At 49.7% G+C, this 115,343-nt stretch carries 107 protein-coding genes and 2 tRNA genes; 47 read left to right on the top strand and 62 right to left on the bottom strand.

What is annotated here, in order from left to right:
• The first annotated feature begins 120 nt into the window (after positions 1–120).
• Positions 121–771, top strand: a complete 651-nt coding sequence (gene bioD, locus B157_RS0133040; protein WP_020607575.1) for a dethiobiotin synthase — start codon at positions 121–123, stop codon at positions 769–771.
• Here the strand turns inward: bioD and B157_RS0133035 are convergent.
• The 7 genes from B157_RS0133035 to rpsJ form a co-directional block, all read right to left on the bottom strand.
• Entirely contained in the window at positions 724–1,545 is an 822-nt protein-coding gene (locus B157_RS0133035; RefSeq protein WP_020607574.1) for an aminotransferase class IV, read from the bottom strand. The genes bioD and B157_RS0133035 overlap by 48 nt on opposite strands.
• A 54-nt stretch (positions 1,546–1,599) precedes the next feature.
• Positions 1,600–2,859: an aspartate kinase gene (locus B157_RS0133030; protein ID WP_020607573.1), complete on the bottom strand. Its 1,260-nt coding sequence runs from the start codon at positions 2,857–2,859 to the stop codon at positions 1,600–1,602.
• An 84-nt stretch (positions 2,860–2,943) separates the two neighbouring features.
• Positions 2,944–4,878 (bottom strand): 1-deoxy-D-xylulose-5-phosphate synthase, encoded by a 1,935-nt coding sequence (gene dxs, locus B157_RS0133025; protein WP_020607572.1) that lies wholly within the window; start codon positions 4,876–4,878, stop codon positions 2,944–2,946.
• 220 nt (positions 4,879–5,098) lie between these two features.
• Positions 5,099–6,022, bottom strand: a complete 924-nt coding sequence (locus B157_RS0133020) for a rhomboid family intramembrane serine protease (RefSeq protein WP_020607571.1) — start codon at positions 6,020–6,022, stop codon at positions 5,099–5,101.
• Between the two features lie 2 nt (positions 6,023–6,024).
• Positions 6,025–6,804 carry a rhomboid family intramembrane serine protease gene (locus B157_RS0133015; protein ID WP_020607570.1) on the bottom strand — a complete coding sequence of 260 codons (780 nt, stop codon included), beginning with the start codon at positions 6,802–6,804 and terminating at the stop codon, positions 6,025–6,027.
• Between the two features lie 36 nt (positions 6,805–6,840).
• Complete coding sequence (gene mutL, locus B157_RS0133010) at positions 6,841–8,850, bottom strand: DNA mismatch repair endonuclease MutL (protein ID WP_020607569.1); 2,010 nt, start codon at positions 8,848–8,850, stop codon at positions 6,841–6,843.
• A 220-nt stretch (positions 8,851–9,070) separates the two neighbouring features.
• Positions 9,071–9,376 carry a 30S ribosomal protein S10 gene (gene rpsJ / locus B157_RS0133005; RefSeq protein ID WP_018621963.1) on the bottom strand — a complete coding sequence of 102 codons (306 nt, stop codon included), beginning with the start codon at positions 9,374–9,376 and terminating at the stop codon, positions 9,071–9,073.
• Positions 9,377–9,565: 189 nt separating this feature from the next.
• Between rpsJ and B157_RS38730 the strand changes: the two genes are divergently transcribed.
• The gene (locus B157_RS38730) at positions 9,566–9,724 is read left to right on the top strand and encodes a hypothetical protein (RefSeq protein WP_020607568.1); all 159 of its coding nucleotides are present in this window, start codon (positions 9,566–9,568) and stop codon (positions 9,722–9,724) included.
• Positions 9,721–10,380 carry an alpha/beta hydrolase gene (locus B157_RS0132995; protein WP_026309123.1) on the top strand — a complete coding sequence of 220 codons (660 nt, stop codon included), beginning with the start codon at positions 9,721–9,723 and terminating at the stop codon, positions 10,378–10,380. Before B157_RS38730 ends, B157_RS0132995 begins: the two co-directional genes overlap by 4 nt.
• On the opposite strand, the gene B157_RS0132990 is transcribed toward B157_RS0132995, so the two are convergent.
• The 3 genes from B157_RS0132990 to fusA form a co-directional block, all read right to left on the bottom strand.
• Positions 10,369–10,698, bottom strand: coding sequence for a type II toxin-antitoxin system RelE/ParE family toxin (locus B157_RS0132990; protein WP_020607566.1), 330 nt, complete (start codon positions 10,696–10,698; stop codon positions 10,369–10,371). The genes B157_RS0132995 and B157_RS0132990 overlap by 12 nt on opposite strands.
• Positions 10,695–10,985, bottom strand: coding sequence for a hypothetical protein (locus tag B157_RS0132985; protein WP_245565393.1), 291 nt, complete (start codon positions 10,983–10,985; stop codon positions 10,695–10,697). The genes B157_RS0132990 and B157_RS0132985 overlap by 4 nt, the downstream gene beginning before the upstream one ends.
• 89 nt (positions 10,986–11,074) lie before the next feature.
• Positions 11,075–13,189: an elongation factor G gene (gene fusA, locus B157_RS0132980; protein ID WP_020607564.1), complete on the bottom strand. Its 2,115-nt coding sequence runs from the start codon at positions 13,187–13,189 to the stop codon at positions 11,075–11,077.
• Between the two features lie 211 nt (positions 13,190–13,400).
• Between fusA and B157_RS0132975 the strand changes: the two genes are divergently transcribed.
• The gene (locus B157_RS0132975; RefSeq protein WP_020607563.1) at positions 13,401–15,179 is read left to right on the top strand and encodes an ABC transporter ATP-binding protein; all 1,779 of its coding nucleotides are present in this window, start codon (positions 13,401–13,403) and stop codon (positions 15,177–15,179) included.
• A gap of 72 nt (positions 15,180–15,251) precedes the next feature.
• Here B157_RS0132975 and B157_RS0132970 read toward each other — a convergent pair whose 3' ends face one another.
• The gene (locus B157_RS0132970; RefSeq protein WP_020607562.1) at positions 15,252–15,941 is read right to left on the bottom strand and encodes a LexA family transcriptional regulator; all 690 of its coding nucleotides are present in this window, start codon (positions 15,939–15,941) and stop codon (positions 15,252–15,254) included.
• 143 nt (positions 15,942–16,084) lie between these two features.
• On the opposite strand from B157_RS0132970, the gene B157_RS0132965 reads away from it, so the two are divergent.
• Complete coding sequence (locus B157_RS0132965) at positions 16,085–17,350, top strand: DNA polymerase Y family protein (protein WP_020607561.1); 1,266 nt, start codon at positions 16,085–16,087, stop codon at positions 17,348–17,350.
• A 64-nt stretch (positions 17,351–17,414) separates the two neighbouring features.
• On the opposite strand, the gene B157_RS0132960 is transcribed toward B157_RS0132965, so the two are convergent.
• Together B157_RS0132960 and B157_RS0132955 are read right to left on the bottom strand one after the other, a co-directional pair.
• Positions 17,415–18,275 (bottom strand): pirin family protein, encoded by an 861-nt coding sequence (locus B157_RS0132960; RefSeq protein WP_020607560.1) that lies wholly within the window; start codon positions 18,273–18,275, stop codon positions 17,415–17,417.
• A 75-nt stretch (positions 18,276–18,350) separates the two neighbouring features.
• Entirely contained in the window at positions 18,351–19,172 is an 822-nt protein-coding gene (locus tag B157_RS0132955) for an Fpg/Nei family DNA glycosylase (protein WP_020607559.1), read from the bottom strand.
• 373 nt (positions 19,173–19,545) lie between these two features.
• Between B157_RS0132955 and B157_RS0132950 the strand changes: the two genes are divergently transcribed.
• Entirely contained in the window at positions 19,546–20,481 is a 936-nt protein-coding gene (locus B157_RS0132950; protein WP_020607558.1) for a hypothetical protein, read from the top strand.
• A gap of 64 nt (positions 20,482–20,545) precedes the next feature.
• Here B157_RS0132950 and B157_RS0132945 read toward each other — a convergent pair whose 3' ends face one another.
• The 6 genes from B157_RS0132945 to B157_RS0132920 form a co-directional block, all read right to left on the bottom strand.
• Positions 20,546–20,983, bottom strand: coding sequence for a hypothetical protein (locus tag B157_RS0132945; protein WP_020607557.1), 438 nt, complete (start codon positions 20,981–20,983; stop codon positions 20,546–20,548).
• Complete coding sequence (locus B157_RS0132940) at positions 20,980–21,852, bottom strand: transglutaminase-like domain-containing protein (protein WP_020607556.1); 873 nt, start codon at positions 21,850–21,852, stop codon at positions 20,980–20,982. Before B157_RS0132940 ends, B157_RS0132945 begins: the two co-directional genes overlap by 4 nt.
• 101 nt (positions 21,853–21,953) lie before the next feature.
• Complete coding sequence (locus tag B157_RS0132935) at positions 21,954–23,579, bottom strand: OmpA family protein (protein WP_020607555.1); 1,626 nt, start codon at positions 23,577–23,579, stop codon at positions 21,954–21,956.
• Between the two features lie 102 nt (positions 23,580–23,681).
• Positions 23,682–23,888: a type II toxin-antitoxin system HicA family toxin gene (locus tag B157_RS0132930; protein WP_020607554.1), complete on the bottom strand. Its 207-nt coding sequence runs from the start codon at positions 23,886–23,888 to the stop codon at positions 23,682–23,684.
• Entirely contained in the window at positions 23,885–24,124 is a 240-nt protein-coding gene (locus B157_RS0132925) for a type II toxin-antitoxin system HicB family antitoxin (protein WP_020607553.1), read from the bottom strand. Before B157_RS0132925 ends, B157_RS0132930 begins: the two co-directional genes overlap by 4 nt.
• A gap of 82 nt (positions 24,125–24,206) precedes the next feature.
• Positions 24,207–26,501, bottom strand: coding sequence for an ATP-dependent helicase (locus B157_RS0132920; RefSeq protein WP_020607552.1), 2,295 nt, complete (start codon positions 26,499–26,501; stop codon positions 24,207–24,209).
• 85 nt (positions 26,502–26,586) lie between these two features.
• Between B157_RS0132920 and B157_RS0132915 the strand changes: the two genes are divergently transcribed.
• On the top strand, positions 26,587–27,189 hold the full coding sequence (locus B157_RS0132915) for a Uma2 family endonuclease (RefSeq protein ID WP_020607551.1): 603 nt from the start codon (positions 26,587–26,589) through the stop codon (positions 27,187–27,189).
• A gap of 4 nt (positions 27,190–27,193) precedes the next feature.
• Here the strand turns inward: B157_RS0132915 and B157_RS0132910 are convergent, their stop codons facing one another.
• A complete protein-coding gene (locus B157_RS0132910; protein ID WP_020607550.1) occupies positions 27,194–27,637 on the bottom strand; it encodes a hypothetical protein in 444 nt (147 codons plus the stop codon).
• A 160-nt stretch (positions 27,638–27,797) separates the two neighbouring features.
• Here B157_RS0132910 and B157_RS0132905 point away from each other — a divergent pair, with 160 nt between their 5' ends.
• From B157_RS0132905 to B157_RS0132895, 3 genes are read left to right on the top strand one after another with little or no spacing between them, the layout of a single operon-like run.
• Entirely contained in the window at positions 27,798–28,406 is a 609-nt protein-coding gene (locus tag B157_RS0132905; RefSeq protein ID WP_020607549.1) for an RNA polymerase sigma factor, read from the top strand.
• A gap of 59 nt (positions 28,407–28,465) precedes the next feature.
• Entirely contained in the window at positions 28,466–29,062 is a 597-nt protein-coding gene (locus B157_RS0132900) for a hypothetical protein (RefSeq protein WP_026309122.1), read from the top strand.
• Complete coding sequence (locus tag B157_RS0132895; protein WP_020607547.1) at positions 29,043–30,095, top strand: hypothetical protein; 1,053 nt, start codon at positions 29,043–29,045, stop codon at positions 30,093–30,095. Before B157_RS0132900 ends, B157_RS0132895 begins: the two co-directional genes overlap by 20 nt.
• On the opposite strand, the gene B157_RS0132890 is transcribed toward B157_RS0132895, so the two are convergent.
• Positions 30,088–30,600 carry a cupin domain-containing protein gene (locus B157_RS0132890; protein WP_026309121.1) on the bottom strand — a complete coding sequence of 171 codons (513 nt, stop codon included), beginning with the start codon at positions 30,598–30,600 and terminating at the stop codon, positions 30,088–30,090. The genes B157_RS0132895 and B157_RS0132890 overlap by 8 nt on opposite strands.
• Positions 30,601–30,643: 43 nt before the next feature.
• Positions 30,644–31,414, bottom strand: a complete 771-nt coding sequence (tpiA, locus tag B157_RS0132885) for a triose-phosphate isomerase (protein ID WP_020607545.1) — start codon at positions 31,412–31,414, stop codon at positions 30,644–30,646.
• A gap of 234 nt (positions 31,415–31,648) precedes the next feature.
• On the opposite strand from tpiA, the gene B157_RS0132880 reads away from it, so the two are divergent.
• A complete protein-coding gene (locus B157_RS0132880) occupies positions 31,649–32,914 on the top strand; it encodes an aspartyl protease family protein (RefSeq protein WP_020607544.1) in 1,266 nt (421 codons plus the stop codon).
• 16 nt (positions 32,915–32,930) lie between these two features.
• Here B157_RS0132880 and B157_RS0132875 read toward each other — a convergent pair whose 3' ends face one another.
• Complete coding sequence (locus B157_RS0132875; protein WP_020607543.1) at positions 32,931–33,965, bottom strand: sensor histidine kinase; 1,035 nt, start codon at positions 33,963–33,965, stop codon at positions 32,931–32,933.
• Between the two features lie 102 nt (positions 33,966–34,067).
• Positions 34,068–34,775 carry a response regulator transcription factor gene (locus B157_RS0132870; protein WP_020607542.1) on the bottom strand — a complete coding sequence of 236 codons (708 nt, stop codon included), beginning with the start codon at positions 34,773–34,775 and terminating at the stop codon, positions 34,068–34,070.
• Positions 34,776–35,083: 308 nt separating this feature from the next.
• Between B157_RS0132870 and B157_RS0132865 the strand changes: the two genes are divergently transcribed.
• Entirely contained in the window at positions 35,084–36,235 is a 1,152-nt protein-coding gene (locus B157_RS0132865; RefSeq protein WP_020607541.1) for an AI-2E family transporter, read from the top strand.
• 24 nt (positions 36,236–36,259) lie between these two features.
• On the opposite strand, the gene B157_RS0132860 is transcribed toward B157_RS0132865, so the two are convergent.
• Positions 36,260–36,889: an LON peptidase substrate-binding domain-containing protein gene (locus tag B157_RS0132860; RefSeq protein ID WP_020607540.1), complete on the bottom strand. Its 630-nt coding sequence runs from the start codon at positions 36,887–36,889 to the stop codon at positions 36,260–36,262.
• A gap of 22 nt (positions 36,890–36,911) precedes the next feature.
• Positions 36,912–37,697, bottom strand: a complete 786-nt coding sequence (locus B157_RS0132855) for a cysteine hydrolase family protein (RefSeq protein ID WP_026309120.1) — start codon at positions 37,695–37,697, stop codon at positions 36,912–36,914.
• Between the two features lie 75 nt (positions 37,698–37,772).
• Here B157_RS0132855 and prmA point away from each other — a divergent pair, with 75 nt between their 5' ends.
• The 5 genes from prmA to B157_RS0132830 all read left to right on the top strand — a co-directional run bounded on the left by prmA (position 37,773) and on the right by B157_RS0132830 (position 45,270).
• Positions 37,773–38,600, top strand: a complete 828-nt coding sequence (gene prmA / locus B157_RS0132850; protein ID WP_020607538.1) for a 50S ribosomal protein L11 methyltransferase — start codon at positions 37,773–37,775, stop codon at positions 38,598–38,600.
• Positions 38,601–38,658: 58 nt separating this feature from the next.
• Entirely contained in the window at positions 38,659–43,701 is a 5,043-nt protein-coding gene (locus B157_RS0132845; RefSeq protein ID WP_020607537.1) for a hypothetical protein, read from the top strand.
• 74 nt (positions 43,702–43,775) lie between these two features.
• Positions 43,776–43,958 (top strand): hypothetical protein, encoded by a 183-nt coding sequence (locus tag B157_RS0132840; RefSeq protein WP_020607536.1) that lies wholly within the window; start codon positions 43,776–43,778, stop codon positions 43,956–43,958.
• A 135-nt stretch (positions 43,959–44,093) separates the two neighbouring features.
• Positions 44,094–44,294, top strand: coding sequence for a hypothetical protein (locus B157_RS40345; RefSeq protein WP_342664729.1), 201 nt, complete (start codon positions 44,094–44,096; stop codon positions 44,292–44,294).
• Between the two features lie 40 nt (positions 44,295–44,334).
• Positions 44,335–45,270 carry a CPBP family intramembrane glutamic endopeptidase gene (locus tag B157_RS0132830; RefSeq protein WP_020607534.1) on the top strand — a complete coding sequence of 312 codons (936 nt, stop codon included), beginning with the start codon at positions 44,335–44,337 and terminating at the stop codon, positions 45,268–45,270.
• Between the two features lie 14 nt (positions 45,271–45,284).
• Here the strand turns inward: B157_RS0132830 and B157_RS0132825 are convergent, their stop codons facing one another.
• From B157_RS0132825 to B157_RS0132805, 5 genes are all read right to left on the bottom strand, one after another.
• Positions 45,285–45,767: an MOSC domain-containing protein gene (locus B157_RS0132825; protein WP_020607533.1), complete on the bottom strand. Its 483-nt coding sequence runs from the start codon at positions 45,765–45,767 to the stop codon at positions 45,285–45,287.
• Between the two features lie 37 nt (positions 45,768–45,804).
• Positions 45,805–46,284 (bottom strand): RES family NAD+ phosphorylase, encoded by a 480-nt coding sequence (locus B157_RS0132820; protein WP_020607532.1) that lies wholly within the window; start codon positions 46,282–46,284, stop codon positions 45,805–45,807.
• Positions 46,285–46,287: 3 nt separating this feature from the next.
• Positions 46,288–46,788 carry a type II RES/Xre toxin-antitoxin system antitoxin gene (parS, locus tag B157_RS0132815; protein ID WP_020607531.1) on the bottom strand — a complete coding sequence of 167 codons (501 nt, stop codon included), beginning with the start codon at positions 46,786–46,788 and terminating at the stop codon, positions 46,288–46,290.
• A 153-nt stretch (positions 46,789–46,941) separates the two neighbouring features.
• Positions 46,942–47,907, bottom strand: coding sequence for a metallophosphoesterase family protein (locus tag B157_RS0132810; protein WP_020607530.1), 966 nt, complete (start codon positions 47,905–47,907; stop codon positions 46,942–46,944).
• Between the two features lie 98 nt (positions 47,908–48,005).
• A complete protein-coding gene (locus tag B157_RS0132805) occupies positions 48,006–50,735 on the bottom strand; it encodes a DUF5686 and carboxypeptidase regulatory-like domain-containing protein (protein ID WP_020607529.1) in 2,730 nt (909 codons plus the stop codon).
• A gap of 313 nt (positions 50,736–51,048) precedes the next feature.
• Here B157_RS0132805 and B157_RS0132795 point away from each other — a divergent pair, with 313 nt between their 5' ends.
• Positions 51,049–52,410 (top strand): M24 family metallopeptidase, encoded by a 1,362-nt coding sequence (locus tag B157_RS0132795; protein WP_020607527.1) that lies wholly within the window; start codon positions 51,049–51,051, stop codon positions 52,408–52,410.
• A gap of 53 nt (positions 52,411–52,463) precedes the next feature.
• Here B157_RS0132795 and B157_RS0132790 read toward each other — a convergent pair whose 3' ends face one another.
• Complete coding sequence (locus tag B157_RS0132790; RefSeq protein WP_020607526.1) at positions 52,464–53,390, bottom strand: Ppx/GppA phosphatase family protein; 927 nt, start codon at positions 53,388–53,390, stop codon at positions 52,464–52,466.
• A gap of 58 nt (positions 53,391–53,448) precedes the next feature.
• On the opposite strand from B157_RS0132790, the gene rpsU reads away from it, so the two are divergent.
• Positions 53,449–53,646, top strand: a complete 198-nt coding sequence (gene rpsU / locus B157_RS0132785; protein WP_018622005.1) for a 30S ribosomal protein S21 — start codon at positions 53,449–53,451, stop codon at positions 53,644–53,646.
• 188 nt (positions 53,647–53,834) lie between these two features.
• Positions 53,835–54,755, top strand: coding sequence for a tyrosine-type recombinase/integrase (locus B157_RS0132780; RefSeq protein WP_020607525.1), 921 nt, complete (start codon positions 53,835–53,837; stop codon positions 54,753–54,755).
• 22 nt (positions 54,756–54,777) lie between these two features.
• Here the strand turns inward: B157_RS0132780 and B157_RS0132775 are convergent, their stop codons facing one another.
• The 5 genes from B157_RS0132775 to B157_RS0132755 form a co-directional block, all read right to left on the bottom strand.
• Positions 54,778–56,433, bottom strand: coding sequence for a GMC family oxidoreductase (locus B157_RS0132775; protein WP_020607524.1), 1,656 nt, complete (start codon positions 56,431–56,433; stop codon positions 54,778–54,780).
• A gap of 91 nt (positions 56,434–56,524) precedes the next feature.
• Entirely contained in the window at positions 56,525–57,232 is a 708-nt protein-coding gene (gene nfi, locus B157_RS0132770; RefSeq protein ID WP_020607523.1) for a deoxyribonuclease V, read from the bottom strand.
• 50 nt (positions 57,233–57,282) lie between these two features.
• Positions 57,283–58,806: a S41 family peptidase gene (locus tag B157_RS0132765; RefSeq protein WP_020607522.1), complete on the bottom strand. Its 1,524-nt coding sequence runs from the start codon at positions 58,804–58,806 to the stop codon at positions 57,283–57,285.
• 50 nt (positions 58,807–58,856) lie between these two features.
• On the bottom strand, positions 58,857–60,014 hold the full coding sequence (locus B157_RS0132760) for a helix-turn-helix domain-containing protein (protein ID WP_020607521.1): 1,158 nt from the start codon (positions 60,012–60,014) through the stop codon (positions 58,857–58,859).
• A 15-nt stretch (positions 60,015–60,029) separates the two neighbouring features.
• A complete protein-coding gene (locus tag B157_RS0132755; protein ID WP_020607520.1) occupies positions 60,030–60,653 on the bottom strand; it encodes a hypothetical protein in 624 nt (207 codons plus the stop codon).
• 191 nt (positions 60,654–60,844) lie between these two features.
• Between B157_RS0132755 and B157_RS0132750 the strand changes: the two genes are divergently transcribed.
• The 5 genes from B157_RS0132750 to mgtE all read left to right on the top strand — a co-directional run bounded on the left by B157_RS0132750 (position 60,845) and on the right by mgtE (position 67,279).
• Complete coding sequence (locus B157_RS0132750) at positions 60,845–62,098, top strand: hypothetical protein (protein WP_425423220.1); 1,254 nt, start codon at positions 60,845–60,847, stop codon at positions 62,096–62,098.
• A gap of 43 nt (positions 62,099–62,141) precedes the next feature.
• On the top strand, positions 62,142–63,872 hold the full coding sequence (locus tag B157_RS0132745) for a hypothetical protein (RefSeq protein ID WP_020607518.1): 1,731 nt from the start codon (positions 62,142–62,144) through the stop codon (positions 63,870–63,872).
• A gap of 144 nt (positions 63,873–64,016) precedes the next feature.
• Positions 64,017–64,092: transfer RNA gene (locus B157_RS0132740), tRNA-Gly, on the top strand.
• Positions 64,093–65,053: 961 nt separating this feature from the next.
• Entirely contained in the window at positions 65,054–65,869 is an 816-nt protein-coding gene (rsmA, locus tag B157_RS0132735; protein ID WP_020607517.1) for a 16S rRNA (adenine(1518)-N(6)/adenine(1519)-N(6))-dimethyltransferase RsmA, read from the top strand.
• A 57-nt stretch (positions 65,870–65,926) separates the two neighbouring features.
• Positions 65,927–67,279 carry a magnesium transporter gene (gene mgtE, locus B157_RS0132730; RefSeq protein WP_020607516.1) on the top strand — a complete coding sequence of 451 codons (1,353 nt, stop codon included), beginning with the start codon at positions 65,927–65,929 and terminating at the stop codon, positions 67,277–67,279.
• An 86-nt stretch (positions 67,280–67,365) separates the two neighbouring features.
• On the opposite strand, the gene B157_RS0132725 is transcribed toward mgtE, so the two are convergent.
• Positions 67,366–68,466 (bottom strand): zinc dependent phospholipase C family protein, encoded by a 1,101-nt coding sequence (locus B157_RS0132725; RefSeq protein WP_020607515.1) that lies wholly within the window; start codon positions 68,464–68,466, stop codon positions 67,366–67,368.
• A gap of 91 nt (positions 68,467–68,557) precedes the next feature.
• Between B157_RS0132725 and B157_RS0132720 the strand changes: the two genes are divergently transcribed.
• The 3 genes from B157_RS0132720 (at position 68,558) to radC (ending at position 70,143) form a co-directional block, all read left to right on the top strand.
• Entirely contained in the window at positions 68,558–68,956 is a 399-nt protein-coding gene (locus B157_RS0132720) for a Dabb family protein (protein ID WP_020607514.1), read from the top strand.
• Positions 68,957–69,058: 102 nt separating this feature from the next.
• Positions 69,059–69,325 (top strand): 30S ribosomal protein S20, encoded by a 267-nt coding sequence (gene rpsT / locus B157_RS0132715; protein ID WP_020607513.1) that lies wholly within the window; start codon positions 69,059–69,061, stop codon positions 69,323–69,325.
• 122 nt (positions 69,326–69,447) lie between these two features.
• Positions 69,448–70,143: a RadC family protein gene (radC, locus tag B157_RS0132710; RefSeq protein WP_020607512.1), complete on the top strand. Its 696-nt coding sequence runs from the start codon at positions 69,448–69,450 to the stop codon at positions 70,141–70,143.
• Positions 70,144–70,186: 43 nt separating this feature from the next.
• Here the strand turns inward: radC and B157_RS0132705 are convergent, their stop codons facing one another.
• The 8 genes from B157_RS0132705 to B157_RS0132665 form a co-directional block, all read right to left on the bottom strand.
• Positions 70,187–70,882, bottom strand: a complete 696-nt coding sequence (locus B157_RS0132705; RefSeq protein WP_020607511.1) for a DUF4386 domain-containing protein — start codon at positions 70,880–70,882, stop codon at positions 70,187–70,189.
• Positions 70,883–70,904: 22 nt separating this feature from the next.
• Positions 70,905–71,339, bottom strand: a complete 435-nt coding sequence (locus B157_RS0132700) for a DUF6326 family protein (protein ID WP_026309117.1) — start codon at positions 71,337–71,339, stop codon at positions 70,905–70,907.
• A gap of 37 nt (positions 71,340–71,376) precedes the next feature.
• Positions 71,377–71,988: a succinate dehydrogenase/fumarate reductase transmembrane subunit gene (locus tag B157_RS0132695; protein ID WP_020607509.1), complete on the bottom strand. Its 612-nt coding sequence runs from the start codon at positions 71,986–71,988 to the stop codon at positions 71,377–71,379.
• A gap of 124 nt (positions 71,989–72,112) precedes the next feature.
• Positions 72,113–72,703 (bottom strand): pseudouridine synthase, encoded by a 591-nt coding sequence (locus tag B157_RS0132690; RefSeq protein ID WP_020607508.1) that lies wholly within the window; start codon positions 72,701–72,703, stop codon positions 72,113–72,115.
• A 4-nt stretch (positions 72,704–72,707) separates the two neighbouring features.
• A complete protein-coding gene (locus tag B157_RS0132685) occupies positions 72,708–73,148 on the bottom strand; it encodes a DUF29 family protein (protein ID WP_020607507.1) in 441 nt (146 codons plus the stop codon).
• Between the two features lie 40 nt (positions 73,149–73,188).
• A complete protein-coding gene (locus B157_RS0132680) occupies positions 73,189–73,950 on the bottom strand; it encodes an exodeoxyribonuclease III (RefSeq protein WP_020607506.1) in 762 nt (253 codons plus the stop codon).
• Positions 73,951–74,451, bottom strand: coding sequence for a DUF6036 family nucleotidyltransferase (locus B157_RS0132675; protein ID WP_020607505.1), 501 nt, complete (start codon positions 74,449–74,451; stop codon positions 73,951–73,953).
• Positions 74,452–74,653: 202 nt separating this feature from the next.
• On the bottom strand, positions 74,654–75,877 hold the full coding sequence (locus B157_RS0132665; protein WP_020607504.1) for a nucleoside permease: 1,224 nt from the start codon (positions 75,875–75,877) through the stop codon (positions 74,654–74,656).
• 188 nt (positions 75,878–76,065) lie between these two features.
• Here B157_RS0132665 and B157_RS0132660 point away from each other — a divergent pair, with 188 nt between their 5' ends.
• Positions 76,066–76,785: a LolA-like protein gene (locus B157_RS0132660; RefSeq protein WP_020607503.1), complete on the top strand. Its 720-nt coding sequence runs from the start codon at positions 76,066–76,068 to the stop codon at positions 76,783–76,785.
• A gap of 93 nt (positions 76,786–76,878) precedes the next feature.
• Here the strand turns inward: B157_RS0132660 and B157_RS0132655 are convergent, their stop codons facing one another.
• The 4 genes from B157_RS0132655 to pheS all read right to left on the bottom strand — a co-directional run bounded on the left by B157_RS0132655 (position 76,879) and on the right by pheS (position 80,994).
• On the bottom strand, positions 76,879–78,204 hold the full coding sequence (locus B157_RS0132655) for a DUF937 domain-containing protein (protein WP_020607502.1): 1,326 nt from the start codon (positions 78,202–78,204) through the stop codon (positions 76,879–76,881).
• Between the two features lie 158 nt (positions 78,205–78,362).
• Positions 78,363–78,551: an exodeoxyribonuclease VII small subunit gene (xseB, locus tag B157_RS0132650; protein ID WP_020607501.1), complete on the bottom strand. Its 189-nt coding sequence runs from the start codon at positions 78,549–78,551 to the stop codon at positions 78,363–78,365.
• 82 nt (positions 78,552–78,633) lie between these two features.
• Entirely contained in the window at positions 78,634–79,863 is a 1,230-nt protein-coding gene (locus B157_RS0132645; RefSeq protein WP_020607500.1) for an exodeoxyribonuclease VII large subunit, read from the bottom strand.
• Positions 79,864–79,956: 93 nt separating this feature from the next.
• The gene (gene pheS, locus B157_RS0132640; RefSeq protein WP_020607499.1) at positions 79,957–80,994 is read right to left on the bottom strand and encodes a phenylalanine--tRNA ligase subunit alpha; all 1,038 of its coding nucleotides are present in this window, start codon (positions 80,992–80,994) and stop codon (positions 79,957–79,959) included.
• Between the two features lie 355 nt (positions 80,995–81,349).
• Between pheS and B157_RS0132635 the strand changes: the two genes are divergently transcribed.
• Positions 81,350–81,781: a LytR/AlgR family response regulator transcription factor gene (locus tag B157_RS0132635; protein ID WP_020607498.1), complete on the top strand. Its 432-nt coding sequence runs from the start codon at positions 81,350–81,352 to the stop codon at positions 81,779–81,781.
• 251 nt (positions 81,782–82,032) lie between these two features.
• Positions 82,033–82,452 (top strand): LytR/AlgR family response regulator transcription factor, encoded by a 420-nt coding sequence (locus B157_RS0132630; RefSeq protein WP_020607497.1) that lies wholly within the window; start codon positions 82,033–82,035, stop codon positions 82,450–82,452.
• A 108-nt stretch (positions 82,453–82,560) separates the two neighbouring features.
• On the opposite strand, the gene B157_RS0132625 is transcribed toward B157_RS0132630, so the two are convergent.
• Entirely contained in the window at positions 82,561–83,232 is a 672-nt protein-coding gene (locus B157_RS0132625; protein ID WP_020607496.1) for an outer membrane beta-barrel protein, read from the bottom strand.
• 229 nt (positions 83,233–83,461) lie between these two features.
• Here B157_RS0132625 and radA point away from each other — a divergent pair, with 229 nt between their 5' ends.
• The 3 genes from radA to B157_RS0132610 all read left to right on the top strand — a co-directional run bounded on the left by radA (position 83,462) and on the right by B157_RS0132610 (position 86,338).
• Complete coding sequence (gene radA, locus B157_RS0132620; protein ID WP_026309114.1) at positions 83,462–84,847, top strand: DNA repair protein RadA; 1,386 nt, start codon at positions 83,462–83,464, stop codon at positions 84,845–84,847.
• 42 nt (positions 84,848–84,889) lie between these two features.
• The gene (locus B157_RS0132615; RefSeq protein WP_020607494.1) at positions 84,890–85,321 is read left to right on the top strand and encodes a DUF882 domain-containing protein; all 432 of its coding nucleotides are present in this window, start codon (positions 84,890–84,892) and stop codon (positions 85,319–85,321) included.
• A gap of 129 nt (positions 85,322–85,450) precedes the next feature.
• Positions 85,451–86,338, top strand: coding sequence for an alpha/beta fold hydrolase (locus B157_RS0132610; RefSeq protein WP_020607493.1), 888 nt, complete (start codon positions 85,451–85,453; stop codon positions 86,336–86,338).
• 59 nt (positions 86,339–86,397) lie between these two features.
• Here the strand turns inward: B157_RS0132610 and B157_RS0132605 are convergent, their stop codons facing one another.
• The gene (locus B157_RS0132605) at positions 86,398–87,270 is read right to left on the bottom strand and encodes an AraC family transcriptional regulator (RefSeq protein ID WP_020607492.1); all 873 of its coding nucleotides are present in this window, start codon (positions 87,268–87,270) and stop codon (positions 86,398–86,400) included.
• A gap of 135 nt (positions 87,271–87,405) precedes the next feature.
• On the opposite strand from B157_RS0132605, the gene B157_RS0132600 reads away from it, so the two are divergent.
• Genes B157_RS0132600 through B157_RS0132590 form a run of 3 tightly spaced genes read left to right on the top strand, consistent with a single transcriptional unit; the run spans position 87,406 to position 93,259 of the window.
• Positions 87,406–88,278 carry a sugar phosphate isomerase/epimerase family protein gene (locus tag B157_RS0132600; RefSeq protein WP_041952403.1) on the top strand — a complete coding sequence of 291 codons (873 nt, stop codon included), beginning with the start codon at positions 87,406–87,408 and terminating at the stop codon, positions 88,276–88,278.
• Between the two features lie 45 nt (positions 88,279–88,323).
• Entirely contained in the window at positions 88,324–89,436 is a 1,113-nt protein-coding gene (locus tag B157_RS0132595; protein ID WP_020607490.1) for a Gfo/Idh/MocA family protein, read from the top strand.
• A gap of 13 nt (positions 89,437–89,449) precedes the next feature.
• The gene (locus B157_RS0132590; RefSeq protein WP_020607489.1) at positions 89,450–93,259 is read left to right on the top strand and encodes a PVC-type heme-binding CxxCH protein; all 3,810 of its coding nucleotides are present in this window, start codon (positions 89,450–89,452) and stop codon (positions 93,257–93,259) included.
• 94 nt (positions 93,260–93,353) lie between these two features.
• Here the strand turns inward: B157_RS0132590 and B157_RS0132585 are convergent, their stop codons facing one another.
• Positions 93,354–94,259 (bottom strand): sensor histidine kinase, encoded by a 906-nt coding sequence (locus tag B157_RS0132585; protein ID WP_026309112.1) that lies wholly within the window; start codon positions 94,257–94,259, stop codon positions 93,354–93,356.
• A 153-nt stretch (positions 94,260–94,412) separates the two neighbouring features.
• Here B157_RS0132585 and B157_RS38720 point away from each other — a divergent pair, with 153 nt between their 5' ends.
• Positions 94,413–94,946 (top strand): hypothetical protein, encoded by a 534-nt coding sequence (locus tag B157_RS38720; protein ID WP_157618672.1) that lies wholly within the window; start codon positions 94,413–94,415, stop codon positions 94,944–94,946.
• Positions 94,947–94,991: 45 nt separating this feature from the next.
• Here the strand turns inward: B157_RS38720 and B157_RS0132575 are convergent, their stop codons facing one another.
• A complete protein-coding gene (locus B157_RS0132575) occupies positions 94,992–95,522 on the bottom strand; it encodes an RNA methyltransferase (RefSeq protein WP_020607486.1) in 531 nt (176 codons plus the stop codon).
• Positions 95,523–95,637: 115 nt separating this feature from the next.
• On the opposite strand from B157_RS0132575, the gene B157_RS0132570 reads away from it, so the two are divergent.
• Positions 95,638–97,101: a carotenoid oxygenase family protein gene (locus B157_RS0132570; protein WP_157618671.1), complete on the top strand. Its 1,464-nt coding sequence runs from the start codon at positions 95,638–95,640 to the stop codon at positions 97,099–97,101.
• A gap of 72 nt (positions 97,102–97,173) precedes the next feature.
• Complete coding sequence (gene mutS / locus B157_RS0132565) at positions 97,174–99,819, top strand: DNA mismatch repair protein MutS (protein ID WP_020607484.1); 2,646 nt, start codon at positions 97,174–97,176, stop codon at positions 99,817–99,819.
• A 12-nt stretch (positions 99,820–99,831) separates the two neighbouring features.
• Here mutS and B157_RS0132560 read toward each other — a convergent pair whose 3' ends face one another.
• Positions 99,832–100,650 carry a M23 family metallopeptidase gene (locus B157_RS0132560; RefSeq protein WP_020607483.1) on the bottom strand — a complete coding sequence of 273 codons (819 nt, stop codon included), beginning with the start codon at positions 100,648–100,650 and terminating at the stop codon, positions 99,832–99,834.
• 262 nt (positions 100,651–100,912) lie between these two features.
• Between B157_RS0132560 and B157_RS0132555 the strand changes: the two genes are divergently transcribed.
• From B157_RS0132555 to B157_RS0132545, 3 genes are all read left to right on the top strand, one after another.
• The gene (locus B157_RS0132555) at positions 100,913–101,104 is read left to right on the top strand and encodes a cold-shock protein (RefSeq protein ID WP_018620078.1); all 192 of its coding nucleotides are present in this window, start codon (positions 100,913–100,915) and stop codon (positions 101,102–101,104) included.
• Positions 101,105–101,208: 104 nt separating this feature from the next.
• Entirely contained in the window at positions 101,209–103,368 is a 2,160-nt protein-coding gene (locus tag B157_RS0132550; protein ID WP_020607482.1) for a Tex family protein, read from the top strand.
• 69 nt (positions 103,369–103,437) lie between these two features.
• A complete protein-coding gene (locus B157_RS0132545) occupies positions 103,438–104,061 on the top strand; it encodes a C40 family peptidase (protein ID WP_026309111.1) in 624 nt (207 codons plus the stop codon).
• A 75-nt stretch (positions 104,062–104,136) separates the two neighbouring features.
• Here the strand turns inward: B157_RS0132545 and B157_RS0132540 are convergent, their stop codons facing one another.
• Positions 104,137–104,391, bottom strand: a complete 255-nt coding sequence (locus tag B157_RS0132540; protein ID WP_020607480.1) for a GIY-YIG nuclease family protein — start codon at positions 104,389–104,391, stop codon at positions 104,137–104,139.
• Between the two features lie 167 nt (positions 104,392–104,558).
• Here B157_RS0132540 and B157_RS0132535 point away from each other — a divergent pair.
• Positions 104,559–104,632, top strand: a tRNA-Ala gene (locus B157_RS0132535).
• Between the two features lie 122 nt (positions 104,633–104,754).
• On the opposite strand, the gene B157_RS0132530 is transcribed toward B157_RS0132535, so the two are convergent.
• A complete protein-coding gene (locus B157_RS0132530; RefSeq protein ID WP_020607479.1) occupies positions 104,755–105,249 on the bottom strand; it encodes a hypothetical protein in 495 nt (164 codons plus the stop codon).
• A gap of 84 nt (positions 105,250–105,333) precedes the next feature.
• Between B157_RS0132530 and B157_RS0132525 the strand changes: the two genes are divergently transcribed.
• Both B157_RS0132525 and B157_RS0132520 read left to right on the top strand, forming a co-directional pair.
• A complete protein-coding gene (locus B157_RS0132525; protein ID WP_020607478.1) occupies positions 105,334–106,908 on the top strand; it encodes a sensor histidine kinase in 1,575 nt (524 codons plus the stop codon).
• Complete coding sequence (locus B157_RS0132520; protein ID WP_483852517.1) at positions 106,895–107,566, top strand: response regulator transcription factor; 672 nt, start codon at positions 106,895–106,897, stop codon at positions 107,564–107,566. The genes B157_RS0132525 and B157_RS0132520 overlap by 14 nt, the downstream gene beginning before the upstream one ends.
• A 101-nt stretch (positions 107,567–107,667) precedes the next feature.
• Here B157_RS0132520 and polA read toward each other — a convergent pair whose 3' ends face one another.
• From polA to B157_RS0132505, 3 genes are all read right to left on the bottom strand, one after another.
• Positions 107,668–110,745: a DNA polymerase I gene (gene polA, locus B157_RS0132515; RefSeq protein ID WP_020607476.1), complete on the bottom strand. Its 3,078-nt coding sequence runs from the start codon at positions 110,743–110,745 to the stop codon at positions 107,668–107,670.
• A gap of 219 nt (positions 110,746–110,964) precedes the next feature.
• The gene (locus B157_RS0132510; protein WP_020607475.1) at positions 110,965–111,936 is read right to left on the bottom strand and encodes a fasciclin domain-containing protein; all 972 of its coding nucleotides are present in this window, start codon (positions 111,934–111,936) and stop codon (positions 110,965–110,967) included.
• Positions 111,937–112,318: 382 nt separating this feature from the next.
• A complete protein-coding gene (locus tag B157_RS0132505) occupies positions 112,319–113,317 on the bottom strand; it encodes a fasciclin domain-containing protein (protein WP_020607474.1) in 999 nt (332 codons plus the stop codon).
• 197 nt (positions 113,318–113,514) lie between these two features.
• On the opposite strand from B157_RS0132505, the gene B157_RS0132500 reads away from it, so the two are divergent.
• Positions 113,515–113,970 carry a hypothetical protein gene (locus B157_RS0132500; protein ID WP_020607473.1) on the top strand — a complete coding sequence of 152 codons (456 nt, stop codon included), beginning with the start codon at positions 113,515–113,517 and terminating at the stop codon, positions 113,968–113,970.
• On the opposite strand, the gene B157_RS0132495 is transcribed toward B157_RS0132500, so the two are convergent.
• Both B157_RS0132495 and B157_RS0132490 read right to left on the bottom strand, forming a co-directional pair.
• Positions 113,959–114,810 carry a sterol desaturase family protein gene (locus B157_RS0132495; protein ID WP_020607472.1) on the bottom strand — a complete coding sequence of 284 codons (852 nt, stop codon included), beginning with the start codon at positions 114,808–114,810 and terminating at the stop codon, positions 113,959–113,961. The two genes, B157_RS0132500 and B157_RS0132495, sit on opposite strands and share 12 nt — an antisense overlap.
• A 38-nt stretch (positions 114,811–114,848) precedes the next feature.
• Positions 114,849–115,334, bottom strand: coding sequence for an IS982 family transposase (locus B157_RS0132490; protein ID WP_425423221.1), 486 nt, complete (start codon positions 115,332–115,334; stop codon positions 114,849–114,851).
• Positions 115,335–115,343: the final 9 nt, after the last annotated feature.

The following is a 115,343-nucleotide window of genomic DNA, read 5'->3' as shown; positions in this document are numbered from 1 at the left end:
TATTTAACTATTTTTCATTGCATAAACTAAAATTAACCTAGTGGCGTTTTACCTACAATTGCGCTAATCAAAGCCCGGCTACCTAGTCGGGCTTTTTTTGTGCTTGTCTAAACTACTTGCATGCCTACTCATATTATTGTTGCCGGAATCGGTACGGAAATTGGTAAAACGGTGGTGTCGGCCGTATTGGTAGAAGCCCTTCAGGCCGATTACTGGAAGCCTATTCAGTCGGGTGGACTGGACGACTCGGATACAGACGCCGTGAAAAGACTGATTCGTAATCCTGTTTCGCGGTTTCACCCGGAAGCCTATCGACTCACCCAGCCTCTGTCACCACATGCCGCAGCTGAGATTGATAACATCACAATTGAGTTAGACCGGCTTGAAGCGCCAAAAACGGACAATTCGCTGGTTATTGAGCTGGCGGGTGGCCTGATGGTTCCACTCAATAACCACCAGCTAAACATTGATTTGGTTGAGGAACTGAGTTTGCCGGTTGTGCTGGTATCACAGAACTATCTGGGTAGTATCAATCACACGCTACTATCCGTTGATGCCTGCCGGACGCGAAATATTCCGTTGCTGGGTATTCTGTTCAATGGCCGAACCGTAGCATCTACCGAATCATTTATCCTGAATTATACGGGTTTACCCTGCGTGGGGCGAATAGGGCAGGAGCAACGCATAACGCCCGAAATAATACGTCGCTACGCAGATATGTTGCTACCAGGTCTCAATCAGATCGTTGAATCGCTGAAGCAGGAATCTTGATGTTGGCCCTACCTGCCCATCTCCGATGGTTAAATCCCCGATTTGCACGATAGGCAAGACTTTTTTGGTCGAACTGGTTGTAAAGGCTTCACTGGCATCATAAAGTTCAGAGAGAAGCACGGGGCGCTCTTCAATCTGGAAATCGGCCTGTGCCAGCTGAAGAATAGTTCGGCGGGTAATACCATGCAGAATATGTCGGTTGGGCGTGATAAGCCGATTCCCCTGAACCAGGAAAAAATTACTTCGGCTTAGCTCGCTGATTTCTCCATCTTTCTGGTACAATACATCCGAAGCTCCCGCCGAACGGATAGCCTGAGCCAATAAAATGACTCGTTTGTAGTCCGTACTTTTTACTTCAGCCATCTCCCGGACATATTCGTCCAGGATTATGTTGATTCCCTGTTCGTATTGAACGGGTGACACAGGATGAATAGACTCGGTTAGGATGAGCAGGTTAGGACGTTCAATCGTAATACTATCGGCGGAGTAACCACCAGTCATCACGAATCGAAACGCAACGTCAACTCCGCCACTGCGCTCAATCAGATCCATCAGGATGCTGTACGTATCTTCCTTGCTCAAGGGCAAGGGTAAATGCATCCGGGTAGCCGAATTCTGGAACCGCTCCCAGTACCAGTCCCATTGAAAGGGGCGTCCATTGTAGGTCAGAAAGTAATCGAACAGGCCATAGCCCCGAAGCAGACTGAGGTCGGTTATACCGATAGTGAGTTGATCTGTGGGCGCAATAACGCCATTTAGATACCCGTAATGCATAAAATGGCTTTGATTTATCCGAAGTCAAAGATAAGGTAAGCGAATTTATTACGGCTAAAAAGATCGTTGCCCCTGCGAGCCATCCCTGACGACTAACTGTACGGTATACCGACTTTTCTGTTCCAGCAACAACTTTTTGTGAACGAGCACCCGATCAATGGTAGCCTGATCGTAGTAACGAATCGTGATCAATTCCAGGTTCTCGTTGTAGCTAACACGAAAGTCATTCTTCAATTGACTTAGCAGGCGGGGGATGCTGTCGGGATCATTATCGACAACGACCGAAAAACTGATAGCGGTGTTTTGCATAAGGTTGATTTTTACCCCAGCCATAGCAAACCGACCGAAAATATGGCTCAGGTTATCTTCTGCAATGAACGAAAAATCGTTTGGGTGGAGAGAAATTAGTACCTGATTTACCTTGAAAATAAAGGAGGGCGTTAGTAGATGTTGCTTGAAATTACCAATAGTAGTGCCTGGTGCATCAGGGGTCAAAAATGACCGTACATGTAACGGAATACCCTTGTTCTGAATAGGCTTGATGGTTTTAGGGTGAATAACCGTTGCCCCATAATAAGCCAGTTCAATAGCATCCTGGTAGGTTATAGTTTCCAGTAGAACCGTTTCATCAAACCATTTAGGGTCAGCGTTGAGTACACCAGGAACATCTTTCCAGATGGTAACACTCTGCGCATTCAGGCAATAGGCGAAAATAGCTGCTGTATAATCTGAACCATCGCGACCCAGAGTTACGGTTCGTCCATCGGCCGACTGACCAATAAAGCCCTGGGTTAACTTTACTCCTTTACCAACTATGGCCTGGCTAATACGCAGGGCTGTCTCCTGCCAGTCGACCCGCCCTTCCCGAAAATTCGTATCGGTACGGATGAGTTGCCGGGCGTCGAACCACGTCACGGGAACATACTGCGCCTGCAAATAAGCGACAATGATTTGGGTAGACAGGATTTCACCTGCTGAGACAACCTGGTCATAGGTTTCATTGTACGAGCCGACAGACTTTGTCGTTACATACTCTTCGAGAAAGCTGAACGTTTCATGAACGGCACTGAAGTCGCCTTCCAGTTCATTCATGATTGCACTATGATATTCTTTTATTGTTGACAGGACTGCCCGAATGCGATCTGGTTGCTGATTTATACAAGCCGCAACGAGTTCTTCCAGGGCATTTGTCGTTTTACCCATCGCCGATATGACAACGACCTCGTTGGGGCATTGGGCTTTAATGATATCCGCTACATTTCGAATACCATTAGCATCTTTAACGGAAGCGCCACCAAATTTAAAAACTCTCATACCATAAAAAAGACAGGATTGCCCGTGTATCAGAGCAGGTTATTAGCCTGTTGATCTGGCAATCCTGTCAAAAAAATCAGGTTACTAAACGAGTACCGGCCTGCCTGTAAACAACAACTCACGTATTGCATCAGCAATACCAGGCGGATCGAATCCGCATTCGCGGTGTAATTCAATCTGTTCCCCGTGTTCGATAACGGCATCAGGAATACCGAGTCGTTTTACGCGTGCTGCATAGCCATGATCGCTCATAAACTCGATGATTGCGCTGCCGAAGCCGCCCATCAGGCATCCATCTTCAACGGTCAATACACGGTCGAAGCGGCTGAAAACCTCATGAAGTAATTCCTCATCCAATGGTTTCACATAGCGCATATCGAAGTGGGCGGGGTGGATACCCTCCTTCGCCAGTAACTGAGTAGCCTGAACCGCATAGTTGCCCATATGGCCGATGGTTAGAATGGCCACATCCTTACCATCCGCAATCTGACGACCTTTACCAATAAGCTGTTTTTCAAATGGCGTACGCCAATCGGGCATTACGCCTTCGCCCCGTGGGTATCGAATAGTGAAGGCCTGTTTGCCCTGCTGAACGTCATCAGACTGCGCGGTGAACATCATGTTCCGCAACTCCTGTTCATCCATGGGAGCTGCTACGATCATATTTGGGATGCAGCGCATATAGGCCAAATCGTAGGCACCGTGGTGCGTTGGACCATCAGCGCCGGCAAATCCGGCCCGATCCAGACAGAAAATAACGGGTAGTTCCTGAATGCAAACGTCGTGAATGACCTGGTCATAGGCCCGTTGCATGAATGTGGAGTAAATATTACAGAACACTACCTCACCCTGCGTTGCCATACCGGCCGAAAATGTGACGGCGTGCTGTTCTGCAATACCGACATCGAAGGCTCTTGTGGGCATAGCCTTCATCATGATATTCATGGAAGAGCCAGAGGGCATAGCCGGTGTTACGCCTACTATGCGCGGATTTGTCTCCGCCAGTTCAACCAGCGTATTCCCAAACACATCCTGGTATTTGGGCGGCTGGGGTCTATCATATACTTTTTTCTGAATAACTCCCGTCACTTTATCAAAAAGACCGGGTGCGTGCCACTTCGTCTGATCTTTCTCGGCAGGGCCGTAGCCTTTACCCTTCACGGTTAGCACGTGCAGGAGTTTGGGACCGGGAATGTTTTTGAGATCGTCCAGGACGCTCACTAAATGGTCGATGTCGTGCCCATCAATAGGGCCAAAGTACCGTAAATGCAGCGACTCGAACAGATTGCTCTGTTCCAGCAACGAACTTTTGATGCCCGACTGAACCTGCGACACCAAATCCTGGGCGGTCTTGCCCAGCTTGTCCATTTTACCCAGAATGTTCCAGACTTCGTCTTTTACTTTATTGTACGTCTGCGATGTCGTGATATCAGTCAAATATTCCCGCAGAGCACCCACGTTGGGGTCGATGCTCATGCAGTTGTCGTTCAGCACAATCAGCAGATTACTATCGGTAGCACCGGCGTGATTCATACCTTCGAAGGCTTCACCGGCGGTAAGCGCACCATCGCCGATAACAGCAATGTGATTACGCTGCATATTGCCCTGTAGCTGAGAGGCTACGGCCATGCCTAAAGCTGCCGAAATGGACGTAGAGGAGTGACCGACCCCAAAGGAATCGTACTCACTTTCTTTCCGTTTCGGAAAGCCCGAAAGCCCTTTGTAAAAACGATTGGTATGAAAGGTATCTCGCCGACCCGTCAGAATTTTGTGGCCATAAGCCTGGTGGCCCACATCCCAAACCAACTGATCATCAGGGGTGTTGAATACATAATGAAGCGCCACCGTTAGTTCGACTACGCCCAGGCTAGCTCCGAAATGGCCACCGAATACTGATACATCGTCTATTATAAACTGTCGAAGTTCATTGGCAACCTGAGGTAAAAGAGACTTGTCAAGTTTGCGAAGATCGTCAGGTGAGTTAATGGTGGCCAGAAGACTGCCGGGGGTAATGAGCATGATGATAGTAAATAGACGTCTGCCTTATAACACACGTATTAATTACAATGTTCTACAGACGTTAACGCTGTTGTATACAAAAAGCGAAGCTACTACATAATTCTTTAATTATAAAAAATCTAAGCCGCTCGCGTCAGTATATCTACGTGAACACGAGCGGCTTAGATTTTAGAAAGAATGCCTGTTCTATGGATTAAAATGTACCTTTTTTCATACCTGGTCAATTACGCTGACTGGCCCGAAAGAGTTTCTGTTTTTCTTCGCGGGTCAGACTTTCATAACCGGACCTTGATATTTTATCCAGAATCATGTCTACTTCGTCCTGGTCAGGTGTTGAAACGGTCGCTGAGGTACCCGTAGATGCCAGATAGGATCCTGCCTGCGTACTGGCGCTGCTCCGTTGCCGATACGATACTTTTACGGGTGGTTTGGGCTTTAGTAGATTGCTCCACCCGTCCGCTATCCAATAAATAGGCCGACCTAAGTCTGTTCCGTTTTGCAGAAGTTTAACATAGCAGAACCCCATAAGTGCTCCACCCAGGTGGGCTAAATTACCACCGGCATTACTCCCGGCTGACTGAGCGATAGAAAGGATAATGAAGAAGAAAACAATGTATTTGATTCGTACTGCTCCGAAAAAGAGCAGGTGAAAAGTATAATTGGGAAGTAGCGTTGCCGCACCAACAGCCACCGAAAATGCAGCCGCAGAAGCACCCAGCATACGGGCGGTGTCGGATTGATTCTGGAAATAAGGCACCAGGTTATACATGGCCAGGTAAACAATGCCGCCAGCCAGTCCACCCATTATATAAAGACCAATTAATCGACGGTTGCCCAGGTATTCATCAATCAGCCGCCCAAACCAGTACAGAAAGAGCATGTTGTAGAGAACATGGAAAATCTCATCGTGCGTGAAGAAATAGGTAAACAGTGTCCAGGGTTTGCGCAGAAAGTCACCCAGGCTACCGGGTAACATCATCTGCCCCCGAATGAAGTAATAAACGTCCATGTTCTGCGCCATTGTCAGACCAACTTTGGCCAGCAACAGCACCAGAAATATGACCGTATTCACTAATATCAATTGCACCAACGTATTGTTGGGCTTATTGAATTCGCTCCGAAAATCCTCAAACAACCCGCTCATCACTAATAAAACGTTTTTCGTTGGGAACCCCAGTATTTCACCAGAATAAATGCAAACAACATGCCGCCTATGTGGGCGAAATGGGCAACGTTGTCGGCCTGCGCCCGATAAACTCCCGAATAAAGTTCAAAGGCTCCGTAAAATAGAACGAGATACTTTGCTTTAACCGGTATAGGTGGAAACAATAAAAATAACTGAGTGTTCGGAAACAACAAACCAAAACCCATAATTACTCCAAAAATTGCGCCAGAAGCTCCTACCATTGGCTCATCAACCTGGTTCGTGAAAATACGATTGGCAATGGCTATACTGTCCTGAATGTTTTTGCTATCATTCGGGAACTGCTTAAACTGCTCAATGAACGGCAATAACCGATCATAATAGGCGCTCGCGTGCTGATCGATAAAGCCCGAAAAAGGCTCAAACCCTGGATTTGCCCGATACGCCTGAATGGTTTCATATACGTCGTGCATCTCAAAATAGTTTATCCCTGAGAACAATAATGCAGCACCTAAACCACAAAAAAAGTAAAAGAACGTAAATCGTTTTGGACCCCAGAATGTCTCAAGCATTGGTCCGAACACGATCAGGCCAATCATATTACTAAAAATGTGCCCGAAACCACCGTGCAGAAACATGTGCGTCAGGAGCTGAATCGGGTTAAATTTATCAGATAGAAACGAATGGAGCCCAAACTGATCAATAATTGACTCGTTCGTAACAAAAAAAACCAGGACGTTTATTATCAATAATACGCGAACTACCGGTGTAAGATTAAACATGTTAATATAGCCTAATTTCTGCTGATTACTTAATTATCAGCGTAAAAGTCCCGCAATTTTATCCAGCGTCAGCATAACCATTACCGGTTCACCCATCGGCGTATAGCTTGGGTTTGCCGATATGAATAATTGATTGACCAGAGATCGGCACTCAGTTGCACTCAGGCGGGTTACATGATGCAACGCTGATCGGCGCGATAGGGACCGGGCCATCGATTCGATCTTGTCTAATTTTAACCGACCCGTGTCGGCCCGTAATTGAGCCAGCAGATTGGCAAACAGGTCTTCTTCGTTTTCCCCCATGGTTAATGTAGGAACTCCCCGAATAACAAAGGTGTTTGCGCCAAGCTCATCAAATTCGAAACCGAGATGAATCAGATCTTCGCGCAAATCAAGTGCCAACTGGAAATCAACGGGCATCAGTGTTACTGTTTTTGGAAATAGTAACTGCTGCGAGGCTCCGTTCTGCTTGGTTAGTGCCGCATGAAACTGGTCATATAAAATACGTTCGTAAGCACGACGCTGATCAATGAGCATCACACCGGATTTAACCGGGGCCAACAGATACCGATTCTGCACCTGAATAATGTGCTCATCCTCCATCAGTGCTGGTGTATCTCCTCCGGCTGATTCCAGACCCATCTGTAACTGATTGGCCCGGCTACCCAGCGTAATCGATTCGTTGTCGGAACCCGACGATGCTGGTTTAGAAGCCCCCAGCCAGTCGCCACCCTCGTCGGTACTACCGGTTGGCCGAACGGGCGCATCATTGCTGGCAACGCCCTCGTAGAGCGTTTGCCAGTTATTGACCGATGGTCTTTTGGGTATATCGAAACTACTGCCAGCCGCTTTATCCAGCGAATCAGTACGGGATGGGTTTTGCTCCTTTGCCGGAGTACCCGCAGCCGATGACCAGGAAGGCGTAACGGGGCGGGGCAAATGGCTTTCTGTATTGTTTGCAGACGTACCTTTAACACCCACTGAAGGTTGAGTGGCATCGGGTCGGGCACCGGTCAGAAAGTTAACATCCAACTCAAAATCAAGCGACGGAGCCAGGTTGTACACGCCAACGGCTTTACGGACAGCCGCCATCATAATGGCATATACAGACCGCTCGTCATCAAACTTTATCTCCGTTTTGGTAGGGTGAATATTGATGTCAATGTGCGATGGGTCGATATCAATAAAAAGAACGTAGAAAGGCTGACTGCCATCGGGGAGGGTGCCTTCATACGCTCCCACAACGGCGTGGTGCAGGTAGTTATGCTTTATATATCGGTTGTTAACGAAGAAGAACTGCTCATTCCTGGCTTTCCTGGCCGATTCCGGTTTGCCAATGTAGCCATGTACAGTAACGTAAGGCGTTTGCTCTTCGCAGAAGTTCAACTGTTCGCGGTAGCTTTTGCCAAACATATCCACTATCCGTCGACTGAGTTTTCCGGCGGGCAGGTTATAAATTTCCTGGTCGTTGTGGAACAGCGTAAAAGCAACTTCTGGATTGGCGAGGGCCACCCGCTGAAACTCGTCGATGATGTGCCGCATCTCCACCGAGTTCGATTTGAGGAAGTTGCGCCGGGCGGGTACATTGAAGAATAGATTCTTGATGAGCAGGTTCGTACCGGGCAAACAGGATATAGATTCCTGGGCTTTAATGTCGGAGCCTTCAATTCGAATCAGGGTGCCCAGTTCCTCTTCGGCCCGGCGCGTCCGCATCTCAATCTGGGCAACGGCCGCAATGGAAGCCAGGGCTTCGCCCCGAAAACCCATGGTTCGGATGCGAAACAAATCATCAGACGAGCGGATTTTGGATGTCGCATGGCGCTCAAAACTCATACGCGCATCCGTTTCGGTCATGCCGGAACCATCATCCACAATCTGGATCAGATTACGGCCTGCCTCCCGGATGATGACCTGTACCGATTTGGCTTTGGCATCCACCGAATTCTCCAGTAACTCTTTTACCACCGAAGCAGGCCGTTGAACCACCTCACCAGCCGCAATCTGGTTGGCAATCGAATCGGGTAGTAGCTGAATTACATTTAACATATACCTGGTATGCGATGACTAACTGTACCTTAACAATACAAAAAAAGAACCCATAATAGCTATAGATAATTCAACAAAAGTAGTTTGGTCAGACAAGAGTACTCTTTCTATACCAATATTCTATTCCCTGACTGACTTAGGCATGAAATCAAAAAGCAACTGCCAGCCCGAAACAGAAAATGTCTCGAACTGGCAGTACTAAAAGTTCCGAAAAAAGCCGTTAGACTTTGATTTCTACATCGACACCACTCGGCAATTCGAGTTTCATCAGGGCATCAACCGTTTTGGCACTGCTGCTATAAATGTCGACCAGCCGCTTGTAGGTACAAAGCTGGAATTGTTCCCGCGCTTTCTTGTTGACGTGGGGCGACCGCAGTACGGTATAGATTTCTTTTTTAGTTGGCAGGGGGATAGGGCCACTAACAATGGCGCCGGTCGATTTAACCGCCTTTACAATTTTCTCCGCTGATTTGTCGACCAGCATGTGGTCGAATGATTTCAGCTTAATGCGAATTTTCTGACTCATTGTGTTCTGGTTCATTAAGTGAAGGTATCCGTCGAAAGAACCATTTACTCCGTCGGGGCCTTGAATGCGGGTGCAAAGGTACGGGAAAATTTGCTGGAAGAAAACAGTCTTGCCACTCTTTCTTTTTAAGAATGTTTAACGCCACGTTCAGGATGTTGAGGACGATTTTTGTCAACAAAACGAATCACTATGAAAACGTATGTACTGTTTAGCTTTCTTTTGGTCGCTCAGGTAGCGAATGCGTTCCCCCCAGACCGGGATTACTGGATAACGCCCGATTCATTGGGGCTTACCTATGTTCAGAAAGAATTAGTCACCCCGATGGGGCACGCCTGCTATCCTGGATGATGCCTACTAAGGTGGTAAAACCGCTCCGAACCACGCTGATTATTACTTATGCAACAACGGGAAACATGGCTAATCTGCTCTATTACACCAACGCGTTTCTGAAGGCGGGTTTCGATGTGGTACTGTTCGATTATCGGGGATTTGGTCATAGTTCCGACTTCCCGAAAGACCCGGCTTGCCTGTACTACAATGAATACGTCACCGATATGGAAACGGCTATTGATGCCGCCCGCAAGCAATTCCCTACAAACAAATTGGGTATTGTAAGCTCGTCGGCCGGTACCATCCTGACTACGTTAGCCGTTCAGCAGAAGCCAGTTGACTTCATTGTTGGTGAAGGGTACGTCAGAGACCCATTTCGAATTATTGACATCTGGAAGAAGAAAGACTCTTCTTTCAAAATCGTACTGCCAGCGGATGCTGATAGGTACGTAGAAGTAACCCGCAAAATTACCTGCCCGATGCTATTGATGACGGGCACAAAAGATGATATCACGCCCCCATCTAATGTGCATGCTATTGCTGACATGCGTTCCAACCGCAAACTTCTTTTGTATGATGGGCAACACCTGGAGGCTATTACTGTTTGGAAAGAGAAAGAATTTGCTGATGGCTACGTTCGGCGTATTAAGGAGTTTGTCTCATCACTCCGCTGAGTCGTTAAGTAATTGATCTAACTCGCCGGGTTCAAGGTTTGCTTTGTCTTTTTTATCGTAGATAGTCAGCAGGATAACCTGTTCATCTTCTGTGACCACATAAGTTATAATCCTTGCCCCACCACTCTTTCCAGTGCTTTTACTTCGGATAGAAAGCCGGATTTTATAACAACGTTGACCAAGCGATGTCCCCTGATTTGGGTTTTCTTCAAGCGAAGAAATCAACTCTGCAAGTTCGCCGTTCAACGACCTGTACTTTTTAGAAAGTGATTTGAACTTTCGTTTGAATCCATCGGAAAGAATTACGTCATAGTTCATTTCTCTGATTCCAATTCCTTAAGGAAATCTCGGGCTGACTGCATCTTTATCTTACCCTGCTTGTATAACTTTACCTCTTCTAATGCTTCCTTCACGTCGGCCAGTAAGGCGGCTTTGGTCAATGGTAGGCCGTCTTCATCTCTATCTTCACCGTCGTCGGGCAAATCGAGTCGTTCTTTGATTTTGTTCCATTCATTGATCGGAACGACAACCGCCGTACGCTCACCCTTTTGATTGGAAATATACTGAACATTCATCATCCGTGTTTTTTGGTCTAAACTACGCATTGATTCGCGAAAGTTCAAGGTTTACAAAACAGACAAAGCCGTTCAGTTTCCCGAACGGCTCCTCTGTTTTATACTAACAGTCATTGACCTTATTTGCTACCGCCCTTTTCTTTGGCAACAACCGTATCGGCAATGCTTTGTGGTACTACTTCGTAGTGTGCGAAGGTCAGGTTGGCCGTAGCCCGGCCCGACGACATCGTACGCAGATCAGTTACGTAACCAAACAGTTCCGACAGGGGAACGTCTGCTTTGATTACCTGCGAACCGGCTTTCGTATCCATGCCTTTCATTACGCCCCGGCGACGGTTAAGGTCACCGGTGATAGGACCTGTATATTCTTCTGGTGTTAATACTTCAACGGCCATGATTGGTTCCAGCAGTTTTGGACCCGCCTGACGGGCGGCCTCACGGAAGCCCAGACGAGCGGCCATCTCGAAGGATAGCGAATCGGAGTCAACATCGTGGTACGAACCGTGGACCAACCGAACTTTCATGCTTTCGAGCGGGAAGCCAGCAAGTGGTCCGTTTTTCAGCGATTCATCGAATCCTTTCTGAACGGCAGGGATAAATTCGCGGGGAATCACACCACCAACAATACCATTCACAAACTCAAGACCCGGCTGAATAACACCCGTTTCATCTTCACCCCGTGGTCCAAGTTCAAACACGATGTCGGCAAACTTACCGCGACCACCCGTTTGTTTCTTGTATACCTCGCGGTGTTCGACATTCTTGGTCAGCTTTTCTTTATACGCTACCTGAGGAGCACCCTGGTTTACTTCTACCTTGAACTCACGACGCATCCGGTCAATGATGATTTCGAGGTGAAGCTCACCCATACCCCGGATGATGGTTTGGCCAGTTTCTTCGTTCGACTCAACTTTGAGGGTTGGATCTTCTTCAATCAGTTTACCAATTGCTTTCGAGAAGTTGTCCTGATCGGCCGTTTTCTTCGGCTCGATAGCGTAACCAATAACCGGCTCCGGGAATACCATCGACTCCAGTACGATTGGGTGCTTTTCATCCGACAGGGTATCGCCCGTTTTGATGTCTTTGAAACCAACGACAGCACCAATATCACCCGCTTCCAGCCGGTCAATCTGATTCTGCTTGTTAGCGTGCATCTGGAAAATACGCGAGATACGCTCCTTGTTGCCCGAACGGTTATTCAGTACATAGGAACCTGACTCCAGTACACCCGAGTACGAACGAACAAAACACAAACGGCCTACGTAAGGATCGGTAGCGATTTTAAACGCCAGACCTGCGAAAGGCTCTTTCGATGAAGGCTTGCGCAAAATTTCTTCGCCCGTGTTTGGGTTGGTTCCTTTGATGCTCTCCTTGTCCATTGGCGATGGCAACAGGGCCATCACGTAATCGAGCATGGTTTGAACACCCTTGTTCTTGAAGGAAGAGCCACAAAGCATCGGTACGATTTTCATGGCGATTGTTGCTTTACGCAGGGCCGCCAGAATTTCATCTTCCGAAATAGACTCAGGATCCTCAAAGTATTTTTCCATCAGCGAATCGTCAAATTCGGCAACGGCTTCGAGGAGTTTCTCCCGCCATTCGGTCGCTTCCTCCAGCATATCGGCCGGAATGGGCACCTCTTTGAACGTCATACCCTTATCGTCTTCACTCCACTGAATACCGCGGAAGTTAACGAGATCAACTACGCCTTTGAAGTTTTCTTCTTCGCCGATGGGCAGCTGAAGCGGAACGGCATAACTGCCAAGCATTTCCTTCACCTGCTTACACACGTTTAGGAAGTCGGCACCGGAGCGGTCCATCTTATTGACGAAGCCCAAACGAGCTACGTTGTAGTTGTTGGCCAAACGCCAGTTCGTTTCCGACTGAGGCTCAACGCCGTCGACGGCACTAAACAGGAACACCAGACCATCCAACACACGCAGTGACCGGTTTACTTCAACGGTGAAGTCAACGTGGCCAGGGGTATCGATAATGTTGATGTGGTATTGTTTGTCGCGGTAGGTCCAGTCAACAGTAGTGGCAGCGGAAGTAATGGTAATACCCCGTTCCTGCTCCTGCTCCATCCAGTCCATGGTAGCGGCACCGTCGTGTACTTCACCAATCTTGTGACTTACGCCGGCGTAATAGAGGATACGTTCGGTTGTGGTCGTCTTGCCCGCATCAATGTGGGCAGCGATACCGATGTTCCTCGTGAAATCTAAATCGCGAGCCATTAGTTTGTTATCCTAAAAGTTATGTTTTCTGTAATCGGAAAAGGAATCGTTACTGACTGCAATTGACCCCTTTGTAAATCAGGACGCAAAATTACTGAAAGTCAACCGGAAAATCAATGATATGCTAAAGAATATCGTAGAAACTATTCCCCTTTTTTGACCATTCTAAACCTGAGAAGGCGCTACCTGAATAAGGTTGCAACTTGGAATCATGCAAAATCCGTACATCGCTCTGCTCAGAACTGCCTGGACGTATGCCCGCCAGGAAAAACGGCAGTACGTACTCGTCTATTTTCTATTTATACTGGCTAATCTGGTTGCGGCCCTGCGTCCTTTGCTACTTGGCTGGTTCATTGGTGAACTTCAGCGTCAGGATATTGAGATCTTAAAACTGGTATGGATGTATGCTGGTGCCTACCTGGGAATCGAATTGCTGCATTGGACATTTCATGGACCGGCGCGTATCATGGAACGTCGGCTGGCGTTTAATCTAAGCCGAAACTTTCTGGACGAGCTTTTTCACCAAACGTTGCATCTGCCTGTTGGCTGGCATAAGGACCACCACAGCGGGGCCACCATAAACCGAATCCGTAAAGCGTATGACGCGCTCAAAACGTTCTTTCAGGACGGCTTCATTTACCTCCAGGCTCTGTCGAAATTCGTATTTTCATTCGGAGCGATGTTGTATTTCTCTCCGGCTTTTGGTCTGGCAGGAATCGCTCTGGGCGCACTAACTATCTGGGTTATTCTCCGTTTTGACCGACCCTTTATCAAAGCACTCGACGAAACCAATGAACAGGAACACGTTGTATCGGCCACACTGTTCGATAGTCTGTCGAATATAATAACCGTTATTACGCTACGGCTGGAAGAGCGGATTCAGCAGGCACTGTCGGGCAAAGTCGCTCTTGTTTTCCCGCCTTTCATGCGGCAGGTGAAAATCAACGAGTGGAAGTGGTTCGTGGCATCCATGCTGGTTGCGCTTATTTATATCGTTATGGCAACGGGATATGTCTATCAGCATTATGTTCCGGGGCAGGTATTTCTGATTGGCGGTTTAGTAACCCTACTCGGCTACGTCAATCAATTTACGAGTGTATTTCATGATGTAGCCTGGCAATACACCCAAATTGTGCAGTACAACACCGACGTACAGACCGTGCGGAGTATCAGCACGGCCTATGCCCGTCATGAACGCCCTGAATTCGAAAGGCTACCTGTAAACTGGCAGACTATTGCTATTGACGGACTTAATTTCTCGCACGGACGAGTGGACAACTCACTGCAAAAGATCCCCAGCGTAATTGATTTACATATTCAGCTAAGCCGGGGTAAACGTGTGGCGTTTATTGGCGAGAGTGGCTGTGGTAAAAGTACGCTGATGACCTTACTTCGGGGGCTATACTTGCCAGAGCCGGGCGTGTCTGTACGGGTAGACGGGCAGGCGATCCCGGATTTGAATGCTGTTGCTAATACGGTAACTATGTTTCCGCAGGAACCGGAGATTTTTGAAAATACAGTTGTCTATAATATTACCCTTGGGCTGCCTTTTGATGAAGCAGAAATACAGGAAGTTTGTGACGTGGCCCGCTTCAGGGAGGTCGTGAAAAACCTGCCGAACGGGCTGGATACCAACATACAGGAGAAAGGAGTAAACCTGTCGGGCGGGCAGCGGCAACGGCTTGCGCTGGCAAGGGGCGTGCTAGCGGCCCGCGCCAGTGATATTGTCTTGCTGGATGAGCCAACCAGTAGTGTAGATCCTAAAACAGAGCTCGCTATTTACCGGCGCTTACTCCGTGAATTTGCGGATAAAGCCGTTGTTTCAACCCTGCACCGACTTCATCTGTTGCCCTTGTTCGACTACGTATATATTATGAGGGACGGAAAAGTTATTGATGAGGGAAGCTTTTCGGATCTGCTCCGGCACAGCACTGTTTTTCAGGAAATGTGGGTGCACCAGAAAGAAGTGATGGATCAGGAGAAAGCCTAGGTAGATTCTAGTGAAACACAAAAAAGCGGTTCATCGATCCGAACCGCTTTTTTGTATTTTACCAGAATAGGGCTATTCTACCGGAGCCTCAACAATGGCTATTATTTTCCACAAGCCCCGAATGTCCTGCAACGGCACCGTTACGTTGCCCCCGAGGGGGTTATCGGAATGAAGGGTCAGGTATTTACGGGTTAGGAGTTCATTATCCCGAATGCGTTTGACAACGAAATAATCCCGGTACATCACCGCGTACACGGCCCCCGACTGATACTCCCAATCGTTTTCGCTAATGGGTATAGCCAGCACCTTAGCCCCATGTGCCAGTTGAGGACTCATACTATTACCCGAAATCTCCAGCACAACCGTGTTTTTATGCCCTTTTATTAGCGGCCTGCGTACCCGAAAACACTCTGTATCGGAAGAACTGACTGTATCGGAATAGCTCTCGACAAACGTGGCGTAGAACTTGACCGGTATGAAGGGAACGTCGATGGTATCGTCGTCAGGAACCATGATTCGGGCATTGGCCTCGGGCGAATTCAGTACAGGCGTGATACCCCGAATCAGGAAATCGGCACTGATTTGGGGGTAACAGGCCAGTAAACTCATGATTGTATCGTACGATGGCTTTGCCCGGCCATTCAGAATGTTATAAAACTTCGATGGGTTCTCGCCCAACTCTTTGGCAATCTGATAGATAGTGATGCCCAGTGCGTCGAAAATTTGCTTCAGCCGGGCCTGAATCGTTAGGGAGGTATCCATTTTTTTAAACAATTTTCAACCGTTATGGGGTAAATACTTGCTGATATAATATAAGTAAAATATATTGCACTTGTATTACGGCAAATATACTACGAATACAAACGAAACCATAGAGGAATAGCCAATTTCTTCACTGAAAAGTAATGAACCGAAACCGACTGAGTACCCATACGCTGCCCACGATATTATTCATCGACATGAATAGTTTCTTTGCCTCCTGCGAGCAGCAGGATAACTACTGGTTACGGGGGCGGCCGGTGGGGGTATGCGTATACACGGGGCGGCATGGGTGCATCATCGCGCCGTCGGTGGAGGCAAAGTTGCGGGGTATAAAAACAGGTATGCGTCTGGATGAAGCCATGGTACTTTGCCCGGATCTGGTACCGCTCGAAACCCATCCTGCCCGCTATCGGGAATACCATGTCAGGATTATTGACGTGCTCCGTACATTTTCCGATGATGTAGTGCCGAAAAGTATTGACGAAGCGGTAGTTGATTTAACGAACTACCAGCTTGTGTACAAAGATATGCAGCAAACCGCGCTGGCTATTAAACAGGCTATCCGGCAAAAAGTGGGCGACTGGCTGCGGTGTTCCATTGGCATGGCACCCAACGTATTCCTGGCCAAGTTGGCCTCCGATATGCAAAAACCGGATGGCCTGACAGTCATTACGCCCGATACCATTGATGATGTTCTACGAACTTTAGTGCTTACTGATTTGCCGGGAATTGGCCATCGTATAGCAGCCCGACTACAGGCGGGTGGCGTACATACGCCCCTCGAATTGCGGTATGCGTCGCCGGAGTACCTGCGGGCGGTGTGTCGGAGTATTGTTGGCTGGCACTGGCACCTGCGGCTGAACTTTGCGGGTGAGGTGGATCTGGATACAAACCCGGACAACAAAAGTATGTCGGCCATGCGGACGATTTCAGCGGACCAACGCCACTCACCCGAGCGTCTGGATGAACTGCTGCAATCGCTCTGCCTAACCCTGGAACGGCGGATGGTGCAAAAAGGTATCTATTGCCAGGATATGTCTTTTTCCTGCCGATACCATACGGGCAAAACCTATAATTATGAAGCCCATTTTGATACGCCAAAACAGGACGGTACGGATCTGTACCGGATTATTCAGGAACGGATGGTGAAATTTCAATCGGCGCACCAGTGCGAACCTGTTTTAAATGAACATTTGCGGAGTATGTGCGTGGCTGTTTTCCGGTTTATACCAGCAGACATGGTACCTCTGAACCTGTTTGAAGACGACAGTCGAAAAAATAAATTCCGCCAGACCCTGTATGAGGCCAAAACAAAGTTTGGGGCTAATAAACTGGTTCGCGCCACCGAATTACGCGATAACCCAGCCTATCGGGATGTCATCGGATTCGGTAATATCAAAGACTTATAAGCGTTTAGAGGTTCTGGTTATCCTTCATTCGTTCTTATTATGAAGGATAACCAAAGACCTGGAATCAGTTCAGTACGCCCATGCGGCCATTCTGAAAATCGTCAAAAGCCGCCATAATTTCTTCCCGGGTGTTCATCACGAAAGGACCATAGACGGCTAGTGGCTCCCTGATTGGTTCGCCCGCCAGAATGAGCAGTTTCGTGCCAGTCGTTGTAGACAGGGTAATTGTATCGCCATCGGTATTAAAAAGGGCAATTTGACCTTGTTCAATGGGTTGCGTTTGCACACTGACCGAACCACTCAGTACATAAACCATCAGGCTATAAGTATCGGGCACGCTAAGGGTTTCTGTTTGCCCACCAGTGAGCGTTAAATCCGCTACAAAAATCGGACTGAATGTATGAGCCGGGCCTTTCAAACCTGCCAGCTCCCCGGCAACAACCCGTAGCTGACCACCACCGGGTAATGTGGATAAGGGGATTTTGCTCGAAGCAATGTCCTGATATTTTGGGGGACTCATTTTGTCTTTGGCTGGCAGATTGACCCACAACTGCACAAAATCCAGTTGGCCACCCTGGCGCGAGAATTCGAGTTCGTGTTTCTCCTCGTGAATAATACCCGATGCGGCCGTCATCCACTGCACATCGCCCGCAAAAAGTTTACCATGATTCCCCGCCGAATCACGATGCTCCAGGGCGCCTTCAAACACGATGGTTACCGTTTCGAAACCACGGTGCGGATGCTGATCGACGCCTTTGGGCGTTTCAGAAGGTTCCACCCGCATGGGGCCATGGTGATCCAGCAGTAAAAAAGGATTAAACGGTCTTGAACCCTGCGGATGGAAGGCGTTCAGACCAATGAAACCGTCGCCCACACTGTTCGGCGTAGCGGTTTGTATATTGGATAAGGTACGTGGCGTTTTCATAATTGATGTATCTGTAATTAATGTATATACATTTAATAAGAAAACTATGTTTTTCATCAGGAAGTTCACCACGTATCAGCTCTGAACACGCTGCTCTGTTGGGCAGAAAAAGGTAGTTCGTCCACCAACGGTTGAGCGTTCAATGCGAGCCCCGCAACGGGGGCAGTATTTATGGGCTTCTACATCATCATAAGGAGAGTTATCCCACTCCCGGACGTGAATCAGGAAGGTATTCGGAAAATCACGGTAGGTGGCTTCGTAGCGAATTGCCGTGTTGAGTACCAGCCCAATGGCGTTGTGAATCCGGGCAATTTGACTATCCGTCAGGGTATTGGCCCGCTGTTCCGGATGAATAAGTGCCTGAAACAAGACCTCATCCACAATCCAGTTTCCTAAGCCAGCCACCACGCTTTGATCCAGCAGCACCGGTTTGATGAATGCTTTTTTGGCTCGTAATTTCTCTGCCAGCTCCGGCAGGGAAACTGTCAAACCATCCGAACCAATTTTCTTTCGTTTTAAAAAGGTATCAATATCGTCGATCAAACCTACCCGCTCGAACTTACGCGGACACAGGAACCCCAGATTATAGCCGTTTGTAAATGAGAAAACGATGCGGGCAAAGCGTGGCCGATCAAGTGAAGCATGGTAATAATCAAGATCGCCGGTCATGCCGAAGTGCATATGAAGGATTACGCCGGGTTGGTCGGTCAGGACAAAAAGGTTCTTACCAACGCGCCGTGTTTCGGTAAACTGTCTTCCCGTGAGCGTTGTCACGAAGGTTGATGGGTCAGTTGTTACCAATTTTTTATCCTCAATCTCAATGTGACTAATAGGCTGATGAAGCGAAGACGTTTCGAGGTACTGCCGTCTAATGTCAACCTCTGGAAGTTCGGGCATCTTTACAGGTTATTTGCGAAATAACTGCGGGTGATAGTTCGTTGTTTGGCGTAGATAACCAGTTGCCGGCGTTTGTTCGAGGGAAAAAACTATTGATTGTATGGTCTATTTGTTTGATAGTCAACGTACCTTTTTCTTACCGTTACCAGAACCACAAAAAACATTTCCCAACAAATATCTGTTGTAGGGAGCAATAGGCTGGCGGAAATAAACGTTCCGATACTATTGGCCAAAGGATGATTTCGGATTTCAAGCGTAAAAGTTAACTTCTTTACCCTTAAGAGACCTTAAATGTAGCAGACTCTACACAACCGCGCGAGCGGCTTTTTTACCAAGTTTGTGCATGTTCAATCATAAAAATTGAAAAAAAACAATGGAAAATACCCCGCAAAAATCTAAGACCAACGGTGCCTTACTGGCGGCCTTAATTATTATGACTGGCCTGGCCGGTGTAGCGAGTTACCTATATTTTGATGAGAAAAAAGTTGCCGAAAATCAGGAAGTAACCATTTCTGAGCGCGTCGAAGAACTGTCGACCACCCGCGTTAAACTGGATTCGATTTCAACTGCCCTGGACGCCAAAATTGCTGAAGTACAAAAACTAGGGGGTGATGTTTCGGAACTGGAAAAAATGAAAGTCCAGTTGGAAGAGGACAAAGCGTCGCTGAAGAGAGGCAACCGCATATCGTTAGCAAAGTACGAAGCTAAGATCAAGCAATACGAAGCGTTTCTGATCGAGAAAGACACGCTGATCTCTAATCTTCAGCGCGAAAACGTGACGCTGGCTACCAACGTAAAAGTGCTGGATGAGGAAAACAGCGGTTTGAAAACGGAACGGCAGAAACTGGCTGACTCCGTAACCACGGTTGTATCGAAAAATGAAGAGTTGGCCACTAAAGTTACCAGAGCTGCTGCGCTGAAAGCACAGAATGTGAAAGTGTTCGCCGTTAACTCGAAGGGTAAAGTGAAAGAAGACGATTCGTACAAGGCCAAGCGTTTAGATAAAATCAAACTGGTTTACACGCTGCTGGATAACCCACTGACGAAGGAGGAGCCTAAGGATGTGTACGTTCGGGTGCTGGACCCATCGGGTGCTGTAGTGTCTGATATGGCTAATGGGTCAGGGACTTTCAACGTAGATGGCAACGAAACCATCTATACCACCAAGCAGACCGTGAATTATACAAACAACGGAAAGAATGTTGAGTTGCTTTACACTCGTGGTATTCCCTACAAAGCTGGTAAATACACGGTAGAATTGTATTCAGAAGGTTTCCGGATAGGGCAGGGTGAGTTTGCCGTACGGTAATATTTATTACTAATAAAAAAGCGCAGTACCCAAAGGTGCTGCGCTTTTTTATTAGCTGAATTTTTTATTGAATGCCGCTAAAGATCAGGTTATTAGCTGAATCTCCTGGTATGGTCAGACGCAGCAGTTGTCCCTGCTTTTCCATCCCATTATTCGTGAAAATACGGTCGGTTTTCAGGGTCCCAATTGTTAAACCAGCAACCTGAAGTTGAATGCCATCCGATTGCTGTTTTACCAGCACATGCTGGATGGACTGACTGCCTGGGGTCGGATAAAATTTAGTGTATGTAAGTGTTAGGGTACTATCCGATTCTGCTCTCAGCTCAGTATAAGGCATTTTGTCGGTGGGCGTGGCCACGCGGGAAGGATCGAGGTACAAATTAGTACGATACAAACCCACAGCTTTAGAGGCCAGCGAAGACGAGTCAGGTGAAATATCTGTCTCGCTATAACAACCCGACAGAATCCCTATCAATGAGCAGAAAAGCAGTGGTTTTTTCATGGTGTATTGCTTGTTTGCTGACTAGACCCCGACGACATTGAATTGGTTGGAGCGTGATCTGCTTTTTTTTCATTTTCACTTGCATCGTTTTGCGCCAGTTCGACCCAAACTTTCATGTCATTGAGCTGCATGGAACCAAACTGAGTAGTAAAAGCTACATCGGCAGCATCACGTCCATAAGCAACGGTTATTCGATTTCCCCGAGGATTCTCCTGCGTTGCATCGAACGTAAACCATCGGCCATCGGCGTAGGCTTCAAACCAGGCGTGAAGATCCATTGGATCAAGCTGATACAAATAACCAACGACCATGCGGGCAGGAATATTCAACGCACGGCAGAGAGAAATACCCAGGTGAGTAAAGTCCCGGCAAACGCCAACGCGGTTATGAGCCGTATCGACGGCCGACGTACTGGCATCGCTGGTTCCATATTCATACTTTATATTCTCATGAATCCATTTCCGAATGGCTTCAGCCTGATCGTAGCCTGGTTCGGCGTTTTTAGTAATCTGGGTGGCCAGATCCCCTAACTGATCGGATTGGCAGTAGCGGCTTGGTAAGGTGTAATGCAGTACATCGTCGGGCAATTCCTCAACCGGCGTATAAGGAGCACCGGGAGCAACGTCGATTAAATCCGCAGTTTGCACAGTAGCCGAGAAATGAATAGAGAAAGGACCCTCGGGGGCAACGACCCGTTGGCAAAGATTACCATAAATGTCGGTAAACTCCGTTACGTTAACGGAGGGTATTATTTGATATTCTTCCCGAACAATCCATTGGCCGGCGCCGGAGCGGGGGCGTAACATCAGGATTAGAGGAGTTGGCGTTTGGGCTTCAAAAGACAGTTCACAGCCAGCATCAAGTTGCATTGTTTGTCAGTTATACTAGTAGAGAATTACGGTTGTCAAGAGGTAAACACAAAACAATGTATATGGTTGATGTGATTCGGCTTATTACCTGTAATAGGCAGTTATTTCTTGATAATGACAAATTCTACCCGCCGGTTTTGCTGCCGACCGGCATCGGTATCGTTCGTGGCAATTGGTTTCACTTTGCCAAATCCTTTGCTGGCAATGCGATCTGGCTCAATGCCTTTGCTGATAAAATACTCCCGAACAGCGTCCGCTCTATCCTGTGATAGTTTGTTGTTTATTTCGTCGGAGCCGGTATTGTCCGTATGGCCGCGTACCTCGATAACCATCTTTGGGGTTTCATTGAACGTGGTAACCAGCCGATCCAGTTCTGGTCCTGATTCCGGTCTAAGCTCCGACTTACCCGTATCGAAAAAGATGTTATTCAACCGAACGACACTTCCTTCTTTTATGGGTACCATTTTAATTTCCCGGCCCTTTATTTCCTGAAACGCTTTGGGCTGTGTCAGGTCAACGTTATCTCCTTCCGCAATGAAATCTTTGGCAATGGCCCGCATGCTATATTTCTGTCCGTAAGGCAGTACAATTTTGTATTCGCCCGTGAGCGGGTCAGACGTAGCCTCGCCCGCTTCGGCACCGTCGGGCAGGGTTTGGTAAACGATCCGGGCTTCAACGGGTTTACCCGTAACTTGATCGACTACTTTCCCACTGATGAGTGCCACCGGGTCGGGGCGGGTAACATCCGTTGCGCTGGCAACCTCACTGCCCCCGCCAACCTTACCCGGCTGATTTGCGGGTTGATCAGTACTGAGTTTTACCCGTACAATGTCACCTTTGCCAAGCGTATTTTTGAACGTCGTGAGGTAGGCATAATCGCCGGAGGCACTTAGGGTGTAATAGGCATCATAGCCATCGGTGTTTACTTTCGAGCCCAGATTAACGGGTTTCGACCAATGTTTCCAGGTTTTATCGACCCGCTTACATACGTAAATATCGTTGCTGCCCAGGCCGCCTTCCCGATTGCTGGAGAAATACAGCGTGGCGCCATCGGGAGCTAAAAAAGGAGTAGTTTCGGTGAATTTAGTGTTCACCTCATCACCCAAATCCATCGGCTTGCTCCACGACCCGTCCTTCTGCCGAAAGCTGACGTATATGTCGTCTTCCTTACTGTTTTTCTTCTCGCTGAACGCCATCAGCAACACTTTACCGTCCGCCGACATGAACCCACAGTCAAACTGGCCCTTGCTCATGCTGACGTAGTTGGGGATGTCCAGCTTTTGCGGGGGCGACCATCCGGTAGCGGTTTTCTTGCTCAGCGAAAAGCCACGGGTTTCGTAATTGCCGTTGTTATACTGCCCTTTGATGAGCATACTATTGCCATCGGGTGTAATACTGTAGGCGCAGTTGTATTCGTCTTTATTGAGCGGGAAGCCCATGCGCCGGGCGGGTCCCCAGCGGTTATTGACGGTGTCGAACTCCGAAAACCAGATATCCTGACTGCCTTTATCGCCGTGCGTATTGTTAGGGTGGCTAATCCGGGCAAAGTACAGGGTGCGGCCATCCGGCGAAATAACGGGATTGATTTCGTTATACTCCGAATTGACCTGATTGCCCAGATTTTCGACGCCAGTCGAATCACGCGCCGGGGCACCCGGCTGACCGTTGACAGACAGGGTAATCAGCAGAAAAGTCAGGCACAGGGCCAGGGCACCATTGGCATTCATAAGATCAAGCAAAGGCGAGGAAAGATACTTTCAAGAAGAACGACGCAAAGCGTGGGTTTTGTATGAAATTGATATGTACTGACTGCGGGTATTGACCAATTATCAATCAATAGTTGACGTGTTGATTCCTGCGTCTTTTAAGATGCCCATGAACGTACCTTTTTTCATGTCTTTACCATGAATAGGGACTGGTACAGTGATTTTCGTATCAGAATTATAGTAAATGTGATGGCTTCCTTTACCCATTCGCTTAAGATAAAACCCGTTCTCCTCCGGAATTTTAATCAATCGTTTTGGCGAGAGGTTCATACTAACTCAGTCGTCAGAGTGAGCGAGTATTCCAGTGTTTGACTGTCATCTGGCGGTATTGGCTGACCTTCCTCTTTCAATACTTCTAAACATCCTTCGATAGCATCTTTTGCCATAGCAATAGCTTCTTCTACGGTCTCCCCGTAAGTAATACAGCCTCGGATGGCCGGTACTTTTACCGTATAGCCACCTTCGGGTTCAGGCGTTAGAATCAGTCGGTATTGGAGTGTTTTCATTTGATAAGTAGAAGGCAAGGTAGTATGATCGTAGAATAAATCTGTCAGGGGCTAATAATCTTTTCGTACTTACCGAATGACCTCACACCACTATCCGCAGTTTGGCAAAGCTCAATAGCAACGTTCGTTCACCAGCCTGCTCAAACTGAATGGTGGCTTTCCGGTCTGTCCCGTTCACCTCTATTTTTTTGACGGTGCCGAAACCAAACTTGGCGTGTTCAACCCGTTGCCCCTCGGCTAGTTCGGCGGTGCTGGTCGGGGCAAAATCGGCGGAGGGGGTGTGGGATACCGTTGGTTGTGGCGCCTGCGAACGGGCCGTTTTCTGCGCCAGAGACCGCACAAACGACATCGAACCAGTCGACGTGCTTTCGCTGCGGTCCCGTTCGGGCCGGTCGAAATCCATCCGGCTCGGTGCCGACCGTAACTTCGACATTTTCAGGTATTTCTGGTCGATTTCCATCAAAAACCGGCTGGGCTCGCACATTTTCAGGCGACCGTAATGATAGCGCGTTTCGGCGTAAGAAATTGACAGGCGTTTTTCGGCTCTGGTAATGGCCACGTAGAATAGCCGCCGTTCTTCTTCCAGGTCATTTCGGCTTTCGAGCATCATCTGGCTGGGAAACAGGTCTTCTTCCAGCCCTACAATGTGTACGTTCTTGAACTCCAGCCCTTTGGCTGCGTGGATGGTCATCAGCGTAATCCGGTCGTTATCCCCATCGTCCTCTTTCTCGTCGGCAGAGGTCAGCAGCGAAACGGATTGCAGGAAGGCACCCAGACTTTTTTCGTCGTTATCCGGGTTATCGACGAACTCTTTGATGGCGTTCAATAGTCCCTGTACGTTTTCGTAGCGGGCTAATCCCTCAACGGTTTTATCATCATGCAGTTCCTTGAGTAACCCCGATGCTTTAGCAATATGAGAGGCCACTTCGTAGGCGTCTTTCTGGTCCAGCAGGAGCTTGAAACTCTTGATTAAATCGGCGAAGGCTTCGATAGCAATGGATGCCCGGCCGGCGATATGTTTACCGATTTCGGCGACGATTTCCCAAACGGAATCCTGCTTTTCGGCTGCGATGACCGCCATTTTAGCGACCGTAGTATCGCCAATGCCGCGCTTGGGCAGGTTAATAATCCGCTTGAAGGCTTCTTCATCCTGCTGATTGACCGTGAAGCGCAGGTAGGCAATCAGGTCTTTGATTTCCTTACGCTGGTAAAAGGACAGCCCACCCACAATCCGGTACTTTATACTCACTTTGCGCAGGGCTTCTTCAAACGCCCGCGACTGGGCATTAGTCCGATACAGAATGGCGAAGTCATTATTTACGAGCGAGTCGTTCATCTTGGCTTCGAAGATAGCCGAAGCTACCAGTCGCCCTTCTTCGTTGTCTGACGAAGCCTTGATCACGTCAATCAGGGGGCCTTCGTCATTAGCCGTGAAAACGTGTTTCTCCAGCTGGTTTTTGTTGCGGGCAATGATCGAGTTGGCGGCCTGCACAATGGTATTGGTGGAGCGGTAGTTCTGCTCCAGTTTCACTATTTTGACGTTCTCCGTACCATAGTCGCGCTGGAAGTTCAGAATGTTTTCGATGTTGGCACCCCGGAAGGCGTAGATACTCTGGGCATCATCCCCAACGATGCAAATGTTCTCGTGAACGGCCGCCAGCTTGCGGGTTATCAGGTATTGTGACACGTTGGTATCCTGAAACTCATCCACCATGACGTGTTGAAACTTGTGCTGATACTTGTTCAGAATATCCAGATGGTCGCGGAACAAAACGTTGGTATTGAACAGTAAATCGTCAAAGTCCATCGCGTTGGCCGCAAAACAGCGAACACTGTACTGCTTATAAATCCGGCCGGTGTGCGGCATCCGGGCCGATTCGTCATCCGCCATGATTACCGCGTTATTGAGGTAATCGTCCGGACCAATCAACCGGTTTTTAGCGCCCGAAATCCGACCAAATACGCTGTTGACACGGTACACCTTATCATCCAGTCCCATTTCTTTGATGATACTCCGCAACAGCGATTTCGAATCGTCGGTATCGTAAATGGAGAAGTTACTGGTATAGCCAATGGCTTTGGCTTCAATACGCAGAATCTTGGCAAATACAGAGTGAAACGTACCCATCCAGATGTTGCGGGCTTCCGTGCCCACTACTTTTTCAATTCGGTTCCGCATCTCACCGGCAGCCTTGTTGGTAAAGGTCAGCGACAGGATTCGGAATGGGTCGACGCCCTTTTCAATGAGGTAGGCAATACGGTATGTCAGTACGCGGGTCTTGCCCGAACCGGCACCGGCAATAATCATCAAGGGGCCATTGCCGTGCATGACGGCTTCCCGCTGGGGGTCATTCAACCCGGAAATATAATCAACCATTCAGCTCGTTTCTATCCTTATATAACCCATAAAAGTAGGAAATAATTTGGTTGGGGCCTTGTCAAAAAAGGGTATCTTTGAGGAGATGGCCAACGCTCAAAACGCTATGACTGCTACGCAAACATCGGATGTACTGTTGCCAACTCATCTAAAAACGGTGGAGGAGTTTGAGCAGTGGCAGGAGCGACATGCTCAGGAGGGTAGATATGAATTTGTCCGGGGGCGTATCATCGAAAAAAAGGACGTGAAGCAACTGGAAGCATTTATTATCAAGTTTCTTACCCGGGCTTTTGTAGCAACATCGGCCTTTCGGAGTGGAGGTGAGTTGTTTCAGGAAATGGATGCTTACATCGATGATACGCGTAAACGTCGGCCTGATTTGGCCTATTTTACGGCTGAACAAATCGTGGAGATGAGGGCAGGGCAACATCTGCCGACGTTGTTTGCCATCGAAATCTTATCTGATTCCGAATCGTATAAAGATGTCACGGACAAAATTCAGGACTACTTTGACGCGGGTACTCAATTAGTCTGGTACATTGTTCCCCGAACGGACGTTCCTGAACAACAGAAAATTTACGTTTATACGTCCCCTGACGAGTCGAAAGCGTACAAGGGGACCGAAATTATTTCGGCGGCTCCCGTCCTACCTGACTTTCAATTCGCCGTAGCCGATTTGTTTGCCTGAATGTCTATAGCATTGGCCCCATATCCACGTCCATCAGCGTTGAGACCGACGAATTAGTGGCAATACCCCCATCCCCTTTGCTATAACGGAACCACTCGTGCGTTTTGTAGTTATAGACGAATCCTTCCAGAATGCCATAATCGTTGTCTTCTATTAAATGGATAATCTTCCTAAGGTCGTTTCGTTGCCCGTTAGTCTGGCAAACTTCGATGATGATTTTGGTTTCCTCGGCTGCTCTATCATAAAGAATTACATCAGGTACCGCATGGCCGGGCCCTTCATTTAATGGCGTTTCTGGCAATGGGATGAGCGTTATTGTCTGTTTGTGAAAGTACAGTACACCCAATTCAATAGTGAGTTTGCTGATAACAAACTGATGTTCTAACGGCGAGTTTGTTCCGTCGTCCTCCTGAATGAATGGTGGCCTGGAAGTTGGAAAATTATACATATCGGATGATGAAATTCAGCCGTCTAAGATACAGAGAAACAGACTGGTAACCGAACGGATGCTTAAACGACAACTTTTTATGAATTAGTGTGCAACATTCCTGTTTTTCCTGCATCTTTCTTTCGTTGGTACCTTAAATCACTGCGCGCTGCTGAAACTGTTGGAATCAAACCGAAACCGCACCCGTCCGGGCAAGGACGACGGACCGCCCTACCCGGACCGCCATGCCGACCTGGTCAAACGCTGCCAACAGGGAGAGCGACGGGCCCAGTATGACCTTTATCAGCATTACGTGAAGGCGATGTATAATATTTGCCTGCGGATACTGAATCATGAAGCCGAAGCCGAAGATGTTTTGCAGGAAGCATTCATGGATGCGTTCGGCCACATCGCGTCCTTTCGGGGACAGAGTACGTTTGGGGCGTGGCTGAAGCAGATTGTGGTGAACCGGGCTATCAACCAGTTACGCAGCAGGCGGCTGGAGTTTATTGATCTGGATTCGTACCGACCCGGTGAGGGTGAGGGCGATCTGACCGACCGGCTGGATGTTGCCGACGTTGAGCCTTTTGATGAACAGGCCGTTACGCTGGAAGTAGAACGGGTAAAACGGGCTATGCAGCTACTGCCCGAAGGATATCGGGTAGTGCTGTCCCTGTACTTATTTGAAGGCTATGACCACGAAGAAATAGGAAATGTGCTGGGTATCAGCGAGACAACATCGAGGACGCAGTATTTAAGAGGTAAAAAACGACTGCTTGAATTATTATAACGTACTCAACTTACTAACAACAACAATGAACGACAACCTTAATGGAAGTCGACACCAATATGAAAAAAGATAATCTGGAACGCTTCGTCCGCGACAACCGCGAAGCATTTGACGATAAGGAGCCTACCCATGACTTATGGCTAAAAATAGAAGCTGGTCTGGACAGGCAGGTACCCGATAAAAGCAATCCATTTCGGGAGGTGCACAAAAATCGCTGGCAGTCTGGTGGGCAGCAAATTGGCTGGCCCACCCTCAACTGGCGCGTGGCCGCTTCCATCGCCGTTCTTTTGCTGGCGGGGTGCTTCTATTACATTAATCATCAATACGGTGTTGCGCAACAGCCCCTGTTGGTAGCGGCCAGCCCCGGTTATGCCAGAGAAGTTGTTCAGTACACCCGGCTTATTGACGACAAACGGGCTGAGTTGAAGCAGATGACGGAAAACGACCCCGATTTGTATCAGGAGTTTTCGGCAGACCTTAACCGCCTTGAAAAATCGTACCGGTCTTTGAAGTCTGACTTTCCGAAAAACCCGAATCAGGAAGTGCTGATTCAGGCCATGATTCAGAATTTACAACTTCAGATTAACCTGCTTAATGAACAGTTGCGCGTTATTCAGCGCATTAAACAACAACTCAATGAAACGAATCCTGTATAGCTCCCTCCTCTGTCTGGTCCCACTGATTACCTGGGCCGGCGGGATTGGGGCTATTGAAAAGAAAAAAACGATCATCAAACTATTCGATGTAGACAGTAAGGATAATCTGGTCATTGATAATCAGTTCGGCCAGGTTTCGGTCAGGCTGTGGGATAAGGCCGAAATTCGGGTGCAGATTGTGATTACCGCTAATTCCGACTCGGATGAACGGGTGCAGAAATTCCTGGATGCAGTATCCATTGATGAAAGGCGAGACGAAAACCGGATTGTGATTCGTACAAATTTTAGCCAGAGCAACATCTCGAACTGGAGCATGAGTAAATGGAAAGAGGGGGGTGACCGGAATTTCGTTAAGATTGACTACGATGTTATGATGCCTAAGCAGAATGCCCTCTCAGTCCGGAATAAATTTGGCAATACCCTGATTCCTACCTTTCATGCGCCCCTAACTGTATATAGCCGGTATGGTAACTTTAGTAGTACCGATGAACTCACCAACCGGCAGAACGATATCGACGTGGCTTATGGGAAAGCTGACATTCATATGCTCGACGAAGGGAAGCTGACCATCGCTTATGCCTCGCTTGAACTCGTGAAAGCTAACGTGCTGACGCTGATCAATAAATTTGGTAAAATGAATATTGGCGAGGTGGGTAAACTGGACGCCGATATTAACTATTCGGGCGGCAAGGTAGGAACGCTGCATGAGTCAGGCAAAATCAAGCTGGACTTCTCGGGTGGATTTCGAATTGGCCAGTTACTCAAAACGGTGAACAACGTTGACATTCAGGCCGCTTATTCATCCGTTGCGCTACCAATGGACCACGATACCGACTGCGACTTCAACGTAACGGTTAGTTACGGTAATTTTAACTACTCATCCGGGTCGGCCATGCATTTCAGCAGTCAACCCTCTGATAACGATAACAATCGAGGGGCACGCCTAACGAAGCAGTATATTGGTAAAGTGGGCAATGGCTCCGGTACTAAAGTGAAGGTTGTAGCCAAATTTGGCAATGTAAACTTCAGGTAGTTAAGCGGTCAATAACGGCCTGATGCTGCGGAAATTCGGCCAGCAGCGTAGCCCGGTCTGCCAGTTCAAAATCGGCAAAGTCGAAGCCGGGGGCTACGGTACAGCCAACGAACGAAAAATTATCGTCGGTTACCACGGAATCAGAGACGGGTTTTGAGCCAAACCAGCACCCGGCCAGAACCACTGCCTGAAACACCTCACCCCGGTCGGGCCGGTTGCCCAATCGAATAAGGGTGAAATCACCCACCGGCGAAATGACGGAGATCTCCAGTGGCAGGCCCGCGTAGAAGTGCCAGATTTCGTCGGACTGAATCCGGTGGAGGGCTGAGAATTGATGATTTTCCAGCAAAAAATAGATAGCCGTCCCAAACGATCGGGCTCCCTGAAACCGGTCAGGTAGAGCAGACTGCGGGATAACTTCGGCAGAACGATATGTTTCGGCGAAATAACCACCCTCAGGATGAGCGGTCATGTTAAATCGTTCGACGTAGTACGCTGATTTCATGGTAGTTTCTGACGGCCAGGAGTATCCCTGGCCGTCAGTTAGTTTACTGAGCCGCTTTCACAACCGTTATAAAATCGGGGGCTTTCAGAGAGGCTCCACCAATCAGGCCGCCATCCACGTCCGGTTGGGCAAACAACTCAGCCGCGTTTTGGGCATTGGCACTACCACCGTACAAAATGGATGTTTCCTGCGCTATTTCATCGCCGTATTGCCCCGCAATATGCCGGCGTAACTCGAAGTGCATATCCTGCGCCTGCGCCGAGGAGGCCGTTAGACCGGTGCCGATAGCCCAGATTGGTTCGTAGGCAACAACCACCTTGCTGAACGATTCGGGTGAGAGGTGGAACAGGCTATCGGTTATCTGGTCTTTCACAAAGCCGATGTAATCCCCATTTTCGCGCAGGTCGCGGGATTCGCCACAGCAGAAGATAGGTGTAAGGCCATTCTCGAGAGCACTATTTACTTTTTCGGCTAGTTGGGTGTTACTTTCATCAAAATACTGCCGCCGTTCGCTGTGACCCAAAATGACGTATTCAATGCCGATGGATTTGAGCATGGGAGCCGAAATTTCGCCTGTGTAGGCGCCAGATGCCTTTTCGTGGCAGTTTTGAGCACCCACCGAAACGTTTCCAACGGTAGCTACCTGCTGCTGAGCCATAGTCAGATAAAGAGAAGGGGGGCATAACACCACCGTTACCTCGGTAGCAGACGAGGCTTCTTCCTTAATCAGGTTGACTATTTCCGACAGTAGCGCCTGGGCTTCATCGGCTGTTTTATTCATTTTCCAGTTACCGGCAACAATTTTCTTACGCATAAGTAGGTAGTAATGAGCTAAAAAGCATTTCCAAATCTCAAACAAAGTCCTGTTTGAGGTCAATCACCGGCGAAATTAAGTCTTTCTACCGAAAGGGGCATTTGCGGAGTGGTGTAAATTTTGCCCATCGGTCAGCTATGAGGAGATTTAGACTGACATACACTAAACTTCCTGCTAAGTTCTTGTGTTATTCTGATAAAAAATACGTAATTTCAATGTTAAATAACATATACTATGAAAGCGCTTCTACTGGCAATCGGGTTTTTAGTACCCTGCCTTGCCGTACGGGGGGATGACCATCATCACCGTACACCAGACAAGGAGCGGTATGGCTTTTTTATCGCTAATAATCGTACATCCACCCGCATTCCTTTTCAGCTTCACTCCAATCTTATTATTGTTCCGGTACAGATAAATCAATCGGACACCCTGTATTTTATACTGGATACGGGTGTCAGCAATACCATTGTTACTGACCCTGACGCTTTTCGTGAAAAGCCACTTACGCTTACCCGAAAAATTAAACTGAACGGAGCCGGGGAGGGAGGCAGTTTGACGGCCTCCATAGCCATAAATAATAGCCTGAGCATGGGCGGTCTCAAAGCCGCACATCATAATATCGTTATTCTGGATGAAGACATGCTCAAGCTATCCGAGTATGTTGGAACGCCGGTACACGGAATTTTTGGCTACGAGATATTCGCAAACTTTGTGGTCAATATTGATTTTCAGCGGCATGAACTGGTTATCATGAAACCTGAAAAATTCAAGTACAAAAAACGTAAAGGAGATAGATACCCCATTACCATTCAGGATACGAAAGCCTATACCGATGCCCTGTCTGTGTTCGATGGGGAGAAGACGATGCCATTACGCGTGGTACTGGATACGGGCGCGGGTCATGCGTTGTTGCTTGACCGGACCCGCAGTTTGGGAGCGCTGGAAATACCCGAAAAGAATATCCGGGCACAGTTGGGCAGGGGATTGAATGGGGTTATCAACGGACGCCTTGGCCGTATTGAGAAAGTTCGGTTTGGCCGGTATGAACTGGACAATATTCTGGCATCTTTTCCCGATAGCATGGCCTTTGGGATGAAACTGGTCAATATGCCCGAACGCCAGGGAAATGTAGGCTGCGAACTGTTACGCCGGTTTAAAGTTACGTTCAACTATCCCGAGCAATACATTGTGATGAAGCCCGTAAAACGGTTGCTCCACGAGCGTTTTGAGCACGACATGAGCGGCATGGAACTCCGGGCAAAAGGAGAGAATTTTCATAATTATTATATCGACAAAATTGTACAGGGCTCTCCGGCCGACATGGCGGGTCTGGAAGAAGGCGATGAAATGCTGTTTGTTAACAACAGTTCGGCAAAGGAGATGACAATCAGTGAGATATATAAAATACTTCAAAAAGGCGAAGGGAAGGAGGTATCGGTACTGGTTCGACGCGGGGGGCAGATGATTGTGGCTAGTTTCCTGCTGAAAAGGCTGATTTGAGCGTAGTCATAAACAATCAATCCATCCGGTCCAGCTTAAACCGAAAGGTTGTTCCCTTCTCTATTTTGCTCATTACGGTAATTTTGGCTTTGTGCGCGTTGAGAATGTGCTTTACAATGGCCAGCCCCAGACCCGTACCACCCCGGTCTTTGGAACGGCTCTTTTCTACCCGGTAGAATCGCTCAAAAATCCGGCTCAGGTGTTCGGGAGGAATGCCCGGTCCATTGTCCCGTACCGATACGAGAATATGCTTCTTTTCTTCGTCCAGACTGACGATAACCCGCCCACTTTCATTTCCATATTTCACCGCGTTTTCAACCAGATTGCTAATGGCCTGTGTAATCCGCTGCGGGTCGGCTTTTACCCAAACGGGAGTAGAAAAAGCGGTCTTTAATGATAGATTTATATTCTTGGTCTGCGCAATTCCTTCCAGTTGCTCGAAAATTTCCTGAATAACATGAGTCAGGTCAATTCGGTTAAAGTTCATTTTTATCTCTCCGGTTTCCAGTTGCGAGAGAGCCATCAGATCTTTTACCAGCGCATCGAGTCCATCGAGGCTTTTAGCGGCTTTCGACAGAAATTTATCCCGTACCTTTTCATCGTCAACGGCTCCGTCAATGAGGGTATGGATGTATCCCTGAGCGGCAAAAATGGGCGTTTTTAACTCGTGCGAAACGTCGGCCAGAAATTCCCGCCGAAACTGCTCCAGCCGCTTCAGTTCGTCGATTTCCTTCTGCTTCTTGGCAACGTAAACGAAGATTTCGTCATTCAGTTTCTTGAACGGGTTCGTATTCTTGATAATCGACTTTCGGGAAATACTAAAATCACGAATCTTAAGCTGATGAATCGTTTTGTACATCTTGTTGACCTCCCGAAATACTAGCAGTTCAATGGCATACAGGACCAGAAAAAAGGAAATGGCGAACGACGAAAGTCCGACAACAAAGAGCATACTGGTAGTTACCCCTTCTACAAACGTAAGAAAGGCTACGGTCAGTGCCGAAATCAGGCAAGCCAGCAAAAGGGCAATAAAGCGGGGACTTAATGACATGGAATAAAGATATAGAGAGTGAAAGAGTGAAAGATCGAAAGAGTGCAAAATCTGCCCATCGGGGACAGTTGCTGCTCTTTCACTCTTTCACTCTTTCACCCTTTATTTCGGCTGGTCGGTAAACATATAGCCAACGCCTTTCAGGGTTCGGATGTGGGTATCGCCAATCTTTTCGCGGAGTTTACGAATGTGAACATCTACAGTTCGCTCAAGTACGTAGATGTCGGCCCCCCATATTTTTTGCAGCAACTCTTCCCGGCTGCACACTTTGTTGGGGTGCTGCGCCAGAAAAAATAATAGTTCAAATTCTTTCTTTGGCAGAATGACAGACTTCTCATTCTGGGTAACCGAGTAATTCTTGCGATTGATCAGCAGGTCGGCAATGGTTATCTGTTCGCCGGGGTCCGCCTTCTGGGCTTCCCGCCGAAACAGGGCATTGATTCGGCTCATCAGCGCACGGGGCTTGATGGGTTTGGTAATGTAATCGTCAGCACCAACGTCGAAAGCCGCCACTTCAGAATACTCTTCCGACCGCGCTGTCAGATATAAAATGTAAGTCTGGCGCAGGTCGGCAATGTCACGAAGCTGTCGGCCCGTTTCGATGCCATCCATATGAGGCATCATGATATCGAGCACCACCAGTTCGGGCAGATACGTTTTAGCGATGTCAATGGCTTTGCGTCCATCGGTTGCAGTTCGAACATCGTAGCCTTCTTTGGTCAGGTTGTATTCGAGCATTTCAACGATGTCTACGTCGTCATCGACGACTAAAACACGGTGCAGGGGTTGAGCGGCTTTGGCAGCACTCATGTGAAGTGAAGTTGGTAAAATGAATTGCGTCTATACACCATACACACGATCGGCTGGCACGTAAACAGCCCGAAGTTACGCGACTTATCCACAACGTTACCAAGCCTAAACGCATACTTAACAAAAACTTAACAGCTTCTGGTACATCCTTATCAATCGGTAATGCTTGAAAACGAGCTGATTAATTCACTATAGAGTAAGGCAAGAGATAGCAAATCGGGTTATTTCTGATGCTACAAGGGGTTTAAAAGAGGAAGCAAACGTAAAAAAAATAACAACCCGTATACACCATTGTTATTACTTGCATTATGAACATTCGCTCCCGGGAAACCGAGTTACCCTACGTCGCCAAACTGGCTTGCGTACTTATATCAATGGTTGTCGTTGTTTACGGCCTCCATATCCTAGAAGGGTTACTAATTCCGCTGGTTTTCGCTATTCTGTTTGCCGTACTCCTGTTCCCACTGGTAAAGCGGCTGGAAGGCTGGGGGATACCCAGAATACTGTCCATTATAGTATGCCTGTTGTTGGCACTGGGTGTGGTATCTGCTTTGTTTTGGGGTATTTCAAACCAGATAAGCAATTTTGCCGAAGTATTACCTCAATTTACCAAGCGTGCGAATGAATACATAAACAGCATCCGAACATTTGCCGACGAACGGTTGAATATCGACCGTCAGCGGCAGATAACTGAAGTCAAAAAGTACCTGAGCGATGCCATGTCGGAAGGCGGGGCTATTCTAACAACAACGCTACTGGCCACCACCAGCATACTGGCTAACCTGTTTCTTGTACTCCTGTTCGCCTTCTTTTTTCTGCTTTATCGCGACTTTTTCCGCTCGTTTTTTTACAAACTCTTTCATGACGTTCGTCGGTCGGAAATTGATGGAGTGATGGGCAAAATTTATGAAGTAGTAAAAGACTATCTGGCTGGTCTGGTGCTGGTTATTCTTATTATTGGTACCCTCATGACGGTTGGCTTGCTAATTCTGGGGGTTGACTATGCGGTGTTTTTTGGCTTTTTCGGAGCCTGTCTGGTGCTCATCCCTTATTTCGGTATATCAATAGGTTCGCTACTTCCAGCCGCCTATACGTTAGTTACGCAGGATAACCCATTAAAGGCAGTGGCGGTGATAGGCGTATTCTTATTCGTTCAGATGATAGAGGGTAACTTTATTACCCCGTACATTGTCGGTTCCAAGGTTAGTATCAACCCACTGGCAGCTATCGTTGTCCTTATTCTATGGGAAAATATATGGGGATTGCCCGGTCTGGTTCTGGCTTTGCCTATGACGGCAATTCTGAAAGTCATTTTTGATTCAGTGGATACACTCAAGCCCTACGGTTTTGTTATTGGTGAAGCAGAAAAGCCTCGTCCCCCCATAAAAAATCTGAAGGAACTGGCTGAGCAACTACCTAAACGGGCTAAAAAAATAGGAACAACTCAGGAAGAAAATTAAGACCGGTATGGTGTTTGGGAGCAATCAGAAATTAAGCGGGTCGAGATTTTTGAAGTGGCCGTTCATCCGGATTCGCTGCTTGGTGCGCTCCATATCCGATACCACCGGCAGTACGGTGTTGAGGTGCTGGATCAGGAAAAGTTGCCGTTCGGCCTCGCTTTCGAGCGTGAGCAATTCGTATTCCTGCTCGACAGAAAGGCCAACTTTGTGCGCTACTTTATAAGACAGGTTTCCGGTGGTTACGCTGTAATCCGTTTCAATTTGGAGCAGGCCATATAGTTGTTCGAGCCGTTCGGCCAGAGCCGTGGCGTGGGCGCTGAAATTATCGCCGGGTTCTACCAGTTCTACCTCGCCCCCTGCGTATAGTTTACCCGGCACCGGGTTCTCAAAATTAACCAGTCTGAAAACGCCCAATCCTTTCGATTTAATATCCATCCGGCCATCCGGATAGCGTTTGTGGAGCGTGGTCACGTGCATTTCGGTGCCGTAGCCGGGTAACTTGTTATTGATGAAAGCCGGAATGCCAAACGTCTTTTCTTCTTCCAGACATTCGTTGATGAGCTCCCGGTAGCGCGGTTCGAAAATATGTAGATTCAAATCCTCACCGGGATACACGATTAAGTTGAGCGGGAATAGGGAGAGCGTCTTTTCCATAATGCCGAAAAGGTACGGGTTTTTAGCTAAAAACCCCGTCAGACTGGATAAAACTGACGTTTCGGGCCTGAGCTTCGGCAAAAATTGGGTCAGCCAGGTGTCCTAATCCCGTAACATCAGACATGCAATCAGTTACGACGGTGAGTTTCGGAATTATGTCTGGAGCAAAATCGAGGAGTTGTTTCAGGCTATTGGCCACGCAGTGCGATTTGGCCTCGCCCATCAAATAGATAGCATCAAAACGGGCAAGGTCATCAATCAACGCCGTGTTCAGCTGTGTTTCCGGAACGGCTGGGTCGGGTACCTGCGCCCGAAAAATTCCGAAATGTTCGGTTAAGGGATATAATCCTTTCTGTACAGCCACATAATCACGATTGCGCTGGTGCGACCAGTCTTTCAGTGCATCAAGTAACGTATCATGCAAAGCCGCACCACGGGAGCCAATTAAACAATGTTCGGGCCAGATGAAATGGGCAAACTGACCGCCAGCTTCAAGGGCATGAACGTATTGACGGGCTTTTTCGGGTGAAAAGCGGGGTATCCACCGACCGGCATCTACCTCTTCGCCTGTGATTTGTGTAAACGGGGCCGGATGGTTTCCGTCGGTATCCTGCCAGAACAGCGGATGGGCAATATCCAGACTATGGTGCGTATCGAGCGTAATAACGATATGGTCAATCCGGTCAGGGTATTTCCGGATAAGTGCAGCGATACGGGCGATATCCTGACCGGCTCCCGGCACAAACAGCGCTCCGTCGGGATGGCAGAAGTCGAATTGAGCGTCGATGATGAGAAGGGCGTTTTTCATAGTTTTACGGGAGAATTCTACTGACGAACATACGAATTGAACCGATAACATACCCCTTTTTTGTTACTTTGACGCATGAACTACCTGGAACTACAGCTGCGCCTGTCGCCTGATTATACCGATATCCTCATTGCCGAACTGGCTGAACTTGGTTTTGACTCTTTCGTAGAAACCGACGAGGGCCTGAACGCATACATCGTTGAGTCGGATTTCAGTGAACAGGCGGTGCAGGGAGTGATTGCTAAATACGCAGACCAAACCGCAATAGTCTACGAAGTTAGTTCGTTAGAGAAACGAAACTGGAACGCCGAGTGGGAGCGCGATTACGAGCCGATAGAAGTGGCGAATCAAGTCCGGGTCCGGGCATCTTTTCACGAGAAAGATGCCCGGTTTCGTTACGACATCGTAATCAACCCCAAAATGTCGTTTGGAACGGGACACCACGAAACCACCGCCATGATGCTGGAACAGCAACTGGGCCTCGATTTTGCCGGTAAAACGGTGCTCGACGTGGGTAGTGGAACGGGGATTCTGGCCATTCTGGCGGCTAAAATGGGCGCGAAAGCGGTTCTGGCCTTCGATATTGAGGAATGGGCGGTGGAGAACGCCCGCGAGAATGCGGAAATGAATGATTGCCCCCAAATTACGGTTTTTCAGGGTACGATTGAGGACGTTAATTCCGATAATGAGTACGATATTATCGTTGCTAATATTAATCGGAACGTATTACTGGCTGAAATACCAACCTACACCAATTTCCTGGTAAATAACGGGTATCTGGCAGTCAGCGGGTTCTACGAGAATGATGCAATGGATATTCAGCAAAAAGCGACAGAAACGGGGCTATCGTTCGTTAAATTAATGACAAACCGAGACTGGACTTCAATCGTATTTCAGAAGTGATTTTCCTTTATCTCGTCAGGAATGACAATCCTGACAGGTGTCATATAGCAAATACATAATGAACCGATTTTTTAATCTAAGCGTCACCCTTTTCCTACTATCCTCCACTTTCTCCTTTGGGCAGGCGGTTCGGATTTCGGACAAGCCGGACCAGTTTATGGCCGACGTGCAGAAACTGATGGCTACGGGTGGGCCGGTAGCCGTTCGGGCGGGTACCGATTTACAGACCGCCTGGTCTGAAAACCGGCTTTCGGCTGCGCAGCAGGAACGGGTAATGGCATTGAGCCGGAAAATGAACCAGAAACGGCTGCAACCCGCCACGTACTTTGCTCCGTTTTATGAATCTATTTACCTGGCGGCACAGCAGCAGTCGGCTACGAACGTAGATGGTCTGTTGACCATTGCCGAGAAGTTATTTGAAGCCAATGACCCCAAAACGTTTGCCCGTAGCCTCGAAACGACCCGTCGTTTTCTGGAGCGGAACGAACTCTACGCCAGTACGTACAATAAACTGTACGCGTCGGGCGGCTCATTCCAGTTTCGGTACGTAGAGGATAATCCGGTGGCGGGTCAGCCGGGTGTATCGCAGGCAACGCTTGATTCAGCCGCTTCGGCTAAAGCATCGGCCGAACGGTCGCGGTTCGATGGCTGGGATACGCCTGGTAGTTCGGATTCTACGCAGCCGCGTACATTGGGTGCGCAGTACATTCCGCAGCGTAAACCAATTCCATCCGTTTCAGGACCAGTCATTACGCTCAAAGGTGTCTCGCTGGCTATTGTGGCCAATGGCGATTCGGCGGTGCTGTCGAATACGAGTGGCGATTTGATGCTCAAGAGCGGTATACTGGTCGGGCAGGGCGGCAAGTTCACCTGGGAAACCGCCGGACGACCTGATATTTTTGTTACGCTGAGCGATTATGCACTCACAACCATGAGCCCGCGTCTGGAAGCCGACGATGTTACGCTGACGTACGAAAAAAGTAAGCCTATAAAAGGTGTATTCGAGTATGTGAGTAAAAAGAAATCCGGGCTTACTACCTATCCACGGTTTATGTCGTGGCAGAACGATGTAAAACTGCCTGACCTGGGGCCGGATATCGACTACCGGGGTGGGCTTGCCTTATCGGGAACGCAGATGGTCGGTGCATCGGCCAGCGGTCAACCTGCTCAGCTAACGGTGAAATACAACGGTAAACCAGCCCTCAAAGCCAGCAGTCGCCGGTTCGATTTTGTCATTGGCGATATGCCGCCCGAAGCCGCACCTGCCGATTCTACCCGAAACGGTGGTTTCAATACGACTGAGCCAGCTAAAGCAACGGGGAAACGTCCAATGATTTCGGCCAACTCAGCCGCGTTTATCGGGTATGTGGGGAGTGATTCCGTTACGCATCCGTCCGTCAAGTTTCGGTACGATAAAAGTCAGCGCATTGCCTGGCTCGACCGCGAGCAGCGAACCGATTATGCCCGCGTTCCCTACGCGGATTCGTACCACAAATTTTACATAGAGCCTGAAGTGGTGCGCTGGGATTTGCCCCGCCGAAAGGTTGATTTTTATCAGGTAGGGGCCAAGCGCGAAGTACCGGTCCGGTTTGAATCATTCGATTATTTTCATCCACAACGCTACACCGACCTGACGGTTGATTACGGATTTCATCCGCTTCAGATTGTTGCGAATTACGTATCGACCAAAAAGCAGCAGACCTTCCTGGACGACGATATGACGCAGTTTGCCAAACAGGTGAACCCCGTTTCGCTGCGGGGGGCGCTGAATCGTATGGTGCTGGAGGGGTACCTGGACCGGGATAACAACACGAAACTGATGCGGCTAAGCCGTAAAGGGATTCTATACGTGCTGGCCAACGTGCAGAAACAGGATTACGATAACTTCCAGGTTCAATCTCTGTTTGCGTCCAACGACAGCATCAAAAATGCGACCATTAACCTCGATGATAAAATCATGACTATTCGGGGCGTTAACCGGTTTGTCCTGTCCGATTCCCTGAAAATTTTCGGCATCCCCTCCGATAAAACGCTTAAAATCGGCAAGGGACGCGATTTTACCTTCAATGGACAACTGAAAGCCGGAACGCTGCGGTACGCGGGACAGGACCTGAAATTCGATTATGATAAGTTTTCGATGGGGCTGAATAAGATTGACTCCATCACGTTCTCGTCGCAGAAACTGGCCGCGCAGGGAAAAGAGGGGGAGATAGGGGGGGATATCAAGTACGAAAAAGCAGGAACTGTTTTTCTGGCGGGTGCCGACAATAAGTCGGGCCGGATGAAGGACAAAAAAACGACCCAGCGACTAGTTATGCCGGAGGGAATGACCGTTTACTTCAACCAACCCGTTCGGGGCGATATTACCTACAATCAGAAAGTTTATTTCAAGATTCCGGCCATCGACAACGATAGTCTTGGCAAGGGCGAGATTGCCTTTGTAGGTACGTTCTATTCCGATGGTATGTTTCCGCCGTTCAAAGCGCAGCTCTTCACCATGCCCGACAATACGCTGGGCTTTGTACACAAGGCACCGGCTGCGGGATACCCCGTATATACCGGTAAGAAAGGAACGACTCCCTCAACTGTGAAATTTACGGGTGAGTTGACCATGGATAAAAGTGGACTTCGGGCCGAAGGGACGCTCAACCACCTGACTGCGAGCTTGAATACAAACGGTATGCTGTTCATGACCGACTCGCTGCTGGCTTCGGGCGACAAGGGCGAAATCAAGGAAGGGTTAGTCGGTAAACCCGGGGGCGCGTCCGCTTATTTTCCACAGGTCCAGCTTAACAACTTCAGCCTGAAATGGTGGCCAAAGGCGGACATCATGGTCATTACAACCCAGAAGAACAACTTCAACTTCTACAATGCGACAACCAATCTGGAGGGCGGCTTAGTCGTCCGTTCGTCGGGGTTGTTTGGCAATGGCACCCTGCGCCGGAAAGATTCAGAAACGGTTTCAAATACCATCAAATTCAACAAAGAGGGCTTCCTGGCCAACGACGCTCAGTTCAAGATTATTTCGGACAAAGAAGCACCGGGCACGTCCGCCGGAAAGCCTATTCTGGTCGGTAATGGTATCGACGTTGATTTCAACCAGACGAAAGGCCTTGTTGGATTAGTTATCAACAAAAAAGAAAGCCTGGATGATACCGTTCAGGCTAGTATGAATTTTCCCTTTGCCGCCTATAAAACCAACATCAACCGGGCGCAGTGGAACCTGAATGCTAAAACCATTGCCATGAAAGGAGATGTGAAAACATCCACCTTCACCGCCACTGACGAGGAACAGGAAGGGTTGACCTTCAATGGCTCGGCGGCTATATACGATGCGGAGAAACGAACCCTGAATATTAGTGGTGTGCCTTATGTGACCTCCGCCGATGCCCGGATTTACCCGGCGAAGGGGTTGGTCGCCATCGGGCGAAACGGTGAGATGGCACCGCTGAAAAATGCCCGGCTGGAACTGGATACTATCAACCTGTTTCACCGGCTTAAAAACGGTAATATCCAGATACTGTCCCGGACGCGTTTTGCGGGCGATGCTACCTACCAGTTTGCTACGGCAAAGGGCGATACGGCGAGTATCAAAATGGGGAGTTTCGAGTTGAAAGAAGCGTCGGCAGTGGCATCGGGTTCGTTAACCGCCGATGCAAAGAAAACGAATCGCCGTGCCGGACGGGCTGGTGACCAGAAGCTGGCGACTACCTATTTTACCGTTGCCCATGCCGAAGTGGATGAAATAGATAACCTGCAACTAGCTCCCAAAATGCTGTTTAAGGGGAATATCGATATGCAGGCACCGGCGCCCGATCTGGCGATGGATGGATTTATTAAACCTGCCCTGAAAAAACGCCCGGACCTGATAGCAGGCTGGATTCCGTTTAAAGAAAAAGTGGCTGAACGACTCGAAATAAAAGTAGATAAGAACCTAAAAAACGAAGGTAATCAGCAACTGGTAGCCGGACTTCATTTCCGCCTGGGTGGCGCGGGAATGTATCCAACGTTCCTGTCGCCAAAAGAAGACTCCCGGGATGATGACCTCTTTACCGCTACCGGAATTATGCGGTACGATGAGAAAGATAAAGTGTACCGCATTTCTTCCAAAGCCGGTGATGCACTGGTCGCCAAACCCGGTGTAGTCATGCCGGTTACCAACGACAACAGTACGAAGAAGGACAGCACAAAAACGGATTTTTCGGAGAGCGTTGCCAGTATCGATGAGGTAGAAAACGATTTTACCTTCAACGATACCCGTGGTCTGATGACGTTCAAAGGAAAACTCAACCTGCTGAATGCGGCCCCAAAAGAGTATCTGCTGGCATCGGGTTCGGCACGGGTCAATATTGACAGTAGTCTGTACCGGTTCAACACGTTTCTGGCCTTCACGTTCCCCGTTCCCGATGCGCTCAACAGCAGTATCGCAGACAAAATTGTAAAGACGAATCTGGAGGAAAGTAACAGCGATGCGGCCGATGATGACCTGAATCGCCTGTCGGATAAACTGGTACCGCTGATTGGCCAGCAGGCGGTGGATGCGTACCGGGTCAAAGCGCAGAATCAGCACGTAGCACTCAGTCAGGCATCGCCCAAACTGAACGCTGCGCTGGTACTGGCCAATGCCAACATGCGCTGGTCGACCAAATACAACGCCTTTTACAGTACCGGCCGTTTGGGCGTGTCGAACATCATGGCGACGGATATCAACGCCCAGATGGATGGCTTTATCGAGATAAGAAAGACTGTCAACGGGGACGAAGCCAGTATTTACCTGGAGTCATCGCCGGATGTATGGGTTTTCTACGACTACAAACCCGGTAACACGCCCGACGCGCTGGGGCAACTGGCCATCATCACGTCGGAGCAGGACATCAATGACCGGCTGCTGGCCGGGTCGAAAAATTCGGGCAAGGCCAGTCTGGAAGTGTTCCCGGCAACGGTCGACGAAAAAACCATGTTCGTAGACCGCTACCTCGACCAGTACAAAACCAAAGCGAAACCCGCCCCGAAGCCAAAACCACAGCCGGGTCAGAAGTTAGCGAAGGAGAAGAAGGAAGAGAAGAAAAAAGACAAGGAAGCCGAGAAGGAAGGCTTTTGATTTCTGTTTACCTTGTGCTACCGAACGGACAATGACATGGATATTTTGGTGAAAGTATCCGACAAGACTTTTTTATGGAGTTGGTGAAAAGTCTGAAATTCAGGGCCGAGCCTACCAATACAGCCAAAGCGAAGTCATTCACACCCGAACAACAGGAATGGATTGATGGGCTGAAAGAATCATTGGAGCAGGTTGAACTGCATCAGCAGGGAAAAATCAAACTGAAATCCGCTCAGGAATTATTGGATGAATTATAGCATTGTTGTATCCGATAAATTTCAGCGAGAACTCAAGAAGTTAGCCAAGAAGTATGGTTCGCTCAAGCAGGATTATGCGAATTTTCTTGAATCATTGGAAGAAAAACCCACACAGGGCGTATCACTAGGAAAAGATTGCTACAAAATCCGGTTAGCTATAACGTCGAAAGGGCAAGCGGGGCGGTGGGCGACCGGGCCGACGCTTCGGTAGTCACCTGCGTCAAAATCGTGCAGGAAACAATTTATCTGCTGTCAATCTATGATAAATCCGAGCGGGACTCCGTCTCCGATAAGGAATTAGATACAATGCTTGGTGAGGCAGGTCTTGACGGCTAAGTAAAAGAACAAACACCTCCGACCCTTCTCAAATGCCCGCGTGAAACTACTTTGGCAAGACCTTCGTACCCATCTTCGTCTTGATTTTCGGCTCGACCTGTACGTGGCGACGGCACTCTGGGCGGCTTTTCTCCTTACCGTCAACTTCTCGCTCAATCTCGAAAATAAGTACATCGACGCTTATCAGGGTAAGCCCTTCCGGCCGGCTTTGTACTTCTGTCTGTACGCCACAGCTTATTACGGCAGCATCTGGCTCTGGACGCACTTCCATAACCGATCCGACATCTGGCGGAACCGTGCATTCTGGCTTCGCACTGGAGTTGCCCTGATTAGCTACTCGCTGTATGCCGGTTTTTGGGGGCAGACTACCTGGAGCAATCAACTGTTTGGTGGGCAGATTTTTGAGTTTGCCTACTATTGCCTGCGTAACCTGCAATCGGTACTGACGATTGTGCTACCGTTGTTTCTGTTCTATACATTCGCCGACCCATACCGCAGTCAGTTTTATGGCATGGCTCCGAAGCGTAAAGGGCTGGCTCTATACGTAATTTTGCTGGCCCTGATGATTCCGCTGATTACGCTGGCCTCATTCCAGCCGGATTTCCTACACGCCTACCCAACGTACCGCGATACGAATGCCGACGAGTTTTTCGGGGTGCCAGAGTGGGTGACAGCCCTGATTTACGAACTATGCTACGGATGGGATTTCGTCCCGACAGAACTGATGTTTCGGGGGTTTTTAGTCATTGGCATGGTCAGGGTGCTGGGGCATGGGGCCGTACTCCCTATGGTGGTCTGGTATTGCGCCATTCATTTCGGCCGACCGCTGGGCGAGGCTATTTCTTCGTTGTTCGGCGGCTATTTGCTGGGGGTGCTAGCCCTAAGTACACGTAGCATCTGGGGGGGGCTGCTCATTCATATCGGCATTGCCTGGGGCATGGAAATAGCTGCCTTCTTGCAGGGAGCCTGGCGGTGATTCGCAGGCATTGATTATTGCTGGCACACCACTACGCCATCCCCAACCCGTATCGCTCCGCCCTTTATTACTTTCGCGGTCATACCACCGTGGCCGCGCATGGCGTTATAGCCACCCGGTCCTAAAGCCGTTTCAATTTTGGAGCAGGGGTGGCACTGACCGGTGATCTGCAACACTACATCGCCCAACTGGATCTGTTTATCCTTCAGGGCCAAAAGATTCAGGCCGGACACCACAATATTACGTCGCACGAGGGCTGGGTCGAGGGTGTCGCGGCCGGTGAGGGCGGCTACCACGGGTAGGTGTTCTTCCTGGATAAGTGTTACGTGCCGGTTGCCGCTTTGGCCGCTATAGTGGTCGCCCACGATGCCTTTTTTTTCGGAAACGGTAATTGTTTCTACTTCCTGCACCGGTTCGCGCCGGACAGGACGGATGCCAATCCACTCCACCTTGCCGGGGTGGGGGAACACATCGAATAAGTCTTTGATGTTTTGCATGGTAGTACAAACCCGTAGCCAGAAACGGGTTCATGAATCAACCCTGTTTCTGTAATCGTTCGTCAAATTCGTGCGTCGAAACATTCAGAACGTTCACCTGACTTATTAACGGATGTACCGGATTGATCAGAATATTTCGGGAAGGAGAGTTACGCAAAATAATGGATGGTATGGAGAAGGCTAAGGTTGGGTGAGCAGGGGTGAGTCTGGGTACCAGAAAGAAAGGAAGTGTAGTTGGAAACCGAATCTGATCCCAGTCCATCGGTAAGTCATCCTCCCCGATTACCTCCACCGAATCGGGCAACTCAATGGTCAGCAGCACAAACGGAGGCAGGTCGCGGATAGGTGTACCGTTTAAATGAACCAATGTTTCCAGCAAAGCCAGTTCGGGCGTTGTGGATGTGTACAGGAGCGGAACGCCCAATGGATTCCAGCGACCACCATTGAGTCGTGCTCCTTCACCCGTTAACACGGAGTCAACAAACTGCCTTTTCTGGATGCGATAGACCAAACGCATCGCCTAACTGTATACACCATACTCGATGCGACCTAGTACCTGATCCACTACCTGAAAGCCGGTAGCCGTGTCCAGCAGTTGCAGCGGGGTCTGATTGCCCAGTATCTCCAGCGGTCGGCGCAGCCACCGGTTAAATTTCCCCTGATCTTCGAAAACCCGCAGACCGTGTGCGGCCAGAGCCATCAGCAGCAGCAGCCGTTCGGACTCTACTTTATTCAGCGATCCATCAACCAGCCGACGGGCCATGGTACGTTCGTTCAGAGACAGAAGAATAGATAGTTCGCGGATAGTCAATTCCAGCAACGTAGCCACGTGCCGAACCTCGGCATGACCAAGACCCAGACGTGATTGGGCAATCAGCTCGAAGGAGCCGGTTTTCTCGGGTAATACCCGTACTGCCGGGGCAACCGTTGGGAGGGACGTGTACGAGGCCGCCTGTTCGGAAACGTAGTGACTACCGTCCGATTGCTTATTGTCGGCTGATTTCTGTGACTTCCCTTTCATGCTGTCAACATTTTGTCAGTAATAGTACTGACATTTTATGGATTGACAACGTAGGAGGTTGCAAAAAAGTTTGACACCTTTTAGTTGCGAGTAGCTACAGCCCAGGTGGTTGACTGTCTGTCTTGGAGGTCTATACCAGCCGAACCCGCCCTGTTATGAGTAAGTCACGTACCGGTTTTCTACTGTGCCATCGTTGAATAAATCCACGACGGCATAACCGGCACCGGTATGGTGGTACTTGCCAAACCACCAGGCACCGCTAACGGCCCCGTTGCAGAAATACGAAACGCCGTTGTAATCCACCCGGTCCAATAAATGAATATGGCCGCTGATGGCGGCCTTTACGTTGGGGTGATGATGAAATAAATCGGTGATGCGAACGGTATCGCTGTGCATCCACCGGGCCGGTACGTTCCAGTTTTCACCGGCGAATCGCTGCCCGTCGAAGAAGACGCAGGCCGCCAGAATGGGTACGTGAGAAACGATAAAGACGGGCGTTTCGGCGGGGGTTTGTTTCAGGTCGTTTTCGAGCCAATGGAACTGTTCATCATCGAGGTGAGCCGTGTACCAGCTCCCGTCGATTTTTGGCTGTACGCTGTCCAATACCACAATGTGCCAGCCGTTCTGGTCGTGGCTGTAGTAGCGTTTGGTCATCTGGAATTCATCCATCGCCCACTGTTTGCCAGCCTCAAAACAAGCCTTTGTTTCCTGCCGACACCAGATGTCGTGGTTACCAACACAATTGAGCAACGGTAACGCGTTTTCGCTTTTAAGGACATCCTGATAAAGCCGCCACTGCCGTGCTACGCTGTCTTTACCGCGCCCATGGGCTTCCATTACGGCATCGCCCCCATTGATGATAAGGTCCGGTTTGTCGGGTAGATTCTGGGCGTGATGCAGGCATCGCTCAAATCCTTTGGCAGCCCCGATAATCGGCTGCATATGTACATCGGTGAGGTGAGCAATTCGCAGTGCCCGCTGTCGGAGCGCTGGTGTGGTTGGCTGAGCAACTGTCAGACCCGGTACCGAAAGAGCCGCAAGGCCCGTACTCATTCGTCTAACAACGTCCCGACGATTCATGCGTACATTGGCATTGGTTTGCGCAAAGTAAGCGTTCATTCGTGACGTGTTGATTAAACGAAGTTTATGCTTATGTTAGGAATTGGGTACCCCTGTTCATACAGGTATCTTGTAGCGCAGACGTTCAGGTTACATACCTATCGACCAAATTTCAGCGTGGTGCCCAGCCGGAAACCTAAGCCCTGGTATTTGGCATCCTGCCACTGGGAAATAATCTCCACCCGAAAGAAAGGTAATACCTGCGGAATCAGGCCATCCAGGCCATATCCGACTTCCGTGTAGTTTTTAGAGGCTGGTGTGGCGAGATAATGAACGAACAGGTTTTCCTTCATACCAACCAGCCGGGCCAGGGTTATCTGCGTCAGGAGAAATTTACGGAATTCGGCCAGCACGTGTGCTTCGGCAAAACGCTTTGCCGTGCTGTACTGGTAATAGGGCAGGAGTCGAAAACTCGATACCACATCACCCTGTTGCAGGAAGAAATAGTTGCCGTAGAAATGCTTGAAATCAGGGAAGTATACTTTCCGGTCATTCAGGAATGTACCGGCTGTTAACTGATAACTTAGCCGGCTTCGAATGCCCGTCTCGAACGAATGACCCACGGCAGCCTGCACAAAATCATAATCGACGCCATCCGCAAACGACGTGTTTATCCCTTTGCGGTAGTTGAGCGTCAGCACCGGGGCGTTGTTATCCTGCCGCGTAATTTTTCGGCCATTACGGATGGTGTACTGGGTAGACCCCAGCCGAACCGAAGCCAGCAGGTTTAGAACCAAAGCGTTATGCGTTGGGAAAGCGGTACTAACAACTTCCGCATTGTCGGGGCGGTTAGATGAGAAGGTGCGGTTTTTCCAGTTAATCCAGGGTTTGAGGTCTTCCCGGTAGTTATCCAGTTCAGTCCGTTGCGCGTATTCCAGACTACCCACCAGCGTAATGCGGTTCTGAAATGGCGACGCGTTCACCGCCAGTTTCAGGAAATCTTTCTGGTAGATTTTGGCGAAATTCTGCTCGAATAATAGCGTCGTCAGCGTATTCAGAAACGGGCTGATCGGGTTGTCGGGGTTAAACTGGTAGAGGTAACGTCCGCCCGACAGTCCAATCTTGGTCGTCTTATGCTGGTAACTCCCCTCGCCAAATCCGACTAGTTGTTTTCGACCAAACTGATACCGCGCCGTACCACCGATGTTCCATTCACTCAGCGATATTTGCGTAAACCGACTCACCGAATCGACTTTGGGCCGATACCGCAGATTCAGCGCACCTTCAAGCGTATAGCCCTCTACCGTGTTGTACTCGATTCGGGATAAGGGGCTGGTGTAAATCAGTGAATTTTGTTTGTTGAGCCGCCACGTATGCCCACCCAGCAACTGACCCGCCGAAAATTTGTTCGGTGATTTTTTCTTCGCCGTACTGTCCCGTTTCAACGTATCTGTTTTAGACCCCGGGGCCTTTACTTCGCGCACCAGTCCCAAACTATCGGCTTTACGGTAACTTTTTATCTCGGCGGTCGTGAGCGGTACCGAGCGCAGCGAATCCCAGAAAACATTGGAGCGTTTGCGGGCCAGCGTATCGACCACCATCGAATCGTCGCGCACGACGTTGACGTCTTCTTTTTTGTTTTTACGGGCCAGTTTCTCCTGTTTCTCGTACTCTTTCACCATCTGCCGCAGGTTTTTGGTCGAGAACTCCTTTTGTTTTTTTACCAGCTCTTCCATGTCACTTCCCTTGATATCACTTTTGGAGAGCGTTTGCGTGGGGGCGTATTTTTTCTCGTCGGCCACCTGAATATCCTCTACGAAAGCCGGATTGATGACAAATTCGCTGAAGGTCAGATTACGGATGTAGTAGCCGGACGCTTTTACGCCCAGGTAGGAGCCGCTTCCCGTGTAACGCTGATTCGTGGGCATCCACACGCCCTGAATGGGGCTGCACATGTGCCGAACGGTGAAGGAAATACCCAGGTTATTGATGGTTTCGAGTTGCAGGCTGTAGATAGCCCAGGTGTTTTCGATGATGAAGATAGTACCCCGAAAAACGCCTTCGCCGTACTGACGCGGGATGACCTGAATCTTGCTGATTTCAACCGGTTTCCCATCCGGGCCGTTTTCCCGAAACGTGCCTTTGTACTCAAATTTATAATACCCGAAAGCCTTAGGTGACAGGGGCGACACTGCGCCCGCAATGGTTGGATCGTAAAAACTGGCGTTGAAAAAGCTACTCGGGCTCAGGAAATCACCCTGCGAATTACGGTTGGCAATTATGCGCTGCCGATAGGTGTTGGGCTGACTAAACGTTACTTCGGCTACGGTTTCGTTCAGCAGTGGCACACCCACTTTAAAATTGGCTTCTTTCTCCGCTTCTTTCAGTTGTTTCCGAAACATGGCTTCGGCCAGATTGGGCAGGTCGATTACTGTAAACGACGATTTCGTGTATACCCTTGCCGTAAATCGCTGCACCTGTAATTTGTGGAAGCGGCTTTTGGCAATGGCCCGGCGCATGATGGTGTAGGCCGGGTCTTCATTGCCCGCTTTGGTCTGCACCTCAGCCAGCCGGTAGGCCTGTTCCTCCATCGTAGCATCCATCGTGGTAAATCCATTACTGATTTCGGCAGATTTCTGAATGGTCTGGAAGCCCAGGAACTGGAAAGTAATGGCGTAGTTACCCGGTGCCAGCGCGATTTCATACTTACCCTCCGCGTTGGTAATAGTACCCGTAGGCCGGGTTGCTGCTGTGGTTCCTTTAACAACGACAGCGGCAAACGGCAGGGTTTCTCCCTTCGCGTTTTTCACGGTGCCCCGCAGGCCCGTTTGGGCAACGGTGGTTAATGCGTATAGAAAACAGCCAAACGTCAGCAGTAAATACCTCATGCGAAAAGAACCTATTGTCGATAGTACGAATGTAACAGGTAAACGAAGATGTTGCCCGCTTTCATCCACGAACGGTCGATTTCAACTGGTTAGCGTGGGAGCGAGTCAACAGAATATACAGAGGATGCCCAAACTCATGGAAAGGTTGCTGTTGGTCAGAATAATAATTGTGGCGATGTCGTACATGGGGCATATCGCAGGGTAACCAGAGGTCTAGTATTTAACGGGTCTTTGTTGCAAAAGACCCGTACGCACCGTGCGGGTCTTTTAGGTTGGTTGCGTATCTTGCTCCAAACTACACAGCCTGACATCTATGCGCCAACTCATTTACCCGCTTTTATTTTTACTCAGTACGTTACCTGCCGTTGCCCAGGTCAGTAGCCCCGTTACCATACTGCCCGAGCGCGAACGGGCGCGGATCGTTGACGAGATGCTGGAAGACCGGTTTGCTAATTTCCTACCCCAGTTGATGCGCCGGGAAGGAATTGATATGTGGGTGATTATATCCCGCGAGTACAATGAAGACCCCGTCCTGAAAACCATGCTCCCCAGCACCTGGCTCTCGGCCCGACGACGGACGATTATGGTGTTTTATGATACGGGAAAAGAAGGAGCCGATGCGCTGGAAAAACTCGCCATTGCCCGTTACGATGTGGGAAACCTGCTAAAAGGCGCGTGGGACATCGATGTGCGGCCCAATCAGTGGGAAGCGCTGACGAAGATTATCGAAGACCGCAAGCCGAAAAAAATAGGCCTTAACTTTTCCACCAACTACGCCCACGCCGACGGACTGGCCTTTACGGAGCACGAAGAGTTTCTGCAAAAGCTACCCGCCGAGTACCAGAAACGCATTGTCTCGGCGGAGAAACTAGCCGTTGGCTGGCTCGAAACCCGTACCCAAAAAGAGATGACGATTTATCCGCTCATCTGCCGGCTCTCGCACCAGATCATTCAGGAAGGGTTCTCGGAACAAGTTATCCAGCCAGGCGTGACCACCACGGATGATGTGGTCTGGTGGTTTCGGCAGCGCATCACCAATCTGGGTCTGGACACCTGGTTTCACCCCACTGTGGATGTGCAGCGTGCCGACCAGGAGGACTTTAATCACCTGCGTACGTTCGCCAAACGCCCGGATAAACAGGTGATTATGCCCGGCGACTTACTACACGTCGATTTCGGCATCACGTACCTCCGGCTCAACACCGACCAGCAGCAACATGCGTATGTCCTGCGCCCCGGCGAAACGGACGTGCCCGAAGCGCTTAAAATGGCGTTCAAACAGGGGAATCGATTGCAGGAGATTCTGACCGAACAGTTCAAGGCGGGTAAAACGGGCAATCAGATGCTACTGGCGGCACTGGACCAGTCGAAGAAGGAGGGTATTAACGGCACCATCTACACGCACCCAATTGGTGTGCACGGGCATGCCGCCGGGCCTACAATCGGGATGTGGGACCAGCAGAAAGGTGTTCCCGGCTCCGGCGATTACCCGTTGCTGGCCAACACCGCTTACTCCATCGAACTCAATGCCGCCGTCGAAATTCCTGAGTGGAAAAAAATAGTACGCATCATGCTGGAGGAAGACGGCTTCTTCGATGGTCAGACCTTCCGCTATATCGACGGTCGACAGACGGAAATTTACACTATTCCCCGGAAGTTAGAGTATGTGAAATAGGTCATGATTATGGCTGTCTATCGGGTTAGACTACGTTTGCCGGTTCACAGGCATCATTCGCTGAGAGAGGCCAGAACACCCTCTTTTAGCGAATAGGTGGAGGTTCGGATATTGGAGATGGTGTACGTTTTCAATACGTAATCAATCAGGCAGACGGCCACCACAATCATGTCGACGCGCAGGTCAATCATGCCGGGAATCTGCATCCGTTCGGCCCGGTTACTGGCAATGAGCAGCGAATAAGCCCGGTAAAATTCGCCCACGGGCAACATGAACGTTGCCTGATTCGGGTCGGGCAGGTGTCCCTGTTCGTGCATGCACCACATATCGACCAGCGTATCGAACGAACCGGAAGAGCCAACCAGAACATCGGGATGGTACTGGTGAATAGCGTTGGCCAGCGGCAGCAGTTGCTCCTGAAAGTAATCGTGCAATCGACGAACGCTGCCAGCACTGATGGGGTCAGTGGACATGAATCGTTCGAGAAGCCGCTGACCACCAATCTCAAAACTCTGTTTCCAGAAAATCCGGGATTTATTGCCCAGTATAAATTCGACACTGCCTCCGCCAATATCCATCACCAGGGCCGTTTTTTCATCCAGCGCACCAGCCGCCCGAATTCCCTGGTAGATGTACTCGGCTTCCTGGTCGCCCGAAATGACTCGAATATTGATGCCGGTTTCGGCCCGAATCCGGTCGATGAATTCGGCCTGATTTCGGGCTACCCGAATGGCGCTGGTGCCAATGGCAATAACCTGCTCCGGCAAGACGCCGTGCTGGTCGAGTATGTGCCTGAAATACGTCAGAACAGTTAACGCCCGGCCGATTCCCTCCTCCGTGATAACGCCTTTGTTGATACCCGCCTGCCCAATTTTGGCAGCCCGACTTTCGCGAACCAGGACGGTGTGGCTGAGGCCGTTGGTTTCGGAAATAAGGAGGTGAAATGTATTCGTACCTAAGTCAATGATTGCTTGTTTCATACCCGCAAATCTATTACCTTTGCCGTCCGGTTTTTAGCTAAAACACAAAATTTACACAATGCTTATCATTAACGTAAAAGACAACGAGTCGATTGACAAGGCCCTGAAACGCTTCAAGAAGAAGTTCGAGAAAACGGGCGTGTTGCGGCAGTTGCGGTCGCGGACGGCTTTCCAGAAACCGTCGGTAAAGCGTCGCACGGAAGTTATCAAGGCTGCCTACAAGGAGAGAATGTACGGCAACCACACCGAGCAATAGGAATTGCCGGTGTATGAGTCGGGTATAAATCACTGAATGCGCAGTCATTGATTGTACATCGCTCATCGAGTTACAGGAGCAGCAGACAGAAATGTTTGCTGCTTTTTTATTGGTCTAACCCTTAATTTTTAGTGATAAGTACGATTACCGTGAGTAGCTTTGGTAATAGCCATAATCATCCCCGTCAAATGAATCAGACGAATCCCGCCGGGCCGCCGGGTGGTGCCGACTTCCTCCAGTATATCCGGTACGAAAAACGCCTGAGCCAGCATACACTCACGGCCTACGCCAGTGATTTGGAGCAGTTCTTTGCATTTCTGAATGCCGAATGCGCCGTCAGTCAACCCGAACTGGCTGATTTCCGGCATCTGCGGTCGTGGATTGTAAGTCTGGTGGAGGGTGACATGGATAAATCGTCGGTGAACCGGAAAATTGCCACCTTACGGGCGTTTTATGGCTTTTTGCTACGCCGTAAGATTATTGACTCCGACCCGACGGTTAAAATTCAGGCGCTGAAGGCTAGTAAAAAACTGCCGCAGTACGTAGAGGAAAAACCCATGGAGATGCTGCTCAGCGATACCGAATTTCCTGATACGTTTGAGGGACTGCGGGATAAACTGGTACTTGAACTTCTCTATGGCACCGGCATCCGGTTAAGTGAACTCATTGGGCTGAAAACCGTCGATGTGAACCTGTACAACAAGGCCATTACGGTGCTGGGTAAGCGTAATAAACACCGCATTATTCCGCTCACACAGCCCCTTTTTGACCTGATTCAGCAGTACATGACGCTGAAAGAACAGGAATTTAACGGGCAAGCTGACCAGGCGGTATTGATTGTTAGTGACAAGGGCATAGCGGCCTATCCCGTTCTAATTCAGCGCATCGTCAAACGACATCTTAGTCTGGTGACCACGCTGGAAAAGAAAAGCCCGCACGTACTCCGGCACTCCTTCGCCACGCATCTGCTCAACCGGGGTGCCGACCTGAATGCCATCAAGGATTTGCTGGGACACAGCAGCCTGGCTGCCACGCAGATTTACACACACACCAGCCTGGAACAACTCAAAAAGACTTACGATCAGGCCCATCCGAAAGCGAAGAAGTAGGGCATATCAACAAGTCACGAGTTCAAACGCCGGAGCGAACGCTGTTTTCGACCCGGCTTATTTTTTTACCCAGTATTAAATCTGCCCCTTTTTCGCCAATCATGATGCAGGCTGCATTCGTATTGCCCGAAACAACCGTTGGCATAATCGACGCATCGACCACGCGCAGTCCCTCCACACCCTGTACCCGCAAGTCTGAATCAACGACGGCCAGTTCGTCCGTACCCATTTTGCAGGTCCCTGCCGGGTGGTAGACCGTTTCGAGTTGTTTCAGAATATGCGACCATAATCCATCGTCTGATAACCGGTCGGCGGGTGTTTGTATGCGCTTACGGTATGGTCCAAAGGCATCCGCTTCCATCACATCAATGGCCCGGCGCAGACCCTGAATAAGGGTTTGGCGGTCTTTATCCGTTGTTAGAAAATTAGGCTGAATCACGGGTGCATCCGCCACACTGCCCGACCTGAGACCTACGTAGCCCCGGCTTTCGGGACGTAGCAGTGTAGGCAGGAGCGTGTACCCGTCCGTGTGTGGGTAGGTTGCCAGATCGTACAGGTCGGTCTGGTAATCGTCTCCCATGTGAACGGGAGCAAAATGGAATTGCAGATCAACCCGCCCCGTAGGGTCGAGCAGGTTCAGGAAGGCGTTGGCTTCGAGCGGACTACTTGTAAACGGTCCTTTCTTACTCGTGAAATACTTCGCCAGTCCCATTACCTGTTGCAGAGGGGCGAGGTGGTAGTTGGTCGTTGTACCACGCTGTGAACAAAGGGCACTAACGCCCGTAAACAGATGATCCTGTAGGTTTTGGCCCACGCCCGCCAGTTCGTGCTTCACCTCGATACCCTGTCGGGTCAGTTCGTCTTTCGGCCCAATCCCCGACAACATCAGCAATTGGGGTGACTGAAACGACCCCGCCGAGAGGATCACTTCGCGCGTAGCGGTGGCCGTTTGGGTCGTGTTTTTGCCGGTTACAAATTCTACGCCAAAGGCCCGGCCGTTTTTTAACAGCACTCGTTTGGTCAGGGCGTGGGTAATAACGGTCAGGTTCGGTCGGGTCAGGGCGGGTTTTAGAAAAGCAGTAGCCGCACTGTGTCGTTTCCCGTCTTTGATGGTAAACTGAAACAGGCCTGCTCCTTCCTGACTGGCTCCATTATAATCGCGGGAACGGGGGATGCCCACTTCGCCACAGGCGGCCAGAAAAGCGGGTGCCAGGGGCGTCAGAAACTGTTGGGCGTAGGTTACGTTGAGTGGTCCGCCGGTGCCGTGATAGCCTGCGTCGAGCTGGTCGGCCTGCTCGTTGTGCTCGGAGCGGATGAAGTAGGGCAAAACATCCTCGAAGCGCCAGCCCGTGTTTCCCAGCCGCGCCCAGTCATCGTAGTCTTCCCGGTTGCCGCGTACGTAAGCCATCGCGTTGGTGCTACTGCTGCCGCCGAGGGTTTTTCCACGCGGCAGATACATACGGCGACCGTTCAGTGCTTCCTGCGGTTCGGTCCAGAAACCCCAGTCGACAGCCGTTCCGTTCAGTTTGGAATAGGCCGCCGGAATGTGAATCTCCAGTTTGGTGTCAGGGCCGCCTGCTTCGAGCAGGAGTACCGAAACGGTCGGGTCGGTAGATAGCCGATTGGCCAGCACACAGCCCGCCGAGCCTGCGCCAACAATAATAAAATCGTAGTTCATGAGGTACCGCCTGTCGATGGATCAGGTCCCGATGAAGGTACAGAATAATCCCGGAAAAATCAGTTTAATGGGGGATAGAATAGGCTGGAATTTAGTCCGTATTTGACTGCTCACCCCGCCTGAGGGCGTTCACCAGGTTATGCGCCCGGCGCGTGGGTTCAGGAAGTCGATAGCCGTATCCACGGCGGCCACCGTCACATTGTAGCGTGAGGGCAATCGCTGTGTCTAAATCAATTAAATGGCCGGGCGATATGTAGACTGGGTTTACTTTATTCTTTGTTCGCAGAGCCGCGCCAATCACCTCGCCGTAATGCTTCATGGGCGACCACGCTCCGCGTTCGGGGGCCGGTTCCTCGTACTTACCGACCAGCACCGATTTACCACAGCCAAAGGTCGGCACACCGAGAAACAGCCCAGCGTGGGAGGCAATACCAATTCGGCGTGGGTGGGCAATGCCGTGTCCGTCAAACATCACTACGTCCGGCTCAGTCTTAAGCTTTGCCCATGCTTCGAGGAGTGACGGAATTTCGCGGAAGGAGAGTAATCCCGGCACGTACGGGAACGTGGCCGTACTGATAACGCCTGCTTCTTCAATGGTTTCCAGCGTTTCCAGATCCAGGACCACAATACCAGCGTACACCGTTTCTTCAAATTTGTTGAAGGAGATATCGCAGCCGGCAATGGTTTTGGGTGATGTAGCCATTGGCTGTATCTGAATCTGCGAACGCAACTGCTGTTGCAGGGCGACGGCTTCGGCAGGTGATACGTTCCAGTCGTGGAGGGAAGTGTAACGGGCCATTTGGTTATGAGGTCTATTGGAGTAACACAACCACGCAGGGAGTCGGAAGGTTATTCACTTTTTCGCTCCCAAATCAGTTTCTGCACAAATTTCCACTGACTGTCGGTACGGTGTAAAATATCGTAAATCGTGATGGGTACGTAGTAGTCAGGCAATGTGCCGTGTCCTTTCTGCTTCGGTTCAGGAACAGCGTTGTCATAATAAACCAAGGGCGTGGTGACCTCTATGCCCGTTTTGGGTAGTGTGAGATTGATAAAGCTGCCGCCGTTACCCCCTTCATAGGCCCCGCCCGATTCGGCCCCAACACATGTCCCTATCTTGTTCGCGTGGGCTACTGCCAGAAACTCCGAAGCCGTCGATGCACTTTCGCCATTCATCAGGATATAGACCTGCCCTCGGAAGCGATTGGGTTTCGGGGTGTAGCGTTTGGGTTCTCGGCTATCACTGCCTTGTTTGAGCGTGAAGGTACCGTCGGGTTCGGGAATCAGTTCGTTCTTTACATTGGCCCGGTCGGCTTCTGAAAGGTCAGAGAATTGCAGGAACTCGCTGCTGTCCGCCACGCTGTGCTGCCGGGTGTAGTAGGGGACGGCTGAGTCCGTTTTCATCAGGTACGTAAACAGTTCGATGCCCTGACTATCCCAGCCCCCGGTATTTCCCCGAACATCGACAACTAAGCTCTGGATTTGTTTCTTTTTCAGTTGCGTCATGGTTTTGTTCATGAATTTCTGGAATCGCTGAATGGCCTGTGCACCGTTTTTAGCTCCTTCGCCACCAAACTCATCAAGCCGGAGGTAAGCAGTGTGGGCAACGGTGTCGGGAAAGTATAGCCGCCAGGGATGTTTCTGTTTTTTGCTGTTGTAGTACCATGTCACCATCTGTTTGTTCACGGGACTCTTTTTCATCACCTTCGCCGATGTGTCGAATGGTTTCGCGGGGGCATTAATCTGCACTGTGTCGCCGGATATCGTCCTGAACGTGATGTGGTAGGTATCGGGTTGTCCGATATACCAGTAGTAAAACAGGGCGAACAACTGCCCCCGCATCGCCTGAATTTTCGATGATTCATTGTAGCCATCGTCCCAGTGGTAGCGGTAAAGCTGTTGCCGGATGGAGGCCATCGACTGCCCATTGATGCCCAGTAGTTCGTAGCCCGGTTTAATGGTCTGGTCGGTGGTGCCGTTGAAGAGGACGTAGGCACGTTCCTGCGTTGGAAACACGAAAAATGGTATCGTTTTAAGTGTTCTATCGAATTGGCTGCGCCAGTCTTTGCAGGGAAATGTATGCGTGTGGGCACAGCGTATGTCGGCCAGGAGTGCGGATACTGTTTTGAAGAATGCGTAGAACGGCAGGGGCTGATTCAGACTTTGGTCGATGCTGTCTAATTTAGCCTGCATTCGTGCCTTGGGTGTATACCGATACAAGCCGGGGTGGGTTTCTTCCAGCATTCGACGTAGATACCGGAAGTCGGCCTGCATATCGGCTGGCTGCAGCACGCTGGTCAGCAGCGAGTCGGTCTGGGCATGGGCATAGCTACCCAAAGAACACAGGAGAAGGAGACAGGTAAGTAATTTCATCGTGCGTCGTTTTTGGCTCAAAAGAAGCCTAAACGAACGCTGGTCGCTACTCAAATCCTGATTTGAGCGGTCTTTTTTTGTCGGGAAGCAAACTCACCCGGCGACATTCCCGTCTGCTGCTTAAACGCACGCTGGAAGGTAGCTTGTGAATTGAACCCGCATTCGAACGCAATGCCGGTGAGGGTAAGGTGTTCGTAAGCCGGAGTGGTAAGCCTTTGTTTGATTTCCTCCACGCGGTATTCGTTAATGAAGCTATTGAAGTTTTTGCGCAGATGTTGATTCAGCACGGCGGAGATGATTTTTGGAGTCAGCCCGGTGTTCTGCCCTACCTTTTCGACGGTCAGTTCGGGGTCCAAAAAAAGACGGTCGTTCGTCATCGCATTGAGCAGCGAACTGGTAACCTGAGCCACTGTTTCGTCGGGTAGCTCGGGGCCAGTCGGTTTTGACGTCGGTGAAACCGAAGCCAATGGTCGGGAATGCAGATACCCTTTAAAGCCCAGCCAGTAAATCAGTCCGGCCAGAGGGATGTAGATGGGGTACCAGCCAACCCGGTCCAGTAACGTATTCCGGAATGCAGGAATAAGGGATAGCACCAAATGAAGTAGCCAGACACACTGAAAAACCAGAAATGCCCGGATAAACTGCCGGAGCCAGCGCATGGTGCCACGCTGCTCGTCGGTGATGGAATTGGTGTCGGTACGCTGTTGACGATCAAGAAATCGGGCCGTTAGAAACAGATAGGTCGTAACCGAAAGCCAGCGTGGAATATCGGCGTAGGTATTGTACTCATTCATGACCTCTCCCCACGACGGCCCGTCCTCTCGCGGCCAAAATCCCAAAAAGAAGCCAATGTAAAATGTCCAGACTATAAGCGGTGCGCCCCAATCCAGCACCACGGGCAGCAATTGCAATCGTTCTTTTTTACGTAATTGAAAATTGGGATTACTGACCGACTGTACGTAGAAATAGATAAGCGGGCCAACCGGCATCACCATAAAGAATGGCAATACATCCAACGCCAGACTTACCCAGCCATTCGCTATGGGTACGCCTACTGCCAGGCTCATCAGGGCCAACAGGCCAATCAACACGGCTAATAATCGGTTCGATAAGCGACGACCTTTAGCGTTTGTCCACAGCAGCGTAGCCAGAATAAATCCCTGCAACGAGCCAAGCAATATCAGTAAGTCGAAGGGAGAAATGGTCATGGACGGAGACGTTGATTAATCCACAATCTTCACCCGAATCTGGTGGGGGGCTACCTGATTACCGCCGAAGTAGAGGCCGGTGTTATAGGCAAATGATTTATTGTGCGTGAAGGGTACGGTTTTGCCGCCCAACACCTGATACAGTTTTCGCTCGTAATCGATTTTGATGGTCAGCCGGGTGGGGGTGTTGATGGCGGCTTCGGCTACTTTGAAGTCGATGCGCTTGCCCTCTACGTAGATGTACGCCCCTAAGTCGATGCGGCCGCGCTGGGCATTCCAGCGCCAGCCTACCCGTACACCATCAATCTGATGCGGAGGAATGCCGGTGGTGATGTCCTGGTCTTTGGAGCCAACGAATCCCAGACCAATCACTTTGTTCCAGTCGTCGGCATCGGTCGGGTCAACTGTGTAGATGCAGGAGCTATCGAAGGTAACCGTAGCCGATACTTCGGCCGGGCTGATGAGAAAGCCTACCTTGCGCTTGGGGTTCGGTTCGTGTTCGCCCGCTTCAATGACCACCCAATCGGGGTTGGATAGCAAAAAATCAGGAACGCAGGCACTGAAAGACAGTAGAAGTCCCAGAAAAACAAGGGGCTTCACGGGTAACAGTCCGACTATCAGAGAATTGGTAAGGCGCATATCATCAAACGATTGATTATGCAAATAACGCTATAAACGGCTTCGGTGGTGTCCCGTTGGCTCGAAGAGCAGAAGCCGCAAGTTTCCTGCCGGTTACCTCTGCCTAAAAAGAGTTCGCTATTTTTCATCAGCGTGACAAGTTTCTGTAACTTTATGCATCCTTTAACTACTGGCTTACCTCGTTCAATTGTATGGAATCAATCCTTTCGTCTCCGGCTCGTTCAAGTCGTGAGCGGTCTGTGAATCAGGCTGGTAGCTGGCGGCTAGGTATACCTACCTACATTTACGCCGTTGTTTTATCGTCGTTTTGTGTCGTGATGGGCCTGCTCTGGGATATTATGTGGCACATGAGCATTGGCCGCGACGGTTTGTTTGCGCCCCCGCATGTTGTCATCTATGTGGGTGCTGTGGTAGCGGGGCTGTTCTCGGCCTACCAGATTCTGAATCTGACGCTGACTAAAAACCATCCCGGTCGGCTGGAAGCTGTGCCGTTCTGGGGCGTATTCTACGGACCACTCGGGGCTATGTTCTGCGTGTGGGGTGCCCTGACCATGCTGACATCGGCCCCTTTCGATGACTGGTGGCATAACACGTATGGACTCGATGTGGAAATTTTGACCCCACCGCACACCATTCTGGCCATTGGGATCATGACCGTGCAGTTTGGGGCGATAGTGGGCGTATTAGCCCTCCAGAATCAGTACCGAAATCAACCGGCAACAGAGTTCGCTGATGCTGACACCCGACGGCTAAACCGGTTAAAGTGGCTGTTTGCGATTTCGGCGGGTCTGCTGCTGACTACGCTGTTTACGCTCGCGTCAGAATCGATGATGAAGTACCGCTCGCATCGGGATTCTTATTACATCGCTGCGGCTATTGTACTGCCGTTTTATCTGGTGGCCGTGGGCAGAGCATCGTTATTGCGCTGGCCCGTTACCACAATTGCCGGGTTGTACATGCTGTTTCTGGCAGCACCAAGCTGGCTATTACAGCAGTTCCCGGCTACACCCCGGCTTGGCCCGGTGCTGAACCCTATTACTCACTACCAGGGCTTTGTTTTTCCTCTGTTACTCATTGTTCCCGCGTTCGCGGTCGACTGGCTAACCCACCGGTTTGACAAAACGGATGGGCATGGAAAAAAAATGAACGACTGGCTACTGGCTGCTTTGCTGGCGGTGGCGTTTATGGTCGTCCTGCTGGCCGTTCAGTGGCCGTTTGGCGGATTTCTGCATACATCGCCGTTAGCCCGGAACTGGTTCTTCTTCTCTAACTCGTGGACCTTCGACAATCCGCCCGATTTTAAATACCGTTATGCTTTTTCTCCCCGGAGCATACAAACGGTCGAACAATTCGCGGCTGGCTTTGGCCGGGCAATCCTATACGCCTTCATCTCTGTTCGTATCGGTTTGTTTTGGGGTAACTGGATGAAGCGGATAGCCCGGTAGAGCGAAAGACAGAAAGAGTGAATGGGTGAAAATTAATCGTGTAATGAAAAATACTGTTGACTATAAAAAATCCAGTTACCAGAAGTGGCTGGCATGGGCACTGTTACTCTTTCTGTCTTTCACCCTTTCACCATGTGCCACCGCGCACGTTGGCAGTTCGGGCGTGGTGGTGCAGAAACAGGCGGGTAAATACCAGTTATTGATCAGCGTACAACCCCCCGATGTAGTACCCGGAACGGCAAAAGTTACGGTGTTTGTACAGCAGGGCAGGGCCAGTAGTATTGGTGGACGTCCCATTTATTTCCAGTCGGGCGATGAAGGGGCACCCACCTATGATGTGCTGACACCCGTTGACCAAAATCGGTATGAGGGAGATTTATGGTTGATGGAATCCGGTTCATCGAGTGTTGAACTGACGATTGATGGTCCCGATGGAAAGCAACAAGTGGTTGTGCCGGTAGTTGCGATAGCGACAGCCCTGCGCGATATGCCGCCCGGAACCGGTTGGGGGTTGGCGGCAATGGGTCTGTTACTGGTGGTGATGCTGGTTACCATTATTGGTGCCAGTAATGCCGATGGTGTTGTAGCTCCCGGTCAGGGAGTACCCAAAACATTGCGTCGTCGGCGATTGGTAGGGATGGGCGTAGGGTTAGCCGTTGTTACGCTGATATTGACCGGCTGGCGGTCATGGTGGAATAGTACGGCAACGGACTATCGTGAAGTCCAGTTGTATCGACCAGCGCCTATTACTACGTCGGTGAAGGTCGTTGATGGTCAGCGGCAACTCACTATTCAATTCGATACGACGGGCTTTGGCAAAAAGGAGCAATTACGCCGGTTATATAGTTTCATCCTTCCCGACCACGGTAAACTAATGCACGCTTTTCTGGTTAGCATGCCGGGTCTGGATGCCTTCGCTCACCTACACCCCGTCCGGCGTGATACCCTGCATTTCGAGGCAATGTTGCCGCCATTGCCCGGCGGTAGGTACCTGCTTTTTTCCGATATCGTCTATCGAAGTGGCTTTACCGAAACCCTGACGGATACGCTCGAACTGCCTTCACTAAAAGTTAGTGCCGAAGCAGTCGCCCGGTCAAGACCGACGGATCGTGATGATAGCTGGCTGGTTACTGTACCTATGGGCGTATCCACGCCGGGCGGGACAGCCGGTACCGCCAGTGTGCCGCATTTAGATAATGACATGGTCGTTTGCGGAAAACCAGGAGCGAGTATGACGTTGCCGGATGGTTCGACGATGCTCTGGATGGATAAACCCGGCGTGGACTCGCCGGGACAGACGCTGGAAGTGGGCAAGCTATACAATCTGAAATTTGCCGTAGCGGATGCGCAGGGGAAGGCAGCCGCGCTGGAACCATACCTGGGCATGCCCGGGCACGCGGCTGTTCTGCGATCTGACGGCTCGGTGTATATTCACCTGCATCCCATTGGTACGTACTCGATGGCGGCAGAAACGTCCCTTTCGGGGCGCATTGCCGATACGTCCCGTACATTCCGATATCCTAATGCGGCCCGTTTCAGCGATAGTATCGATACGTACGTTGCCAAATTGAGAGCCCTGCCCGAAGCCGAAAAGAATGCGCTGCTGGCCGCCAGCATGACGGGCATGAACCACGTCATGAAAATCAACAATATGGTTGAGTTTCCGTATGCGTTTCCCCGTGCCGGGCATTACCGCATTTGGGTACAGGTGCAACGAAAAGGGCAGGTGCTGACTGGTGTATTCGATACTGAGGTGAAGGAACCCTTATTTTGATTCGTGTCTAACTGGTTCAGAATCAGTTTTCGGGAGGTCGATGGAGAAAACTTCCTCACTTTTTTTTAGGTCAGGACTTGACAAGCCACGAAAATGACCTAAATTTGCATCCACAATTCGCCGAAAGGATGGCGAACTTGTAACGCGAAAGTAGCTCAGCTGGTAGAGCGCGACCTTGCCAAGGTCGAGGTCGCGGGTTCGAACCCCGTCTTTCGCTCCACGAAAAAGGCACCGAGTCAGGTGCTTTTTTCGTAAACGACTGCTTCGACGGTCATGAATGCCGGGATGGTGGAATTGGTAGACACGCCGGACTTAAAAAGTTGAGTGCGCGACTGGAAACGGTCGATGTAGAACCGCTTAAATTCGGGGAAACCTTATCAGTTAACAGCTGACTGGCAATCCCGAGCCAAGCCCTGGGGAAACTCTCGGAAGGTGTAGAGACTTAACAGGCGGCACCTAATCACATGTTTGGGGTGAATGGTGAAGAGAAAGTCCAGACCACAAATTACTGCATTCGGCAGTAAGCAGCGAAAGTTGTAGTTGGTAAGAAAATCCTGTGGGCCACAAGCCCGTGCGGGTTCGACTCCCGCTCCTGGTACAAATTCCTCTAAGAAGGGAAAGTAAAGAAGCAACAAAGTCACTGATATTCAGTGGCTTTTGTGTTTTAGGGCTTTTCTGTTTTCTGTTGTTTTACCCTTGTTTTGCTGTTTTTTGTTACTCGTTTCTAAGCCTTACTTGTACGTTTACCAACTGGGGTGGGTCTTCGAACAGGATAATATGCTGGTGATCATCGACTCATAATTTGTCATTAGTACCACCAGCTGAATCAGCCCCCCAAACGCTGTAGTAAATAAGGGTATTTAGCTGAAAAGAAATCAGCCACTTTTGTATTTTTTGTTGACTTTGTCTGTTTTCTCTTCACTTTCCATCATAAGTTTTCGTTTGTTATAGAGTATAAGCCCGGTGGAGTGCAACAAACATAAATTCTACCGCCCGACTCAATTCTGTTGGCTAATCCGGCCGTATTTTCATACAGATTCGTATTAGCCAACAGGCTTGTAAGCGTGATAATCTTCTCCCTCATTGTAGAAGTCTACCCGTTCCGGAAGATAGCTGATTATTCACGCGTAGCCCCGTACCTTTGTACTGGCTCGCCGATGCGACCATAACCCACCGCTATCATGCTCGTAAAGCCCAAAAAAGAACTTGGTCAGCACTTCCTGATTGACCTTACCATTGCCCAACGCATTGCCGGACTCCTGACGGGCCACGGAGGCTACCGGAAAGTCCTCGAAATTGGGCCGGGTATGGGCGTACTGACGCAGTTTTTATTGACTGCTCCTGATGCGGCACAACCATCCTTCGAGACGTACGTTATTGAAATTGACCGTGAATCGGTAGAGTACCTGAAGGAGCATTTTCCGGCGCTGGAAGGACACATCCTGTCGGCCGACATTCTGAATATCCGCCCGGACTATCTGCCATCCAAACAACCCGACAGTACGGAATCGTTCGCCGTAATTGGCAACTTCCCGTACAATATCTCGACGCAAATTCTCTTTAAGGTACTGGACATGCGTAACCGTGTTCCTGAGGTGGTGGGGATGTTTCAGCGGGAAGTGGCACAGCGTATCGCATCGGGGCCGGGTAATAAAGACTATGGGATTCTGAGTGTACTGTTGCAGGCCTGGTACGATATAAAGTATGAATTTACCGTAGAGCCGGACGTGTTCAATCCCCCGCCAAAAGTGCATTCGGGCGTGCTTACCCTCCGGCGAAATGACGTTATGGACCTTGGTTGTGATGAGCGGAAGTTTACGCAGGTTGTGAAGCACGGCTTCGGTCAGCGACGGAAAACATTAAGGAACTCCCTCAAACCATTGAATCCCCCCGAATCGGCTCTTGCCAGCCGTTTTATGGAAAAACGCGCCGAGCAGCTAAGCGTGGCCGAATTTGTAGAACTGACTTTGTTAATGAGTGAAATAGTGCAAGAGTGAAAGAGTGCTATCCATTCTTTCGCTCTTGCACTATTTCACTATTTCACTCATTAAAACGTGACTTTCGAACTCACCAAAGAATACCTTGATCGCATTCAGGAAGCCATTGAGGCAGGCGACGAAACGCTGCTACGGGCGGAGATGGAGGAGCTGTACCCGGCCGATATTTCGGGTATTCTGGACGAATTGAAAGCTGAGTCGGCGCATTACTTGCTGAGTTTGCTGGATGACTCCGTCGGGGCCGAAATTCTGGCTAACATCGACCCTACGGAGCGCACGAATCTGCTCAAACTGTTTACCTCCGTTGAAATTGCCCCGCTCATCAACCAGATGGACTCGGATGATGCCGTGGATTTGCTGAATGAGCAACCTATTCAAATGCGGGAGGAAGTGATTGGCCTCCTCGAAGACCGCGAACAGGCCCGTTTTATTCTGGATCTGTTGCATTATGAGGATGGGGTAGCAGGGAGCCTGATGCAGAAAGAGTTGATAAAAATCAACGTCAACCTGACAGTGAATGCCTGCATCGAAGAAATCCGTCAGCAAGCCGAAGACGTTGAGAATGTATACGCCATTTACGTTGTAGACGACGCGGGTAAACTGCTGGGACTGGTATCCCTGAAGAAGATTGTGCTGGCCCGGAAGAACGCTAAGATTGCTGATATCTACGACGATGATATTGTTTTTGTGGAAACATACCGGCCTGTTGATGAAGTGGCCGAAGTGATGCAGAAATATGACCTCGACGCTATCCCGGTCGTGAACGTTCAGCAACGACTATTGGGTCGTATCACCATCGACGACGTAGTGGACGTTATCACCGAGCAGGCCGAAGAGGATATTCAGGTTATTTCGGGTTTGTCGGGGGAGGCAGAGGAGGATGACAGTATCTGGAAACGCTCGAAGGTACAACTGCCGTGGCTGGTAGCGGGGGCTGTCGGAAGTTTAATGGCCGCAACGGTCATTAATGGGTTTCAGAGTGAGTTGGGGAAAGTGGCGACGCTGGCGGCCTTTATTCCTATCATTGGATCAACGGGGGGGAATGTCGGCATTCAGACCTCATCGCTTATTTTGCAAAGCCTTACCGATACGTCGGGCCTGAGCATGACGATGGCCAAACGACTCTTGCGAACGCTGATGGTCGCCATCATAAACGGCCTGGTGGTAGGTCTAATTGCTGGTGCCTACACGTTTATCATTGGCGAGCCGCGTTTGTTTTTCGTCGTGGCTACCTCCCTGCTGGCCGTTGTCATGCTGGCCTCGTTTATGGGAACGGTTACTCCGTTGTTACTCAACAAAACCGGTATCAATCCGGCAGTAGCGTCGGGGCCGTTCATAACTACTGCCAATGACCTGATTGGCATCGGCGTTTACTTCATGATTGCCCAGTTGTTGCTGGCCGAAGTTTGATTTGTTGAAGCTTATCGGAAAAAAATGGGTCTGCTTTTGTGCTACGCCTACTGATGATTCCCTCCCTCTGACTGATAGTATCTTAATCAACCCTCTTCCCGGGCCGAAAACAACCGTTTCAGCCAACTTTTCTGCTCTACTGCTTCCTCCTGCTTTTCCGCTTCGGTAAGCTGGTATCTGGCAAGCACTTTCAAATCGGGCTGACCGGCATCTACCCAGGCGGTATACCAGAAATCGCCCACCATCTTGATCGATGCCCGCATCTGACGTTCTACCTGTCCCTTAAGCTGGTCATGATACTGGCGGGAAAAATCGGCCGAATAAACTTTGGTCGTTATTCCGTTACGCTCCTCAAAACCAAACTTCCGGGTTTCGCCCATCTCACTGGTTATCTGCTGTTCAAAGGTGAGCACTGAATCCAGGGCGGAATTGGCGTTGAACACCGCCCGCCAGGCCGCTTTCTGGGGCGACTCGATGTACTCGGCCTGGCCGGTCAGAAAATCATACCCGGTGCTAAACAACTCCGGCAGGCGGGATTCCCAAAAACCATGAATTCCCTGCTGACCTGTAAACTGACCATTGTAGTTGCGGGTTGTGTGCAGCGGAACATTGGCATCGGCAATATAATGGCCTAAATCAGCCGAAACCCGCAGAATACGACGGATATCCCGTTGCTTGAACGCTTCGGTAAGCTGATACTTGGTGAGTTGAATTTGCCAGGGTACCAATCCGTGCAATGCCAGTGTGTCGGCCCCGTATTTATCCGTGGCATCCTTATAGTAACGGGGTAGAGTAGAGGTGAGCGTATCGGGGTAAGCATCAAGGTCAATAAAGTGGCGGGGAGCTTCGCCTACGACAGCATAACGACGTTTATCGGGATTGACGGCATTATCGGTGAGGAAGTCGATATGCTTTTTAAAGAATGGCATCATTTCGGCTGGCAACGTGAAAACGGCCAGGCGGTTGATTTGCTGATGGGCGTAAAAACCCCAGTTGGGACTTACACCATAAAGGGCCGATACCTTGTGCCGATGATTTTGACTATGATCAATACCCGGCTCCAGTCCGGCCTGGTGAAAATAGTCCGCCTTTTCGGGCCGGTGAGTGGCCCCGTTCACTAAACTTTTTGAAAAAAAAAGATACAAAACTAAAAACCAAATAAAACCGTTATACATTTGATGAATCATGGTACTTTAAGGAGAAAATAATTAACTATTTGATTAAGCTACCACTGAATTCAAAATAAAATTTGGAATAATTAGAAAAACACAAATAATCATGAATGCTAAAACAAAAGGTTATACCCTCATTATGGTGTTGTTATGTGCGTTTGCCTTAACAATATATGGTGCTTACTCACCTGCTCGCAAAGCCAACAAACAGCAGATTGTGTGCATTAAATTCAAAAATGGGGTCGAAAGTAAAGCTGTTGAACAGCATATGTATGGTTTTGCCACATTAAAGCATGAAATTCCACAGATCATCAATTACACGTCTGGCAAGACAATTTCCCCTGGTCAGGCTGTTTCTGACTATGATGTAGTGCATTACCTGACGTTTCAATCCGAAGAAGATATAAAAGCGTTTGAGAATAGTGCTGCCTACAAAGAGTTTGTAGCTACCAATAAAGGTATCTGGGAAAAGACATTAATTGTCAACGCCGATATTCGTCACTAGGATACGAATTCAAAAGAATTTCGGTTGAAACTGTTGGTTGTTTCAACCGAAATTCTTATTTTTGCGCCCTCATAATGCGACAACGATCTCATTTATATAGTAATGGCAAACCATACATCATCAAAAAAAGCAATCCGGTCGAGTGCTAAGAAGCGTCTTCAGAACCGTTACCAGCATGTTACGACCCGGAACATGGTGAAAAAACTTCGTACCACAACCGATCACGCTATGGCTGTTGAACTGTACAAAACGGTTTCGTCGGCACTGGACAAACTCGCCAAGCGTAATATCATTCATCGGAACAAAGCAGCCAACAACAAATCGAAATTGGCTCGTTTAGTTAACAGTCTGAATGTAGCAACGGCTTAAATATAGCTGGCTGGCCCGGTTATTCCTGTGGGAGTACCCTATCCTGAAACCTTACCTTTTTGCGGGTAAGGTTTTTTTGTGCACCTTGGTAACCAAAATCAATCCGTAACCGACTTATACTCATGGCTTACCAAAGTTCAGGCACCATCCAAAGCTGGGCTGAAGAAGATCGCCCGCGCGAAAAACTAATGCTTAAGGGAAAAGCAGCCCTGTCGGAAGCAGAGCTGATCGCCATTCTGATCAATTCCGGTACCGTTGACCTGACGGCGGTGGACGTAGCCAAAATTATCCTGAAAAGCGTCAATAATAACCTGAATGATCTGGCCCGGTTAAGTATTAAAGACCTGTCTAAATTTAGGGGTATCGGCGAAGCAAAGGCTATTAGTGTCATTGCCGCTCTGGAACTGGGCCGACGGCGGAAAGAGCAGGACCGCCCGATACGGGCTAAAGTGACCTGCTCCCGTGATGCCTACAACGAGATGATCCCTCACCTCAGCGACAAGCCGCACGAGGAGTTCTGGATTCTGCTCATGAACCGCGCCAACGAAATTCTGCGACCCGTTCATATCAGTACGGGGGGCGTGTCGGGCACCGTAGCGGACCCTAAATTGATTTTCAAACAGGCCATCGAGCATCTGGCTTCGTCGATGATCCTGTTTCATAACCATCCGTCGGGCAATCTCACGCCTTCGCAGGCGGATAAAGACCTCACAAAAAAACTCAAAGATTCCGGTCGGTTGCTGGATATTCCTGTGCTCGATCACCTGATTTTTACGGACAAAGCCTATTACAGTTTTGCCGATGAGGGAATTCTGTAAAAACACCTGCTTTCATCCGCCAACTGTTTCTATTTTCAACCCGTTAGTTGGGTATCGTGGGGAATTCTTTCGCTCCCATAATTAATAGCCACAGGCAGATGCCAATTTCTCCAATACTCGCCGGTAGCGAGATGTAGGAGGAAATGCCAATTTGTGAATAGTCAGACCACAGGGCGTGGCCCAGGAAATTCGTCAGATAACCAAAGCAGCCAAGCATCAGAAGAATACCGAGAATCCTGGGCAAAAACCCGGATTTGAAAACTAAGTACCCGAATGGAAACAGCCAGAGTCCCGAGAATATGTGGGTAATCATAAGGCCATTGGCATACTGGTTAAGGTGCAACATGACTTGTGTTTGTAGCTGCTCCTTCGTGAATATACTCAGATAGCTTTCACCACTCATCAGCGAAAGCACCGTAAATTCATTTTGCATATTTACAAAGAAAACGGGCACACTGATACCGGCCAGAACAACCATAACTAATGCGTAGCGTTTGTCTACCGGTTTGAGTAGTTCATAGAGTGAAAAAGGTAGAAACAAAAAAAATAGATAGCAGGCTAAACCACTCACAATGCCCAGACGGAACAAAGGTTGAGCAGCTTCAATATTCGCATAGGTCGTAGCGGCATTATCCCACACAATCAGTTTTGATGGAACGTACATCAGGCTGAATAATCCTGTCAGCACCACCCCCAGATAGAGTAAACCGGCGATTCGTGCTTTTTTCTTATTCGACATTGTGTTGCAGATTTAGGAAGTTTCAGTTCACTAGTTCTCGTTTGGGCCATTTTATGGCATACCATACAATTAGCCCGGTAATGATGCTTTCCAATATGGCATAGAACACGTAAAACGCACGCCAGGGTGTGATCGACGTAACGGCTATCAGGAGCATAATTGCGGTGAAAAATACACCCGCAACAACATTCAGCCATTTGTTGACAGACGGTTTTAGCAGGACAGACAGGGCAATCATCGACGCTGGTATCGCCAGTAATACAGATGCTGCGAATAATTTCATTGGGCTGTCCAGCAGGTTTTCACCACTGATAAGGCCCGCTACTTTTTTTGGAATATAGAGTTCAAAGTAATCACCGTAGATATAAAGAAATGTCACGGCTGTCCAGAGGAAAGCCAGTTTGATGTTACTATTCACCTCAACATCTTTCAGACTACCTGGTTTTTGTCTATCCATATTCATTTTTTACTTTTCCGACGTTGTCAATCAAGACTTACCGACCAATCAATATCCCATACGCTGCCGGGATAACCATACCTCGAAACCCGTTCGTCAGCCCATAAAAAATGGTAATAGTAAGGCCGGCACCCAGCACTAAAATCAGGTTCGCCTGCCCAACCGGTGATAACCGCATAATCGATTGTTTCATTTTTAGCGTATGCACGGCGGCTATATGACCGAAGAAGGCCAGAATAGCCAGGCCGTAGTACGGCACAAAAAAGAGATTTAGCGGAAAGGTGTTCAGCCCGGCCACGCCGAAATAAAAATTAGTGTCGAGGTGCAGCAACAACCGCCCGCTGAAAACTGCGCTTAGATGAATCAGGAAAAAGATAGCCAGGTAAAGCCCCGTCCAGCGATGGAGTTTTTGATACGTCGTTTTGGCTGTCTGGCGCGTTTGCCAAAACAGTCGTAGCCCCGACCCGATCTGCACCAGCACGGCACCCAGCAACAGTGTTTCGGCTACCGGATGCCTATAAACGGTCCGTAGCGTGTTCATCAGGAAAATATGCGTTTCTGGGCCGTAGATACTGCTGAGGTGGTTGACCAGATGAACCGTAACAAAACTGGCAATAAGCAGACCAGCGTAGTAGTGAAGCTGTCGCATAAGCATAATAGTGGAAGCCGTCTTTACCAACTGCTGGCAAATACGGCTTCTGCCTAATTAAAATCGCTGACTAATACGTAGTTGGGCGTAAAACGGGAAGAGCGGCACGTAATAACTGTGGCTCTTAAAGCTTCAGCCCGCGCATGACCTCTTCGCGGCTCAATTCCCGCACTTGCCCAGACACCATATTCTCAGCCGTAAGGTTTTCAATGGCCCAGCGCACGAGCCGGAGGGTAGGGGAGCCAATGGAAGCCGTCATCTTGCGGACTTGTCGGTTTTTGCCCTCGTGCAGGGCGATGCATAGCCAGGAGGTTGGAATACTGGCGCGGTACCGGATAGGGGGAATGCGTTCAGGCAACGCTGGTTCGGCAATGACCTGAGCATGGGCCGGGAGTGTATGATAAGGCCTACTATCCACCGAAATCGTAACACCCATTGCCAGCTGTTCTGTAGCCTCAAGGGTCAGTTGGCCATCTACCTGCACGTAGTAGGTGCGGTTATGCCCGAATTTGGGATTTAATAGTTGATGGTTTAGCTGTTTATCGTTGGTTAACAGTAGTAGTCCTTCACTATCGGCGTCAAGCCGCCCAACGGGGTACACGTCAGATGGAAAATCAAAAGCCAGATCAGCCAGCGTGGCCTTATCGCCCTCGCGGCTGAACTGCGAAAGCATCAGGTAGGGCTTATAAATCAGGAAGTAGCGTGTGATTGTCAAGCGATTAATCGTTGGTTAACACCGAATACTCGTCCTCGAAAACCTCCTGCCAGGTCAGGGTAGTGAGGTCGGTTCGATATTGCGTTTCTTCTTCGGCTTTCCGAATAGCCTGCTGCACGGTTCGGACCCAGATTTCCTCTAAGAATCGGCGGTTTAGACTGGGTTTTTCCGCCATGATCTCCTCTATATTCTCACGGGCATCCAGAATAGAAACGGCCCAGCTACCCGACCGTTTGTCAGGCTGAATTTTCCACTTCACCACGTGCATCATCAGGCGCGACAATTGGCTGCGCAACGCCCGCTTTAACTCCTGCGACATACTGATGAGCAATATTTGCAACCCTTCCGAGACTTGTTCATAATCGTGTTCAGCCAGCGTCGTTTGCAGTTCTTCGACCGTATCGACGTAGGACGTAGCAGTCAGTTCTTCCCAATCCCGTTTCATAGCGATGACCTGTTTTAAGTAGCTAATATACTAAAAATAATCAGGCCATTGATAGCCACACGGGGCAGTGGTCGGCGTGGACGGCGTCGGGCAGCATCTGACAGTCGAGAATCTGGTGACGCATGGGTTCGCTGACCGATGCGTAGTCGATACGCCAGCCTTTATTGTTGATTCGTGCTCCGGCGCGGTAGCTCCACCAGCTATAAGCCACGTCATCGGGGTGTTTGTACCGGTAGCCATCGGTCATGCCGGAGCCAAACCACTGGTCCATCCAGGCCCGTTCGTCGGGTAGGAAGCCGGTCGTGTTTTTGTTACGAACGGGGTCGTGAATATCAATGGCGTTGTGGGCAATGTTATAGTCGCCTACCACGATCAGGTTAGGCCGGGTTTTCCGAAGCTCCTGAACGTAGTTGTAGAAATCATGGAGGAACTCCATCTTGACGCCCTGCCGGGTTTCGCCCGAAGTGCCGGATGGAAAATAGCAGTTCAACAGGGTCAACTCGTCAAAGTCGGTGCGCAGAATACGTCCTTCGCAGTCATACACGGCTAAGCCACAGCCCTGGACTACTTTAGTGGGTGGGATTTTGGAGAACGTCGCTACGCCGGAGTAGCCTTTCTTCTCGGCAGCGTGCCAGTGGTACTGATAGCCTAATTGCTCAAACGGCGAAAGGTCTACCACATCGGTTGTGGCCTTCACTTCCTGAAAGCAAAGAATATCGAAGTTGTGCTGCGAGAGCCAGTCAATCAGACCGTTCTTGATACCAGCCCGAATACCGTTGATGTTGTAGGAGATGAGTTGCACTTATAAATCGTCAGTTGATGATTCGTCCTGTTCCTTTCGGGCAGCAATAAGCTCATCGATCATCAAAATATCGTTCAAATCTTTTGTGCGCCGGGCTAGCACTTTGGTTTCGCGCAGGTCGTTAATATGAAGGAAATAAACCGTGTAGTTGCCTTTCAAAACAACCGATTTAGCCCGTTGACGACAGTCAGCGTAGTTAAACTGGTAATGAACACGGGTGAGGACATCCATTGGAATATCGTGTATCCTAGTAATCTGAGGTTGGGTAAAATCAGCCGAACTCATTTCCGCAACATCATTCTCATCGTAGCCAAAGGCCAGCAATGCCCGGATAAACTTATCCCAATTTTCGTTTGTGGGTTCAAGCCAGATGTCTGCATCCTGGGTGAAGCGGACAGCTCCATTAAGAATCAACGCCATGCCACCAATGAGGATATAATCCAGCTTTTGCGCATCAGCGACAGCCACAAAATCAAGAAAACTGACGTTATCTACATCCATGAAGGCCGGGAGAGTGTGATTCCCTTTTCTAATTTTTGAGATTTTCCTGTCAGGTCAACGTAAAGTCTGCGCATTCTCAAATATATCTGCCAGCACTCTTCGGGCGTTTTTCGGGCGTTTTCCCGAACTTGGTCTTCATGTGGCCCGTTCATATCACTATAAAACGTAATGCGGGGTTTTGCCTTCTTTTCCATTGAAAACTTTACACGTTTCCCGTTACCACTTCATCCTCCTGCGCCAGCACCACTTTTCTATCCGTAAACAGCAGGGCAAACAGGATTAATACCACCGCTGCAATACCCGCGGGCACCAGCCACACGCTCAGCCAGTCTTTGGTGCCATCGGGGCGGGTGTACATATCGAGCACAATGCCCGAGAGCTTGGAGCCAATGCCCATACCAATGCCATAGGTTGCCAGTGATATTAACCCCTGCGCCGATGATTTGATTTTTTCGCCCGCTTTGTTGTCGGTGTAAATCTGGCCCGTTACGAAGAAGAAATCGTAACATACACCGTGTAGTACGATAGCCAGGTAGAGCATCCATTCGCCGGAACCACCATCGCCATAGCCAAAACAGATGAAGCGTACAATCCAAGCGATCAGGCCCACGATCAGCATTTTCTTAACGCCAAGTCGGGTGTAGGCCAGTGGAATCAGCAACATGAATATTACTTCGGAAGCCTGCCCCAGCGACATTTTATTCTCTACATTCTGCATCCCACCATCGGTGAGTGATGGGTTGGCCATGGCATAATAAAAAGAGAGCGGAATACAAATCAGCACCGACGACAGGAAGAAGATAGCAAACGAACGGTCTTTGAACAGTTTGAACGCATCCAGTCCCAGAATCTGAGAGACGGACGTAGACGTGGTGGCTTTTGGGGGTGTATCGGGCAGGAAGAATGAAAACACGCCCAATATGGCTGCCGAATACATGGAGAGTTGAAAAATGGTCACCTTATCCCCAAAACCGTAGTAACCCACAATGTTCGTAACCACAATCCAGGCCACCGTACCCAGCACCCGAATGCCGGGAAACTCTTTCTCGGGCGTGGTCATTTGCTGCATGGCAATGGAAGCTGTCAGGGCGAGGGTGGGTGCAAATGTGATACAGTAAGCCAGAATGAGGTAGAAAAAATTATCGGGGTTGGTGTTTTGGGTGATAAAATAAAGCACCACCGCCCCCAGCAGATTCAGTATCCCCAGCACTTTCTGAGCGGCAAAGTACCGGTCGGCAATCATGCCGACGAAGAAAGGAGCAATCAGCATCGCCAGCGAAAAAGCAGCGTAGGCGTTACCGACCTGATCGCCAGTAGCGTTGAGTTGCGTTAACAGGTATTTACTCATCTGCCCATACCAGGCTCCCCACACAAAAAACTGGAGGAACATCATGATGGAAAGCTTAACGCGGGTTGTCGATAGCATTGGAGAGGTAAGCGTTTAACATTTATCGAATGAAGGTAGAAAACAGTCGTCAGCCCTGCAAGCCGATTGGCCGTAAAACTTACCGGTCATGCAGTACTGCACGCGTTTCCCGAACGTTATAACGAAGTTCGTATCACTTTTATGGATAGCCGAAGTATATTCGACACATTTTTTGACTAAACTAATTCATGAAAAAACAACTGATTACGCTGGTAGCGCTGGTCGCTATTCCAGCTTTTTCCTTTGCCCAGACAGCGCAGGAAATAATTGATAAAAACATTAGCGCGGTGGGTGGAGCCGACAAGTTGGCCGCTGTGAAGTCGGTTAGTTATGATCAGGGGATGAACGTTATGGGCATGGACCTTACCGGCAAATCAACGGTGGTAGTAGGAAAATCGCTGCGTACGGATATTTCCGTTATGGGACAGCAGATTACAACGGTAGTGGACGGCGATAAAGGATGGACTATTAATCCGATGCAGGGCGGAACAGCCCCGCAGGCATTGCCGGAAGACCAGGTGAAAATGCAGAAAGGGAATGCACACATCATTGGGGCCGACCTGGCCGTTGCCAAAGCGGAAAAATACCCGGTAGAGCTGGTCGGCAAGGAAAAAATGGACGACAAAGAGGTGTATAACCTGAAAGTGACCCGGCCGGAAGGCGTGGCTAATTACTTTGTCGATGCCAATACGAATCAGTTGGTGGGTATGAAGTCCACCGTTTCGGTACAGGGCCAGTCGGGCGATGTTAAAATCAAGTATGGTAATTACAAGACGATTGACGGATTAACGATTCCTACGTCGATGGACCTGGAAAATCCGGCTATGCCCGGTCCCATGACGATGACGCTGTCGAACATTGTTTTCAACCCAACAGTCGATTCCGCTATTTTCACCATGCCTAAATAGGCAGAATCAGGTGACCATAAAAAAAGAGACGCACTTGATGCGTCTCTTTTTTTATGACCTGTCATATCGCTTCGGACGTTCAAAAAACGATGATTATTTGGTTACCACTTTCAGATCAATTTTGCGAAGCGTTGGTTTAGGCGCACCCGACGTATCCAGTCGACTAACTCCCGTTCCCCGTCCAATAGCATCAATCCGCAGGTAATTGATACCCGTATTGACCAGTTGCTGCTTGATCTGATTGACCCGCTTAAATGACAGACTCTTGTTGGTAAAGCCAGCCTGTGCATCATTGGCATAGCCAATAAGCTGTATCTGTAGCTGAGGGTAGGTTTTCAGCAGGGTGGCCAGTTCATTAATAGCAGGCTGGGAAGTGGCTGTCAGGGAAAGTGAACCTGGCTGGAATGTGACCCCTGCCAGCGGAAATACCCGTCCTTTAGGCAGGGCTGCATTGCCCAGATAGGGAGTCATTTGCTGCGATAGATTACCCGCAGAGGCAACTGTAGCTGCGGGGATCGTACTGGCTGGTGCCGTAACCGATACTGACTTTGGCTGAACGACCGGCTCTTTTGGTACGGCCAGTGACCGCGTAACGGTATCCGCCTGAATCGTATCATTTTCAACCGTTGTCACCTCCGTTGCACCTTCCTGCTTGTCCGAGTATTTCTGGGTATTCTGATAAAGAAAGTAACCGCCAATGCTGATTGCCACAGCGATTAACGCACCTACGCCCCACTTGGTCAGGGTTTCGTTTCCTCCGTCGGCTTCGTCGGTGGGTTCGTACGTAACCGGAGGGCGAATCGTTGCGGTAGTGGAGCGACCCGGCGATTCGACCACGGTGCGCCGGGCGGGTACTGCCAATCCGGTTACAATTTGCTGCAAACCAACTTTTTCTACCAGTTGGGGCATGAAATCCTCCGGCACATCATTGACCAGCGTATCACGTTCGCCGAACAGCGAAGCAGCCAGCGCGTCAGCATCCAGTTTCTGATCTTTGGCCTGCTTCCCCAGTACGTGTAGTACCAGGGTTGTAATAAGACCCAGCAGTGATATAGCCGACGAGTTACGAATACCGGCATAGGTCGAAATCATACTCCCAATGGAGCTTTTCATGGCCGGTAATAAATGACTGACTACATTATTTCCCTGCGTGATGAGGGTGTTGGTCTGGGCGGGGTCTTGCAGGACGGTGGCCAGATTTTCGATCAGAGTGCCATCATAGCGGCCTTTCTGAATATGGTTATACAGCTGATTAACGCCAATTTCGCTGGTTGTCCGTCTCATCAAACCGCCCATTACGGTATAGACGAGTGCCTGAACGGCTTTCTCGGATTTTTCGGCTGGTTCATCTATATAGACCGCAATGCGTGCTAGTATATCAGAACTCAGTATATGGGTTATATTGGCAAATAAATTCATAGAGTCAATAGAATCAAACAGGGATTTAACAGATGCGGGCCTCTCCGCTTACAGCACAACCTAAACCCGGCCGCATCCGTACTACTGGTCGTTACATTGGGGATAAAATTAGGGAAGGTTTAGCAAACGGTACACACCTCCGTCAATAAAATCCTGATTTATCGCTTCGGTAATTTTTCAATAACCTCCTGATATTCCGTCTCAACGGCTCTAAGCCTTTCCTGACAAAATGTAATCAATCCGGTGGCCAGCCTTATTTTATCGGGTAACTCGTCGAGGGATACCTGATCCGTCTCAATTTCGTAAACTAACGTGGTTAACTGGTCGTAAGCTTCTTGGTAAGTCATAACTATAAGTCGTAGTTGAGTGGTCAGTTAGTCAGTTAGTCAGTTAGTAGCTTGTGTATAAGAACTGTTTTGGCGTCATCGGCTAACGAACTGACCGACTAATAGACTCGCCCACTAATTCACTGACCACGTCAATGGTCCCATTGTGCAATTGTACCTGTAGGGTTTCGCCGGGGTGGATGCCCGTTGTATTCGTTAGTATCCGTCCATTTCGAAGCAAGAGGGCATAGCCACGGCGGAGTACATTGGACGGGTCGAGGTGGCGAATCGTCACGGTTTTTTCGGTGAGATCGGTGTGGCGCTCCCGAAAATAAGTTTGCCCTACAAACCGTAATCGTTCAGTTTCCCGGTCCAGGTTCTCCCGGGCTGTTTGCAGTGCTTCGCGGGCTATACTGCTCAGGCGTTCCTGAAGTTGCAGACATGCTAATTCAAACTGCTGGTTGTGTTCAATCAAAAAGGCAGCGGCTTTGGTGGGGGTTTTCACGCTCTGATGACACAGTAAATCGGTAATGCTTACATTGCGTTCGTGACCAATACCTGCCAGAATCGGAATGTCAAAACCCGCTACGGTGTGGCCCATCAGGTATGAGTCGAACGAGCCAAAATCCAGTTGCGATCCACCACCGCGTACTATCACGACCGCGTCATAGGCCACTCCACTGGTTCGAATCCGCTCTAACTGACCACAGATGGCTTTTTCAGCACCCTGCCCCTGTACCTGCGTCAGAAACTCATCCACCACAAAATCGTAGCCGAATGGATTCTGCTTCAACTCGTGCCGGAAGTCACGCCAGCCGTCGGAGTTAGGGGCGGTAATGAGGGCCAGGTGCTGTATAACAGCGGGGCGGGGCAGTAACTGATTAGCCGTAATATAGTGTCCCGCTTCCAGCCAGACCAACTCCGGGTGATTCTGCACCAGAGAGTCGAGCACGGCCTGCCGTTCCCGTTCCAGGTTACCCAGTGTGAAAGACGGGTCAATTTTCAGGATTTCCAGCCGCAGTCCGTAAACGGGGCTAAATCCCACCGACAACAGCAACAGCACTTGAATATTACGGGCGAAAGCCACGCCCGTCTCCTGCTCAAAATCACCTATGGAATGATAATTTCGTCGCCAGATGACAGCATCGAGCTTGGCCAGTGTTTCGCGCGTGGCCGATTCCCGCTCCACGAGGGTCAGAAAGCAGTAACCCCGGTCGGGATAGTTTTTGATGTCGCTGGTTTCGGCCACTACCCACACCGCTTTTTTTCCAAAAGCTTCGTCTAGGACGGCCTCGAGGGTAAACGCTAGATCGGATAGGCGAATAGGAGACATATACTAGTGATAGAATGATAGAATGAGTGAATGATATAATAAATGTCGCGGTGGATATTCAGTCATTCTATCATTCTATCATTCAAAATTGAATTAGAGTCCTTCAAACTGGCGGAGGAAACGGACATCATTTTCGGTATACAGCCGGAGGTCGTTCACCACGTATTTCAACTGCGTGATACGCTCGATGCCCATGCCAAACGCAAAGCCCGTATATTCTTCGGGGTCGATGCCACAGTTGGCGATTACCTGGGGGTCTACCATACCCGAACCGGCAATTTCGACCCAGCCCGAATATTTACAGATGTTACAGCCTTTACCTCCGCATATTTGACACGAAATATCAATCTCGGCACTAGGCTCCGTAAAGGGGAAATAGGAGGGCCGGAAGCGAATCTGGGTTCCCGGCTCGAATAACTCTTTTACGAAGTGATAGAGCGTATCCTTCAGGTCTTTGAAGCCCACATTACGGTCAATATAGATGCCCTCTACCTGATGAAACAGGCAGTGTGCTCTGGCCGAAATGGTTTCATTCCGATATACCCGCCCCGGCATGATGGAGCGGATAGGAGGAGACTGACGCTCCATTAACCGAATCTGGACGTTGGATGTGTGTGTACGCAATAACATATCCGTTCCGCCATCCGCTGCTTTCTCGATAAAAAACGTGTCCTGCATGTCGCGGGCCGGGTGATTGTCGGGAAAGTTGAGGGCACCGAAGTTATACCAGTCAGACTCTATTTCGGGACCGTCGGCCACGTTGAAGCCAATTCGTTCAAAAATCTGGATAATACGCTGCCGAACCAGGCTGAGGGGATGCTGGGTACCGGTCAGATTAGGTAACGTAGGCAGGGTAAGGTCAAGGGGGGGAGCATTACCAGCCACGGTTTGTTGCTCATCCACAAGCTGACTGAACTGTTCGAACCGCGTTTGCGCTGCATTTTTCAACGCATTCAGTTCCTGACCAACCGCCCGCCGGTCGGTTGGTGGAACAAGTTTCAACTGCTCGAATAGCTCAGTTATAACGCCCTTACGGCTGATGAATCGCATACGGAACTGCTCCAGCTGCTCCGGCGATGTGATCGTATATTGCTCAATCTGTTGTTGCAGGTCTCTTACTTTATCCAGCATAGACTATTCTTTTGGCAATTTGCTCAAACAAAGGTAGGTAAAACTGGGAATAGCATAAGCCACCAAGGTGCTGTCACCTTGTGGGGTATCGTTCTTGTTTATATAATTCAGAACAGAAGATAACCCCACATGGCTTATTCTTATTTATTGATTAAACGGTAATCTTGCCTTGGTTTTTAGTTAGTTACATAGTGGTATTGGTAATATATGCACATTTCAACAATAGGACTGATTGTTGTAGACTGATTGAGCAGGTATGGCTGGATGAAAGGTAACCTATGTGGGTAAAAAAGTGGCACTAAGCTTCTGATTATCAGCCTGAATCTGTTGTGTATATTTACTTAATTCAAAGACTATGAATGCATTCATCAGCGATTCTATTTTCGACTCAGTGTCCATGAATTTCCCCAAAAATGTGGAGGAAGTTGCCGATGCAGCCTGTTTGCAGAAATTACTTATTCCTTTTTATGACCGTAAACGTACTGTTTCTGTCGATGAGATAGTTCGGTTGGAAGGATGCGGGAATTACACAAACTTCTTTCTGAAAGATGGTACCAAAATGCTGGTATCCCGTACACTGAAAGAGTATGAAACACTGCTGGATGGTCAGGCATTTGTTCGGGTACATAAGTCGTGCATTGTAAATCTGGGTTTTGTACGCAAATTCTTCATTAAAAAAGAAGGCGAGCTCGAGCTTACGGATGGTCAACAGGTGAAAATATCACGTCGGCGCGCTCAAACCTTTGTAGACCGCTTTCGGGATTTTCAGCCAATAGCACTAAGCTAATCATACAAGTATGTTTTTGGCTGTGTGAAGAAAAACTGCTTACTTCCACACTACGTAGTTTTACGCAATAAGCTGAGTACATTCACTCAAAGAATAGACGAATAGAATTCGTAATGCCTTGATTAGTAGTTGGTTGGATGTTTTGTTCCACCCCCTGCTAATCAAGGTATTTTCTTGAGCAAGCGTTCATGAGGTAGTTTTGTTTCATCATTCAAGTGCTAAAGAGCTGAACTAAAACTACCCCTTCTACTATGGACGCTACCAGTTTATCATCAATTCAGTCAATAACGGTTGTTCCTCACTTTCCGTCTTCGTACCAGCGTAATACACAGCGTATTGCGCTACCCTATCTGAATCGTACGATTTTCATTTCTGTCGACGATATTCTGTGTCTTCAGGGAGAGGGAAACTATACGTTTCTGCACACCCGCGACCGTAAAAAGTTTCTGGTATCAAAAACGCTCAAGGAATTTGAAAAGACCCTTGATGTGGCTATGTTTCTGCGGATTCATAAATCGTATATTATCAATCTGGCTTATGTGCAGCGGAATATTTTCAACCGGGAACGTCAGGTCCGCCTGGCCGACGGACGCGAAGTATCTATATCGCGCCGACGGATGAAAGATATTTCGCAGCGGTTGGCCCAGTACTGGCAGCGGCTATATAACTAGACCGGTTAATCCCACATTCCAAAAAAACGGGTGCCGTAAACCTTCCAAGGTTTACGGCACCCGTTTTTTTATAAGCTCTCTGGCCCGAGCCATTTCCTGGACCAGGCGCTAAAATATCTTGTAAGCCAGCGTAATCTGCCAGGATTTCATTCCCTGACTAAACTTACCCGCACTGTTCTCTATCTGAGCAATGTCGGAAATATTGCCCTGATAACGAACATCGAGGCCAAGCGAGCCAATATCCAGGCCACCGCCTACCTGATAGCCGTAGTACGCCTGCGACCAGGCATCATTTAGGCTACCCTGGGTATATTGCTGGAGCGCGTTGCCTAACGTTTGATTATCGTTGATGCGAAACGAAGCCACGGGGCCCGCTACGATCCGGATAGGGCCTCCTTTGATACCCAGCAAAAGGGGAACATCGAAACTGGTCGTGGTTATCGTTGCCGTTTCTGTCTGACCATTCCGGATAACGCCAAACTGAGCCGACCGGGTTGAGTACAATAATTCGGGCTGTATGAACAGATTCTTGCCGAAACGCATATAAATGCCGAACGAAGTACCCATCTTACTATCGAAGCTATCGCTCAGATTGTTACGGAATGTTTGCCCATCAACGCTTGCCGTTGGCGAGCCATTGGGGTTCGTACCTGTTTTGATAAAGTCGCCAAAACTTAACTTCGACAGGTTGACACCGCCTTTAATCCCAATCTGGAAGCCCTGAGCAAAAGAAAGAGCCGGCAGAAGGGTGAGTGACGCGAAAAGCAGGATTTTTTTCATGGTTGTAGTCTAAAAGAATAGTACTGATTGCTAAACGAAAATCAGGGCAACACGGTACAAAAACCAACTTATTTCGAGTAAATGGCGTTAAAATAGTGAGCCATTTACCGCATCCAGGGTCATTGAAAACGCGTATTTTTGCTGATGCGGGTTTGATGCGTAACCGGTAAAAAGGTTTAACCAGTTACCGCCTGATGCTTTAGCGGTTCATGTATTACTAACCGAAAAAATGGCCAAATTAAGAACCTCCTATTTTTGTCAGAGTTGCGGCTATCAGTCGGCCAAATGGTTGGGCCGGTGTGCAGCCTGTGGCGAGTGGAACACAATGGTAGAGGAGGTTGTCCAGAAGGATGAACCGGAAAAGGGGGGGTGGCGAAGCCCATCGTCCGGACCGGGAAATGTAAAAATAGCGGCCAAACCAAAAGCATTACATGCCATTAATTTTGAAGAACAACCCCGTATCACTACGACAGATGGCGAACTGAACCGGGTGCTGGGCGGGGGAATTGTTCCCGGTTCACTGGTCCTTATCGGGGGTGAACCCGGCATTGGCAAATCAACCCTTCTATTACAGATTGCACTTACGCTGTCGGGTATGCGGGTGCTTTACGTGTCTGGCGAGGAGAGTGAACAACAGATAAAAATGCGTGCCGAACGACTCGATGCCCCCACGAGTGACTGCCATGTAATGACCGAAACCTCCACGCAGAACATCTTTCGGGTGGTGGAACACTTCGAGCCTGAAATCCTGATTATCGACTCTATTCAGACCATGCAGTCATCATTGGTAGAGTCGGGAGCGGGGAGCGTATCGCAGGTGCGGGAGTGTACGGCCGAATTTATGAAGTATGCCAAAGAAAGTGGTGTGCCAGTGTTTATGATTGGCCACATCACCAAAGAGGGGTCGCTGGCGGGCCCCAAGGTGCTGGAACATATGGTGGATACGGTACTGACTTTTGAGGGCGACCGGCATACTACCTACCGGATTCTGCGAACGACCAAAAATCGTTTCGGGAGTACCGACGAACTGGGCATCTACGAAATGCTGGGCACGGGCCTGCGGCAGGTAACGAACCCCTCCGAAATTCTGATTTCGCAACGCGACGAAGCACTGAGTGGTGTAACCATTGGATCTATGATGGAAGGTAATCGTCCGCTCCTGATCGAAACGCAGGCGTTGGTAAGTGTGGCCAACTATGGCACTCCGCAGCGCAGCAGCACCGGTTTCGATGCCAAACGGTTGAATATGCTGCTGGCCGTACTGGAGAAACGGGGCGGTTTTCGCCTGGGTCAGCAGGACGTATTCCTGAACATAGCGGGTGGATTACGGGTAGAGGATCCGGCCATTGACCTGGCCGTTTGTGCGGCCATTGTGTCGAGCTACGAAGATATCGCGATTCCACCATCAGTGGCCTTTGCGGCAGAAGTTGGCCTGGGTGGTGAGGTACGGGCAGTAAGCCGGATTGAGTCACGGATTGCCGAAGCGGAGAAACTTGGTTTCAAAAAGATATTCATTTCTAAATACAATTTGAAGGGTCTGGATACCCGGAACTACAAAATTCAGATTAAGCCCGTATCCCGACTGGATGAAGTATTTCAGGGAGTACTGATTTAGTATATTTACTGCATTAAATCCTACCATACCTTCTCTTCCCGGATGAAAGCTTTCGCCTTCGCTATTCTTCTTGCTGGCCTGCTTGCAGGCGGCTATTATTGGATCAGTTACTCAAAACTCTCACCCGATGTTCAGCGGAAAGAGAAAGCACTCAATAAAGCATTACGAAAACAAGGCTACAAACCACACTATTTCCTGTTGTCTGGCTACCGACCCCACTGGTTAAACCAGCTTATGCCGTTAGCCGCCAAAAACAGCGATCATCAGGGGGGAAAGGCCATTGATCTGTTCGTTATCGACATCGATGGAAACGGGAAATTCGAGACTCAGGATTTGGCTATTCTGGTTAAAACGGTCGATGGGATGGACAGAAACAATCCCGGGCAGAAGGGGGGCGTGGGGCTTTACCAGCAATCATTTTCCCGCATGTTTCACTTTGATGTGTCGGGTCGTCATCGGCACTGGAACTATTGAAATGAGCGTTTACTCATTGAGTTCTTTCTGAGTTAGCTGACCGTCAATCATAATTTATTAACAAACCATTTACGGCTCCCGCAGTTTTATAGATAGTAAATAGACTTACTCAACTTTTAAAACTTTGTTATGAGCTACATAAAAACAGGCACGGATTCATCCGGTAACGATATCAAACTTTTCTATCAGGATTTGGGCGGTTCAAACGCTAGCCAGACGATTGTATTGATTCACGGGTGGCCATTGAGCCACGAAATGTGGGACTATCAACTAGCCGAATTACCCGCTCATGGTTTCCGGGTGGTAGCCTACGACCGCCGGGGATTCGGCAAATCATCGCAAACCTGGGACGGATATGATTATGATACACTTGCCGACGACCTGAAAGCAGTTATGGATACGCTGGACCTTCAGAATGTAACGCTGGTCGGTTTCTCCATGGGCGGTGGTGAGGTAGCCCGTTATATGGGCCGCCATGGTGGTGCACGGGTATCGAAAGTGGCCTTTATTAGTTCAGTGACTCCCTATCTGCTCAAAACAGATGATAATCCCGATGGCGTAGACCAATCCGTTTTCGATGAGATTATGGAAAATCTTCAGAAAGACCGCGCCGATTTCCTACAGAGTTTTACCAAGAAATTTTACGGTGTAGGGCTATTGGATAAGCCTGTTAGCCAGGCGCATATGGACGGTGATTTTAACCGGGCTTACGTTGCCTCGCATAAAGCAACCGTTGAAACAGCCAAAGCATTTGCCCAGACTGATTTCCGGGACGATCTGGCACAAATTCATGTGCCGGCACTGGTTATTCATGGCGATGATGATCAGACTGTACCCATCGAAGCATCGGGCGAGCGAACCGCCAATGCGCTGCCAACGGCCCAGTACATTGTTTATGAAGGAGCGGCACACGGCTTATTTATGCTCGAGAAAGATCGCCTGACACAGGATATTATTTCATTCGTGCAGGATGGTGTTCCCGTTCGGGAATCAGTCGGTACAACTATTATCTACTAGACTGTAGCGTAGGCGTCAGTTATAAAAGAAGGGCCGCTCCAGTAAGAGCGGCCCTTCTTTTATAACTGACGATAGGTCTTCACGTAAGCCGAGGGCGTTTGGCCCGTTATATCCTTGAATTGGCGATTGAAGTTTGAGAGCGTACGGAAACCGCTTTCAAAGCTAATCTGGGTTATATTGAGTTTGCCACGCATCAATAACTTGCAGGCGTGCCCGATGCGCACTTCTGAAACAAATTCCGAAAATGTTTTATTGGCGCGGGTCTTGAAATAACGGCAGAAAGCCGGCGAAGTCATACCCGCCAAATCAGCAACCCGGTCCAGACTCAGTTCGTCCGGGAAATGTTCCAGTACATAATCATGTACTAACTGCATCCGGTCGGTTTCATTTGGCTTAACTGTATTCGTGTAGCTTACACTGGTCAGATACTGGTAATCGGTAGCATAACAAAGCTCATTTAGTAACGTCAGAAAATTCAGCACCCGCCCGAAACCGACTGGTTGTGTTGCCAGACTTCGGAGTACGGTAGCTACTCGTTCCCGGGTAGGACCCGTCCACTCCAATCCCTGTCGGGCGTGGTTCAGCAACTGGCGTAATGGAGCCATCTCCTGTTTTTCAAAAAAAGCGGCCCCCAGAAAATCTTCCGTAAAATAGGCCACAATTCCCTTCGTTGTCAGCGTCGATTGCCTGTTGAAATAGGCCTGATCACTACGCCAGAGGTGAGGCAGATTTGGCCCGAGAAAAACCAGATCGCCGGGGCTGAATGGTTTGATCGAATCACCAATGAAACGGGTACCCGTACCCTCTTCTACCAAAAACAACTGGAAGTGGGGATGGAAGTGCCAGTTTGGGTCAAAATGTGGTTCAACCAATTCCTTTACAACGAACGAGGCTGAAACGGGCTCAAGGTCTTTTCGTAGCGGTTGTTTCATCCGATTGCTGATTTTTAACGCAAATATTGAATTATATTTCTAATGCAAGCAAAAATAAAGTTAGTATTCGCTAATAAAAGCTAATATACAAAGATATAGACTGTTTATATTTGTTTAATTTTTTATGGAATGAATATGAATAAGGTAGGAATGAATATGTTTGTCTGGACGATGACGATGGACGAAGATCTGTCTGATACGTTGTCATTCCTGCAAACGAGTGGCTTTGACTTTGTCGAAATGCCCATTAACGACACTAATCTGGCTAAATGGCACCGCCTGGGTCATCAGGCAAAAGAACTGGGTCTGGGTGTGCAAACCTGCACCATTTGCGGACCTGAATACAGCCTGATTAGCCCGGATGAAACGGTACGTCGGGCGGGAATCGATTACCTGAAACAGGTGGTTGACTGCGCGGCCGCAGCAGGGGCTAAACTATTGATGGGACCCCTGTACGCGGGTTTCAAAACCTTTACCGGAAAGCCTGCAACGGCCGACGAGTGGAACTGGTCAGTAACGGGGATGCGCGAAGTGGCCGAACACGCCCAAACGAAGGATGTAACACTGGCCATCGAATACCTGAATCGGTTCGAGATTTATTTACTTACCTGTGCCGACGAACTGGTGCGTTACGTGGAAGCGGTTAATCATCCCAATTGCCGGGCGGCTTTCGATACGTTTCATGCTAACATGGAGGAGAAAAGCGTGGCCGATGCCTTACGTAAAGTAGCCCCCTATCTGGTTCACGTTCAGATTTCAGAAAACGACCGTTCCACACCCGGCCAGGGACATATCAATTTCGACGAAGTATTCAATACGCTGGATGAGGTTGGTTACGAGGGACCCATCGCCATCGAAGCATTTGGCCCTAACCCGCCTGAACTGGCAGCCGCTACGCATATTTTCCGGCCTATGTTTCAGTCGCCGGAGCAACTGGCCGTGGACGGGCTAAGTTTTATAAAAATAATGAGCGAAAGAGTGAATGAGCGGAAGAGCGCTCTAGTTTAAAAATGCATTCACTCTTTCGCTCATTCACTCTTTCGCTCTTTTAAAATGATTAACATCGCTATCGTTGGCCTGGGTTTCGGGGCTGAATTTATCCCAATTTACCAGCGGCATCCGCAGGCCAATATGTACGCCATTTGCCAGCGTAATGTCCAGAAGTTAAATGAAATTGGTGACGCTTATGGTATCGAAAAGCGGTACAGTAGCTACGATGAACTGCTGGCTGACCCGGCTGTGGATGCTGTGCATATCAACTCACCCATCCCGAACCATGCCGAGCAAAGCCTGAAAGCGCTGCGGGCGGGTAAGCACGTAGCCTGTACCGTGCCCATGGCAACATCGGTAGAGGAGTGCCTGGAAATTGTACGTGCCACGAAGGAAAGCGGCAAAAAATACATGATGATGGAAACGGTGGTGTACAGCCGGGAGTTTCTGTTCGTCAAGGAATTGTACGAAAAAGGAGAGCTTGGGAAGGTGCAGTTCCTGAAAGCCAGCCACCAGCAGGACATGGACGGCTGGCCCGACTATTGGCCCGGTCTGCCTCCTATGCACTACGCGACGCACTGCGTGGGACCGGTAGCGGGTTTGCTCAAACTGGAAGCCGATTATGTGTCCTGCTTTGGTTCGGGAACGATTCGGGAGGAACTGGCAAAAATACACAACTCGCCCTTCGCGGTCGAGTCGGCGCACATCAAGTTTAAAGACAGCGATTTGTCAGCCTACGTGTACCGGTCGCTATTTGACGTAGCGCGGCAGTACCGCGAGAGTTTCGAGGTGTATGGCGATAAGAAATCATTCGAGTGGCAACTCATCGAAGACGAGGAGCCGGTGATTCATACGGCTAAAAAGCCCGAACCCGAAATTCCTGCGAAAGTAACCGTTCCGGATTACGCCCACTATCTGCCGGAAGAAATTCAGCGGTTTACCACCAAAGGGGTGTACGATGCCGACGAAACGCAGCATTTATCGTTTACGCAGGGGGGCGGCCACGGTGGTTCGCACCCGCACATGGTGCATGAGTTCGTGTCGGCCCTGGTTGAAGACCGCGACCCGTTCCCCAATGCAGCCCAATCGGCTAACTGGACCAGCGTCGGAATTCTGGCGCACGAGTCGGCTATGCAGGGTGGAAAATTGATTCAATTGCCTGATTTTAACGTGTAGACAACATGGTATTATGAAAAAACTACTTACCGCGTTTGGATTGGTTGTGGTGCTCACTCAGTGCGCCCGCCAGTCGACAACCCAAACGGCCATCCGTCAGGATGTATCCAATACCAGCCGACCCCGCCGGACGGAGATTCTGTTTCTGGGCGACAACGGCCACCACAAGCCCATTGAGCGGGTGCCGGAAATCATGGCGGCTCTGGGGGTTAAGGGTATCAACTTTACCTATACCGATAAGCTGGAAGACCTCAATACCGAAAACCTGAACAAGTATGATGGTTTGCTGATCTATGCTAACTGGGATAGCATTGGCAAGCCGCAGGAAAAGGCGTTGCTCGATTACGTATCGTCGGGGCACGGCATCATTCCGGTGCATTGCGCATCGTTCTGCTTCCGTAACTCTCCGGAGTACGTCGATAAGGTAGTGGGTGGTCAGTTTTGGCGGCATCGGATGGACACCATCCAAACCCGCTTTACGCAGCCTGCTAATCCAATCGTAGCAGGTCTGCCCTCGTTCAAAGCCTACGATGAAACGTACTTGCACAGCCATTTACAGGCAGATAATAATGTGCTGGCCGTTCGCGAAATTAAAGCCGACCAGGAAAAAGACATGGCAGCGGCCAACCGACCCGGCATCAAAGAGGAACCGTACACCTGGACCCGGCAGTACGGCAAAGGCCGCGTGTTTTATACGGCCTACGGGCACGATGAGCGCACGTGGTTGCAGCCTGGTTTTCAGCAACTGCTGGAGCGTGGTATTATGTGGGCTGTGGGCGATAATGTAAAAAAACTGCATGACGACCTGAACCCGCAGCCATTCGCGTATCAGGAAGCTCCTCTGCTTCCTAACTACGAAAAGCGGCCTGGTCCCCAGATGGAGCAGAAACCATTATCGCCGGAGGAGTCTATGAAGCACATTCAGGTGCCGGTTGATTTCACGCTCGATTTGTTTGCGCATGAGCCAAACGTGATGCACCCCATTGCCATGGCCTGGGATGAGCGCGGACGACTCTACGCCTTAGTGACGAAAGATTACCCCAACGAGCGCAAACCCGAAGGTGGGTCTGATTATATCGTTATTTGCGAAGACACGGATAAAGATGGGAAGGCCGACAAGTTTACCAACTTCGCCGAAGGACTGAGCATTCCTACCGGCATGGCCTTTGGTAATGGGGGGTTGTACGTATCGCAGGCGCCCCACATGCTGTTTTTGCAGGATACCAACGGTGACGATAAGGCCGATGTGAAGAAAGTTGTTTTCACCGGTTTCGGTACGTTCGATACCCACGCCGGCCCGAGCAACCTGCATTATGGTTTCGACAACTGGATTTGGGGCAGTGTTGGCTATTCTGGTTTCAAGGGGAAAATTGGTCAGGACAGCGTAAAATTCAGCCAGGGCTTTTTCCGGTTCAAACCGGATGGCTCCCAACTCGAATACGTAACGGGAACGTCCAACAACACATGGGGTTTAGGCTTTACCGAAAAGGGAGATATTTTTGGTTCGACGGCCAACAACTCGCACGGCTGGTACATGGCCATTCCAAACCGGTACTTTAACGGGGCACCCCACATCCGGGAAAATGGCAGCCGCAGTACGGATACCCACAAAGACATGAAACCCATCACCGAAAAAGTGCGGCAGGTGGACGTATTTGGGGGGTTTACGGCGGCAGCCGGGCATAACTTCTACACCGCCCGCGCTTTCCCGAAAAAATACTGGAACCAGATTGCGTTCGTGTCGGAGCCAACGGGCCACATTGTACACCAGAACGTGATGCAGAAGAGCGGAACCGATTTTTCGGATGCCGTTGGGTTTAACCTGATGGCTGGTGCCGATGAGTGGTTCGCGCCCGTGTTTGCCGAAGTAGGCCCGGATGGAGCCGTTTGGGTAGTTGACTGGTATAGCTACATTATTCAGCACAACCCAACACCGAAAGGAGCTACAAATGGTTCGGGAAATGCTTACGAAACGCCCCTGCGCGATTTCACACATGGCCGTATTTACCGCGTGGGCTACAAAGGAGCACCCAGCTATACGCCTATGGCCCTGAGTAAAGATCGTCCGGAAGAGTTAGTGGCCGCGCTGAAAAACACGAATATGTTCTGGCGTATGACTGCCCAGCGGTTGCTTATCGAACGAAATAACAAAGACGTAGTGCCGCAACTGATTGCCCTGGTCAATGACCAGTCGCTGGATGAGATTGGTAACAACCCGGCCGCTATCCACGCGCTGTGGATATTGAATGGGTTAAACGTATTGGATGGCTCCGACCAGAATGCGTCAATGGCCGTAAATCAGGCATTGAAACATCCGGCATCGGCCGTTCGTAAAACGGCGATACAGGTGATGCCGACTAATAGCGAAGTATCCGGTACGTTGCTGAAAGCGGACATGCTGAACGATAAAGAACCGCTGGTGGTGCTGAATACCATACTGGCCTTATCAAAATTACCATCGAATCCCGCAGCCGATGCCGCAGTGCTGGCCCGTCTTACTACAACAGCCGGAGCGAAGGAAGTAAATGACCGGTGGTTACCCGATGCCTTTGCCAGTATGCTGACGAGCCAGAACGGACGATTGTTGAAAACATACGTAAACCAACTGGCCGTGAATGCACCGGCGAAGGCGAGTCAGGATATGTCAGCGCACAATCATGCGGATATGGCTAAGACATCAGCACCTGTCATGACAGCTTCTACGGCCTCTACCCCTTCTATGGGTAACTTGCCTGACCTGATTGTGGGGGCTGTTCGTACAACACCTAATTCTCCGGCGGTTCGGGAACGGGCGCAGATTTTCGTCGACGTGACTAACGTGGGCGGTGCTGCGATTCCGGCAGGAACACCCATTCCGATGTCGGTGCGGGTTGAAGGACCGAAGGGAATGGCCGATGCCTCTAAAATCGACTTTATCAGCGTCACGCATGACACGGGTATCAAGCCCGGAGAAACCGTTACGATTACAAAATCGAACAACGGCCCGTGGGTGGGCGATATGGGCGTACTGTTCGAGCAGTCCGGCGATTACATCATATCGGTCATGCTCGACCGGGAGAATAAAATTGCGGAAAGCAACGAGCAGAACAACAATGCTACGCAAACCTTAATTTACCGCGCCCCGCAGAGCCTGAGTGCCTACACGCTGGAACGCGCTACGCGCAGTTACGCATCAGTGGCTCCCATCGACTCGGTGGTTGCCCTGCTTCGGCAAACGCAGAAACTAAGTCCGGCGGAGAGTGAAGCGGTAGTGAAAGGCGTGTCGGAAGGGTGGAACATGAAGCAGAAGGCAACGGTGCCACAGGCCGACAGGTCGTTCCTGGCCAGCCTGAACGGTAGCGTGTCTGCCGATAACCGCGAACGGTTAAACCGCCTGTACGAAGTTTGGGGGCTGACAAAGGAAGAACCTGTTGATCCAAACGTAGAGGTTATCCGATTGAAAACCGTGCGGGAAGAAATGCGCTACGACAAAAAGGAATTTACCGTTACGGCGGGTAAGACCATTGAAATTGTGCTTGAAAACCCCGATGCCATGCAGCATAACCTGGTGGTTGGTAAACCTAAATCGATGGAAATCATCGGAGCAGCTGCCGACAAACTAATTACGGCCAAAGACGGTGCGGACAGGAACTACGTGCCCTCTATTCCCCAGATTATAGCGGCTACGCCTTTGGTGAATCCTGACCAGACGTACCGGCTTAAATTTACAGCTCCCAACACTCCCGGCGACTACCCGTTCGTTTGTACCTTCCCCGGTCACTGGCGGATTATGAACGGCGTGATGAAAGTGGTAAAGGCGGGGCAGGCCATGAATACGAAGTAGCCTTCGGGTTAACACGCAAATGGTAACAACAGAAAAGCCGGATGACTAGCGATAAGCTAATCGTCCGGCTTTTCTGTTGCTGTTTCGTTCTGAATTACTCCTCCTCGTTTACCACCGCTGTTGAAGGAAGGAGGGCAGACGGTGGCACCTGAATCAGAAACTCGCTGCCTTTACCCAATTCGCTTTTCACCCAGATTGTCCATTTGTGCGACTGGATAATGCGCTGTACATAACTTAGTCCTAGCCCAAAGCCTTTCACGCTGGGCTGATTTCGGTCATGCACCCGGAAGAATGGCTGAAAAATGTGCCCCACTATCTTGGGAGCAATGCCAATACCGCGGTCCTGAACGGCAATCGTTAAACCATCGGCAGTGTTCCTGGTATAAATGGTTATTTCCGGTTCGCCGGCACTATACTTGATCGCATTATCGAGCAGGTTGTAGAAAACGTTGGTCAGGTGCAACCGGTCGGCCAGTACGTGCGGGTCACTCCCGGCCAGATTCAATGTAAGGTATGAACCATGTCGTTCAGCTACCGAATGTAGTAACTGGTTCAAATGAATTGGTTCGGTGTTTAGTATCAGCGTGTTTTTGTCCGCACGAGCCAGGGTTAGCATCGTTTCCACCTGTTGCTGTAACCGCTCTGCTTCTTCCCGAATGATGCGTACGTATTTCTCGGTTCGCTGGGGTTGGTTTCGGGCAATAGGAGAATCCAGAATGTCGGCTGCCATGCGGATGGCTGTGATAGGCGACTGGAATTCATGAACAATGGAATGCAGCACGTCGGTTTGCTCAATTGGTTTTTCCCGTCGCAGTAACCACCAGATCAGGTAACCCATCAATATTTGCGACGTTAAAAGAAGGCCGAATAAAGCGAGCCAGTGTAGGGAGGGGGCTGCAATGGATATGGAGGACCAATTGCCGAAAACAAACCCTGCTGCTATCAGAAAGAGCAGTAATGTAAGCCCAAACAATGAATAGGCAACAGAACGAGGTGGCATAAGGCTATCCGTTATGGGTGTGCTAGAAGCCTGAACGAGCGAATGAAAAGCATCCTCCGTTGGGTGTATTTACGTTGTAAATGTCACACGAAATTATCCTAAAAACTAAGAATTGACAACAAAAAAGCCCGCTGTCAACGGGCTTTCTCTTGAATGAGAGCCATAAAAACGGGCTACTGTTTTTCGGCGGGTGTTTCGGTTGCTGGTTTTGGCGTGGCTTCCGGTGTCGCTTTCGCACGGGCAGGTGGGGTAGCCTTTGGGGCCGCTGGTTTTGACGCGGCAGGTTTAGGAGCAAGAGCCGGTTTTTTAGCCGGAGTGGCTGGTTTCGGAGTTGGTGCCGCTGGCGCTTGCTTTACTGCTTTGGCCGCTTTCCTGGCTGTACGAGCCGCATTCTTAGCCGTTTTCTCCGCGTTTTTCTTCGTCTTCGAGGCTTCTTTTTTAACCTTCTTTTCAGAGGCTTTTGCTGGTTTTGCTACTTTCTTTTCATCCTTGTGCACCATTTTAGCTAATTTCTTGGCCAGTTTGTCCGCGGATTTTTCGATGGACTTCTTTATTTTTTTAGAAGCAACACCGATCTCGCTTAATTTCGATTCGAGCGAACTGGCGATTTCCGACGCCAGCGATTTTTGTTTGGTTTTCAGGGCTTTGTTTGCCATATGCTTTGTGAAGAAAAAAATCTACAAATAAATACGAAATTTTTGTGATAATAAAAAGTTCAATGTTAAGTTTTCGTTACCTTTTTTGCAGGAAATCCCAGCAGATAATGCCTGCTGTAACAGAAATATTCAGAGAATGTTTGGTGCCGAACTGCGGAATCTCAATCACTACATCTGCCAGTTGAACCAATTCATCCCGCACCCCTGTAACCTCATTGCCCAGTACGAAAGCATAGGGTCTATTGGCAATCGGTAAAAAATCGGTCAGGGAGGTACTACCTTCTGCCTGCTCAACGGTGGCTACGAGCCACCCGTCCAGCTGTAGTTGTTTGACCAGCGTCAACGCATCCGGTACGTATTCCCAGTGTACCGATTCCGTAGCACCCAGGGCCGTCTTGGTGATGTCGCGGTGGGGAGGTTGCCCCGTAATGCCGCATAAATATAGTTTCTCGGCCCGAAAAGCATCGGCCGTACGAAACACTGAACCCACATTGTTCAGGCTGCGGATATCGTCCAGGATTAAACAGTAAGGAAATTTTTCGGCCGTTTTAAATTCATCGACCGATAGACGATTGAGTTCGTGGAGGGTTAGTTTGCGGGGGGGCATAGGTTGTAAGAAAGGCCAAAGAAACAGGATTTCGGGTATAATTCATGGCGTAATCATCAACTTTCGCCGGTACAGTATGTTATACGGAAACATCAAACTACTCATCCCGTCCGCTATGGCTATCCAACGATATAAAGTACTGCACGATTATGTTCGGGCAAACGAATGCGTATTGGACGAGTACAGCGATGTGGTGCTGGACCTGATTGAGGGAGAACTGCCAACCGATTTGGCGGGTGTTCTATACCGCAATGGTAATGGTCGGTTTGCCCACCAGGGTGTTTGGTACGATCACCTGTTCGATGGCGATGGTATGATTTCCCGTTTTGCCTTCGATGGGAAGCAGGTACGATACCGAAACCGGTACGTGCGGACGTCGGAATTCCTGGAAGAAGAAAAAGCGGGTCGGATGCTATACCGTAGTTTCGGTACCAACCTGCCGGGTGGTATCATCAGAAATGCATTTCGGATGCGGTTTAAGAACGCAGCCAATACGAGCGTGGTCTGGCACGGCGGGCACATGATGGCCCTGTGGGAGGGCGGGTTGCCGCACCGAATCGATCCGGTTACGCTCGAAACCATCGACCGCTACGACTATAACGGGGTACTCAGGAACCAGTTTTCGTGGCTCGATAGCCGCATTATGCCCGAACTGCCATTTTCGGCCCATCCCAAAATTCATCCCGATACGGGCGTGCTGCACAACTTCGGTACGCTGGCCGGTACAAAGCAGCGGCTGATTATGTATGAGGTAAATCCCGATGGTAAAGCCCGCATCGGTCAGGTAATCGAGATGGACGATATGACGTTCTCGCACGATTTCGTGCTGACGCAGAGCGGCCACCGGATTCTGTTCTTGACGCCCGTGGCTTTCGATATGCCCCGTGCGCTACTCGGTCTGACCTCGCCCGCAGCATCCATTAAGGTTGATAGGGCAAAGCCGACGCTGGTGCTGGTTATCGACCCGGATGGGACCATCCACCGATTATCGACCGACTTTTGTTTTGTGTTTCACTTCGTCAACGCCTATCAGGATACCGATGGGAAACTGATCGTTGACGGGTTGATGCTTGATTACTTTCCGGAGTCAGCGTTGATGAAGGCGTATTTGCAGGGGGATGTAGCCGATGATGGGGCCGGGGCGCGGTTTACGCGCTATACCATCGACCCGGAGGCAAAGCAGGTCACGCATGCGCCCCTGGCTGATTATGAAGGTGAACTCCCCGAAATTCACCCCGATCTCCTGGGTAAAGTATACCGCTACGCCTGGGGTATTGGCCGCCCGATTACGCACAACCGTCCCCTGGCCGATCAGATCGTAAAAATCGACGTGCAGACGGGACAGGGTACGCACACCGGCAACGAACACTCGCTGCCGAGCGAACCGATTGTGGTGCCCAGGCCCGGTAGTACGGTTGAAGATGACGCGTGGCTACTGTACCTGCTATTCGATGACCGCACCCAAGCCACCGACCTCGTTGTGGCCGATGCCGCCAGTCTGGCTACCGTGGCCCGGCTGCGGTTACCGCATAACATTCCCCTCGGTTTTCACGGGATGTGGCTGCCGGATGCCGGGTAGCAGTAACGTTGGAAGGGCGGATCTTTCGGCGATTTTTTGTAAATTTGTGTCGATCAGATTACGAAAAATTTAGTGAAAACAGCCGCTCCTGCCAAGTCATCCGCCAAGAAAAATGAAACGCCCCTCAACCGCCAATACAACCAGATAAAGGCCAAATATCCCGGTGCGCTATTGCTCTTTCGCGTGGGGGATTTTTACGAAACCTTCGGTGAGGATGCCGTTCGGGCCAGCAAAATTCTGGGAATTACCCTGACCAAACGAAACAACGGTGGCTCGAACGAAGAACTGGCTGGTTTTCCGCATCACTCGCTTGATACGCACCTGCCCAAACTAGTTCGCGCGGGTGAGCGTGTCGCTATCTGTGACCAACTGGAAGATCCTGCTCTGGCCAAAGGAATCGTGCGAAGGGGCGTTACCGAACTGGTCACGCCCGGCGTTTCCTTCAATGATAACGTACTCGATACCCGGCGCAATAATTACCTGGCAGCCGTACATTTTGGTAAGATAGATGACACGTTCGGGATATCGTTTCTGGATATTTCCACGGGGGAGTTTCTGGCTTCGCAGGGTAATGGGGCCTATATTGACAAACTGCTTCAGAGTTTCAACCCGTCAGAAGTACTGTACTGCAAGCGGAACCGGCAGGAGTTTGGCGCGTTCTTCGGCGATAAGTTTCATACCTATACGCTCGAAGACTGGGCCTTCACCTACGACTTTGGTTATAATTTTCTGAAGCAGCATTTTCAGACTACCTCGCTCAAAGGGTTCGGTATTGAAGGAATGCCCGATGGTATCATCGCAGCCGGTGTCATCCTGCATTACCTCAACGAAACGGAGCACAAAGACCTTCAGCACATTACCCGCGTTACCCGGCTGGAAGAAGACCGGTATGTGTGGCTTGACCGCTTTACTATCCGCAACCTGGAACTGACGGCCGCTCAGCAGGAGGGGGGCGTTCCGCTGATTCAGATTCTGGACCAGACCGTCACCCCGATGGGTGCCCGCTTGTTGCGCAAATGGCTCAACCTGCCCCTGAAAGAGAAAGCCCTGATTGATGAGCGTCTCAATATGGTTGGGCAGTTTGTGGTGGATATCGACTTTGCCGATGCGACGGCGAATCACCTGCGGCAGATCGGTGACCTCGAACGACTGGTGTCTAAAGTAGCTGTTCGGCGGATAAGCCCCCGTGAACTGTTGCAATTGAAACGGTCGCTGCAACACGTTTTACCCATAAAGGAACTCCTCATTACGGCATTAAGCCAGCATGAGTCGGCTTCGCTGAAAAAGTACGCCGACCAGCTGAATCCGGTTTCGTTTCTGGTTGACCGGATTGAGACCGAACTGCGCGAAGACCCGCCAACGCTCTCAAACCAGGGCGGCATGATAAAATCAGGTATTAACGCGGAACTGGATGAGCTGACCGCTATTGCTTATTCGGGCAAAGATTACCTCGTCCAGTTACAGGAGCGCGAAGTGCAGCGAACAGGCATTAGTTCGCTAAAAGTGGCTTATAATAAGGTATTTGGCTATTATCTGGAAGTGACGCACGCCCACAAAAACCGGGTGCCGGAGGACTGGATTCGGAAACAGACACTCGTAAATGCCGAGCGGTATATCACGCCCGAGTTGAAAGAGTACGAAGAGAAAATATTGAACGCCGAGGAGCAGATTTTTCAGATCGAAGCCCGGATGTTTAACGAGATGGTACTGGCGGCCGGCGAATACGTTGGTGCTATTCAACAAAATGCCCGGGTACTGTCGGTTCTGGATGTGCTGGCTTCCTTTGCGCGGGTAGCTGTGAAGAACAAGTACGTGCGTCCGCAAATCAACGAAACCAAAGTGCTGAACATCAAAGATGGTCGGCACGCGGTCATTGAACAGCAACTGCCCCCCGGCGAACCGTACATTCCGAACGATATTTTTCTGGACGACGAAACGCAGCAGATTATTATTATTACCGGGCCCAACATGGCTGGTAAATCGGCGTTGCTACGGCAAACGGCGCTGATTGTGCTGATGGCGCAGGCCGGGAGTTTTGTACCGGCATCGCTGGCTGAAATCGGTATCGTCGATAAGATTTTTACCCGTGTCGGTGCTTCGGATAACCTCTCGCGGGGTGAAAGTACATTTATGGTCGAGATGACCGAAACGGCCAGCATCCTGAATAACCTGAGCGAACGGAGCCTGATTATAATGGATGAAATAGGGCGCGGTACCAGCACCTACGACGGTGTCTCGATTGCCTGGTCCATAACGGAGTACCTGCATAACAAAACCGACTGCCGGCCCAAAACGCTGTTTGCCACGCACTACCACGAATTGAATGACCTGGCTGCCGACAACCCGCGCATTAAAAACTACAACGTGTCGGTCAAAGAACTGGGCAACAAAGTAATCTTTCTGCGTAAACTGAAGGAGGGCGGCTCAGAACACAGCTTTGGGATTCACGTAGCCCAGATGGCTGGTATGCCCGCTCAGATTGTGAACCGGGCCAACGAGATTCTGAAACAACTGGAATCGTCGCACAATCGGGAAAATAATAAAGAGCGAATTAGGGATGCCGTCCCCCCGGAGAGAGAACTGGCGCTACGCATCATCGAATCCGGCGACCCGAAATCGGAAGCCATCAAAGAAAAACTGCGTACAATCGACGTTAACCGGCTGACGCCAATTGAAGCCCTGCTGAAACTGAACGAGCTGCTCAAAATGGCGGAATAGCGCGTTTCCTGGTTATTTTTTTGTCAGTTTAGCGGCCAACAACCACTGGTAGGTATTGAGTGGTGCCGGAAGCCCGTTTGGCTGGATTTGCAGATACATCAGGTGTAAATGCGTAGGAGAGCGTGTCTTATAGGCATTGAAACCTGTTCGTCCCATTTCGGCCAGTTTCTGTCCGGAGGCTACCCACTGACCGGGCCTTACAGTTACCTCGTTATTGTGGGCGTAGTAAAAAAGCCCGTTGAGGATTGGGTCATACACCCAAATCCAGTTGCCCCCCCGGTATTCAGAACCAGGTTTCCAGTCGGTTTCAATGGCCAGTACCAGGCCATTGCTCATCGACAGGATGTCAGCCGGCTTCCCCGTCGCATCGTCAATAATATTCTGGTTACGGTCGGCAATGAAAATATCCTGCGCCGGATGGCTCCCCCTAACGTTATAATCAAATAGATCGAAGCCCCTGCCTCTATACCCTTCACCATGTGTGCCGCCAATGGCGCTGGTTGTGTATCCCCGAATGGGGAATGAAAAATACAAACCCGTTCGGCGGAGGCTATCCTGCTGCAACGAATCCTGACGGTAACTTTCCTGGCTGTGAAACCGGTCCTGCAAACCATGCATGATGTGGCTGAACTGCAGCCGGGCGGAGTCGGGTGTAATCGTCTGCTCTCTAATCCGGATATATAAAATTTGAAACTGCTGGCAGTAAGCGTATAACGTAGGACTTGCATCGTTACTACTAACAACTTGTGATGAAGCTACAGTTAACCCACCAATAAATAACGCTCCTATAATGCCCGCTACTCGCATGAACCAGGTCAGATCAATCTTCACTACGCCAAATTTCGATTAAGTGGCCAAAATTACGCAAACAAGTGAGTGAAATTGTATGGGGCCATAGTTGCTGGTTCTTTGTATCAAAGAAAAAGAAGGTGGTTGGTGGTGAGCACATGCCCGTTGTTCAGCGAAAAATAGGCTTGATTTAGACCAGTAAATGGGATTTTGAAAAATATTCAGTAATTATCGCCTTTATTTCACGTATAGATTTGGAAAATAATATTTTGGTGTCGTTATTCGCCCAAATTTAAAACAAACAATGCAAACAGGAACTGTAAAATTTTTTAATGAAACCAAAGGGTTTGGCTTCATTAAACCTGATGAAGGTGGCGAAGATATTTTTGTACACGCTTCCGGTCTCATCGACCAAATCCGTGAGAACGACAAAGTTAAATTCAATGTCGAGCGCGGTAAGAAAGGCTTAAATGCCGTGAACGTCGAAATAGCTTAATTGTAAGATATAAAGACAACCGTTGTAAAAAACATGCCGTGAGGCATGTTTTTTTTTGCCCTGTCAGTTCGTTGAGCCATTTTTGCGGGTAGAAAAAATCGTTTATGACCCAATTGCCCGAACAAAGGGTGGCTGCCCAGCTTGGCCTCAATGCAAAGTCAGTAGCCGCCACGATCGAATTACTCAACGGCGGAGCAACCGTCCCTTTTATTGCCCGTTACCGCAAAGAAGCTACTGCATCAGCCAACGGTGCCCCGCTTGATGAAGTACAAATCGGCCAGATTAAAGATACGTACCAGAAACTGCTGGACTTCGATAAACGCCGGGAGGCCATCCTTAAGTCCATTGCCGAACAGGATAAACTAACGCCTGAACTGCGCCGGAAGATAGACGACACAAATTCCCTGACTGACCTTGAGGACTTGTATCTGCCTTATAAGCAGAAGCGGAAAACCCGCGCTACAATGGCCATGGAGCGGGGACTGGAACCGCTCGCCAATGTGATTATTGCCCAGCGTGAAACCAGCCTCGAACGAATGGCACAGCTTTACCTGTCGGATACTGTTCTGACGGTGTCCGATGCCCTGCAGGGTGCCCGCGATATTCTGGCTGAACGAATCAGTGAGGATGCCGATGCTCGCCAGCGTATCCGTAACCTGTTCGAGCGGGAAGCTACCGTTCGCTCCACTGTCAAAAAAGGTAAAGAAGCCGAAGGCGCAAAATTCAAAGACTACTTTGATTTCGAAGAACCCCTGAAGCGCGTACCCTCTCACCGCCTGCTGGCGCTGCGCCGGGGAGAGGCCGAAGGATTTTTGAGCGTCAGCATCAGTCCCGGCGAAGAAGCCGCTATTGAGCGGCTCGAACGGCAGTTTATCGCCGAGCGATCCGGCACGCCGGTGTGTAAAGAGCAGATGACTCTGTCCATCCGGGATGGATACAAACGCCTGCTCAAACCCTCGCTCGAAACAGAATTTGCTCAGCATTCGAAGGCAAAGGCAGATACGGAAGCGATCCGGATTTTCGCCGACAACCTGCAACAGTTGCTACTTAGCCCCCCACTCGGTCAGCAGCGGGTTCTGGCCATTGACCCTGGCTACCGGACGGGCTGCAAAACGGTTTGTCTGGATGCACAGGGCAATTTGTTGATGGATACGGTGCTCTATCTGGCGCAATCTGAAGCGCAGCGGCAACAGGCAGCCCTCGCCGTAAACAACCTGGTATCGAAATACAAAATTGATGCTATCGCCATCGGAAACGGCACGGCCGGACGCGAAACAGAAGAGTTTGTCCGGAGTTTAGGCCTGACTAAACCATCGGGAGAGTCGATGCCTACTTACGTGATTAGTGAGCAGGGAGCCTCTATTTATTCGGCGTCGGAGGTAGCCCGCACGGAGTTCCCCGATCGTGATGTTACGGTGCGGGGAGCCGTCAGTATCGGCCGCCGGCTCATGGACCCGCTGGCCGAACTGGTCAAGATAGATCCCAAATCGATTGGGGTCGGTCAGTATCAGCACGATGTTGATCAGGCGAGCCTGAAAACGAGTCTGGATACCGTAGTGGAACGCTGTGTCAATCAGGTAGGCGTGTCGCTCAATACGGCCAGTGCCCATCTATTACGGTACATATCGGGCCTGGGGCCACAGTTAGCGGGGAATATTGTAGACTACCGGGCAGAACATGGTGCGTTCACCTCCCGCGATCAACTTAAAAAAGTGCCCCGGCTTGGGCCGAAAGCGTTTGAGCAGTGCGCTGGATTTTTACGAATCGAAGGGGCTAAAAATCCGCTGGATAACAGTGCCGTTCACCCCGAACGCTACGCCATTGTTGAACAGATGGCGGCTGACACCGGCAGTACGATTCAGGACCTTATCCAGAATCCCGACCTGCGCCAGTCCATCAACCCGAACCGCTACATTAGTGATACGGCAGGCTTACCGACCTTACGCGATATTCTGGCTGAACTCGCCAAACCGGGCCGTGACCCCCGCGAACAGTTATCCGTATTTGACTATGACGCCCGCGTTCGAACCATTGATGATTTGCAGGAAGGAATGATACTGAATGGTGTCGTAACTAACATCACGGCTTTTGGGGCCTTTGTGGATATCGGTGTCAAGCAGGACGGATTGGTTCACGTCTCTCAACTGGCCAATCACTACGTTTCCGATCCCAAAACGGTGGTGAAAGTGTACCAGAAAGTAAAAGTTAAGGTCCTGGAGGTTGACAAGGCCCGGAAACGCATTGCATTATCCATGAAAATTTAATAGGTTGCACTGTTCTTAAGTGCTTTTACGTTACTACAAAAGCACTTATTACCCTAACCCCAATCCCGTATGCAACTACGCTGGTTCCGGGAACTGGCACGTCCCGTATTGCTGAGCGCCTGCCTGCTTTCTTTATTGACGGCCTGTGAGGCTCTCCGTTCCTCCGGCCCATCGGTCAGTCGTCGCCCTTCCTCATCTCGTCCGGTTGCCCGGCGAACAACAACGGGGAAATCATCGACTCGCTCATCCAAAACTAACATTAAGGAATCCAGTAGAGTGGTTGATAGCCGTACCTATGAGAATCGGTACGTACCTGAAGTGGTGAAAATAGCCCGAACCTATACCGGAACACCGTATCGGATGGGGGGCAACACCACAAACGGTATCGACTGCTCGGGTCTGGTCTATGTCGTTTTCAATGAAGTAGGGCTAAAAATGCCCCGGATTTCCTGGCAGCAGTCTGAAGTTGGCCACGAGGTGGAAGTAAACGAGATTTTGCCGGGGGATCTGATTTTTTTCGTGCCCGACAAAGGGCAGGCGGGGTACGTGTCGCATACGGGTATTGTGACGGAAGTGAATGGCGCACAGAATATCCGTTTTATTCATGCGTCATCATCGCGGGGGGTTCGGGAAGATAACCTGTACGGGGACTACTTCAAAGGCCGTTTCGTTAAAGCATTACGGCCCTTTTAATGCCTGCTAAAACAACAGGCTTTAAACTAGAAAAACCGCCCATAAGGCGGTTTTTTGCTTTATAAGAGAGAGCGGTCAATTAGCCGGTTGTGCACTAGCAATGAGTTCCTCCCAGTGCGCACGATCCTTTTTCTTTAGTTTCATTTCCAGACTCAGGGCTTCATTGCGGGTAGCAAACGGCTGGGTGAATTTAACTTCCCACGGTTTTCCACCAGCCGTAGCCGGATTTGTTTTGGCATTGTGTTGCCAAAGGGTGATTTTCAGGTCTTTACTCTGACCAATGAAATACTGATCAGTAGACGGGCTGTAAATAATATAAACGGTATGCATACTGGTAAGGGACTATTGTCAAAACTACACAATAGGGAATACAAAACAAAGGATAACCTGTTGAGCGGGAAAGTATGTTGATTGAAGCAAAAAAATAGATTCAGGTTTGGGGTACGTCAATTTTTTGCCCATATTTGCATCCACAAAACGCACACAAGCGGTTTGATGGGGGATTAGCTCAGCTGGCTAGAGCGCTTCCATGGCATGGAAGAGGTCATCGGTTCGACTCCGATATTCTCCACCCTAACAGACCAGTTCCATTTTGGGGCTGGTCTGTTTCTTTTGCTACTTTGCCAAAAAATAAGAGCCGCTATCTACCTGGATGGCGGCTCTTATTTTTTGGCAAAGTATGTTTCTGAGCGATTACGGCAATATTTCGGCGTCGGCCAGAATGTAGTTTAACTCGTAAATATTATCGGCATTGAGTTTGAACGTACCCCGAAATGTGTGCCGCTCGTCGGTTTTGAATTTCTTGTCGGTCTTTTTGAACTTGAGCGATACCACCGACTCTGGTCCGGCTCCTCCACAGAAGAAACAGGCACTATAGGGAAAAGCGGAAAGTACGTACGTGTTCGATTCCAGATCAACCGGTAGTATATAACCCGTTAGATCGACTGTTTTGCCACTCAGTTTCTGTACACTTTGCCCAAAGGTGGGGTAAAGCATGTAAACAGACTCTTCGGCGTACCATTTTTTCTTGAATGTCACATCGCGTAGAATCTCCCATGATAACTTTACAGGCTCAGCCGCATGAAGAATTGCTGCGTTTGTGCTTATTTGTTCTACGGGCAACGTGGCTGGCCGGAAAGCCGAAGCAACAAACAACACGAAAAGGAAAGGAATCACGATACGGTTCATAGCGTTCAAATGCATTAACAGGACAAGACAGAGGTAAAACTACGAAAAAGATTACTTTTACTAACTCACTTTACGTCAATTACATTGACTGATTTACCCGACGATAACGAAAAAAATGGCCTGGGAATTCCCGTCCGGTTCACGCATCTGTACATGACGTGGCTTATTATTCTGGCTATTCTGTTAACCCTGGGGCAGGTATTGACCCAATCGCGCATTCGGTCTATCCAGGAGGCACTACTGGTTATTCGGCATGCGGCCCTGCAAAGGCACCAGAGCCAGCAGATTGTGAAACAGGCGCTGCTTTTGGCCGATCCCAGTGAGCAGGATAGATTCGCTGAAAACGTGGCTGAACTACGACGCTTGTTTCCCATTTTTGAAAAGTACCACCTGCAAAGCCGGGTAGGTAACATCAGCAACCCTAAAGTCAGGATTACTAATTCGGATACAGTGCAGCGACTTTATGCAGGAATCCGACCACAATTTGAAGCATTCCAGCAAAGTAACCGTCGGCTAATGCGGTTGCAGCGTCCCGATGAGATTAAACAACCCGATGTACAGGCTAGCTTAAGGCTACTGCTGGCGAATGAAAAGCCATTTCTGGAAAAAATGGATGGTATCGTTGTCGAGTATAATACCGAATTGAGAAATAAACTTAACGTAATGCAATCCGTTGAGTTTTACCTTTACCTGTTTACGGGATTAGTACTTATCGGTATTGGCTGGTTGATTTTTCGGCCTGCTGCTCAAAAACTTAAACAGGCATTTGAGCAGTTAATAGAAGCGGAAAGCCAGACAACGGCAGCCAATAAGAAGTTGCTAAGTGCGAACAAGTCGTTGAAAGAAACCCGGCAGAAACTATTTGACGCGACAAAACAACAGTATGAGCAACAAATAGACGAACAGAAAATACGAACATCCTACCTGATTGCGGGTCAGGAAGAGGAACGCAAACGGCTATCGCGTGAACTGCACGATGGTCTTGGTCAAATGCTAACGGCCATCAAATTACAGATAGAAGGCCTTGAAGCCGGGCTTACCCGTGCTGCCAGCGAACAGAATACCGGAATAACGTACTCGGCCAATCTGAGAACGCTGAAGAGTTTAGTGACACAAACCATTCAGGAAACCCGAACAATATCCAATAATCTGATGCCCAGTGTGTTGAGTGATTTTGGGGTAGTCCCCGCCATTAAAATGCTGGCCGATCATGACCGAAGCGAAACGATGGATGTTACGTTCAAAACGAATCTGGCAACCAACGGTCCTCGTTTAGATAAAAACATTGAAATTATGTTGTACCGTGTAACGCAGGAAGCGGTTAGCAACGCGGTCAGGCACGCCAATCCGACCCACATAACGATTGAACTAAAGGAGCGGAGAAACTCTTTGCAATTAGTGATAAGTGACGACGGGATGGGTTTTCAGATGCCCGAAAAAAAACAGCTCAGTGAACAATTGCAGTCTGTTCAGGAACTGAACAATCTATTTAACCGAGTCGATACATCGCGCCCCCCGTCTCAGGGTTTGCAGAATATTCAGGAACGAACCAAACTGGTCAATGGTAAGTTTAAGATCAATTCCAGGCCGGGAAAAGGGACAAAATTACAAATTAGTATACCCTATCAAACGCGTTTTGCTCAGTATGACACCTACTAAATTAATGCTCGTAGACGACCATTCAATCGTTCGTGATGGAATTCGTCTCTTGTTGGAGCAGGCCGAAGGGCTGGAAATTATCGACGAGGCTAACGATGGGGAAGAGACACTGGATAAATTGAAGATGCATCAGACTAATGCAACGCTACCCGTGCTGATTCTGATGGATATTTCGCTGCCCGGTATGTCGGGGATCCAGACGACGCAGGTTATCAGCCGGTTGTACAAAAATGTGCGGGTATTGATGCTGTCCATGCATAACAATGAAGACTATATTCTCCGGTCGGTTGAGGCTGGTGCGTGTGGATATATACTGAAGGACTCATCGTCCGATGAAATGATTAAAGCGATCCGTACCATTGCCAGCGGAGAAAAATACTACAGTTCGCCCGTTGCATCCATCATTTTAAGTGGATATATGCAACAATTGAAGAAAGGGAATCGGCATGGCCGCACCGAGCGACAGTCGAAACTTTCCAATAAGGAAAAGGAAATTCTTCAATTTCTGGTGGATGGCATGAGCAGCCGCGAAATTGCCGAGAAACTGCAACTCAGCGTTCGGACGGTCGATAATCACCGGGCCAATATGATGCGTCGGCTACAGGTACGTAATGCGGCCGAACTGGTTCGGATGGCGGTGGAGGATAAACTGATCTGACTATCTGCCTGACCCGAATTGTACACGGGTCAGGCAGAATAATCCTGCCATCATTGAGCAGCACCCCGCGGGCAGTCGGGTGCAAACTATCTTTTGTCCTGCTAGTGCGCCAGCAGCCAGTTTTCGGCGATGCCGATACCGGTTTCCATCTTAACGCCCATCGGAATGGCGTTTTTCATGATATCATCGACACGGGTGCGTAATAACTCGATTTCGTCGCGGTGCGCGTCGAAGACCAGCTCATCGTGTACTGTCAGGATCATTTTGGATTTCAGCCCTTCCTGCCGCATGAAGTCGTGAATACGGATCATGGCAATCTTAAGCATATCCGCAGCACTGCCCTGAATAGGTGCGTTCACGGCGTTGCGTTCGGCGAACATTCGGTCGGTCTGGTTGCGGGAGTTGATATCGCGCAGATACCGCCGACGGCCCAGAATGGTTTCGGCGTAGCCAAAGCCCCGCGCCTTTTCAATACACTGCTCGATGTAGGCTCTTACCGCCGGGAAACCGGCGAAATACTCCTCAATAATCTGTCCGGCTTCCTTACGCGGAATCTTTAGCCGCTGGGATAGCCCGAAGGACGAGATGCCGTAGATAATACCAAAATTGATGGTTTTGGCCTGTCGGCGCATCTCGCCCGTTACCTCATCCAGCCCAACGTGAAATACTTTACTAGCGGTTTGGGTGTGAATGTCAACGCCATTGTTAAAGGCTTCCAGCATGGTTTCATCCCCACTGAAAGCCGCCATAATCCGTAGTTCGATTTGCGAATAGTCGGCCGACATAATCAGGAATTCGGGGCTGCGGGGCACAAAGGCTTTTCTGATTTCCTGCCCGCGCGGGGTCCGAATCGGAATGTTCTGCAAATTAGGATTGGTGGAAGACAACCGCCCGGTGGAGGCTACCGCCTGATTGAAAGACGTATGAATCCGGCCGTCATGCCTGCTGATAAGCAAAGGCAGGGCATCGACGTAGGTGTTTTTGAGTTTTATCAGTTCGCGGTAGTCCAGAATCTTGCGGGCTATCTCATGCTCCGCTTCCAGTTTCGAGAGAATTTCTTCGCCTGTAGCATACTGTCCGGTTTTCGTCTTTTTGGCGTTGTTGTCCAGCTTAAGTTTATCGAACAGGATTTCGCCCAGTTGCTTCGGGGAACCGATGTTAAACGTATCCCCGGCAATGTCGAAAATTTCCTGCTGCACCTGCTTCATATCCACATCGAGCGTAGCCGACAGTTCGGCCAAGGCATTGGTGTCAATCGTGATGCCTTCCAGCTCAAGGTCGGCTAAGACCTGTACTAGTGGCATCTCCACCTGGTCGAACAATTTATGCAGGTTATCTTTTTCGAGTCTTGGGGCAAACGTTTCTTTAAGTTGAAGCGTAATATCGGCATCTTCGCCGGCGTACTCGACCACTTTTTGCACGTCTACATCGCGCATGGTCAACTGACCTTTGCCTTTTTTACCAATCAGCGCTTCAATCTCAACCGGGCTATAGTTCAGGTACGTCATGGCCATCATATCCATGTTGTGCCGCATCTCCGGCTCAATCAGATAGTGGGCAATCATGGTGTCGAATAGCTTTCCCGCTACCTCTACGCCGTATTTCTTCAGCATGAGCAAATCATATTTCAGATTCTGCCCGATTTTGCCAATGGCCGGGTTTTCAAACACGGGCTTGAATTCCTCGACAATGGCCCGGGCTTCGTCCCGATTATCGGGTACGGGCACGTAAAATGCTTCTCCGGCTCGGTAAGCGAATGACAGGCCCACCAGATCAGCTTCAACAGGGTCAATGTCCGTTGTTTCGGAGTCGAAACAAATGCTGGTCTGAAGGCTCAGGTAATGCACCAGACTGGCCCGCAGTTCGGGCGTATCGACCAGCCGGTAGTCGTGTTTAACGGATAAAATCGTTTTGCGTCGCTCCGGCTGTACCTCGTCTATTTCATAATCAGGATAGACATCAAGGTATGCAGGGGCTTCCGCTACCGTAACGACGGACCGTTCCTGCCCGACTCCGTCGTCTGTTGTTACGGTATCGGTTACCTGAGCGGGTGTTGCCTCCGATGCTGACGTTACCGGTACCCGAACCGCCGTTTTCTTTGATGCCGTGGCTGGTTTTGCTGGCGCACTACCTGACCCAAAATCGAATGGCAAATCATCCGCCCCCGATGGGTTTTTTGCACTCATATTCGGGAAGGGAAGAAATGCCGGTGTATCACTGGCAGGAGAATCGAACAGATTCATCTGGGCCGATGCCGGTGCCGTTTTGAACGCATCGGGCAACGGTTTTTCGTCGTAACCCGCCCCCAGCAGCCGGGTTTTCATTTGCCGGAACTCCAGTTCATCCAGCAAAGCCGCCAGCTTGGGTTTGTCGTATTCAGTATGCCGCAGATGATTCTCATCGAACGGAACAGGTACATCCAGGTGGATTGTCGCCAGTTGTTTCGACAGTAAGCCCTGCTGCCCGAAATTGACCACGTTTTCCTTAAGTTTTCCCTTCAACTCGTCGGCGCGGGCGATCAGGTTTTCGACCGAGCCAAAGTCAGCAACCAGCTTTTGAGCCGTTTTTTCGCCCACACCCGGAATGCCCGGAATATTATCGACCGAGTCGCCCATGAGTCCTAGCATATCCGTTACCTGGTCGATACGTTCAATCTGCCAGCGTTCCAGGATGTCGGCCACGCCTAATTTTTCGGCGGGTTTACCCATAAAGGCAGGCTTGTAAATATGGATATGTTCTTCTACGAGTTGGCCGTAGTCTTTATCCGGTGTCATCATATATACCTCAAAATCAGCCAGTGCTGCCTTCTTGGCAATCGTGCCGATGATATCGTCTGCTTCGTAGCCATCCAGAATCAACATGGGGATATGCATGGCTTCTACAATCTTCTTGATATAGGGCATGGCCACACTGATATCTTCTGGCTGCGACTGCCGGTTGGCCTTGTACATCGGGAACTGCTCGTGCCGGAACGTCTTTTTCGACGAGTCGAATGCTACGCCAATGTGCGTAGGCTTTTCTTTGGTTAACACCTCCATCATGGCATTCATGAAGCCAAAGATGGCCGAGGTATTAATGCCACGCGAGGAGATACGGGGTGATTTGCTGAAAGCAAAATGAGCGCGGTAGATGAGTGCCAGCGCATCTAATAAAAACAGTTTTTTTTGTGGTTTAGCCATTCGAATGGAAGTCGCAGTGTATGCACCAAAGGTCGGGTGAGGCCGGGAAAAAACCTATCCGACTCCTTCTTTTCAGAAGCTGTTTTTAAGACTGAAAGTAGTAGCTTTCGGCCCAGGAACGTAACGTGAACAGCTTCTTGGTCAATAAAAATAGGAGCTGTTGTTTATAAGAAAACAACAGCTCCTACTGGATTTTGATTCGGCTTTACCCGTCAATTCTTACGGTAGTAACACCCGGTCCACTTTATGAATCACCCCATTGGTAGCGTTGATATTGGCCGTTGTTACATTAGCAGCGGTTGTGCCGTTGCCTTTACTGAGCAACGTTACTGCCTTGTTACTGCCAACCGCTACCGTTAATGACCCACCACCAAAGGTAGCCACGGGGCCGTTCACCAGCGTAGGCGAGTAGGCGCGGGCAGGCGCTACTACGTGGTTTGTCAGTACCGCCGTCAGCGTGGCTACCGGGGCTGCGTTGATGGCGGCTGCATTGGCAAAGCCAGCCGCCCGGAAAGCCGCATTGGTGGGCGCAAATACCGTTATAGGCGTAGTGCCGCCAAGGGCTGATGTAACAGTTGCACCACCGCGTACGGCAGCGGCAGTCAGCAGCGAGAGCGATGTATCGGCCTGCACAATCTGTAGAACGTTACCCGCCGGTGGCAGTATCACCTGATCGACCACGTGAACAACTCCGTTTGAAGCCAATACATCAGCCTGCACCACAGTGGCATTGTTGACGGACACTGCCGAACCGCTTTTGTTAACAAATAACGGTGAATTACCCGAAACCGAGGTAGGTATGGCTGTTTGCCCTGCCGGTATGGCTGATGACTGCAACGCTGTGCCGCTCACTACGTGATAAAGCAGAATATTGCTCAGTGTGGTCACCGGAGCCGCATTGATGGCGGCTGCATTGGCAAAGCCGGCTGCCCGGAAGGCATCGTCTGAGGGAGCAAAAACGGTAAACGGTCCCGTACCCGACAGCGTAGTAGCCAGCCCAGCCCGGTTTACAGCCGCTGTCAGCAGGGTAAGCTGACTGTTTGAGGTCGCTAAGTCCGTGATAGTTTTGGGCGTTGGCACCGTGGTTGGGTTGTCTTCTTTACAGCCAACGAACAGGAGGGATGACATTAACACCATGCCCGCCAGTGGAAGCAGCGAGCGGAAAGTCATTTTAACGCGATTCACTTTCATGATTATTCTGGTTTTAAATTGATTGGGAGAAATTATGTTCTTTGTACCAGAAGCGACAGTTCATTTTTTTTGTTACAACAAATAATGGTCTTCTACCCAAAAAATTTTTTAATGACCTTAAGTATCACATTGTCAACAGGTAACAGGGAAGATCCGCAGGAGTTGAATAGGACAACTCCTGTCCAAATAGAGCAGTAGCGGGGGCTTTTGCTTCCTTCCCTGCCGTAGAGTATCTGTGGTGCAGGTTTCTCAAAACCGATATTCTTCACGGGTACTCTACTGGTTTTGAGAAACCAATACCACGGTTGATACCACGGTAAAAAAAACGAGCCATCCATAGCTGGATAACCCGTTTAGTAAAGCAATGTACCTTGAAAAGTGCTTACTGCGGTAGCAATAGTCTGTCAATAATATGGACCACGCCATTGGATGCGGTAATGTCCGGACCAATGATGTTGGACGGTGTAGTGCCATTTCCTTTCCCCGTAACCGTTAGGGCTGTGGTGCTGATGCCCGCCGTGATTGTTCCGCCCTGCAGCGTGCTCAAACTGGAGCCGTCGGTAATCAACGGCGTATACACTCGGCCATTCAATACGTGGTAGGTAAGTAAACTGGCCAGTGTAGTCGCGGATGTTTTAGCAATGGTTGTTGAATCATATCCAACCGCTTTGAAAGCCGCATCCGTTGGGGCGAAAACGGTTAATGTTGTTGTGCCTGTTAGTGAACTGCCAATGCCCGCTTTGGCTACGGCTGCTGTCAGTAACTTAAACGAAGCCGTGGGTAACAGGATAGGAATGCTCTGAATGGTAGCGGCAATGTTGCCGAAAACGGGGGGGATCAATACCCGGTCGATGGCGTAAACCACGCCGTTGTTAGCTAACCCTTCAGGCTGAAACACATGTGCACCGTTGACCGATAATTTGGTGGCGGTTGTAGAGGTGCCCGACGCTACTTTTGAGATATAAACCACCCCCGTAGGCAACAGCGTATTTTGTACGGTGTTCACTGCCAGTGGTACATCTGTGGACCCAATTCGGGTGCTGAGTACGTGATACTGTAAAACTGATTTTAGCAGATCGACCGGGGCGGCATTAACGGCTGCTACATCAACATAGCCAAACGCTTTAAACGCATCGTCCGTTGGTGCAAACACCGTATACGTTCCCGGCTGACTCAGCGTGCCATCCAGTCCGGACCGGACCAGAGCCGCTTTAAGCAATGTAAACTTACTTCCGTTATTAATGAGGTCAGTAATTGTAGTGAGTGTGGGCGTTGTACTATCCTGCTTGCTACAGGCCGAAAAAGTGAGGGTTAAACTGGTCAGCAGGAGGACGAACAAGCCACATTTCTGCAGCAGCTGGGTGTACCGATTACTAGGCATGATTGATTAAAGGTTGTTTTGAGCACTATGGAAGATGAAACAGACTGATTGGAGAACGCTTCATCGATTGTATTGTTTTCTACTTTCGTTAGCAATGCTGAAAACCAGAATGTCCGGGACAGATACTCAGTTAAAATGGCTGTTGGATAGGTAAAGGTTACCCTATACCCTGTTTTTCCTGAAACACCTTTTTTACTATGCGTACCTTCTTACTCTTTCCCATTCTGGCACTGCTATCTGCCTGTCAGAGCCGTCCATCGGAGCAGACAGAAAACCAAACCTCCGCTGGAGTGACCACACTGGATACGGTATGTTACCGGCAAATCCTGAGTCGTGATACGACCACGCTCCGGTTGGCTATTGATGGAGACCAGGTAACCGGTTATCTGGACGATAAGCCGTACGAAAAAGACCGGGCGCAGGGACCATTTCGGGGCACCATTCGTGGGTCAGCAATCCAGGCCGACTGGCAGCGTTCGGGCGAGGGGATCACACAACCTTATACACTTGACCTTACCATGAATGGCGATAGTATTTCCTGGTACGAAGGCGAACGCGTTGAGCAACAGGGAAAATGGCAACTAAAAAATCCTGATACGGGCTACCGGTACACGCTCAGTAAAATTGATTGTCCGGCTACCTCATTGCAGTAGCTCTTTTTCAGGAACCGGCTCCCCAACGGGTGGTCGGTAGGGCTGGAACGGCATTTTGAGCAAACCGCCGATGTGGTCGTGCTCATGTGGTTCAGGGTGGGTATCAATACCGTAGTGCAGGTCGCTGGCGGCCATCTCGTGGTACGTACCAAAAAGCCAGTCCCAGTACGGGAAAATGTTGCCGTAATTGGTATTCGTAACCGGCAGTACGTAATGGTGATGAACGTGGTGCATGTTCGGCGTTACGATAAACACGCCAAGCAACCGGTTGGCCCAACGGGGAAGTTCGATGTTGGCGTGGTTGAACTGCGACAGCGATACCGATAGGGCCTGATACATAAAAACCAGCCACATGGGAGCACCCGTGAGCAAAATGGCCAGCGCCGTGAAAATAAACCGGACAACGCTTTCGCCGGGGTGATGCCGGTTGGCGGTTGTCGTATCCATATGCACATCGGAGTGGTGAATCAGGTGGAAGCGCCACAAAAATTTCACCTTGTACTGCGTCCAGTGGGCCAGCCACGCGCCTACTAAATCCAGTACCAGCAAGCCAGTCAGCATCTCCGCCCACAGCGGCAGGGAAACCCACTGTAGCAACCCCACCCGATGCTGAATGGCCCAATCGCTGGTTTTGAGCAGGATAAAAGCCAGCGCGAAATTGATAATGATCGTCGTCAGCGTGAAGAAAATATTGATACCTGCGTGTCGAAATTTATGGTATTTGAATCGAAATAGAGGAACTGCACTTTCAATTAGCCAGAAAATAGTGATGCCCCCTACCAGAATCAAACTCCGGTGCGATGATGGAATATGCGCAAAGTAGTCAATGACCTGCTCCATAAACGTTGTGTTGTTTTTTCTTCTTATTACCAGTAGTGCTAGTTAAAAATAAGGCTTTTAGTGTTTAACAAGGGCCTTTGGGCTAGTGCATTCAGAAAGATAGCTAACGTATGGGCCGTAAGTTTATTGACGACCCGGTTCATTAAGCCCCAAGCTGATTTGGCCCGACAGTACTGCATCTGAAACTGCTCACTTAACTGGCTATTGGTCGTCTCAATAATTTTGCGAAAGCGGGCTAAAAAAAGCTTTTCCTCTGCCGTATTCGGTAGCTGATTATCTCGCCGTTGTATAACTAACTGATAATCTGCATCATTTTCCAGCCGTTTGTGCAATCCAACATAGCCCTTATCNGCTCCAACAATGATTTGCTGACGGTAGGTCTCTAACAATTCAGGCGCAACGGTTACGTCATGATAACTGGCAGGGGCCAGCACAAAATGAGCAATTACCCCATCGGTGGTAACCATTAGATGCAAACGAAATCCATAAAAAGCCAGGTCTTTTGCAGCACAATAGCCATACATCTCCTGATG

This window comes from Spirosoma spitsbergense DSM 19989, assembly GCF_000374085.1.
GTDB classification, from domain to species: domain Bacteria; phylum Bacteroidota; class Bacteroidia; order Cytophagales; family Spirosomataceae; genus Spirosoma; species Spirosoma spitsbergense.
Note: the sequence above shows the minus strand (reverse complement) of the source record. Positions and strands in the feature narration are given on the sequence as shown.

Coding starts and splice junctions, on each gene's coding strand:
- B157_RS0132870 (WP_020607542.1), bottom strand. CDS start 34,775: ATGAGTGCTGCCAAAGCCGCTCAACCCCTGCACCGTGTTTTAGTCGTC.
- B157_RS0132695 (WP_020607509.1), bottom strand. CDS start 71,988: ATGCGACAGCTTCACTACTACGCTGGTCTGCTTATTGCCAGTTTTGTT.
- B157_RS0132505 (WP_020607474.1), bottom strand. CDS start 113,317: ATGCCTAGTAATCGGTACACCCAGCTGCTGCAGAAATGTGGCTTGTTC.
- B157_RS0132950 (WP_020607558.1), top strand. CDS start 19,546: ATGGAAAATACCCCGCAAAAATCTAAGACCAACGGTGCCTTACTGGCG.
- B157_RS0132510 (WP_020607475.1), bottom strand. CDS start 111,936: ATGAAAGTGAATCGCGTTAAAATGACTTTCCGCTCGCTGCTTCCACTG.
- polA (WP_020607476.1), bottom strand. CDS start 110,745: ATGGCTAAACCACAAAAAAAACTGTTTTTATTAGATGCGCTGGCACTC.
- B157_RS0133020 (WP_020607571.1), bottom strand. CDS start 6,022: ATGAGCGGGTTGTTTGAGGATTTTCGGAGCGAATTCAATAAGCCCAAC.
- B157_RS0132955 (WP_020607559.1), bottom strand. CDS start 19,172: ATGCCCGAACTTCCAGAGGTTGACATTAGACGGCAGTACCTCGAAACG.
- B157_RS0132875 (WP_020607543.1), bottom strand. CDS start 33,965: ATGTCATTAAGTCCCCGCTTTATTGCCCTTTTGCTGGCTTGCCTGATT.
- B157_RS0132585 (WP_026309112.1), bottom strand. CDS start 94,259: ATGCCACCTCGTTCTGTTGCCTATTCATTGTTTGGGCTTACATTACTG.
- B157_RS0132970 (WP_020607562.1), bottom strand. CDS start 15,941: ATGGATACCTCCCTAACGATTCAGGCCCGGCTGAAGCAAATTTTCGAC.
- B157_RS0132860 (WP_020607540.1), bottom strand. CDS start 36,889: ATGGAAAAGACGCTCTCCCTATTCCCGCTCAACTTAATCGTGTATCCC.
- B157_RS0132760 (WP_020607521.1), bottom strand. CDS start 60,014: ATGACCATTTCTCCCTTCGACTTACTGATATTGCTTGGCTCGTTGCAG.
- B157_RS0132590 (WP_020607489.1), top strand. CDS start 89,450: ATGAAAAAACTACTTACCGCGTTTGGATTGGTTGTGGTGCTCACTCAG.
- B157_RS0133030 (WP_020607573.1), bottom strand. CDS start 2,859: ATGAGAGTTTTTAAATTTGGTGGCGCTTCCGTTAAAGATGCTAATGGT.
- B157_RS0133015 (WP_020607570.1), bottom strand. CDS start 6,804: ATGTTTAATCTTACACCGGTAGTTCGCGTATTATTGATAATAAACGTC.
- B157_RS0132520 (WP_483852517.1), top strand. CDS start 106,895: ATGACACCTACTAAATTAATGCTCGTAGACGACCATTCAATCGTTCGT.
- B157_RS0132685 (WP_020607507.1), bottom strand. CDS start 73,148: ATGAAACGGGATTGGGAAGAACTGACTGCTACGTCCTACGTCGATACG.
- B157_RS0132645 (WP_020607500.1), bottom strand. CDS start 79,863: ATGTCTCCTATTCGCCTATCCGATCTAGCGTTTACCCTCGAGGCCGTC.
- B157_RS0132665 (WP_020607504.1), bottom strand. CDS start 75,877: ATGCTATCGACAACCCGCGTTAAGCTTTCCATCATGATGTTCCTCCAG.
- rpsU (WP_018622005.1), top strand. CDS start 53,449: ATGCTTATCATTAACGTAAAAGACAACGAGTCGATTGACAAGGCCCTG.
- B157_RS0132700 (WP_026309117.1), bottom strand. CDS start 71,339: ATGGATAGACAAAAACCAGGTAGTCTGAAAGATGTTGAGGTGAATAGT.
- B157_RS0132910 (WP_020607550.1), bottom strand. CDS start 27,637: ATGTATAATTTTCCAACTTCCAGGCCACCATTCATTCAGGAGGACGAC.
- B157_RS0132550 (WP_020607482.1), top strand. CDS start 101,209: ATGACCCAATTGCCCGAACAAAGGGTGGCTGCCCAGCTTGGCCTCAAT.
- B157_RS0132925 (WP_020607553.1), bottom strand. CDS start 24,124: ATGAAAACACTCCAATACCGACTGATTCTAACGCCTGAACCCGAAGGT.
- rpsJ (WP_018621963.1), bottom strand. CDS start 9,376: ATGAGTCAGAAAATTCGCATTAAGCTGAAATCATTCGACCACATGCTG.
- B157_RS0132795 (WP_020607527.1), top strand. CDS start 51,049: ATGCGCCAACTCATTTACCCGCTTTTATTTTTACTCAGTACGTTACCT.
- prmA (WP_020607538.1), top strand. CDS start 37,773: ATGAACTACCTGGAACTACAGCTGCGCCTGTCGCCTGATTATACCGAT.
- B157_RS0132945 (WP_020607557.1), bottom strand. CDS start 20,983: ATGAAAAAACCACTGCTTTTCTGCTCATTGATAGGGATTCTGTCGGGT.
- nfi (WP_020607523.1), bottom strand. CDS start 57,232: ATGGCCCGTTACACTTCCCTCCACGACTGGAACGTATCACCTGCCGAA.
- B157_RS0132675 (WP_020607505.1), bottom strand. CDS start 74,451: ATGGATGTAGATAACGTCAGTTTTCTTGATTTTGTGGCTGTCGCTGAT.
- B157_RS0132625 (WP_020607496.1), bottom strand. CDS start 83,232: ATGAAAAAAATCCTGCTTTTCGCGTCACTCACCCTTCTGCCGGCTCTT.
- B157_RS0132755 (WP_020607520.1), bottom strand. CDS start 60,653: ATGCGCCTTACCAATTCTCTGATAGTCGGACTGTTACCCGTGAAGCCC.
- B157_RS0132615 (WP_020607494.1), top strand. CDS start 84,890: ATGAAAGCTTTCGCCTTCGCTATTCTTCTTGCTGGCCTGCTTGCAGGC.
- bioD (WP_020607575.1), top strand. CDS start 121: ATGCCTACTCATATTATTGTTGCCGGAATCGGTACGGAAATTGGTAAA.
- B157_RS0132660 (WP_020607503.1), top strand. CDS start 76,066: ATGAAAAAACAACTGATTACGCTGGTAGCGCTGGTCGCTATTCCAGCT.
- rpsT (WP_020607513.1), top strand. CDS start 69,059: ATGGCAAACCATACATCATCAAAAAAAGCAATCCGGTCGAGTGCTAAG.
- B157_RS0132600 (WP_041952403.1), top strand. CDS start 87,406: ATGAATAAGGTAGGAATGAATATGTTTGTCTGGACGATGACGATGGAC.
- B157_RS0132930 (WP_020607554.1), bottom strand. CDS start 23,888: ATGAACCTCTCGCCAAAACGATTGATTAAAATTCCGGAGGAGAACGGG.
- B157_RS0132895 (WP_020607547.1), top strand. CDS start 29,043: ATGAAACGAATCCTGTATAGCTCCCTCCTCTGTCTGGTCCCACTGATT.
- B157_RS0132635 (WP_020607498.1), top strand. CDS start 81,350: ATGAATGCATTCATCAGCGATTCTATTTTCGACTCAGTGTCCATGAAT.
- B157_RS38730 (WP_020607568.1), top strand. CDS start 9,566: ATGAAAACGTATGTACTGTTTAGCTTTCTTTTGGTCGCTCAGGTAGCG.
- B157_RS0132790 (WP_020607526.1), bottom strand. CDS start 53,390: ATGAAACAAGCAATCATTGACTTAGGTACGAATACATTTCACCTCCTT.
- tpiA (WP_020607545.1), bottom strand. CDS start 31,414: ATGCGTAAGAAAATTGTTGCCGGTAACTGGAAAATGAATAAAACAGCC.
- parS (WP_020607531.1), bottom strand. CDS start 46,788: ATGAAAGGGAAGTCACAGAAATCAGCCGACAATAAGCAATCGGACGGT.
- B157_RS0132495 (WP_020607472.1), bottom strand. CDS start 114,810: ATGGAGCAGGTCATTGACTACTTTGCGCATATTCCATCATCGCACCGG.
- B157_RS0132865 (WP_020607541.1), top strand. CDS start 35,084: ATGAACATTCGCTCCCGGGAAACCGAGTTACCCTACGTCGCCAAACTG.
- B157_RS0132920 (WP_020607552.1), bottom strand. CDS start 26,501: ATGGTTGATTATATTTCCGGGTTGAATGACCCCCAGCGGGAAGCCGTC.
- B157_RS0132820 (WP_020607532.1), bottom strand. CDS start 46,284: ATGCGTTTGGTCTATCGCATCCAGAAAAGGCAGTTTGTTGACTCCGTG.
- B157_RS0132900 (WP_026309122.1), top strand. CDS start 28,466: ATGAAAAAAGATAATCTGGAACGCTTCGTCCGCGACAACCGCGAAGCA.
- B157_RS0132745 (WP_020607518.1), top strand. CDS start 62,142: ATGAAAAATACTGTTGACTATAAAAAATCCAGTTACCAGAAGTGGCTG.
- mutL (WP_020607569.1), bottom strand. CDS start 8,850: ATGTTAAATGTAATTCAGCTACTACCCGATTCGATTGCCAACCAGATT.
- B157_RS0132705 (WP_020607511.1), bottom strand. CDS start 70,882: ATGTCGAATAAGAAAAAAGCACGAATCGCCGGTTTACTCTATCTGGGG.
- B157_RS0132500 (WP_020607473.1), top strand. CDS start 113,515: ATGCGTACCTTCTTACTCTTTCCCATTCTGGCACTGCTATCTGCCTGT.
- B157_RS0132530 (WP_020607479.1), bottom strand. CDS start 105,249: ATGAACCGTATCGTGATTCCTTTCCTTTTCGTGTTGTTTGTTGCTTCG.
- B157_RS0132765 (WP_020607522.1), bottom strand. CDS start 58,806: ATGAAATTACTTACCTGTCTCCTTCTCCTGTGTTCTTTGGGTAGCTAT.
- B157_RS0132840 (WP_020607536.1), top strand. CDS start 43,776: ATGGAGTTGGTGAAAAGTCTGAAATTCAGGGCCGAGCCTACCAATACA.
- B157_RS0132570 (WP_157618671.1), top strand. CDS start 95,638: ATGGCTATCCAACGATATAAAGTACTGCACGATTATGTTCGGGCAAAC.
- B157_RS0132575 (WP_020607486.1), bottom strand. CDS start 95,522: ATGCCCCCCCGCAAACTAACCCTCCACGAACTCAATCGTCTATCGGTC.
- fusA (WP_020607564.1), bottom strand. CDS start 13,189: ATGGCTCGCGATTTAGATTTCACGAGGAACATCGGTATCGCTGCCCAC.
- B157_RS0132605 (WP_020607492.1), bottom strand. CDS start 87,270: ATGAAACAACCGCTACGAAAAGACCTTGAGCCCGTTTCAGCCTCGTTC.
- B157_RS0132985 (WP_245565393.1), bottom strand. CDS start 10,985: ATGCGTAGTTTAGACCAAAAAACACGGATGATGAATGTTCAGTATATT.
- radA (WP_026309114.1), top strand. CDS start 83,462: ATGGCCAAATTAAGAACCTCCTATTTTTGTCAGAGTTGCGGCTATCAG.
- rsmA (WP_020607517.1), top strand. CDS start 65,054: ATGCTCGTAAAGCCCAAAAAAGAACTTGGTCAGCACTTCCTGATTGAC.
- B157_RS0132960 (WP_020607560.1), bottom strand. CDS start 18,275: ATGAAAACGCCACGTACCTTATCCAATATACAAACCGCTACGCCGAAC.
- B157_RS0132655 (WP_020607502.1), bottom strand. CDS start 78,204: ATGAATTTATTTGCCAATATAACCCATATACTGAGTTCTGATATACTA.
- xseB (WP_020607501.1), bottom strand. CDS start 78,551: ATGACTTACCAAGAAGCTTACGACCAGTTAACCACGTTAGTTTACGAA.
- B157_RS0133035 (WP_020607574.1), bottom strand. CDS start 1,545: ATGCATTACGGGTATCTAAATGGCGTTATTGCGCCCACAGATCAACTC.
- B157_RS0132935 (WP_020607555.1), bottom strand. CDS start 23,579: ATGAATGCCAATGGTGCCCTGGCCCTGTGCCTGACTTTTCTGCTGATT.
- B157_RS0132965 (WP_020607561.1), top strand. CDS start 16,085: ATGAACCGAAACCGACTGAGTACCCATACGCTGCCCACGATATTATTC.
- B157_RS0132975 (WP_020607563.1), top strand. CDS start 13,401: ATGCAAAATCCGTACATCGCTCTGCTCAGAACTGCCTGGACGTATGCC.
- B157_RS38720 (WP_157618672.1), top strand. CDS start 94,413: ATGAGAGCCATAAAAACGGGCTACTGTTTTTCGGCGGGTGTTTCGGTT.
- B157_RS0132555 (WP_018620078.1), top strand. CDS start 100,913: ATGCAAACAGGAACTGTAAAATTTTTTAATGAAACCAAAGGGTTTGGC.
- B157_RS0132750 (WP_425423220.1), top strand. CDS start 60,845: ATGGAATCAATCCTTTCGTCTCCGGCTCGTTCAAGTCGTGAGCGGTCT.
- B157_RS0132995 (WP_026309123.1), top strand. CDS start 9,721: ATGATGCCTACTAAGGTGGTAAAACCGCTCCGAACCACGCTGATTATT.
- B157_RS0132810 (WP_020607530.1), bottom strand. CDS start 47,907: ATGAACGCTTACTTTGCGCAAACCAATGCCAATGTACGCATGAATCGT.
- B157_RS0132880 (WP_020607544.1), top strand. CDS start 31,649: ATGAAAGCGCTTCTACTGGCAATCGGGTTTTTAGTACCCTGCCTTGCC.
- B157_RS0132915 (WP_020607551.1), top strand. CDS start 26,587: ATGGCCAACGCTCAAAACGCTATGACTGCTACGCAAACATCGGATGTA.
- B157_RS0132540 (WP_020607480.1), bottom strand. CDS start 104,391: ATGCATACCGTTTATATTATTTACAGCCCGTCTACTGATCAGTATTTC.
- radC (WP_020607512.1), top strand. CDS start 69,448: ATGGCTTACCAAAGTTCAGGCACCATCCAAAGCTGGGCTGAAGAAGAT.
- B157_RS0132725 (WP_020607515.1), bottom strand. CDS start 68,466: ATGATTCATCAAATGTATAACGGTTTTATTTGGTTTTTAGTTTTGTAT.
- B157_RS0132545 (WP_026309111.1), top strand. CDS start 103,438: ATGCAACTACGCTGGTTCCGGGAACTGGCACGTCCCGTATTGCTGAGC.
- B157_RS0132805 (WP_020607529.1), bottom strand. CDS start 50,735: ATGAGGTATTTACTGCTGACGTTTGGCTGTTTTCTATACGCATTAACC.
- B157_RS0132940 (WP_020607556.1), bottom strand. CDS start 21,852: ATGCAACTTGATGCTGGCTGTGAACTGTCTTTTGAAGCCCAAACGCCA.
- B157_RS0132890 (WP_026309121.1), bottom strand. CDS start 30,600: ATGAAATCAGCGTACTACGTCGAACGATTTAACATGACCGCTCATCCT.
- B157_RS0132595 (WP_020607490.1), top strand. CDS start 88,324: ATGATTAACATCGCTATCGTTGGCCTGGGTTTCGGGGCTGAATTTATC.
- B157_RS0132990 (WP_020607566.1), bottom strand. CDS start 10,698: ATGAACTATGACGTAATTCTTTCCGATGGATTCAAACGAAAGTTCAAA.
- pheS (WP_020607499.1), bottom strand. CDS start 80,994: ATGCTGGATAAAGTAAGAGACCTGCAACAACAGATTGAGCAATATACG.
- B157_RS0132845 (WP_020607537.1), top strand. CDS start 38,659: ATGAACCGATTTTTTAATCTAAGCGTCACCCTTTTCCTACTATCCTCC.
- B157_RS0132780 (WP_020607525.1), top strand. CDS start 53,835: ATGAATCAGACGAATCCCGCCGGGCCGCCGGGTGGTGCCGACTTCCTC.
- B157_RS0132630 (WP_020607497.1), top strand. CDS start 82,033: ATGGACGCTACCAGTTTATCATCAATTCAGTCAATAACGGTTGTTCCT.
- B157_RS0132720 (WP_020607514.1), top strand. CDS start 68,558: ATGAATGCTAAAACAAAAGGTTATACCCTCATTATGGTGTTGTTATGT.
- B157_RS0132775 (WP_020607524.1), bottom strand. CDS start 56,433: ATGAACTACGATTTTATTATTGTTGGCGCAGGCTCGGCGGGCTGTGTG.
- B157_RS0132825 (WP_020607533.1), bottom strand. CDS start 45,767: ATGCAAAACATCAAAGACTTATTCGATGTGTTCCCCCACCCCGGCAAG.
- B157_RS0132610 (WP_020607493.1), top strand. CDS start 85,451: ATGAGCTACATAAAAACAGGCACGGATTCATCCGGTAACGATATCAAA.
- B157_RS0132855 (WP_026309120.1), bottom strand. CDS start 37,697: ATGAAAAACGCCCTTCTCATCATCGACGCTCAATTCGACTTCTGCCAT.
- dxs (WP_020607572.1), bottom strand. CDS start 4,878: ATGCTCATTACCCCCGGCAGTCTTCTGGCCACCATTAACTCACCTGAC.